Consider the following 113,448-nt stretch of genomic DNA (forward strand, 5'->3'; position numbering starts at 1 on the left):
TCCGTCGTGGGGGCGTGCGTACGCGGGGGCGGTCAGGAGCACGACACCGGCCACGGTTCTGCGGGGGCGGGAACGGCGTGTTCTCGGCATGGGCGCGGGTTCCTCAAGGCTTGGGCCCCGCTCGGGGGCGCTCCGCGGAGCTCATCGGCGCGAACAGTGTGCACAGTCATGCGCAAAGCTGCAATAGATTGGCGCGATAAGGAAATTACTGCCTTGGCTTGTCGTAAACATTGACGTCCTGAGCGTTTCGCAGGAGGGTGCACCTGCGGTCAGCCGGCAGTGAGGAGATGGTGATGCGCCACGAGCACGTTCGACGGCGCGGCCGGCGACGCCCGGGACCTCGACCCGCCCGCCCTCGCCTAGGCGGGGCGGTGGGCACTCAGGAGGTGGACCCGGCCCCGTCGGCCGAGGCGTGGCCGGCCGCCGCCGCGCCGCAGGAGGCGCGGACGACGAGTCGCGGCTGGAGCACGAGCTGCCGCACGGCCGGCGGCTCGACCGCGTGCAGCCGGTCGAGCAGCAACTGGGCCGCCCGCTCCCCGAGTTCCTGCTTCGGCGGGGCGACGGCCGTCAGCGGCACCTCGGCCAGCGAGGCGATCTCGTCGTCATAGGCGATCAGCGCCAGGTCGTCGGGGGTGCGCAGGCCGCGCAGCCGCAGGCGCCGCGCCAGCTCGATCGCGTCGTGGTCGGAGTGCACCAGCGCCGCCCGGGTCCCCGTGGCCAGGCACCGCTCGATGAAACCGTCGTAGTGCCGGACGGCCTCCGCGGAGACCAGCACCGGCCGACCGCCGTCCACGACCGGGGCCGACGGGTCGAGACCGAGTGACCGCACCGCCGCCGCGTGGCCCTCCCGGATCAGCCCGGCCGTGGGGCTGCCGTTGACGAACAGACCCACCCGGTCGTGGCCGAGCGCGGCGAAGTGCCGGACCGCCGTGTACGCGCCCTGCCGGTGGTCGGACATCGCGAACTCGCAGGGCTCGTACGGATCCCGGGGCTGGCGCTCGACCAGCACGAACGGCAGGCCGGTGGCCCGGAGTCCGTCGAGGGTACCGGCGGGCGTGTGGTGTCCCTCGGCCGTGGTGACCAGCAGCCCGGCGGCGCCGGACGCGACCAGCTCCTCGATCTGGCCCAGGTCCCGGGGCTCCGCGTAGGTGGTGAGGCCGATCACGACGCGGGCGCCGCGCCGGGCGGCGGCGCCGCGCACCCCCGCCACCAGCTGGGGGTAGTAGTAGTTCATCGAGGGGACGAGCAGGCCCAGCATCGGGCCGTCGTCGCCCGGGGTCGGCGCCGGGGGAGTCGCCCGGGCGGTCCGCGCCCACTGCCGGACGTGTGCCTGGTCGGGGGCGCCCCGTCGCGTCACCAGCATGGCGCCGCCCCTGACCCGGGTGACCTTGCCGGCCGCCGCGAGCTCGGCGAGGTCCCGGCGGATCGTCGCGCTCGACACCCGCAGCCGGGCGGCGAGTTCGACGATCTTCAGAGCGCCGTGGGCCTTGAGCTCCCTGAGCAGCAACTCGTGTCGCTGCGCGACGAGCATGTCGGCCATCGGTCCTCCGGTGATCAGTTGTTGAGCATCCTAGGCGAAGGCTGTCGATCGTGCGTGAAATGCTGCGTCACGACGGTGGATGCTGCATAACTGCGCACTCGCTGAGCGCTTACCGGGGGAGGGCCGGACCACACCGCGTGGCCGGGGACCTAGCCGGGGACCGGTGCCGTCTCGGGCAGCAGGCCGGCGGCGCGCAGGTCGGACCAGAGGGCCGGCGGAACGGGGTGGGCCAGCAGCTCGGCGCTGCCGGTCACCTCGGCCGGCGTACGGGCGCCGACGACGACGGCCGCCACCGCCGGGTGGGCCAGCGGGAACTGCACGGCCGCCGCGAGGGGCGGGACGGCGTGCCGCTCACAGAGGGCGCGCAGCGCGCGCAGCCGCGCGGCGAGCGCCGGCGGGACGTGGGAGTGGCCGTGGGGCGCGCCGGGGCGCGGGTCGGCCAGCAGCCCCGACTGGTAGACGCCGGCGGCCAGCACCGCGATGCCCCGCGCGGCACACAGCGGCAGGAGTTCGGCCAGGCCCGACTGGTCGAGCAGCGTGTAACGGGCGGCGAGCAGCACGCAGTCCGGGCCCGGGGGCGGGGCCTCGCGGATGAAGCGGGCGGCGACGTCGGCATGGTTCACGCCGAGCGAGACCGCGCCGACCGTGCCGCGGTCGCGCAGCTCGGCCAGCGCCGGGTAGGCCTCGGCGAGGGCCGTGGGGTAGTCCTGCTCCGGGTCGTGGATGTGCAGCACGTCGACCCGGTCGAGGCCGAGTCGGTCGAGGCTCTCCGCGAGCGAGCGGAACACCGCCCGCCGGCCGTAGTCCAGGCGTGGCCCGACGCCGGGCGGCGGGTCGGCCCAGATGGGCTGGGTGTCCGGGCCGCCCGGCTCGATCAGCCGGCCGACCTTGCTGCAGAGGGTGAAGCGCTCCCGGGGCTTCGGGCGCAGCGCCCGCCCGGCGAGGCGCTCCGAGCGCCCGTAGCCATAGACCGGCGCCGTGTCGTACAGCCGGATCCCGAGCTCCCAGGCGCGGTCGATCGTGGCCTGGGCCGTGGCCTCCGACACCGGCTGGAACATCCCGCCCAGCGAGGCGAGGCCCAGACCCAGCCGGGTCACCCGCAGTCCGGTGCGACCGAGCGTCACGCGTTCGTCGGCACGCATCGCGCCTCCCCTCGCGTTCTGTATGCGCGCCACCGGCCCCGGCCATGCGTGACGGTCGGCCTCAACCGTCCTCGGGGGAGCGGCCGGAGGACTCCTCGGGGGCGTCCGGGCGCCAGCCGTGCGAGCGGAACCAGGCGGCGCACCAGTCCGTCCAGCGGGACAGTTCCGGCTCCTCGGGGGCGAGCCCGACGCCGTGCCGGCCGTGCGGCAGCACGTGCAGTTCGACCGGCACCCCGGCGGCGGCGAGGGCCTCGGTGTAGCGCAGCGAGTGCGAGACGTCGACGGACGGGTCGTCGGCCGTGTGCCACAGGAAGACCGGGGGAGTGGCCCGGTCGACCGTCAGTTCGCGCGAGGCGGCCCGGCGCTCGGCCGGCGTCGCGTCCGGGCCCAACAGCGCCTCCAACGAGCCGAGATGAGGCAGCTGAGTGAAGGAGATCACCGGGTAGCAGAGCACGGCGAGCGCCGGGCGCTCGGCCGGCGTCAGGGCCGGGTCGCCGGCCAGCGTGGCGGCCAGGTGGCCACCGGCGGAGAAGCCGAGGACCGCCACCCGGTCCGGATCGATCCCCAGCTCGGGGGCCTGGGCCCGGATGGCACGCAGCGCCGTGCGGCCGTCCTCCAGCGCCGCGGGGTGCCGGTGCGGCGCGACGCGGTAGCGCAGGACGAAGGCGGCGAGCCCGAGCTCGTTCAACCAGCGGGCCACGGGTTCGCCCTCGTGCTCGCCGTGCCGGAGGTAGGCGCCGCCGGGGAGGACGAGCACCGCGGGGGCGCGCTCTCCGGCCCACGCGGGGGCGGGGAATGCGGTGAGACGGCCTTCGAGGCCGGGGTCGATCACGGTCATGCGTCCCTCGGTTCGTGCGTGGCGCCGGGCGGCGGGGCCGGGTGGCGGAGCGGTCCCCGGGAGGATAGAACGTTTCAACCCCGGGTTCCCAGGGCCTGTCGGACCGCCTGGAGGCAGGCGGCGACGGCCGGGTCGTCCCTGGTGGTGGTCCTGGTGAGGGCCAGCACGTGCCGCCGCATGCGGGGAACGAGCGGCAGCCGGCCGACGCCCGGTTGGTCCCGGGCGACGCCGGCCGGCAGCAGGGCCACGCCGGCTCCGGAGGCGACGAGCGCGGCGAGGACGTGCAGCCCCTCGAACTCCCAGCGCTGCCCGGGCACGGCGTCGGCGGCGGCGAGCCGCAGGTCGCCCGCGGCCCGGGAGGGCTGGCCGACCGGGGCGCACAGCCAGGTCTGCTCCCGGACGATCTGGCGCAGCCGGGCGGCGGTGGCGCGGTCCCCCCGCCCGGCCGGCACGCGGTTGGCCGGGACCGCCAGGACGACGTCCTCGCGGCGCAGGTGGTGGACGGACAGGCCGGCGCTCCCGGTCGGCGGGTCCGGGGACCAGTCGTCGATGACGGCCAGGTCGTAGCGGCGGTCCAGGACGCCGGCCGCGGCGGTGGTCGAGCCGGTCTCGTGGGCGATGACGGTGAGTTCGGGGTGCCGGCGCCGCAGCGCGGCCAGGTGCGGGGCCAGGACGGCGGCCAGGGTGGGGAGGCAGCTGACGGTCACCCGCCCGCCGACGGCGCCGGCGCGGGCGCGCATGCGGCTCCCCGCGGTCTCCACGGCGGCGAGGATGCGCTCGGCGTGCTCGGCCAGTTCGCGCCCCGCGTCGGTCAGACTCGCGCGCTGGGCGGTGCGTTCGAGGAGGGCGACACCGGCCTCCCGTTCCAGGACCGCCAGTTGTTGGGAGACCGCGGAGGGCGAGTAGCCCAGGTCGGCGGCCGTGGCGGTGATGGTCCCCCGGGCGGCGAAGCGGAGCAGGATCTCCAGCCGTCGCAGATCCAGCATCAGTTCTCCTTAAGGTGGCCCCTGGCTTCTCGCGCTGTCGCTGATGCTACGGGTCGGGCAGGCTGGTCGTGGCCGCCTCCGCCACGTGCCAGAACAGGATGGTTCCCATGACGACGCACTCCGCGACCCTCGCCATCGACGAGGCCGTCCAGGCCCGCCGCGCCGCGGGGCACGACGTGCTGCACCTCGGCTTCGGGGAGGCCGGGTTGCCGGTGCCGCCGGGCCTGGCCGAGGTGCTCGCCGACGCCCACTCGAGCAACGGCTACGGCCCGGTCGCCGGCTCGCCGCGGGCGAGGACCGCTGCGGCGGGCTGGTTCGCCCGGCGCGGTCTGCCGACCGAGCCCGACCAGGTCCTCTTCGCGCCGGGCAGCAAGCCGTTGCTCTTCGCCCTGCTCGCCGCGATCGGCGGTGACGTGGTGCTGCCCCGCCCCGCGTGGGTCTCCTACGCGGCCCAGGCGGCCCTGCTCGGCCGCCGGGTCGTCTCGGTGCCCGTCCCGGCCGAGGCCGGCGGCATCCCCGACCCGGAGCGCCTGGCCGCGGAACTCGGGCGGGCCGCGGCGGCCGGGGCGCGGCCCGGCGTGCTGGTGCTCACCGTTCCCGACAACCCGACCGGCACGATCGCGCCCGCCGAGCAGGTGGCAGCGGTCTGCCGGATCGCCGAGCGGCACGGCCTCGCCGTGGTCAGCGACGAGATCTACGCCGAGCTGAGCCACGGCGGCGCGGTCCCGAGCCCCGCGCGGTACCTGCCGGAACGCACCGTCGTCACCACCGGGTTGAGCAAGTCCCTGGCCCTGGGCGGCTGGCGGATCGGCTTCGCCCGCCTGCCGGCGGGCGGCTGGGGCCGGCGGCTGCGGCAGGAACTGACCGGGGTGGCCAGCGAGATCTGGTCCAGCCTGGCGGCGCCCATGCAGGCGGTGGCCGCCCACGCCCTGGACGAGCCGCCGGAGATCACCGCGCACGTCGCCGCCTCCCGCCGCCTGCACGGGCGCGTCGCCCGGGAGGCGCACGGCCTGCTCCAGCTGGCGGGGGCCGACTGCCGCCGGCCCCAGGCCGGCTTCTACCTCTATCCGGACTTCGCCCCGGTCCGCGGGGCCCTGAGTGCCCGGGGGATCACCACCGGCAGCGGGCTCGCCGCCGCCCTGCTCGACCGGCACGGCGTCGCCACCCTCCCCGGCAGCGCCTTCGGCGAACCCGACACCGCGCTGACCCTCAGGATCGCCACCAGCCTCCTGTACGGCACCACCGCGCGGCAACGCCACGCGGCGCTGGCCGCCGAGGAGCCGGAGACGCTGCCCTGGATCGCGCCCGCCCTCACCCGGCTCGGCGACGCGCTGGACGCGCTGGTCTGAGCCACCGCCGGGGTGGCCGGGCCGAGCGGCCACCCCGCGCGGGGCTCACCAGTCGTGGACGGTGCCGTCGGCCAGCCGGTTGACCGGCAGGTAGGCCGGCCGGTAGGGGTGGGCCGCGGCGAGCTCCTCGTCGAGCTCGACGCCGATGCCGGGGGCCTCGCCCGGGTGCAGGTGCCCGTCGGTGAACGTGTAGGCGTGCCGGAACACCTCGTCGGTCAGCGCGGTGTGGCCCGAGTACTCCTGGATGCCGAAGTTGTGGATCGCCAGGTCCAGGTGGATCGCGGCGGCCATGCCGACCGGCGAGATGTCCTCCGGGCCGTGCACGGCGCTCTTGATCTGGTACTGCGCCGCGTAGTCGAACAGCTTGCGCAGCGGCGTGACGCCGCCGAAGTGGGTCACGGCGGAGCGCACGTAGTCGATGAGCTGCTCGCCCACCAGCGTCTGGTAGTCGAAGACGCTGTTGAAGACCTCGCCGATGGCCAGCGGGGTGCTGGTCTGCCGGCGTACCAGACGCAGCCCCTCCTGGTTCTCGGCCGGGGTGCAGTCCTCCAGCCAGAACAGGTCGTACGGTTCGAGGGCCTTGCCGAGCCGGGCCGCCTGCACCGGGGTCAGCCGGTGGTGCGCGTCGTGCAGCAGCGGCAGCTCGGGCCCGAACTCACCGCGTACGGCCTCGAAGACGCCGGGTATGTGCCGCAGGTAGGCGGCGGTGTCCCAGTCCTCGACCAGCGGGCGGGGGTGCCGGCCCGCCGCGGCGGACTCCTCACCGTGGTGGACGCCGTAGACCTTCGCCAGGCCCGGCACACCGGTCTGCACCCGGATCGCCTGGTAGCCCTCGGCCTGCCTGGCCCGGATCGAGTCGAACAGCTCGGGCACGTCCCGGCCGCTCGCGTGTCCGTAGGCGCGCACCCGGTCCCGGCTCGCGCCGCCGAGCAGCTGGTAGAGCGGCAGCCCGGCGGCCTTCGCCTTGATGTCCCACAGCGCGACGTCCACGGCGGCGATCGCGGCCATCGTCACCGGACCGCGGCGCCAGTAGGCGCCCCGGTACAGGTACTGCCAGGTGTCCTCGATCCGGTGCGGGTCCCTGCCGATCAGCAGCGGCACCACGTGGTCCACGAGGTAGCTGACGACGGCGAGTTCGCGCCCGTTGAGGGTGGCGTCGCCCAGGCCGGTGATGCCCTCGTCGGTGGTGATCCGCAGGGTGACGAAGTTGCGGCCCGGGCTGGTGACGACGACCTTCGCGTCGACGATCTTCATGGAGTGGTCTTCCTGGGGGTGGGTGGGGTGCTGGTCAGCCCTTCGTGGCCCCGGCCGTGAGGCCGGCCACGAGGTGCTTCTGGCCGAGGACCGCGACGAGGACGACCGGGATGGTCATCAGGGCGGCGGCGGCCATCAGGCCGCCCCAGTCGGTGCTGGCGTAGGAGATGAAGTTGAACAGGGTCACCGGCGCGGTCCTGGTGTTCTCGTCGGCGAAGATCAGCGCGAACATGAAGTTGTTCCAGCTGAAGACGAAGGCCAGCAGCGAGGCCGTGGCGGTGCCGGGGGCGGCCAGCGGCAGCGCGATGCGCCAGAAGGCGCCGAAGGCCGAGAGGCCGTCCGTGCGTGCCGCCTCCTCCAGCTCCACCGGCAGGCCCTCGAAGAAGCCGATCATGATCCAGAGGATCAGCGGCACCGAGACGAACATGTGGCTGAGGATCAGGACCGTGTAGCTGCCCACCAGGCCGGCCCTGGCGAACAGGTAGTACCAGGGCACCAGGAGCGACACGGCGGGGACGATGCGGGCGATGAGGATCAGGGATCCGGTGCGGTGCATCCGGAACCGGCCCACGGCCCAGGCGGCCGGCACCGCGATCAGCGCGGACAGCGCGGTGGAGACACCGCCCACGATCAGCGAGTTGCGCAGCGACCGCAGGATCTCGCCGTCCGCCAGGACGTTGCGGAAGTTCTCCAGCGTCGGGCTGAAGAACAGGCCCACGCTCGGGTCGGTGACCTGCACGTTGGTCTTGAAGGCGGCCGCGAACATCCACACGATGGGCAGCGCGAAGACCAGCGAGACCGCCGTCACGGCGACCCCCCGCAGCAGGGACCACGGGTGGCGGCGCCGGCCGGCGCGGCTGGTGGCGGCGTTGGCGCTCATGCGGACTTCCTTCCGGCGCGGCGCCGCAGCACGAGCACGACGCCGATGATGAACAGCGTGAACAGCACGAGCACCGCGGCGGCCAGCCCGTACTCCAGGTAGTCGAAGGTGAGGCCGTAGGCGTAGACGTTGAGCGTCTCGACCTCGAAGTCGGAGCCGCCGCCCGGGCCCTTGGTGGCGTAGAGCAGGTCGAAGGTCTTCAGCGCGTCGACGGAGCGCAGCACCAGCGCGGTGGCCAGCGTGGTGGAGAGCATCGGCAGCACCACGTGCCGGAAGCGCTGCCAGCCGTTCGCCCCGTCGACCCTGGCCGCCTCCTCGGGCTCCTCGGGCAGCGTGGCGAGGCCGGCGAGCAGCAGCAGGGTCATCATCGGGGTCCACTGCCACACGTCGATCAGCATCAGGGTGGGCAGCGACTGGCTGACCGAGCCGAGGAACTCCTGGGGCGGCAGGCCGACGGACTCCAGCAGGTGGTTGGCGATGCCGTTGGTCGGGTCCAGGATCAGCAGCCACAGGATGCCGATGGCGACCGGCGTGGTGAGCAGCGGAATCAGCAGGATCGTGCGCACCCAGCGGATGCCGGTGAAGGCACGGCGCATCAGCATGGCCAGCGCCAGGCCGAGCACCGTCTCCAGCAGCACCGCGCCGACGGTGAAGACGACGGTGCGCTGCACGGCCGGCCAGAAGCGGCGGGTGTCGCCGAGCGCGTCCGTGAAGTTCTGGAAACCGACGTACTCCTGGTCCGCGTTCACCGCGCCGAAGGCGTCCGTGAAGCCGAGGTTGACGGTGTAGACGAGCGGAAAGACGATCATGGCGCCGACGAAGAGCAGGGCGGGCGCCAGCATCATCCACTTCAGCCGGCGGTTGGCCTGTTCGAAGGTGCGCGGGGCGCGGCCGCCCGGCCGGCGGCCCAGGGCGGGGCGTGGCTGGGGCTTGGTCTGCACGGCGGCCATCAGGACTCCCGGTGGCGGTTGTCGCGGACGAGGAAGTCGGCGAACTCGGCGTCCGCCTCGCGGGCCACCGCCGCCACGGGCTCGCCCAGGATGCCGGCGACCAGCGGACGGCCGACGATGTCACGGGCGCGGCCGACCTGGAGCACCTCCGGCCGGTCGTGCCCGATCCCGTTCTCCGCGCTGATCCGCATGGTCTCGGCGAGTTCGGCGGGGAACGCCGCCAGGGTCTCGGTGTCCGACCAGGCGGACTGCCGGGCCCCCGGTATGCCGTCGGCCTGCAGCGCGGCCACCATCTCCGGGCTGGACGCCCAGCGGATGAACTCCCAGGCGTCGTCCCGCAGGAGGGAGAACTCGTTGACCGCCAGGGACCAGGACGGGATGTTGTGCGGCCGGGAGCCGGCCGGGCCGGCCGGGAACGGAGCGAAGCCGACGGTGTCCTGGACGGTGGAGACCGCCGGGTCGAGGAAGTTGGTGTAGATCGCGTCGGCGTCGACGTAGAACGCCGCCTTGCCCTGGGCGAAGATCGGCATGGCCTGTTCCAGGCTCATGTTGGTCGCGCCGGGCGGCCCTGTCCGCTCCAGCAGCCGGCCGTAGTACTCGTAGGCGGCGATCGCCTCCGGGGTGGCGATGGTGGAGCGCCCCTCGGCGGTGAAGTCGCCGCCGAAGGAGTAGAGGAAGCTCGACCACTGGCTGACGGCGCCGCTGCGCTGACCCCGGCCGACGAACCCGAAGAAGTCGTCGCCTCGGTTCGCGAGTTCGAGGGACAGCTCCATCAGCTCGTCCAATGTGCCGGGCGGGCCGCCGAAGTCCGCCAGCAGGTCCCTGCGGTAGTACAGCGCGGGCCGCTCGGTCACCACGGGAACGCTCAACACCCGGCCCGCCGTGGTCGACCGCCGGCGCGGCGCCTCCTGGAAGTCGGCCCAGTCGAAGGCCGCGTCCGACACGCGGTCGGTCAGGTCGGCGAGCCAGCCGTTGGTCGCGAAGAGCAGCTGCTCCTGGAGTGCCCTGACCATCATGACGTCGACGTCCGTGGCGGAGGCGTTGAGCTTCACGTTGTAGCTGTTGGACAGCTGGTCCGAGGTGAGCATCGAGATCGAGACGCCGCGTCCGATCCGCTCCTCGAACTCGGCGACCCGGCCGGCGATCGCCTGCGACCAGACGTGGTTGATCGCCATGACGCGCAGCGGCGCGTCGGGGGAGGCGGAGCCGCTCCGGCCCGAACAGGCGCCGAGCGTCAGCCCGCCGACGGTGGCGGCGGCCGCCACGGCGGCCAGTCTGCCGAAGGAGCGGCGGCTGACCGACTGGGGGCTCGTGGACATCCTCGTCCTCGACTTTCTCCGTACGCGCGGAAGTGCTTGTGCTGGTTCTGAAAAGTGGTGGTCCAACTGGTAGGACCAGTTGGACCGTAACAGGTGTCCTGGTCCCTGACCAGCCCCGGGATCACGGGTTCACGCTGTGCCGACCGGCGGTCGGCCGCCCGTCATCGGCGGGCCGTGACCTCAGCCATGGTCCTGGGACTGCCGCAGCAGCGTCTCGATGTGCTGGCGCGCCATGACGTCGAGACCGAGGTCGAGATCCGCGCCGTAGGTCCGCAGTCCGAGCATGAGGTGCTCGCGCATCCGCGCCCTGGCCAGCTCGACATCGCGGGCCACGATCGCCTCGAGGATCTCCGGGTGGTGCGGCACGCCCGGCTCGCCGATCGACGGATCGGAGTTCGAGCGGAGCATCATCTCGAACATCATCCCGCCGATCGACGACAGCATGGTCCGCAGCACGGGGTTGCCGCTCGCCGCCGCGATCGCGTCGTGGAAGTCGAGGTCGGCCCGGGCCTTGTGCACGACGTCGGTGGCCCGCAGCAACGCGTCGTTGGCCCGCCGCATCGCGTCGAGCTCGGCCTCGTCGGCGCGCTCCGTGGCCAGGCCCACGATCTCGACCTCCAGCGGGATGCGTGCCTCGATCAGGTGCCGCACGGTGGGGCGGCCCGCCCGGTACAGGGCGTCGTAGCTGCGCGCCTGCCCCGGCGACTGCTCGCTGACGAAGGAGCCCCGGCCCGGCGCCACCTCGATCATGTGCTGGGCCTCGAGCCGCCGCAACGCCTCCCGGACCACGTTCCGGCTGGCGCCGAACCGCTCGGCCAGCTCGCGCTCCGAGGGCAGCTTCTCCCCGACGGGGATCTCACCCGAGCGGATGTCGTGCTCCAACTGGCGTGCGACGCGCTCCGTCAGCAACCCTCGCTGCGACGAGGGCGCGGCACGACCCGACGGTGAGGTGGGCGGGGCGGGCATGACCAGGAGCTTAACAGCAGGCCGGGGCGCCGCCCCCGGCGCGGGCGCGCGCCCCGGTACCGCGGTCCCCTGGTCCCGTGGTCAGGAACTCCGGCCGGCCGCCTCGGACTCGACGTCCCGGCAGGCCGGGTGGCCCCAGCCCTGCGCGTTCCTGGCGATCGGCTCGCTCGCCGCGTAGGACCGGCCGCAGCGGCAACGGCCCGGGAACTTCGCGGTGATCTCGCCCTTCGAGGTCCGGCGGCGCGTCGAGTTCGCCGCCTTCGAGGGCTTCGCCGCCTTCGCCGCCTTGGCCGGCCTGGCGGCGGCCGGCGGCGGGGCCGCGGAGCCCTGCGCGCTGCCGGCGGCGAGCTGGCTGGTGGCGGCCTGGCTCGCGGCGCGGTCGGCGAAGTCGTTGAGCCGGTCACCGTCCACCTGGTGGGCCGCCACGTACACGAACTCGACCGCGCGACCGACCAGCAGCCGGTCGATGCCCTCGACCAGCTCGCGGTTGGCCACCGGCGAGCCGGAAGCGGTCCGCCACCCCTTCTTCTTCCAGCCCGGCAGCCAGGTGGTGACCGCCTTCATGGCGTACTGCGAGTCCATCCGCACCTGCATCGGCACGGCCGGGTCCGTCGCCTCGAGCAGGTGCCGCAGCGCGGACAGCTCCGCCACGTTGTTGGTCGTCGTGCCCAGCGGCCCGGCCGCCCAGGGCCCCGGGTCGCCTTCGGCGTCGGCGATGACCCAGGCCCAGGCGGCACGCCCCGGGTTGCCCTTCGACGCCCCGTCGCAGGCGGCGATGATCCGTTCCGTCATGCCCCCGATGATGCCAGGGGTCAGCGGGCGGGCTCCGCCGCGTCTCCGTAGCCGAGCCGGGCGGCCAGGTCCGCCGCCGCCTCGCGCACCAGGCCGCCCCAGCACGTCTCGGACTCCTCGGTCAGGCGGCTCATCGGGACGTTCACGCTGAGACTGGCGATCGGCTTCTCCGGGCCGGCCAGGACGGCGGCCGCGACCGAACCGACGTCGGCCCGCCACTCGCCGTGGTTGAGGGCGAACCCGCGCTCCCGTACCCGGGCCAGCTCGGCGAGCAGCTGGTCGGGATCGGTGATCGTGTGCTCGGTGTACCGCGGCACCTCGTCGGCGAACAGGCGGCCGAGGCGCTCGGGTCCGCTGTTGGCGAGGACGGCCTTGCCGTTGGCGGAGGCGTGCAGGGGCAGCGCGTGGCCGAGGGCCATGCTGATGCGCAGCGGGTTGGCGGTCTCGAGCCGCTCGATGAGGACCACCCGGTCCTCCTCGGGGACGGTGAGGTGGATGGTCTCCTCGGTGCGCCGGCGCAGCTCCTCCATGATCGGCATGGCCGCGTCGCGCAGGCCGAGGTCGCCGCTGGCCCGTCCGCCGACCGTGAGCGCCTTGGTGGTCATCACCCACCGCCTGACCTCGCCCGGGGCCGGCCGGATCCAGCCGGCCGTGTGGAGCGTGACCAGCGCGCGTTGGACCGAGCTCTTGGGCAGGTCGAGCACCCGCGCCAACCCGCCGACCCCGACCGGCTGCCGGGCGGCGACCTCTTCGAGCACCCGAAGGGCGTTCAGGACGTTGCGCACTGCCTTGACTCCTCGATCGTCGATCCCTAACCTCACCGCGCTCTGAAACGGCACAGTGTACCGCCTCACGGCACAGTGAAGGGGTTGGATCCGGTGACGGCGCACAGCGGACGACATTTCCTGCAGATCCCCGGGCCGACCAACGTCCCGGACCGGGTGTTGCGGGCCATGGCCCGGCCCACCATCGACCACCGCGGACCGGAGTTCGCCGAACTCGCGCGCGACCTGCTCCGGCGGCTCGGGCCGGTCTTCGGCACCGGCGGTCCGGTCGTCGTCTATCCCTCCTCGGGCACCGGCGCCTGGGAGGCGGCGCTCGTCAACACCCTCTCGCCGGGCGACCGCGTACTCGCCTTCGACACCGGCCACTTCGCGACCCTCTGGCGCGACATGGCCGAGGGACTCGGGCTGGTCGTCGACCTCGTCCCCGGCGACTGGCGGCGCGGCGTCGACCCGGCCGCCGTCGCCGAACGCCTCGCCGCGGACCGGGCGCACGCCGTCGCCGCGGTGCTGGTCGTCCACAACGAGACCTCGACCGGGGTCACCAGCCGGGTACCGGAGATCAGGGCAGCCATCGACGACGCGGACCATCCCGCGCTGCTGCTGGTCGACACGATCTCCTCGCTGGCCTCCATCGACTACCGGCACGACGCGTGGGGCGTCGACGTCACGGTCGGCTGCTCACAGAAGGGCCTGATGCTGCCACCGGGACTGGGGTTCAACGCGATCAGCCAGAAGGCGCTCGCGGCCGCCGACACGGCGCGGCTGCCGCGCTCGTACTGGGACTGGGCACCGATCCTGGCGGCCAACGAGGGCGGCCACTTCCCGTACACCCCGCCCACCAACCTGCTCTACGGGCTGCGGGAGGCGCTGCTCCTGCTCGAGGAGGAGGGGCTGTCCGCGGTGTTCGCGCGGCACGACCGCCATGCCGAGGCGACCAGGGCCGCCGTCCGGGGCTGGGGCCTCGAAGTGCTGTGCGCCGACGAGCGGGAGTACTCGAGCTCCCTGACCGCCGTGCTGCTCGGCGACGGCCACGACGCGGACAAGGTCCGGCAGATCATCCTGGACCGCTTCGACATGTCGCTCGGCACCGGGCTCGGCAGGCTCGCCGGTCGGGTGTTCCGGATCGGACACCTCGGCGACCTCAACGACCTCACCCTGGCCGGCACCCTCGCCGGGGTGCAGCTGGGCCTCCAACTGGCCGGGGTGGCCGTCGACCCCGGCGGCCTCCAGGCCGCCCTCGACGTGCTGCGCGCCGCGCACGAGGACCGGACCGGCGACCGGGGAGAGGAGTCGCGATGACCGCCCCGACCCCGCGCCCGACCGTCGGCGCCCGACTGGAACGCGCGCTCGCCGCCACGCTCGACGGCGAGGTCGCCTTCGACGACTACACCCGCCACCTGTTCTCGCGCGACGCCAGCATGTACGCGATCACCCCGCTGGGCGTGGCGTTCCCGCGGCACGCGGACGACGTCGCGTCGGCGGTGCGGGCGGCCGGCGAACTCGGCGTGCCCGTCGTGCCCCGGGGCGCCGGGACCAGCCTGGTCGGCCAGACCATCGGGCCCGGGCTGGTGCTCGACACCTCCCGGCACATGAACCGGATCCTGGAGATCGACCCGGTGGCGCGCACGGCGCTGGTCGAGGTCGGCGTGGTGCAGGACCAGCTCAACCAGGCCGCCGCCGCCCACGGGCTGATGTTCGGCCCCGACACCTCCACCAGCAACCGGGCCACCATCGGCGGAATGATCGGCAACAACTCGGCCGGCAGTGGCTCGCTGACCTACGGCATGACGATCGACCATGTGCGGGCGCTCGACGTGGTGCTCTCCGACGGCTCCCGCGCCCGGTTCGAGCCGGTCGACGAGGCCGAGCGGGCGCGCCGCGCGACGGCGGCGACCTTGGAGGGCCGGATCCACCGGGAGCTGCCGGGGCTGGTCGAGGTCCACGCGGACGCCATCACCGCCGGGATGCCGGCGTTCTGGCGGCGCGCCTGCGGCTACCGGCTCGACCGGCTGGTGGGCTTCGGCCCGGACAGGCCCTTCGACCTGGCCAAGTTCGTGGTCGGAGCCGAGGGCACCCTGGTGGTCGCCACCCACGCCCTGGTCGACCTGGTGCCCAGGCCGGCACGAACGGTCTACGCCGTCGGTCACTTCGCCGACACGCCGAGCGCCATCTCCGCCACCACGGACGCCCTGGACTGCGACCCCCACCAGGTCGAGCTGATGGACCGCACCATCCTCGAACTCTCCCGCCGGAAGCTTGAGTTCGCCGGCCTCGGGGACATCCTGGTGGGAGACCCCGGGGCCCTGCTGTTCGTCTCCTTCGCCGGCGACGACGAGGCGGAACTGATCGCCGGGCTGGACCGACTCGACGCCGTGTGGCGGCGGAACGGGCACGGCTACCACACGCTCCGCGCCGTCACGCCCGCCGAGCAGGCCGCGCTGCTGAAGGTGAGGAAGTCCAGCCTCGGGCTGCTCATGGCCGCCGGCCAGGGCACCCGCCGACCGCTGGCCTTCATCGAGGACACCGCCGTGGACCCGGCCGTCCTCGCCGAGTACACCACGCGGCTCAAGAAGATCCTGGACGACCACGGTCTTGAGGCGGGCTTCTACGGCCACTGCTCCGTGGGATGCCTGCACATCCGCCCGTTCGTCGACCTCACCGAGCCCGACGAGGTCGCGAGGATGCGTGCCGTCGCCGAGGCGGTCAGGGACCTCGTCACCGAGTACGGCGGGGTCAACTCCAGCGAGCACGGCGACGGCCTGGCCCGCAGCGAGTTCAACCGGGAGATCTTCGGCGACGAACTCTACGAGGCCATGCGCGCGGTCAAGCGCCTCTTCGACCCCGCCAACATCATGAACCCCGGCAAGATCGTCGACGCCCCGTCGATGACCGACAACCTTCGCGACCGCGATGCCCTGCCCCCCGCCCCTCCGCTGCGGACCACCCTGGACTTCGAGGTCGTCGGCGGCATGCGCGGGGCCGCCGACCGCTGCATGAACATCGGCGCCTGCCGCAAGGCCACCGCCGGCGTCATGTGCCCCTCCTACATCGCCACGAGGAACGAGGAACACTCCACCCGGGGCCGCGCCAACGCCCTGGTGAAGGCGCTGTCGGAGCCCGACCCGCACGCCGCACTCGGCGACGAGCGGCTGCACGAGATCCTCGACCTCTGCCTGATGTGCAAGGCCTGCAAGACCGAGTGCCCGATGAGCGTCGACATGGCCTCACTCAAGGCAGAGACCCTCGCCCACCACCACCAGATCCACGGCACCCCCCTGCGCTCGCGCGTCTTCGCCGCGATCCGCGCCCTCAATCGGCTCGGGTCCGCGACCGCGCCGCTGTCCAACCTCCCCGGACGCGTCCCGCTCCTGCGCCGACTCCTGGAGCGCGCCCTCGGCATCACCGCCGCCCGCCCGCTGCCCACCTTCCACCGCGACAGCCTGCCGCGGTGGTTCCGCCGTCACCGCCCGCCCACACCCCGGGGCGCGGCGCCGCTCGGCACCGTCACCTGGCTCGCCGACTCCTTCACCACCTACACGGAACCAGGCATCGGCCGGGCCGCCGTCGAACTGCTCGAACTCGCCGGATGGCGCGTCGAACTCGCCACCGGCGGCTGCTGCGGACGCTCCGGCATGTCCAAGGGACTGCTGGACGACGCCGCGAAGAAGGCGTCGGCGCTGGTCGCCTCGCTCGACCGCGACACGGACGCCGAATCGCCGATCGTCGGCTGCGAGCCCTCCTGCGTGTTCATGGTGCGCGACGAGTACGCCACGCTGCTGCCCGACTCCGCCCCGGCACGCGCGGTGGCGAAGCGGGTCAGGCAGGTCGAGGAACTCCTCGTCGAGGCCGTCGACGCGGGCCTGCTCACCCTGCGCGCCGACTCCTGGCTCGCCGGGCGGCGCGTCGTCTACCACGGCCACTGCCACCAGAAGGCCGAGGTGGGCACCGCCGCCACCCTCGCCCTGCTCCGCCGGATCCCGGGCGCCGAGGTCGTGGAGATCGACGCCGGCTGCTGCGGGATGGCCGGCTCCTTCGGCTTCGAGTCCGAGCACTACCAGACGTCCATGACCGTCGGCGGCGACCGGCTGTTCCCGGCGCTGGCCGCGGAACCGGCGGACACGGTGGTGGCCGCGACCGGCGTGTCGTGCCGGCAGCAGATCTTCCACGGCGCGGGCCGCACCGCCTGGCACCCGGTGGAACTGGTGCGGGAGGCGCTGGCCGACCGTGACCGGGGAGAACCGGGCGCCTAGCGCCCCGCAGCCTCGGCGTCACCCCCCGCGAGCCAACGTCTGCCCCGAGGAGCGTCGATGTCCCCCCAAGCACTCTCCATCGTCGGCCTGGTTCTCGTCTTCCTCTTCGCGACCGTGCGATCCGTCAACATGGGAGCGGTCGCCTTCCTCGGCGCCTTCCTGCTCGGCACCTTCGTCTTCGGAAAGACCGAGGACGACCTCTTCGCCGGATTCCCCGGCGACCTCTTCGTCGTCCTGGTCGGCGTGACCCTGCTCTTCGCCATCGCCAGGTGCAACGGCACGGTCGACTGGCTCATCCAGGCCGGGGTGCGGGCCGTGCGGGGGCGGATAGCCCTGATCCCCTGGGTGATGTTCGTCGTCACCAGCCTGCTGACGGCGGTGGGCGCCGTGGTGCCGGGCGCGGTGGCGATGATGGCGCCGATCGGCCTGAACTTCGCCACCCGCCACAGGATCGACCCGATGCTCATGGGGCTGCTCGTCATCAACGGCGCCAGCGCCGGCGGCTTCTCGCCGATCAGCATCTACGGCAGCACCACCAACGGGGTCGTGGAGCGCAGCGGGCTGCCCGGCAGCCCCGTCACGCTGTGGGTCAGCTCCCTGCTCTTCAACACGCTGCTGAGCGTCGTGGTGTTCTTCCTGTTCGGCGGGCGGCGGCTGCTGCGCCGGCGCGTCGACGCCGAACCCGCCCGGCGGGGCGAGACGGACCGGCCGGGCGGCGGCGGGAGCACCGTGACCCGGGCGGCTGACACGAAGGACACGGACGTCACCACCCTGAACGCGCAGCGAATCGCGACGCTCGCCGGACTCGTCGTGCTGGCGGTCGGCGCGCTCGCGCTGGAGTTCGACGTGGGGCTGCTGGCGTTGAGCATCGCCACCACCCTCCTCCTGCTGTGGCCCGAGACCACCAGGACATGCGTCTCCGACGTCGCGTGGCCCACCGTGATGCTGGTCTGCGGCGTGGTCACCTACGTGGGGCTGATGGAGAGCGTGGGCACCATCGACCACCTCGGCGAGAGCGTCGCCGGCATCGGGACCCCGCTGCTGGCCGCCTTCCTCATCTGTCTCATCGGCGGCGGCGTCTCGGCGTTCGCGTCGACCACCGGCATCCTCGGCGCGCTCGTCCCGCTCGCGGTGCCCTTCCTGTACACCGGGCAGGTCGGCGCGGTCGGCCTGATCACCGCGCTGGCGATCTCGGCCTCGGTGGTCGACTCCTCCCCGTTCTCCACCAGCGGAGCGCTCGTCGTGGCCAGCACCCCGGCGGAGGCCCGGGACGCGACGTTCCGAGGGCTGATGATCTGGGGCATGAGCATGATCGCGATCGCGCCCCTGGTGTCCTGCGCCGTCTTCGTGCTGCCAGGCTGGCTCTGACGGCAGGCGAGGACCGATGCGGCACCGACCGCCCTACCCGAACCAACCTGTCGGTGCTCCGCACCGAACCGCCCCTGGTCGAGCGCCCCGCCCACCCGCCGCGCACCCGAAGGACGCGCACCCGCCCATACCCGGCATTCGGGACGTCGTCGGGAGAGAATGGCGGACCGACGGCGAGGGGCCGGCGGAGCGTGCGGTCCGCGGGCGCTCGTCCGCGAACCACTGTGGAGGCGGACGTGACGGTGAGCCGGGTCGGTCTGGTCGTGCACGGCGGGCGCCCGGCGGCGCGGGACGCGGCACGGGCCGTGCACGCGTGGTGCGCCGAACACGCCCTGCCCTGCGCCGACATCGACGTGTGGGAGGAGGGCGGGCGGCGCAGCGCCCGCGAGGAGGTCGCGTCCGCCGGCGATCCCGACCTCATCGTCACCCTCGGAGGCGACGGCACCTTCCTGCGCGGCGCCCGGCTGGCCGCCGAGCACGACGCGCTGCTCCTGGGCGTCGACCTCGGCCGTCTCGGGTTCCTGACGGAGGTCTCGGCGGACGAGGTGCTCTCGGCGCTGGACGCGGTGCTGGCCGGCCGGCTCGCCGTCGACCACCGCATGCTGCTCACGCTGCGTGCCTCGCGCCGGCTCGAAGTGCCGCCGGACGTCGAGGCGTTGATGAGGTACGGGCGAGGGCCCCTGCTGCCGCCGCCCCGGGTGCGGACGGACTGCGCGACCGACGACGAGTGGGGCATCGCGCTGAACGTCTTCGCGCTCAACGACGTCGTCCTGGAGAAGCTCTCGCGGGACCGGCAGGTGTCCGTCGGGGTCTACCTGGCCGGGAGGCTGCTGGCCTCCTACTCGGCCGACGCCCTGCTGGTGGCCACGCCGACCGGCTCCACCGCCTACAGCTTCGCCGCCGGCGGACCCGTGGTGTCGCCCCGCGCCGAGGCCCTCGTCTTCACCCCGATCGCGCCGCACATGGCGTTCGACCGCTCCGTCGTCACGGCACCCGACGAGCCCATCGGCCTCCGGGTGCTCGAACGGTCGGGCCAGGCGGCCGTCAGCGTCGACGGTCAGCTGCGCGGCGTGCTCGACCCCGGCGACTGGATCGGCGTCTACGCGGCCCGGCGCCGGCTGCGCGCCGCGCGCCTGAAGCCGATGGACTTCTACGGCCGGCTGCGCGCGCGGATGAACCTCACCGACGCGCCGGCCGCGGTCGCCGACGGCACCCCCGCCCCGCTCTGGTCGGTGACGACCCCGCCGCCAGGCGACCTCGCCCACCTCACGCTGCTCACCGAGCCGTCCGAACCCCCTGGCCCGCGGGACGAAGCCGGCTGACGGCCCGCCGCCCGACCGGTCCCCGGCGGGAGGGTGAATGTCGTTCCGGGCAGTGTCACGGCCTGCCTCCGGGCCCGGCCGTCGGCCTAGCCTGCGGTCATGACGACGAGCACGACGAGCCTCACGCTGAACAACGGCGTCGACATCCCCGCCCTCGGGTTCGGGGTCTTCCAGACCCCGCCGGAGCAGACGGTCGAGGCGGTCGAGACCGCGCTGCGGATCGGGTACCGGCACATCGACACGGCCGCGGCCTACTTCAACGAACGCGAGGTCGGCGAGGCCATCCGCCGCTCCGGCCTCCGGCGCAACGACCTGTTCCTCGAGACCAAGGTCTGGATCAACGACTACGGCTACGAGGAGACCCTGCACGCGTTCCAGAAGGCCGTCGGGAAGCTCGGCGTCGACCACCTCGACCTGCTGATCCTGCACCAGCCCCTGCCCAGCGCGTTCGAGCGCACCATCGCCGCCTACCGTGCCCTGGAGCGGCTGCAGGCCGACGGCAGGGTCCGCGCCATCGGCGTCAGCAACTTCATGCCCGAGCACCTGGACCGCCTGCTGGCCTCCGTCTCGGTGGTGCCGGCGGTGAACCAGATCGAGGTCCACCCCTACTTCCGCCAGTCCGAGCTGCTCGCGGTCGACGCCCGGCACGGCATCCTCTCCCAGGCGTGGTCCCCGATCGGCGGCATCACGTTCTACTTCGGCGGCGACGGCACCAGCACGCTGGACGACCCGGTCATCGCGCGTGTCGCGCGCGCCCACGGCAGGACCCCCGCGCAGGTCATGCTGCGCTGGCACCTGCAACAGGGCCGCTCCGCGATCCCCAAGTCGACCAGGCCCGAGCGCATCGCCGAGAACTTCGACGTCTTCGACTTCGAACTCACCGACGCCGAGCTGAGCGCGATCGACGGACTCGACCAGGGCGTGCGACGCGGCCCGGACCCGGACTCCATCACCCTCGCCAACTACGGCCGCGAGATCCCCGAGGCATGACGGCGGCGCGCCGGATCCCGGGCGGGTGCCCGCGGTGCCGGGGGCGCTCAGCCCTCCTCTGAGGTGGTGACCTCGTCGCCGCCGCCGATGCCCTCGCCGGCGTGCGGCTCCACGACCCCGAAGAAGATCAGCGCGAGCAGCACGACGCCGATGACGACCCGGTACCAGACGAACGGCATGTAGCTGCGGGTGCTGACCCACTTCATGAACCAGGCGATGATGGCGTAGCCGACGACGAACGCCACGACCGTGGCCAGGATCGTCGGACCCCAGGAGACGTGGGAGCCCTCCTCGCCGATCGAGGTGAGCTCGTAGCCGCCGGAGGCGAGCACGGCGGGGATGGCCAGCAGGAAGGCGTACCGGGCGGCCGCCTCCCGCTTGTAGCCGAGGAAGAGGCCGCCGGTGATCGTCGCGCCCGACCTGGAGACGCCCGGCACCAGTGCCATCGCCTGGCAGAGCCCGAACAGCAGGCCGTCCCTGACGCTCAGCTGGTCGAGCGACTTGCGCTCGCGGACCGCCCGGTGGCGGCCCCCCAACGCGTCGCGGGCCGCCATCCGGTCGGCGACGCCCAGGATCACGCCCAGCACGATCAGGTTCATGGCGATGAGACGCAGGTCGCGGAACGGCCCGTCGATGGCGTCCTGGAGGGTGAGCCCGAGCACGCCGATCGGGATGGTGCCGATGATCACCAGCCAGCCCATCCGCGCGTCGGGGTTCGAGCGCGCCTCCTTGTCCGTCAGCGACCGGAACCAGGCGGACACGATCCGCACGATGTCCTTGCGGAAGTAGATGAGCACCGCGAGCTCGGTGCCGATCTGCGTCACGGCGGTGAACGCGGCGCCCGGGTCCTCCCAGTCGAAGGCCACGGCGGTGAGCCGCAGATGGGCGCTGGAGGAGATCGGCAGGAACTCCGTCAGCCCCTGGACAAGCCCGAGAATGATCGATTCGAACCAAGACATGGACTCTGCGGCATCCCGGGCGTGTGAAAGAGCGGGCGACGGCATGGGCTGGGGTGGGCGCCGAACGACCCCACACCCCGTTCCCACGGCACTCTAAGCCAGAGCGCGACGCGAGCCGTAACGCGGGCCGCGAAAACCGTTCGACGGCCGGACCCCGGCGGCGCGATCATGGGCACATGTTCCGGCACGCCTTCGCTCTCGCGCCGTCCGCCCTGGCGGACGCGCCGAAGGCTGCCGTCGTCCTCCTCGCACCCCCCACCCCGGTCGCCCACCTGGACGGCGCCCGAAGCTGACCCTTCCCGGACACACCGCGGACCCCGCAGGGGGAGGGTCGGCCGGTCAGCGACGGGGTCCGCGCCCCGGCCCCGGGCCGTCAGCCCGCGCCGGGAGACCAGCCAGCAGCGAGGAAGCATCCCGCCATGCCCAAGCAGGCGTACACGCGCACCAAACCGCACCTGAACATCGGCACCATGGGCCACGTCGACCACGGCAAGACGACCCTGACCGCCGCCATCACCAAGGTGCTCAGCGACCGTGGCACCGGCTCCTTCGTCCCCTTCGACCGGATCGACAGGGCCCCGGAGGAGGCGGCGCGCGGCATCACCATCACCATCTCGCACGTCGAGTACGAGACCGGGACCAGGCACTACGCGCACGTCGACATGCCGGGCCACGCCGACTACGTCAAGAACATGATCACCGGCGCGGCCCAGCTGGACGGCGCGATCCTGGTCGTCTCGGCGCTCGACGGGGTGATGCCGCAGACCGCCGAGCACGTGTTGCTGGCCCGTCAGGTCGGCGTCGAGCACATCGTGGTGGCGCTCAACAAGGCGGACGCGGGGGACGACGAGCTGACCGACCTGGTCGAGCTCGAGGTCCGCGAGCTGCTCACCGCGCACGGCTACCCCGGTGAGCTGCTGCCCGTGGTCCGGGTCTCCGGGCTCGGCGCGCTCAACGGCGAGCCGCGCTGGACCGCCGCCATCGAGGCCCTGCTCGACGCCGTGGACACCTACGTCCCGGTGCCGGAGCGCTACCTCGACGCGCCGTTCCTGCTGCCGGTGGAGAACGTGCTCACCATCACCGGGCGCGGCACGGTCGTCACCGGCGCCGTCGAGCGCGGCACGGTGCGGCTCGGCGACCGGGTGGCGGTGCTCGGCGCGGACGTCGAGACCGTGGTCACCGGGCTCGAGACCTTCGGCAAGCCGATGGCCGAGGCCCAGGCCGGGGACAACGTGGCCCTGCTGCTGCGCGGAGTGGCGAGGGACGCGGTGCGCCGGGGGCACGTGGTGGCCCGACCGGGCAGCGTCGTGCCACGCTCCGGCTTCACGGCCGAGGTGTACCTGCTGTCGGCCGCCGAGGGCGGCCGGCGCACGGCGATCGCCACCGGCTACCGGCCGCAGTTCTATATCAGGACCGCGGACGTGGTCGGCGACATCACGCTGCCCGGCGGCGGCGTGGCGCTGCCGGGCGAGACCGTCACCATGGCGGTCGAGCTCGGCCAGCCGGTGCCCCTGGAGGCGGGCCTCGGCTTCGCCGTCCGCGAGGGCGGCCGCACCGTCGGCGCCGGCACCGTCACGGCGGTCGACGGCGCCTGACCGCGGCCGGCCCGCCGGTCCTGGAGCGCGCCTCCAGGACCGGCGGGCCAGAATGGGACCGTGCACGAGCCCATCCCGGACGCGCAGGACGAGCCGACACCCGTGGTCAGGGCCGTCGACCTGGGCACCGCCCGGCTGCTTCCCGACCTCGACCGGCCGCGCGCCTGGCTGCTCACCGTGGACGGCGCGCCCCAGTCCCACCTGGACCTGGACGACCCGGGTCACCTGGAGTTCGAGTACGCCAGGCGGCTCGCCCACGTGCTGGACGTGGCCGCCCCGCCCGGCGCCCCGCTCGACGTGCTGCACCTGGGCGGCGGGGCGCTCACCCTGCCCCGCTACGCGGCCTGGCGCCGGCCAGGCTCGCGACAGCGGGTGGCCGAGGTGGACCGGGGGCTCGTCGACCTGGTCGCCGAGCGGTTGCCGCTGCCGCCGGGGTCGGGGATCGAGGTGGTGGTCGAGGACGCGGGCGCGCTGCTGGCCGCGGCGCCGACCGACTCGGCGGACGTCGTCCTGGCCGACGTCTTCCGCGGCTCCCGGATCCCCACCCATCTCACCGGCGTCGGGCACGTCGCCGAGGCGGCCCGGGTGCTGCGGCCCGGCGGCAGCTATGCCGCCAATCTCGCCGACTCCGCGCCGCTCGACTTCACCCGCGCCCAACTGGCCACGCTCCGGGTCCACTTCGCCGAGCTGTGCCTGATCGCCGAGCCCGCGGTGCTGCGCGGCCGACGCTTCGGCAACGTGGTGCTGGTCGCCTCCGACGCCCCGCTCCCGGTGGCCGAACTGGCCCGGGGGGCCGCCGCCGACCCGTTTCCCGCCCGGGTGGTGCACGGCGCGGAGCTGACCCGGCTGATCGGCGACGCCGAACCGGTGCGGGCGGCCGCCGGCCTGCCCTCGCCCCGCCCGCCGTCCGGCGCCTTCGACCTGGCCTGACCGGCCGGCCGGATCGGGCGGGCGACCCCGTTCCCAGCTTCATTACTCGCTGGTAACCTCATCGTATGACTGACGCCACGCCCGCCGCGGAGCCGTCCGTCGGCGAACTGCTCGCGGCCACGGTGCCCATGGTCCGGACGCTCAACCTCCAGTACGAGGAGGTCACGCCGGAGCGCGCCGTGCTCCGCCTCCCGGACCAGCCGGAGTTCGCCAACCACCTCGGCGGCCCGCACGCCGGCGCCATGTTCACGCTGGCCGAGTCCGCGAGCGGCGCCATCGTCCTGGCCGCCTTCGGCGACCAGCTGTCCCGCGCCGTGCCGCTGCCGGTCCGCGCCGACATCGCCTTCAAGAAGGTCGCCAGAGGACCGGTGACCGCCGTCGCCACCCTGGGCCGCCCGGCCGCCGATGTGCTGGCCGAACTCGACGCCGGCCGGCGGCCCGAGTTCCCCATCACCATCGACATCACCCGCGAGGACGGCGCCGTCACGGGCGAGATGACCGTGCTGTGGACCCTGCGGCCCAACGACCCGCCGGTCGACGGCGGTTGAGTCGCTAGCCGGTCGCCAGCAGCAGCGTGCCCGTCATCGCGAGACAGGCGCCCGCGGCCTGGACGGCGCGTAGTCGCTCGCGCAGCATGCCGCAGGCGGCGAGCGCCGTCACCACCGGGTACAGCGAGGCCAGCATGGCGGCCACCGTCACCGGGCCGATCCGGGTGGCCAGCGTGTAGGTGGCGTTGGCCGCCACGTCGGCGAGCCCCACGAAGAGCAACGAGGGCAGGGCGGACCGCACCGCGCCCAGCCCCTCCGCGGGCAGCACCGGCGAGCCGCGCCGCGCGGCCACCCACAGCGCGACGCCGCCGGCCAGCACGTTGCACAGCCGCTGCGTGAACAGGGCGAGGAACAGGCCGGTCACCGTCGTGGACGCCGCGGAGATCAGCGCCAGCACCGCGCCGAAGCCGAGCGCCGACACCAGCGTCAGGCCCAGCGTCTCGCGCTGCACCGCGGCGCCGCGCAGCTGCGGCCCGCCGGCCAGCACCACGCCGGCGAAGGCGACCAGCAGCCCGGTGTACTGCGCGCCGCCCGGCCGTTCCCCCTGGAGCAGCGCCACCGCGAACGGCACCACCACCGCCGTGGAGACCAGCGGCGACACCACGCCCATCGGCCCGCGCGCCAGCGCCCGGTAGAAGCACAGCAGCACCAGCGGGCCGATCACTCCGGCCGCGACCGCGAACCACAGCCGCCAGCCGAACTCCGTCCACGCCGAGGTGGCGACCACGACGGCGCCGAGCACCACGACGGCCAGCGCCTGCGAGACCACCGTGACCGTGAGCGCCGGGACGCGCCGCGCCAGCAGCCCGCCACCGAAGTCTGCCAACCCCCAGAGCAGGCTGGTGGCCAGGGCCAGGGCTACCATCGGATACCTCGCAGTGCAGTCTGATGAACATGAAGTCCAGCGCACCGTAGCTCAAAATACTGCACTGTGCCATTCAGTATATTGATCGAGAGGCCCGCGCCCGTGACCAACCTCGACCAGCTCTCCCAGTCGCTCGCCCGCAACCTGCGGCGGCTGCGCACCGAACGCGGCCTCACGCTGGACGCCCTCGCGGCCCGCGCCGGCGTCAGCCGGGGCATGCTCATCCAGATCGAACAGGCGCGGACCAACCCCAGCGTCGGCACCGTGGTGAAGGTCGGCGACGCGCTCGGCGTCAGCATCACCACGCTGCTCGACTTCGACCAGGCGCCGAAGGTCCGGCTCGTCCCCGCCGAGCAGGCCGTCCGCCTGTGGTCCACGGCGGCCGGCAGCCACAGCACCCTGCTCGCCGGCACCGAGGCACCCGGGCCGCTCGAGCTCTGGGAGTGGCGTCTCATGCCGGGGGAGAGCAGCGCCTCCGACCCCCACCCGATCGGCACCTCCGAGCTGCTGCACGTCACCGCCGGCGTGCTGACCCTGCGTCTGGACGGCGTCGACCACGAGGTGCCCGCCGGCGCCTCCGCCTCCTTCGAGTCCCACGTCGCGCACGCCTACCGCAACGACGGCACCGAGCCGGTCGAGATGACCATGGCCGTCTCGGTCCCCGGCTACTCCCACTGACCCGCGCCGGGCGTGCGGTAGCGTGCCGACATGCGCGCCCCCATCGGAGACTTCGCCGACGTCCGCCCCGCCCCCGACTGCCTGGACCTGCTCGTTGAGCCGGTGGCCGCCGCCGTCCGGGACTGGCGGGGTCCGTTGCCGGCCGACGAGGTGCTCTACGTGGACACCGACCCGGAGAAGGCCGACACCGCCGTCTTCGTCGAGAGCTACGGCAGGGACCTGCTCGACGCGTCCGCCAACTGCGTCGTCGTCGCCGGCAAGCGGGCCGGCGAGACCAGCCTCGCCGCCTGCCTGGTCCCCGCCACCACCCGGGTCGACGTCAACGGCGTGGTCCGCCGCCAACTCGCGGCCCGCAAGGCGTCCTTCGCGCCGCACGACACCGCCGTCGGCGCCACCGGCATGGAGTACGGCGGCATCACCCCGATCGGGCTGCCCGCCGACTGGCCCCTGCTGCTCGACGCCGCCGTGACCGAGCTGCCGCACGTCCTCGTCGGCAGCGGTCGGCGCCGCGGCAAGCTGATCCTGCCGGGCAAGGCGCTCCTCCAACTCCCCGGCGCCGTCGTGCTGGAGGGCCTCGGCCGCTGACCGCGTCCGCGCCCTGCTCGACGGCCCTCGTCCGGCATAGAGTTGGCCCGTCGAGAACTGGCGCGAGGCATCGGAGTCGGCCCCGGATGACGTATCAGATCCCGCCCGAGACGGTGGACTTCATCGACCGGGACGAGGAACGGGCGCGCGCCCTGCGGGCCGTGGCCGAGTGGGACGAACCCAGCAGGCCGCTGTGGATCGCGCTGAGCGGCCTCGGCGGTGTCGGAAAGACCGAGCTCGGACTCCACCTCGCCCGTCGGCTCCGCGACCGGTTCGCCGACGGCGTCCTCTACCTCGACCTCGACGAACTGCGCCGGGACGGCGTGGTGGACGTCCTCGACGTCCTGGGCGACCTGCTCGGCCCGCTCAGCGACGGGTCCGACTGGCTGAACCTCTCGCTCGGCGCCCGCCGCCGGCAGTACTGGCGGCTGACCGAGGGGAAACGGCTGCTGGTCTTCGTCGACAACGTCCGCTACGGCAGCGAGGTACAGCCACTGCTGCCCGCCTCGGGCGGCAGCACCGTGATCGTCGCCAGTCAGGGCCCGCTGTACGACCTGCCGGACGGCGGCGGCGTCGAACTCCGGCTCGGCCCGCTCGACGACGCCCACGCCCTCCGGCTGCTGCGCAGCGTGGTGGACGATCCGCGGCTCGACGCCGAACCCGAGGCGGTCGCCCGACTGCTGCGGCTCTGCTCCGGCTTGCCGGTCGCCCTGCACGTCGCCGCCCGGCTGGTCCGCAAGCACCGCCGACGTCCGCTGGCGCGGCTGCTCACCACGTTCACCGCCGAGTTGGAGGAGCGAGGGCTGCCCATGGTCGACCAGGTGTGGGACGCCGCATACCGCGACCTCGGCCCCGAAGCCGCCCTGCTCTACCGCTTCTTGGGCGCCGCGCCCGACGCGCCCCTGTCCCCGGCCGCCGCGGCGGCCCTGCTCGGCCGGGGCGCCGAGGCCGCCGAGGACGCCATCGAGGAGCTGGAGACCGCCGGGCTGCTCGAACCGCGCGGCGACCACAAGCGCGTGCCGGGGCCCCTGCGCGCGCACGCCAGGCGGCGCGCCCGTCACGACGCCGACGAGGACCAACTCGCCCAGGCCCGCCGGCGGATCGTCCGCTGGTACCTGCGTCAGGCGCAACGCGCGGACCTGATCGCGGCCGGCAGCCGACTGACCCTGGGCGAACCGGTCCCCGCACTGCCAGACGCTCCCGACGTCGACTTCGGGCCCGGGGACGCCGCCAAGACGCGCGCCCTGCGCTGGCTGGAGGAGGAGCGGCACGCGCTGTACGCCGGCGTCCGCCTCGCCCACGAGCACGGACTCGACGCCGAGGCATGGGCGTTGTGCGAGCCGCTGTGGACCCACTTCCTCGACCACAAGCGCTACGTGGACACCGTCGATGCCTTCCGCACCGGAGTCGCCGCGGCCCAGCGCGCCGGCCACGTGCCGGCGCTGATCCGGATGCGGTGCCAGCTGGCCAGAGCGCTGTGGGAGCGTGGCGACGTGTCCGAGGCGGGCGAGGAGATGACGCGCGCCGGGACGGCTACCGCCGCCCTCGGCGACAGCGCCCCCGAGCGTAAGCTCGCCGCCTCCGTCCGCGAGTTCACCGGATCACTCCGCTCGGTCGGGGGCGACTGGGCCGGCGCGGCCGAGGAGTTCGAGGCGGCACGACAGGTCCACCTGGCGATCGGCAACCGCTACGGCGCGGCGCTCCAGACCTACCGACTCGGCGAGGCCCTGGCCGAGCTCGGCGAACTCGACCGCGCCGCCGAGCTGTTGGCCACCGCCCACGAGGCGATGGCGGGAGAGCTCGGGCGCCCGCGGATGGCCGCCCGCACCGGCTTCGCACTCGCCGGCGTGCTGCGTCGACGCGGTCGGCTCGACGCGGCGCGCGTGCTGTACGAGGAGTCGCTGGCCGCTGCCAGGGCACGCGGCTCCAGCTATGACGAGGCGCGCGTCCTGGACACGCTCGGCGCGCTGGCCGAGGAGGCGGGCGAGGAGGAGGCGGCCGCCGAACACCGCGAGCTGGCCCACGCCATCCGCCGACGCAACGGCGTCGACGGCTGAGCGCCTCGGGCGGAGGCGGCCGCGCGAGCGCTCAGGAACCGGCCGACGGCCGGTCGACGAGGCCGTCGAGGACCGGTGGCCGGTAGCCCGGGCCCTTGAGCACCTTGCCGTCGGCCCGGCGGAGAACCCGGCCGTCCGCGTCGAGCTTGCTCATGTTGGACCGGTGGACCTCGACGAAGACGGCCGGCAGGTCGATGCCCAGCGCGTCCGCGGCGCCGTAGGTCACGTAGAGGACGTCCGCCAGTTCCTTGGCCACCGCCTGGTAGGCGGTGAGCGGGTCGTCGCCGGTGCGCAGGGCCTGCGCGAGGTCGGTGAGGGCCCCGGCGGCCTCGCGCGCCTCCTCGGTCAGCAACGTCCGGCGGTGTTCCGCCAGTTCGGGGCGTTCGGCCCCGGCCTCACCATCGAACACCTCGCGGAACTCGGCGACTCGTCGCATCGGCTCATGGTCCATGCCCTGAGCCTAGGCCCTCTCCGGCCCGGTTCCTCAGGGCCCGGCCCACACCGTCCGTGCCAGCTCCGCCGGCGTCGCGGGGGCGAGCCGCACCCGGTTCGCGCGGCCCCCTGTCACGCAGGTGAACTCCGGGGGCGGGGCCGGTCGCCAGGCGTGCAGCCCGCAGAGGACCGCGGCGGGGTCAGGGAGGTACGCCGTGCCGTCCTGGCGGCTCTGCTCGATCCTGGCCGCCAACGGTGGGCCCGATCGGGAGGCCAGCAGGCAGAGTTCCGGGGAGAGGATGATCCCGGCCGTCTGGCAGGCCGGATGGTCCGCGAGGGTGTCGAGGAGCCAGCGCTCGGCGCTGCGGCCCTCGGCGTGCGGCGCGGGCTCGCCCGGCGACCGGCGGTAGAGCAGCCCCGCCGTCTCCTCGTGTCTCCGGCCCGCCGAGCCGGACTCGGCGGCGAGGAAGTGGCCGTCAGGTCCGACCCGGTCGGGAAAGCGCTCGACCCGCACCTCGGTCCCGCTGATCCGGGTCCGGACGGCGAAGGCGCCGGGCCCGCCGGCAGGCCGCGCGGGAACGGGCAGGAGTCGGGGGACGGCGGGCCACGCGGGCGGATCGAGCCCGAGCAGCGGGTAGACGCTCGCCCGGAGCCGCGCCAGGGCTTCGTGCTGGTGGGCGAAGGCCAGTCCGGTGCGGGCGCGGGCCGCCCCGGGACGATGGCCCGCGAGTGCCGCGCCGACGCTGTCCGGGCCCGCGAACCGCGGGCTGCCGGCGAGCAGTTCGGCCGTCGGGCTGCCGGGTATCAGCTCCCGGCCGCCGTCGTAGGCGGCGATGACGGGCCGGTCGAGCGCCGCCGCGTAGAGCGCCGTCGAACCGTGGTCGCTGATCACGACGTCGGCGGCGACCAGCACCGAGGCCCACTCCTCGTGTGGCTCGGCCAGTACCAGCCCCGCGTCGAGCGCCGGGCGCAGCGGCTCCCTGAACTGGAGCGCGCCCCGCTCGCTGTGCTCGTTGGGGTGCGCGACCAGGGCCAGCTGGTAGGCGTCGTACGGCAGGCCGGCCAGCAGCTCGGCGGGCAGCGAGGGCCGGCGTCGGAGCAGGGACTCGGGACCCCAGGTCGACGTGATGACGACGAGCCGGCGCCCACCGGTGCCGAGGGCGGCCCGGAACTTCGGGCGCAGGACGGCGGATTCGAGGATCCGCTCCAGCGTCGGGTCGCCGGTGACCGTCGTCACGGTCGCCGCCGCCCGGCTCTCGACCGCCAGCCGGTCGACCTGGCTGGGGTGGGCCAGCGCGTGCAGCGCGGCGACCGGCCGGCCGCGGGACGTCAGATACGCCCGGTCGAGCCCGGAGGGCGCGCCGCCGGAGCCCTCGCCAGGGAGCGTCTTGCCGTAGCCGGCGCCATGGGGGAGCAGGACCAGGGGGCCGTGGAGCTCGCTCAGCTCCCCCTTGGGGCTGGCCGCGACGACCAGGTCGAACGCCCGCCCGCGGGCCTCGTCCCACGGGATGGTGCGCCCCCCGGCGCGTCCGACGGCGGCCAGTGCCCCGACGCCGAACTCGGAGCCGGGGACCAGGGTGAAGTACCGCTCGACCCGGTCGTCACCCTCGAAGACCGGGAGCACGTCGAGCAGTCGGTGCAGCGCCACCGCGGATCGCGCGGCGAACAGCACCGACCTCCGCGTCGCCTGTCGCCCGTCGCCCGTCGCCCGTCGCCCGTCGCCCGTCGCCCAAGTATCCATACTAGTCTTCAGAGTTGGGGTTTGTGCGCCGTTTCCGCAGTTCAGCGAGGTGATCTGGGCGTCGTCGGGCGGCATGGGCCGATCGTACCGGGGAAGGAAGAGGGGCCATGAGCGACTGGGGAATCGCGCTGATCGCCGCCGCGGCGGCCGTCGCCGGCAGTCTCGTCACCGGCTGGTTCGCCCGCAGCGCGGGCGAGCGGCAGGCGGCGGCGATGGTCGCCACCGTCCGGATGTCGATCGCCGAGCAGCGGTCCGTCCGGATGCTCGACCAGCGGCGCGTCACCTATCTGCGGTTCCTGGAGGCCGCCGAGGGCCGGGCCACCGACCGGGCGGCGCTGCGCCGGGCGTTCGACGCGGTGACGCTCGAAGGGCCGACCGAGGTCGCCGAGTCCGCGCGGACCCTGGTCGACCTGCTGCGCGGCGAGCGCTCGCTCGACGAGATCGCCCAGGCGCGCGCCGCGTTCGTGGCTGCCGCGGGAAAGGCGCTGCGGCCGCCCTCCGATGAGGCGTAGGCCACCCCTGGACGGCTGGTCAGGGGTGCGAATTGGCCTTATCCTGAGGGACGATTCCGCCCGGGGGCGGATGGACAACTCCATGCGGGCACAACCGAGGGAAGCCGGTGGAATTCCGGCACTGACCTGCAACCGTGAACGGCGCGAAGCGTCGTGAGTCGGATCGCTCGGCGTGCCCGCGGACAGCTTCTCACTGTCACGGTCTGCAGAGTGGAAGCCTGATGCGCCGCCGCAGCCGATCGGTTTGCCGCGCATCGGTTCCGTGAGGGAGGCCTTGGCGGTCTCTCATCGAAAGGGACACGATGCCCCGCGCCGGAGTCCGCGCAGCCGTCCTGGCGGCGCTGCTCGCCATGCTGACGGCGTTCCTGCCCGCCGGCGCCCACGCCGCGGGGCCCACCCTCGCCGGCACCGCCGGATTCTGCCCCGACGCGAGCGGCGTGACCGTGGTCGTCGACTTCCGTGAGCTCGGCGGCGGCCGGGTGGTGCGATGCGCCCCCGGCGGCCAGTCCGACGGTCTCGCGGCGCTGCGCAACGCCGGGTTCGAGGTGAGCGGCACCAGCCGCTGGGGCGACGCCTTCGTCTGCCGGATCAACGACCGTCCCGGCACGGACCGCGAGCCCTGCGTGGACACCCCGCCGGCCGACGCCTACTGGTCCTACTGGCACGCGGAGAACGGTGGTGAGTGGACCTACAGCCAGCTCGGCGCCAGCTACCGCACCCCACCGGAGGGCAGCTTCGAGGGCTGGTCCTTCTCGCTCGACCGGGAGAGCGGCGACTCCCCGGCGCCCGGCGTCGCGCCCCTGCGTCCGGCCGGGGAGGACGAGACGGGCGGCGGCTCGTCGGGCGGCGGCGGGTCGGGCGGCGGTTCCTCGACCGGAGGCGACTCCGGTGGCACCGGCGGCGGTTCGGCGAGCGCGGGCACGGGTGGCACCGGCGGCCAGGACGGCGGCGCCGCCACCACCGGCGGCGCCGGCGGACAGACCGAGACGGATCCGGGCGACGACGCCACCCCGCCCACGGAGGACGCGGACGACCAGCGGCCGGACGGGGAAGAAGGGGAAGAAGCGGAGGACGAGGAGCGGCGGGACGCTGAGGCGGACGCCGCCGAGGACGACGAGCGCACCGAGGCGACACCCGGCCCCGCCCCCAGCGAGGCCGCCGACTGGAGCGGCCAGGACGAGGAGTTCGAGGAGGACCGCGCCGCCTCGGAGTCCTCCGGCCCCTCCGTCTCGACCATCGCCACCCTCGGTCTGCTCGCCGCCCTGGTGGCCGCCGGCGGCCTGGCCGCCTGGCGCAGACGCCGCGCCGCCCGAACGGCCGGCGAGCAGTGAGCGCGGGCCTCCTGGACCGTGCCGCCACCACACTGCCCCGCGCCCTGCACCCGGGCGCCTGGTGGCTGTGGGCCCTCGGCCTCGCGATAGCCGCCAGCCGCACCACCAACCCGCTGCTGCTCGCCCTGGTGCTGGCCGTCGCCGGGTACGTGGTGGTGCGGCGCCGCACCGACGCCCCCTGGGCGCTGTCCTTCCGGATGTACCTGCTCTTCGGCGCCTTCATCGTCGTCATGCGCGTGCTGTTCCGGATCGTGTTCGGCGGCGGTCAGGGCGGGACCGTCCTCTTCACGCTGCCCGAGATACCGCTGCCCGAGGCCGCCGCCGGCATCCGGCTGCTCGGCGCGGTCAGCGCCGAGGAGCTGCTCGGCGGCGCCTACGACGGGCTGCAACTGGCCACCATGGTCGTGTGCGTCGGCGCCGCCAACGCCCTGGCCAACCCCAAGCGGCTGCTGAAGTCGCTGCCCGGCGCGCTGCACGAGGTGGGGACCTCCGTGGTGGTTGCCCTCTCCGTCGCGCCGCAACTCGTCGAGAGCGTCCAGCGGGTGCGCCGCGCCCGGCGGCTGCGCGGCGCGGGGGAGCGCGGCACGGCGGCGCTGCGCGGCATCGTCGTCCCGGTGCTCGAGGACGCGCTCAGCCGCTCGCTCGCCCTCGCCGCCGCCATGGCCTCCCGCGGCTACGGCCGTACCGGCGACACGCCGCCGCGCGTCAGGCTGGTCGTCGGCACCCTCGTCATCGGCGGCCTGCTGGGCATCAGCGCCGGTCTCTACGGGCTGCTGGACAGCGCCGCCCCGCGCTACCTGGGCCTGCCGCTGCTGCTGGCCGGGGCCGGCGTCGCGGTGCTCGGCTTCCTGCTCGGCGGCCGCCGCGTGCGGCGCAGCAACTACCGACCCGACCGCTGGCGGGCCGGCGAACTGCTCACCGCCGCCGCCGGGGTGACCACGGCCGCGCTGATGTTCCTGTCCTCCCGGGTGGACCCGGCCAACCTCTACCCCTCGCTCAACCCGCTCAGCTGGCCCGAGGTCTCGCCGCTGCCGGTCGTCGCCGTGCTCGTCGGCCTGCTGCCCGCCGTCCTGGCCCCGCCACCACCGACCAACCAGCCCGCGCCCCCTCCAGGAAAGGCCCCGGCGTGATCACGTTCCACGAGGTGACCTTCACCTACCCGGACGCCGAGCGGCCCACCCTGCGCGACGTCGCCCTGGACATCGGCGAGGGCGAACTCTGCCTCGTCACCGGCCGCACCGGCACCGGCAAGTCGACCCTGCTGGGCGCCGTCAACGGACTGGTGCCCCGGTTCACCGGAGGCACCCTGCGCGGCACGGTCACCGTCGCCGGGCAGCGCACCGACGCCGCGGCGCCCCAGGAGTTCGCGCATCTCGTCGGCGTCGTCGGCCAGGACCCGCTCGCCGGCTTCGTCACCGACACCGTCGAGGAAGAACTCGCCTACGGCATGGAGCAGTTGGCCATCGACCCGGGCACCATGCGCAAGCGGGTCGAGGAGACCCTCGACCTGCTGGGCATCGCCGAGCTGCGGCACCGGCCACTGCGCACCCTCTCGGGCGGCCAGCAGCAGCGGGTGGCGATCGGCTCGGTGCTCACCACCCACCCCGCCGTGCTCGTCCTCGACGAGCCCACCTCGGCGCTCGACCCCACCGCGGCCGAGGAGGTGCTGGCCGCCGTGCTGCGCCTCGTGCACGACCTCGGCACCACCGTGCTGATCGCCGAACACCGCATGGAGCGCGTGCTGCAGTACGCCGACCGGCTGCTGCACCTCGCCGGCGACGGCGCCGTGCGCGACGGCGAGCCGGCCGAGCTGATGGCCGACTCCGACGTCGCACCACCCGTCGTCCAGTTGGGCCGCGTCGCCGGCTGGCGGCCGCTGCCGCTCTCCGTGCGGGACGCCCGCCGGCACGCGCCCGCGCTGCGCCGCCGCCTCGAAGGCCAGCTGCCGCCCGCCCCGGAACCGGCCGGCGGCGAGCGCGAACCCGCCCTGGACGCCCACCGGATCACCGTCACCTACGGCTCCGCGGTCGCCGTCCGCGAGGTCGACCTGACGCTGTGGCCGGGCGAGGTCGCCGCGCTGATGGGGCGCAACGGCTCGGGCAAGTCGTCGCTGCTGTGGGCCCTCCAGGGCTCCGGCCCGCGCCGCTCCGGCAGCGTCACGGTCGCGGGCACCGACCCCGGCCAGGCCGGCGCGCGGCGCGCCAGGGAACTCGTCGGCCTCGTGCCGCAGAGCGCCGCCGACCTGCTCTACCTGCAGACCGTGGCCGCCGAGTGCGCCCAGGCCGACCGCGAGTCGGCCGCCACCCCGGGCACCTGCCGCGCGCTGCTGGACCGTCTCGCGCCCGGCATACCGGACGACCGCCATCCCCGCGACCTCTCCGAGGGGCAGCGACTCGCCCTCGTGCTCGCCGTCCAACTTACGGCCGCGCCACGGGTGATGCTTCTCGACGAGCCGACCAGGGGCCTGGACTACCACGCCAAGCGGCACTTCGGCCGGGTGGTGCGCGAACTCGCCGACGAGGGCCATGCGGTGCTGATCGCCACCCACGACGTGGAGTTCGTGGCGGCCACCGCGGACCGGGTCGCCGTCCTCGGCGAGGGCGAACTGGTCGCCGACGGCCCCACCGCCGACGTCGTCTGCGCCTCGCCCGCCTTCGCCCCGCAGGTCGCCAAGATCCTGCGCCCGCTGCCCTGGCTCACGCCCGAGCAGGTCGCCCACGCGCTCACCCTCCAGGAGGCGGCCGGATGACCGACCAGCAGCCGTCCACCACCCGCCGCGCCACCGCGCTGCGCGTCGGCCCCCGGGCCGCCGCCGTGCTGGCGCTTGCCAGCCTGATCGGGCTCGCCATGTTCTGCTGGCCGCTGCTCTCCCCACCCGAGCCGCAGGCCATGGCGCACGCCGGGCACGCGCCGCTGCTGTTCGTGCTGCTGCTGCCGGTGGTGCTCGCCGTGGTGCTCGCCGAGTTCTCCGAGGGCGGCATCGACCCCAAGACCCTCGCCCTGCTCGGCGTGCTGGCCGCCGTCAACGCCGCGCTGCGCCCGCTGGGCGCCGGCACCGCCGGGATCGAGACCGTGTTCTTCGTGCTCATCCTCGCCGGCCGGGTCTTCGGCCCGGGCTTCGGCTTCGCCCTGGGCGCCGTCTCGCTCTTCGCCTCCGCGCTGCTGACCGCCGGCGTCGGCCCCTGGCTGCCGTTCCAGATGATCGCCGCCGGCTGGGTGGGACTCGGCGCCGGGCTGCTGCCGCGCCGCCCCACCGGCCGGGCCGAGATCGCGCTGCTCGCCGGCTACGGGATGCTGGCCGCCTACGCGTTCGGGCTGCTGATGAACCTCTGGTTCTGGCCCTACGCCACCGGCCCCGACACCCAGCTGTCCATCGACCCCGAGGCCGGCGTCCCGGAGAACCTGCACACCTTCGTCCTCTACACCCTGGCGACCTCCACCTTCGGCTGGGACACCGGCCGTGCCCTGACCAACGCCGTCGCCGTCGTGGTCCTCGGGCCCGCCGTGCTCACCACGCTGCGCCGGGCGGCCCGGCGTGCCGCGTTCGACGCCCCCGTCACCTTCACCCCCGCATCCGCATCCGCGCCGCACCGCGCACACCACGAAGGAGCACTCAGCCGATGAGTCCGACGAGTCCGACGAGCAGGAGACCGGCGGCCAGACTCGCGCTGGCCGGAGCACTCATGGCCGGCGCCATGACGCTGCCGGCGGCGAACGCGGCCGCCGACGCGCCGCCCGAGCTGCGCGACCCGGCGGCCGCCGCCGCGACCTGGGCCGCCGGCCAGCTCACCGAGGGCACCCACGCGGGCGGCGACCACGGCCTGACCGCCGACATCGTGCTCGGGCTCGCCGCCTCCGGCACCGCGGGCGACACCGCGGACCGGGCCACCGACTGGCTGGCGGAGAACGCCGCCGACTACATCACCCGGGGCGGCGGCGCGGGCACCGTCTTCGCCGGCGGCGCCGCCAAGCTCGCCCTGGTCGCGGCCGTCGAACACCGCGACCCGGGCGACTTCGGCGGCCAGGACCTGACCGCGACCCTGCTCGGCCGCCTCCAGGACACCGGCCGCTTCACCGACGCGGGAACCACCGGCGACATGTCCAACCAGTTCAGCCAGTCCCTGGCCGTGCTCGCCCTGGAGCGCACCGGCGACGTGCCCGACTCCGCCGTGGACTTCCTCGCCTCCACCCGCTGCGCCGACGGCGGCTACCCGCTCTCGCTGCGCCGCAACCCCGACCGCTGCACCTCCGACACCGACAGCACCGGCATGGCCGTGCAGGCGCTGCTCGCGGTGGGCAGCACCGCGGACGCGGAGCCCGCGCTCGACTGGCTGGAGGGCCGGCAGCGCGAGGACGGCGGCTTCGGCTACGACGCCGCGAGCGCCCCCAACACCAACTCCACGGCCCTGGCCGTCCAGGCCCTGGCCGCCGGCGGCCGGGAGGAGGCGGCCAGGCGCGGCGCGACCTGGCTGCGTTCGGTGCAGGTCGGCTGCGCCGGCGCGGCGGCCGACCGGGGCGCCGTCGGCTACACGGAGCCCGTCGCCAACGGGCTGGCGCTGCGCGCCACGGCCCAGGCGATACCGGCGCTGGCCGGCCAGGCGCTCGGCGAGATCGACGGCGCCTCCTCCGCGCCCGACACCGAGCCCATCGACTGCACCCCGGACGACGGCTCCGCCGGCGCCACCACCGGCCAGCCGGGCGCGGGCGGCGCGGCCAACGGCGCCGACGCGGACGGCGCCGCGAACGGCGACACCAGCGACGGCGCCACGGCGAACGGCGCGGACGCCGGCGCCACCTCGGGCACGACGACCGACGGCGCCACCACGGACGGCGCCGCGACGGACGGCACGACCGACGGCGGCACCACCGACGGAACCACCGCCACCGGCGGCACCAGCGACGGCACCACGGGCGGCCCCACCACCACGGGCCCCACCACCTCCGGCGCCACCACCGGCACCACCACGAGCGGCACCGGCCCCGACGGGAACCTCGCGGACACCGGCTCGTCCTCCGCCCGCCCCCTGATGGCCGCCGCCGCGCTGTTCCTGCTCGCCGGCTGCGCCGCCTACCTGATCGCGCGCCGCCGCCGCCGCCGCGACACCTGAGCCGCCCGCGACAGCCGGGCCCGCACACCACCACCATCCGAGGAGCGACCACCCATGCCCACCACCCGAGCCAGACGTGTCCTCGCCGTCGCCGCCACCACCGGCCTCGCCGCGCTCGCCGCCATCCCGTCCGCCACGGCGGCCGCCGGCGCCCGGGCCGCGGCCGACCCGGTCACCGTCTCCGTCACCCTCACCGGGCCGGCCGGCGTCATCTTCGACGGCGAGGTGACCACCACCGGACACGTCGTCACCCCGCTCACCGGCGGGGCCCGGCTGTGCGACGGCACCAACCTCGGCGCCAACCCGGCCGCCGGCGCCACCCCGACGGCCGCCCTGGACGACGCCGCCGACGCGGGCGGCTTCGACTGGGACGGCGTCTGGTACGCCTCGTTCCAGGACTACCTGGTGACCTCCATCGACGGCTTCACGCAGGACGCCGACCACTTCTACGAGATCTCCGTCAACGGCGCCGCCACCCTGGTCGGCGGCTGCCAGCAGCTGCTCGACGAGGGTGACGAGGTCGCCTTCACCTGGACCGAGATCGGGTGATGACGGGCCCGGGGCCCGCCCCCGGTGCCGCCGGCCGAGCCCGGCGGCACCGGGGGAGTCGCGAGCGTGATACGCATGTCGGATGACCTCTGCTGACTCGCCCGACTCCCCCAACTCACCAGCGGACGCCGAGCGTTACGCCGCCGCCCTGACGGCGCTCGGCTTTCCCGTGCAGGCCGGCCTCGCCGCGCCCGTCGACCTGGCCCGCCTGCTGCTCGAGGCCGCCGAGGTGCGGGTCCGGAACGAGGAGACCGTCGACGGCCGGATCGCGCTGCCCCAACTCCCCGACCTCTCGGGCCCCGACGGCGGCCAGATCGTCCTGGAGCGGCTGATCATGTCCCACTACCGCGCCATCCGGCTCGCGCACGGCGTCACCCCGCTCGGCGCGGCCATGCGCGAGGCCATCGGCGAGGGCGGGGTGGGCGAGATCTGGCGCCTCGCCGCCGAGACCGCGCAGGCGCTCGAGTCCACCCTGGCCTTCCTGATCTCCGTCAGCGTCCCCGAGGCCGACACCCGGGCCGCGAGCGAGCAACTGCGGTTGGCCACGGACCGGTTGGCCGAGGCGGGGGAGACCGCCGCGCGCATCCGCGCCACCGCTCCGGAGCGGGACTGACGGGCGAGCCCCGCGAGGATCACCGGATCTCGGCGGCGGCGGTCGCCGTCCCGGCGGCCGGCTGCCGCCGCCCGCACGCCACCAGCACCAGCAGCACCCCGGCCACGTAGCACAGCAGCACCGGCCAGGGCAGTCGGCCCGACGGCGCGAAGCCCGCGACCGCGATCCTGGCCAGCGCGTAGCAGGACGCGCCGAGACCCGCGACCAGCACCACCCAGGGGCCCGACCGCCACTCGGCGCGCGCCGCCCTGGCGGGCGGCCTGGGCAGCGACCCCACCAGCATCACCAGCGGCACCAGCAGCACCCAGAGCAGCCCCACCCAGGCGAGGCGCAACAGCCACCAGTAGCCGGTGCCCGTCGGGACCTCCGGGAACAGGCCGAGCGGGTAGAGCACGGCCCCGGCCACCATCGCCGGCGCCATGTGCCACAGGTAGAGCCCCATCGCGGCCCGGTTGCCCGCCGCCACCCGCCGCCACCGGCGGGGCTCCCGCAGCCAGCGGTTGACCGGGCCCTCGGCCGTGACCAGCAGCCCGATGACCGTGACGGCGTGCGCGTACAACGCGACGGTCGGTGGCGAGGCGTTGGCGATCCGGGCCCCCGGCACCCCGATCAGGCTCACCGGGAACGGGCCGAGGGTGATCAGCAGGACCCAGGTCACCGTGCCCCCCACCGCCATCAGCCACGGCCGGGCGCCGCGGAGCGCCCCGTCGTGCCAGGCGAAGCCCAGCAGGTACATGCCGCCCCACACCAGCAGGTAGTTGAGCCACCCCACCAGCGGCAGCCGGGGGACGAGCACCAGCACGTTCACCACCGCCGCCAGCACGACGGTGGCCGTCACCAGCCACAGTCCGACGCGCCGGTACAACGCGTACAGCGAGGGCGTCAGGGCGAGCAGCGCCAGGTAGAGCGGCAGGAACCACAGGTGCAGGGCCGTCGCCCAGCCCAACTCCGCGAGCACCCCCGCGTCCACCCCGACCAGGAGGCACACGGCCACGGTGACGGTGCCCGTCGCCACGTAGACCGAGGTCGGGACCAGCAGCCCCCGGGCCCGCTCCGCCAGCCAGCCGCCCCACGCGTCCCGCCGCCGGTGCGCGGACCAGGAGACCGCGTTGGCGTAGCCGCCGGCCAGGAAGATCACCGGCATCACCTGGAAGACCAGCGTCAACCAGTGCGCCCAGTGCACCAGGGCGAGGGCGTCGACGCCGTGCAACCGGCCGCCCCGGTAACTGATGTCGGTGACCAGCCAGTGCCCCACGCAGACGAAGCAGACCGCCGTGAACCGCAGCAGATCCACATACCGGTTCCGCGGCTCCTGGGTGGTTTGCGTCATTCGAGAAGGATTACCAGCAAGCGACTCCCGTCCCAAGGCGCAACGGCGGGACGCGGCGTCCCCGAACGGCCCAACGACCGATGACTTCCGGCGGCCGGGGGAGTCGGCACCGTGGACAGCACCAGCACGCGACCCCCCGGAGGGCCACCATGTCCGACGCCGTCTTCAGGAACACCGAGGCGTTCAGCGGATTCTCCGTGGACGACATCGACCGGGCCAGGGAGTTCTACGGCGACACCCTCGGCCTCGACGTCTCCACGGAGAACGGCATGCTGTTCCTGCACATCGCGGGCGGCCGGGACATCCTGGTCTACCCCAAGCCCAACCACACCCCGGCCTCCTGCACCCTGCTCAACTTCCCGGTCGACGACGTCGAGGCCGCCGTCGACCGGCTCGCCGAGCGCGGGGTCACCTTCGAGCGGTACGAGGGAGCCGACGCCCGGGGCGTCCACCGCGGCCAGGGCGGTCCGCCCATCGCCTGGTTCCGCGACCCGGCCGGCAACTTCCTCTCCGTGCTCGAGCAGCCGTCGAGGCCCTAGCGCTCAGCCGGGCGCGTCGAGAAGTGGGATCAACTCCCGCTCCTCGTAGTCGAGATGGGCCTCCAGTTCGGCCGTGAGGCGGTCGACCTCGGCCAGCGCGTGCCCCGGCTCCGACTGCTCGGCCGTGACGAGCGTCCGCAACTCCTCGACCAGCGCCGCGATCCGCTCGTGCTCGCGGCGCAGCCTCGTCAGCGTCGGCGCCAGCTCCGGGTGGACCCGCTCGAAGTGCGGGAACAGGCCGCCATCCTCGATCGAGTGGTGGTGGCCGAGGCCCTGGCAGAACGTCAGGCAGTTCACCCGCAGTTGGGCGCCGAGCCCGACCCCGCCGCCGGACTCGGCCATCTCCTTTCGGATCAGGGCGAGTTCCCGGCGGAACGCGTCGTGCACGGCCCGCAGCCCCGCGCCGGGCGAGGCGGCGGTGGGCGTCGGGCGGCCCGCCGGCAGCAGCGCCACCACGGGGATCGTCCGGGTGGTCCTGTCCTGGTACGCGGCCCATCCCGGGTCGGCCTCCGCCGCGCGGGCGAAGAGGCGGTCGCGCTCCTCGCCCGCGAGCACGGTGGCCTCCGCCTCGTAGCTGAACACACCGTCCTCGACGGTGACCCGGGGGTGGGCCACCAGGTTGTGGTACCAGTCCGGGTGGCGTGGCGCGCCGGCGGCCGAGGCGATCACCAGGATCCGCCCGCCGTCGTCCGGCAGGTAGGCGACCGGCGTGGTGTGCCGGGCGCCCGACCGGGCCCCGGTGGTGGTCAGCAGGATCAGCCGGGCACCCTCGAAGGGGCCGGAGACGCGCCCCCCGTTGGCGCGGAACTCGTCGATGATCCGCTGGTTGAAGTCTGTGGGCATGCTCGCTCGGGTTCTCCGTGATTCCGTGAGGTGTGTGGTCGATGGGGATCGATGGGAGGGACGACGCGCGCGTGCGCGCGGTCCCGACACGACACTCCACGGAGAACGGCGGGCCCCTGGCCCGGTCGGCGATCACGCCATGACCGGGATCAACCTCACTCGCTCATGGCACGTGGCCGACCCGGTAGTCACGGAGGCACCCTAACCTCGGGCCGCCCGATCGGACAATCTCATTGCTGGTACCTCGGTGCCCGCAGCTCGATGGCCGGGCACCGGTCCATCACCATCCCCAGGCCGGCCGCCCGGACCCGCTCGTACGCCGCCTCGTCGACGACGCCCAGCTGGAACCAGACGGCTCCGGCGCCGATCCGCACCGCCTCGTCGGCCACCGGGCCGGCCAGCTCGCTGTTGACGAACACGTCCACCACGTCCACCGGGAACGGGATGTCGGAGAGCGTCGGGTACCCGCGCTCGCCGTGCACCGTCTCGGCCTTCGGGTGCACGGGCACGATCCGCTTCCCGAACCGCTGCAACACCTGGGCGACGCCGAACGCGGGGCGCCGCGCGTTGGTGGAGAGTCCCACGATCGCCCATGTGTCCCCGAGCCCGGTGAGAATCCGGTCCACCGTCGCCTCGTCGCCGTACATCCAGGCCTCCCTCGTCCGCGTCCACCCGGCCAACGCCATCCTCCCGCGGACCATTCCCACCCGCCGCATACGCTGGCCCGATGCGGGACGGGTATCTGACGGTGGCCGGCGAGGGCGAGCACGAGACCGAGGTGAACCGGTCGCGCTTCCGGTGCGCCCTGGCCCCGGTGGCCGACGAGGCGGCGGCGCAGGCGTTCGTCGCCCACGTCAGGCAGCGGCACCCGACCGCCAGCCACCACTGCTTCGCCTATGTCATCGGTGCCGACGCCGCCGTCCAGCGGAGCGGCGACGACGGCGAGCCGGGCGGCACCGCCGGGCTGCCGATGTTGCAGATGCTGCTGCGCCGCGAGGTGCGGTTCACCGCCGCCGTGGTCACCCGCTGGTTCGGCGGGGTCAAGCTGGGCGCGGGCGGCCTGATCCGCGCCTACGGCGGCGCGGTCGGCGCCGCCCTCGACGCGGTCGGTACCGTGCCGCGCCGCCGGCTGCGGCTGGCCGCCGTCACCGTGGGGCACGAGCGCGCGGGCCGCCTGGAGCACGAGCTGCGGGCCGCCGGCCACCCCGTGCGGGAGGTGCGGTACGGCGTCGAGGTGACCGTCGAGCTCGGCCTGCCGGAGGCCGACGTCGAGACCTTCCGCGCCTGGCTGGCGGGCGCCACCGCCGGCGCCGCGCGGCTCGACCTGGGCGGCGAGGTGTACGAGGCGGGCTGAGTCGGCGAGGAAGGCGCCTCGATTCCACACGGGCTTCACGGTGGCATCACGAATTCCACGCTCCCGTCGTGAGCTTCACATGACCCGCGCCGTGCGCCTCCCCTGCCTGACGCCCCGTCAGTAGCGTCTGGCCCGGTCCTCCGCGGTCCGCGGAGGGAGCGCTCGCACGACTCTGCATGGAGGTGCCATGAGACGCGCAAGGATCCTCGCCGCGACCGCCACCGCGGTGCTGCTGGCCGGCACGGCCACCGCGGCCGCCCAGGGCGGCGGCTCCACCCAGGGTGGTGACGTCAAGGAGGTGCCCGCGGTCGAGGGCGTGACGCCGTTGGCCGCGCACAACCAGTACACCGGCACCCCGACCAGCCTCGCCCCCGGCACCTCGGGGTCGGCCTGGGTGACCTGTCCTCCCGGCGAGGTGCCCACCGGCGGTGGAGCGGGCACCAGCGCCTTCGACATCTACCTGCTCGACACCCGCCCCTCGGGCAGCTCCTGGGTGGTCTTCGGCAAGAACACCGGCTCCACCACCCAGAACATCTCCGCGTACGTCATCTGCACGGTGCCCTGATCCCTCCGGGCTCGGCTGCCTGAACGGCCTGGCACGGCCGGCGCGGGACCGCGCCGGCCGTGTGCGCCCCGCCTCGCCGGCTCAGCCGCGGGGGTCCCTGGGCGGCTCGATGCCGAGCGCGGCGAGCCGTTCGGCGAACGGTACGACGTTCGCCGGCTCGTCGTCGCGCCGGCCGCGGGCGACCGGTCGGGGCGGGGTCGGCCGGGTGTCGGGGGCGAGCAGCGCGGCCAGCTCGGTGGCCGCCCGGTCGACGCGTTCGGCGAGGCCGGCCGCGTAGTCGTCGCCCTCCGCTCCCCAGTCCTGGGAGGCCGCGTAGACCCCGGTGGGGACCACGACGGCCCGCAGGTAGGCGAAGAGCGGACGCAGGGCGTGTTCGAGCACCAGCGAGTGACGCGGCGTCCCGCCCGTGGCGCCGAGCAGCACCGGCTTGCCCGCCAGCGACTCCGGCTCCAGGACGTCGAAGAAGGACTTGAACAGGCCGCTGAAGGAGGCGGAGAACACGGGCGTGACGACGATCAGCCCGTCCGCGTCGGTGACCGACTCGATCGCGGACGCCAGCCGCGGGCTGGGGAAGCCGCCGGTGAGGTGGTTGGCGATGTCCACGGCCAGTTCCCGCAGCTCGACGACGGTGACCTCCGCCCCCTCGGTCCTGGCGGCGGTGGCCGCCGCCAGGCGGTCGGCCAGCAGCCGGGTCGACGAGGGGACGCTCAGCCCCGACGCGACGACGGTGATCCTCATGCGGCGTCCGCCCCCTCGCGCCGCGCGGCGGCGGCCAGCACCCGCGACGCGTGGGTGGGCGCGTCCGGTACCTCGGCCGGCCGGCCCTTGGCGAACTCCTCGCGCAGCACCGGGACGACCTCCTCGCCGAGCATGTCGATCTGTTCCAGCACGGTCTTCAGCGGCAGCCCCGCGTGGTCGACCAGGAACAGCTGCCGCTGGTAGTCGCCGGCGTACTCGCGGAAGGTGAGGGTCTTCTCGATGACCTGCTCCGGCGTCCCGACGGTGAGTGGGGTCTGCGCGGTGAACTCCTCGAGCGATGGCCCGTGCCCGTACACCGGGGCGTTGTCGAAGTACGGGCGGAACTCCCTTACCGCGTCCCTTGAGTTATGGCGCATGAACACCTGGCCGCCGAGGCCGACGATGGCCTGCTCCGCGGTGCCGTGGCCGTAGGCCGCGTAGCGGGTGCGGTACAGCTCGACCATCCGCTGGGTGTGCTCCTTGGGCCAGAAGATGTGGTTGGCGAAGAAGCCGTCGCCGTAGAAGGCGGCCTGTTCGGCGATCTCGGGGCTGCGGATGGAGCCGTGCCAGACGAACGGCGGGGTGTCGTCCATCGGGCGCGGGGTGGAGGTGAAGCCCTGCAGCGGGGTGCGGAAGCGGCCCTCCCAGTCGACGACGTCCTCGCGCCACAGCTTGTGGAGGAGGGCGTAGTTCTCGATGGCGAGGTTGATGCCCTCGCGGATGTCCTGGCCGAACCAGGGGTAGACCGGGCCGGTGTTGCCGCGGCCCAGCATGAGGTCGACGCGCCCGTCGGCCAGGTGCTGGAGCATCGCGAAGTCCTCGGCGATCTTCACCGGGTCGTTGGTGGTGATCAGCGTCGTCGCGGTGGAGAGGATCAGCCGCTCGGTGCGGGCGGCGATCCAGCCCAGCATCGTCGTGGGGGAGGAGGGCACGAACGGCGGGTTGTGGTGCTCGCCGGTCGCGAAGACGTCCAGGCCCACCTCCTCGGCCCGCTGGGCCATGGCGACCATCGCCTTGATCCGCTCCCGCTCGGTGGGGGCGCGGCCCGTCGTGGGATCGGGCGTGACGTCGCCCACCGTGAAGATCCCGAACTGCGTCCCGGTCATCGACACCACTCTCCAGATGGTTGAACCTTGAATCACCCGCGACAACGGTCTGTGGCCTCCCACTATTCCCGGCCCGGCGCCCCCGCGCAGCGGGCAACCTTCGACCGCGCGGCGGCGACCAGCTGATGTCAGGTCCTCGCCAGAACGGATCCCCCCCACCATGAACCCCACCCCGCACCGCCGCCGACGCCGGGCGGCCGCCCTCACCACCCTCGCCCTCGCCGCCGGCGCCCTGCTGGCCACCGGCCCCACGGCCCGGGCCGCCGACGTCGGCCTCGCCGCCGACCTGGTGGTGGCCAAGGACGGCAGCGGCACTCACACCACCGTCCAGGCCGCCGTCAACGCCGTCCCCGCCGGCAACCCCAGCGCCGTCACCATCACCGTGCGCCCCGGCACCTACCGCGAGACCGTCCAGATCCCCAGCAACAAGCCGCACATCCGGCTGGTCGGCAGCGGCAGCTCGCCCTCCCAGGTGACCATCGTCTACAACAACTCGGCCGGCACCACTCGGCCCGACGGCAGCACCTACGGCACCAGCGGCAGCGCCACCTTCATGGCCGACGCCGACGACTTCCAGGCCCGCAACCTCACCTTCGCCAACGACTTCGACGAGGTCGCGCACGCCAACCAGTCGGGACACCAGGCCGTCGCGCTGCGCACCCGCGCCGACCGGATCCGCCTGGAGAACGTCGTCGTCAACGGCGACCAGGACACGCTGCTGCTCGACACCGCGGGCCGCGACACCCGTGGCCGCGTCTACATCACCGGATCCACCATCCGCGGCAACGTCGACTTCATCTTCGGCCGCGCCACCGCCGTCATCACCAACTCGACGATCGAGGTCACCCGCCGCCCCGACGGCAGCTCGGGCGGCTATGTGATGGCCCCCTCCACCGCCCCCCAGTTCAACGGCTTCCTCATCACCAACTCCACCATCACCGGCGGCGTCACCGACCGCACCTACCACCTCGGCCGCCCCTGGCACGCCGGCGGCGACGCCGCCCTCGACCCGCAGGGCATCGTCCGCAACACCCAGCTCAGCGCCGCGGTCCGCACCGCCCCGTGGACCGACATGAGCGGCTTCTCCTGGCGCGACGACCGCTTCGCGGAACACCGCAACACCGGGCCCGGATCCGGCCCCGCCAGCGCCGACCGACCGCAGCTGACGGACGCTCAGGCCACCGCCTACACCCCGGCGGTCTGGCTCGGCGACTGGACCCCGTAGCCGCCGCGTAACCCCCCGCCCCGGGCCCGCTGTCGGACCCCGGTGGCAGACTGACCCGGTGATCACCGGGCGGCGGGCCCGGGGCCGAGGCAGGGGAGCGAAGCGGATGGCGGGGACCGGGGGAGGGGCCGCGACGGGCCGGCGGGGGGCGCCGCGGTGAGGCTGCTGCACACCTCCGACTGGCACCTCGGCCGGAGCCTGCACCGGGCCGGCCTCGCCGACGCCCAGCGCGCCTTCATCGACCACCTGGTGGCGACCGTCCGCACCCGCCGGGTCGACGCCGTGCTGGTCGCCGGGGACGTCTACGACCGGGCCGTCCCCCCGCTCTCCGCCGTCCGGCTGTTCGACGACGCCCTGCACCGGCTCGCCGCCCTCGGCGTGCCGACCGTGATGATCTCCGGCAACCACGACTCGTCCCAGCGGCTCGGCGTGGCCGCCGGGCTGATCGGCCGCGCCGGCATCCACCTGCGCACCGACCCGGCCGGCTGCGGCACCCCGGTCCTCCTGGCCGACGAGCACGGCGACGTCGCCTGCTACGGCCTGCCCTACCTCGAACCGGCCCTGGTGCGCGAGGAGTTCGGCGCCCCCGCCGGCGGCCACGCCGCCGTGCTCGGCGCCGCCATGGACCGCGTCAGGGCCGACCTCGCCACCCGACCGCCCGGCACCAGGTCCGTCGTCCTCGCCCACGCCTTCGTCACCGGCGGCACCGGCTGCGACAGCGAGCGCGACATCAGCGTCGGCGGCACCGCCGCCGTGCCCGCCGCGCTCTTCTCCGGCGTCGACTACGTCGCCCTCGGCCACCTGCACGGCTGCCAGACCATCACCGACCGCCTGCGCTACTCGGGTTCGCCGCTGGCCTACTCGTTCTCCGAGGCACACCACCGCAAGTCCATGTGGCTGATCGACCTCGGCCCGCGCGGCGAGCTCGCCGCCGAGCGCGTCGACTGCCCCGTGCCGCGCCCGCTCGCCCGGCTCCGCGGCCGCCTCGAAGAACTGCTCGCCGACCCCGCCCTCGCCCCCCACGAGACCGCCTGGGTCGAGGCCACCCTCACCGACCCCGCACGCCCCGACGAACCCATGGCCCGCCTCGCCGAGCGCTTCCCGCACATCCTCAGCCTCGTCTTCGAACCCGAGCGCGAGCCCGGCGCGCCCGGCACCTCCTACGCCGGGCGGCTCCGCGGCCGCAGCGACCAGCAGATCGCCGAGGACTTCGTCACCCACGTCCGCGGCGGCGCCCCGCCCGACCCCCACGAGCGGGCCGCGCTCGCCGCCGCCCTCGAGGCCGCCAGGTCACGGGAGGGCTGACGATGCGCCTGCACCGCCTCACCCTCACCGCGTTCGGCCCCTTCGGCACCGCCCAGCACGTCGACTTCGACCGGCTCTCCGCCGCCGGACTCTTCCTCTTCCACGGCGCCACCGGCGCCGGCAAGAGCTCCATCCTGGACGCCGTGTGCTTCGCGCTGTACGGCTCCGTCCCCGGCGCCAGGCAGCAGGCCACGCTCGCGCTGCGCAGCGACCACGCCGCCCCGGGCACCGCCACCGAGGTGGTGCTCGACCTCACCGTCGGCGGCCGCCGCCTGGAGATCACCCGGGCCCCCGAGCAGGACCGCCCCAAGCGGCGCGGCACCGGCACCACCCGGGAGCGGGCCCGCGCCCTGCTCCGCGAGCACGACCCGGCGACCGGGGCGTGGCGCGCCCTCAGCCGCTCCCACCAGGAGATCGGCGAGGAGCTCGCCGGGCTGCTCGGCGGCATGAGCCGAGAGCAGTTCTGCCAGGTCGTGCTGCTGCCCCAGGGAGAGTTCGCCCGCTTCCTGCGCGCCGGCGCGGAGGAGCGGGCCAAGCTGCTCGGCCGCCTCTTCGGCACCCACAGGTTCGCCGCCGCCGAGGCCCATCTCGCCGAGCAGCGCACGGCCGCCGCCCAGCGCGTCCGGGCCGCGGACGAGCGGCTGCTCGCCCTCACCAACCGCGTCCTCCAGGCCGCCGGGCCCGACGCCGCCGAGCTCGGCCCCGCCCCCGACCCCCAGGACGCGCCGGTCGGCACCGACCCGGCCCAGCCGCTCCTCGGCTGGGCCGCCCAGGCCCGCTGCACGGCCAGGGAGCGGCACACGATCGCCGTCCTCGCGCTGGAGCACGCCGAGGCCGCCCACGTCGCGGCGGAGCGCCGGCACACCGAGACCGCCGAGCGCGCCCGCCTCCAGCGGGAGCACGCCCGGGCCCGGGAGCGCGCCGCCGCGCTGGCCGCGGGCGAGCCGGCGCACGCGGCCGACGTCGCCCGCCTCGACCGGGCCCAGGCCGCCGAGTCCGTCGCCCCCGCCCTCGGGCTGCGCGCGGCCGCCGACGCCGAGCACCGCGCCGCCACCCTGGCCGAGCGCGAGGCCAGGGCGGCGCTGCCGCCCGACCTCGCGGACTCCCCGGCCGCCGTGCTCGCCGACCGCGAGCGCGCCGCCCGGGAGGCGCTCGGGGCCCTGGCCGGCGCGCGCGCCGCCGAGGCCCGCGCCGGCGCGATCGACGCCGAGCTCGCCGCGCTGGCCGAGGAGGCCGCCGCGGACGAGGTGTCGCTGGCCGACGCCGAGCGCCGGCTCGCCCCCTGGCCGGCCGAGGCCGAGCGGCTCCGCCACGACCTGGAGCGGGTCCTGGGCGCCGCCGCCACCGCCGACGCCGTCGCCCAGCGGCTCACCCTGGCCCGCGACCGGCTCGCCGCCGCCCACCGCCGCGACCGGCTGTCCGCCGAGCTGACCGCCGCTGGCGAGGCGCTGCTGGCCGCCAGGGAGGCCGCCGCCGACGCCTACGCCCACTGGCTCGACCTCAAGGAGCGCCGGCTGGGCGACATCGCGGCCGAGCTCGCCGCCGCGCTGCACCCTGGCCGGCCCTGCCCCGTCTGCGGCGCCGAGGAGCACCCGGGCCCGGCGCGCCCCACCTCCGACCACGTCGACCGGGCCGCCGAGGAGGCCGCCCGCACCGCCCACCAGGCCGCCGAGCGGCACCGCGCCCGGGCGGAACAGCAGCTCGCCGCGCTTCGCGCGGACCACGCCGCCGCGACCGCCGAGGCCGGCGACGAGTCGGCCGAGGCACTGGCCGGCACCGTGCGGGCCCTGGAGGCCGAGCTCGCCGCCGCGCGCGCCGAAGCGTCCGGCGAGGCCGCCGCCCGGCAGGCCCTCGCCGCCGCCGAGGCCGCACACGCCCGCCTGCTCGACCAGCGCGGCGCGGCCGAGCGCCGCGGCGCCGCCCGCGCCTCACGACAGGCGGCGCTCACGGCCGAGCTCACCACCCTGCGCGCCGAGGTCGACCGGGCCAGGGCCGACGCCCCCACCGTCGCGGACCGGGCCGCCGCCCTCACCCGCCGGGCCGAGGCGCTCGCCGCCGCGGCCGCCGCGGCCCGCGCCGCACAGGAGACCGCCGACCGCCGCAAACAGGCCGACGGCCGCCTCGCCGACGCCGCCTACCGGGCCGGCTTCGACAGCCCGCGCGCCGCGGCCGAGGCCGCCCTGCCGGAGGGCGAGCGCGCCGGGCTGCGCCGCCGCGTCGACGCCTGGCGGGCCGAGCGCGCCGCCGTCGCCGCGGCGCTCGCCGACCCGGCGGCCACCGCCGCCGCGGCCGAGCCGCCGGCCGACCCCGAGGCCACCCGGGCCGCCCTGACCGCCGCCGCCGGCCGGCTGCGCGCCGCCGCCACCGCCGAGTCCGTGGCCCGCGCCCGCCGCGCCGAGCTCGACGCCCTGTCCGCCACCGCCGCGGCCGACGCCACCGAGCTCGCCCCGCTGCGCCTCGCCTCCCGCCGCATCACCAGGCTCGCCGGCCTGGCCGCCGGAACCTCGCCGGAGAACGAGTACCGGATGCGTCTCGAGACCTACGTGCTCGCCGCCCGCCTGGAACAGGTCGCGGCCGTCGCCAGCACCCGACTCCACCGCATGTCCGCCGGCCGGTACACCCTGGTCCACACCGACGCCAGGGCCGCCCACCGCGCCCGCTCCGGCCTCGGCCTGCTCGTCATGGACGCCTGGACGGGGCGCACCCGGGACACCGCCACCCTCTCCGGGGGCGAGTCCTTCTTCGTCTCCCTCGCCCTCGCGCTCGGCCTCGCCGACGTCGTCGCCGAGGAGGCCGGCGGCCCCCGGCTCGACACCCTCTTCGTCGACGAGGGCTTCGGCAGCCTCGACGAGCAGTCGCTCGACGAGGTGCTCGACGTGCTCGACGGGCTGCGCGAGCACGACCGCAGCGTCGCCATCGTCAGCCACGTCCCCGACCTGCGCGCCCGCATCCCCGCCCAACTGGAGGTCGTCAAGACCCGCCACGGCTCCACCGTCCGCCACCACACCGGCTGAAGCCCCGGAAAAACCACCTGACACCCACCGGCTCCACCCGGCAGTCTCCATCCGCCGTTGAGCCGGTGCCGGGCGTGGACGGCCGTGCCCGGCACCGGATCGTGGGTCAGAGTGCGGCCAGCTCCGCCTCCAGGTCGTCGAGTCCGAGTGAGCCCTGGGACAGCGCCGCCATATGCCACTTCTTGGCGTCGAAGGCCGCGCCCCGTGCCGCGCGGGCCGCCTCCCGGCCCCGCAGCCAGGCCCGTTCGCCCAGCTTGTAGCCGATCGCCTGGCCCGGCATGCCCAGGTAGCGCACCAGCTCGCTCTCCACGAACTCCGCCGGCCGTCCGTTGTGCCGCCGCATGAACTCGAGGCCCAGTTCGGGCGTCCACCGCTCGCCGGGGTGGAACGGCGAGTCCGCCGGGATCTCCAGCTCCAGGTGCATGCCGATGTCGATGATCACCCGCACCGCGCGCATCATCTGGCAGTCCAGGTAGCCGAGACGGCGCTCAGCGTTGTGCAGGAAGCCCAGCTCGTCCATGAGCCGCTCCGCGTACAGCGCCCACCCCTCCGCGTTGGCGCTGACCATGCCGACCGTCGTCTGGTACCGGGAGAGGTCGTCCGCCACGTGCGCCCACTGCGCCAACTGCAGGTGGTGGCCCGGTACTCCCTCGTGGTACCAGGTCGACACCAGGTCGTAGACCGGGAAGCGGGTCTCGCCCAGCGTGGGCAGCCAGGTGCGCCCGGGCCGGGTGAAGTCCAGCGACGGCGACGTGTAGTAGGGGGCGGCGGCGCTGCCGGCGGGAGCGATCATCGACTCCACCCGCTTGACCCGCTCCGCCAGTTCGAAGTGGGTGCCGTCCAGCGCCTCGATCGCCTCGTCCATCAGCCGCTGCAGCCAGACCCGCACCTCCTCGACGCCCTCGACGGCCTCGCCGGCGGTGTCGAGGTGGCGCAGCGCCTCCCACGGAGTGGCCCCCGGCAGGATCTTCTCCGCCTCGGCCCGCATCTCCGCGTGCAGCCGGTGGAACTCCGACCAGCCGTAGGCGTACGCCTCGTCCAGGTCGAGGTCGGTGCCGTTCCAGTAGCGCACCCACCGGGCGTACCGCTCGCGGCCCACGATCTCCGGCGCGCCCTCGACCGCAGGCGCGTACACGTCGCGCAGCCAGTCCCGCAGCCGCGCCACGGCTTCGGTCGCCTCCTCGGCCGCCGCGTCGAGCTCGGCACGCAACTTCTCCGGCCCCTTGGCGACGAAGCCGGCGAACCAACTCCCGTCGTCCGCGCCCCCGATCCACTCGCCCAGCTGCCCGATCACCGTGGAAACCTGCCGCGGACCGGCCGGCAGCCGGCGCTCCAGGCCCGCGGCCAGCGACTGCCGGTAGCTCTCCGCCGCGTCCGGCAGCGCCCGCAGCCGCCTGGCCACCGTCGCCCAGTCATCGTCCGACTCGGTGGGCATCAGGTTGAAGACGTCCCGCGTCTCGTGGATCGGCGAGAAGAGGTTGCTCACCGCGCGGAGCGACTCGCCGGCCTCGTGCACCGCGAGTTCGGCGGTCAGCCGCTCGCGCAACAGCCGCGCGCAGCGCCGCTCGCCGGCGGACTCGGCGCCGGGCAGCGACTCGGCGACGGCGAGCCGCTCCAGCGTCGTGCGTGCCAGCTCGGCGCGGGCCTCCTGGCCGGCGGGGGAGTAGTCGGGCAGGCGGTCCGCGCTCTCGGGGACTCCGAGGAAGGTGCCGGTGATCGGGTCGAGTTCGACGAGCGCGTCCACATAACGGTCGGCGAGCTGACGGGGGAGCGAGGTGCTGGTGTCACTGGTGTCAACGGACATGCGCCCATCCTGGTACGACGGGGCCGGGTTCGTCATCAGCATTCGGCCCCGACATTCCTGACAGGCCGGGCGGCTCGGGCCGTCCGCGACTCAGCCGTGGGCGCGCGCCGGGAGCACGGTCGCCGTGGGCCGGGCCGCCAGCCTGGCGGAGAGCACCACGGCGCCCTCCTCGGGGTGCCGCTCCACGGAGAGGCCGACGGCGCGCATCACCGCGAGCATCCCCGCGTCGGACGGCGAGGCCACCGTGTAGACGGCCTCACGCTGTTCCCGTGCGGCCATCTCCACCAGCGCCCGCAGGAGCGCGGAACCCACCCCCCGCCGCTGCCAGGCGTCCTCCACCAGCAACGCCACCTCGGCCTCCGTGCCGTCCCACAGCAGGTGCCCGAGGCCCACGAGGCGCCCGGAGACCGTCCTGGCGGCCAACGCGCGGCCGTGCCGCGGGTCGAGCAGGTGCGGCAGGTAGCCGTCCGCCTCGTCCGCCGGGCCGTGGTAGCGGCGGGCGAGCGTGTCGGGCGAGCAGCGCCGGTGCAGGGCGAGCGCCGCGTCGAGGTCGTCGGGGCCCGCCGCGCGCAGCAGGATCAGCTCGCTCATCGGACGCGCCGACCCCCCGTCGCACGTCGCCCCACCGTCCGGCACGTGCCGGCGGCCGTCGGTCCACCGGCGATCTGGGCCGTCCCCCCGCGGTCTCTGGCGCGGAACGCGGATCGAGCCGCTCGGTACATCGGAGTCTGCCATGCAAGCACTGTCGTCCTCGGTTATTGCGTGATCACGAACGCCCTGTGACCGGACGGTAAAGGAGGCTTCCGGCGGAAATGTTCCCTTCGCTTCCGCCACGTTGGTCCACCCCCGCACCACGCCGGCCGATCCGCCCGGGCCGCGGCCGCGCCGACCGGCGCGGCCCGCCCGGGCCGTCCCTGGGCACCGTACTCCCGTGACTGGTCAACGCCCCTGTCGAGACACGAAATTGAGCCTCTTCCGACAGAAAACGCGAGGCTCGGCGCGGGTGTTCCCGAGGCGGCCGGCGGAGTCGGCTGGACAGTACGCGTCCGCTCGGGTGGGATGGGAGGGTGGCTGAGCACCTCATGACGGACGACACCGCCCTCCGCGACTTCGAGGCGCACCGGAGTCTGCTGTTCGGGGTGGCCTACCGGATGCTGGGCCGGGTCAGCGACGCCGAGGACGCCGTGCAGGAGGCGTGGCTGCGCTGGTCGGCGGCCGACCGGTCCGCCGTCGAGGAGCCACGCGGCTACCTGGTGCGGATCGTGAGCCGGCTGGCGGTCGACCGGCTGCGCCAGCTCGCCGCCCGCCGCGAGTCCTACGTCGGCCCCTGGCTGCCCGAGCCGCTGCCCGCCGACCGGGCCGTCGCCGAGCTCACCGCCGCCCCGGACGGCGCCGAGCGGGCCGTGCTCGCCGACACCGTCTCCTACGCGGTGCTCGTCGTCCTGGAATCGCTCTCCCCGCTGGAGCGCGCGGTGTTCGTGCTGCGGGAGGCGTTCGCCCTGCCCTTCGCCGAGATCGCCGCCGCGCTTGGTCGCACCGAGTCGGCCGTCCGCCAACTCGCCGGCCGCGCCCGCCGCCACGTCGCCGAGCGCCGCCCCAGGTACCCGGTGGACGCGGGGGAGCGGCGCGACCTCACCGAGCGGTTCCTGGCGGCCGCGCTGGAGGGCGACCTCGAAGGGCTGGTCTCGGTCCTCGCCCCCGACGTGACGCTGACCGGCGACAGCGGCGGGATCGGCAAGGGCCCGCTCCGGGTCATCGAGGGAACGGACAAGGTGGGCCGCTTCCTGGTCGGCATCGGCGGCCGCGCACCCGCGCAACCCGGCTTCCTTGTCGCCGAGTTCAACGGCGTGCCGGGACTCCTCGTCACCAGCGCCGGCCGCCCGTTCAGCGTCATCCTGCTGGAGGCGAGCGGCGGCACGCTGCGCCGGATCTACCTGATCAGCAACCCGGAGAAGCTGGGCCATCTGTCGGCTGCCTGACGCGCGCGACAGCGACAGCACGCCTAGCGGCCGCCGGCGACCCGCAGCACGGCGCCCGTGGTGTAGGAGGCCTCGGGCGAGAGCAGCCAGGCCACGGCGGCGGCGATCTCCTCGGGGCGCCCCACCCGGCCCAGCGGGGTGGCCCGCCCGATCCGCTCCCCGCGCCCGGGGTCGCCCATCGCCGCGTGCATCCCGGTGTCGACCGCCCCGGGCTGCACCGAGTTCACCCGCACCCCCTCGGGTCCGAGTTCCTTGGCGAGGCCGAGCGTCACGGTGTCGACGGCCGCCTTGGACGCCGCGTAGTGGACGTACTCGCCCGGGCCGCCCAGCGTGGCCGCGCCCGACGAGACGTTCACGATCGCCCCGCCGCGCCCGCCGTGCCGCGTGGACATCTCCCTGGCCGCGCGCCTGGCGCACAGCAGGGTCCCCAGCACGTTGACGTCGAGCACCCGGCGCATCACCTCGGTCGCGGTCTCCGTGAAGGCGCCGAGCGGCCCGGTGACGGCCGCGTTGTTCACCAGCCCGGTCACCGGCCCGAGGTCGCCGACCGCGGCGTCGAAGAGGGCGTCCACCTCGGCCTCGACGCTCACGTCCGCCCGCACCGCGACCGCCCGCCGCCCGGCCGCCCGCACGCGCGCCACGACCTCGCCGGCCGCTGCCTCGTCCCTGGCGAACCCGATGGCCACGTCGTGCCCGTCCGCCGCCAGCCGCGCCGCCACCGCGGCGCCGATGCCCCGACTGCCCCCGGTCACCACCGTCACCGGCCGCCGCGTCCCGTGTCCCGCCATGCTCACGGCTCCCTCCTCCACTCGGATGAACGATCATATATGCGAGCGGGCGCGAGACGGGCGCGAGGTGCGCCTCCTATTGGTCTTGACCAAGCCCCGGCGGCGACCTAGGGTCTATATACGCAACAACCTTTCATAATCACCGTATCCATCGTCACCGGACCGCCGGCGCGCGGCCGTTCGGGGTCGGAAGCGCCCGTGGAGGCCAGGGTGGGGAGCACGCAGCTCGACCAGCAGACGTCGGAGCCCAAGTACTGGCACCTCAAGACCGTCCTCACCGAGGCGCTCGACACCGAGTTCTCCGTCGGCCAGGCCCTGCCCAACGAGCGGGAGCTCGCGGCCCGCTTCGGCGTCGCCCGCGCCACCCTCCGGCAGGCCCTCGACCAGCTGGAGCTCGAGGGCCGCCTCCAGCGCCGCCGCGGCGTCGGCACCACCGTCGCGCCGCCCCGCGTCGGCGTCGACGTCAGCCCCCGCCGCCACACCTGGCCGGGCGCCCCCGGAGACGCCTGGGTCACCACCGACTGCGCCGCCGCGCCGCCGCCCACCGCCGTGGCCCGGATGCTCGACGTCCACCCCGACGAGCCGGTCGAGGTCGTGCACCGCGTGCTGGCCACCCACGGCCAGGCCGTCGCCACCGAGCAGCTCTACGTGCCGGCCGGCGTCCTCACCGACTCGGGCCCGCTCCCGGAGGCGGCCGGGGGCGTGGCACGCGGCCGGCGGATGCTCGCCTGGCTCCAGGAGCTGCGGCCCGACAGCCAGGACCGCGCCGTCGAGCTCGGCTCGGCCGGCGCCCCCGAGGCGCGCCGCCTCGACCAGCTGCCCGGCGCCCCCGTCCTCATCGTCACCACCCGTTACACCGCCGCCGGGCGGACGGTCGCCGCCGCCGTCGCGACCTACCGGGCCGACACCTGCCGGCTCACCTTCGGCACCCAGGGCACCGTCTCGCTCAGCGGGAGCTGACCTCCTTGACCCGGTCGGCCGTCAGCCGTAGTGCGCTGGTGGTCGGCACCTGTGGGTGCGTAGGCCGTCGCGTGCCAGCGTCCGTCGCAGTGGCTCCACCAGGCCGTCGAGGCTAACGGCACCGTCTCGCTCAGCGGGAGCTGACCTCCTCCACGGCGAACAGCTCCTCCTCCACCCGGTCGAGCGCCAGCCGCAACGCCCCGGTGGCGACCGCGGCACCCCCCAGCGCGGAGGCCACCACCCGTGGCGTCCGCAGGCAGTAGCGCGCCAGCTCCCGCCGCAGCGGCTCCACCACGCCGTCCAGGCCCGCCGCCCAACCGCCGATGACCACCAGCTCGGGGTCGAGCGCCAGCACCAACGCGGTCACGTCGTGCACCAGCCGCTCCACGAAGCGCTCCACCGCCCGGGTGGCGCCCGCGTCCCCCTCGGCGGCGCGCGCGAACACGGCCGCCACCGCCTGCTCGTCCAGCGGGTCGAGCGGCTCGCCCGAGGTGGAGAGCAGCCGCTCGGGCTCCACCTGGCGCCCCAGCAGATGCAGCGCGCCGATCTCCCCGGCCGCCCCGCCGTGCCCCCGGTGCAGCCGCCCCCCGATCAACGAGCCGGCCCCGGGGCTCAACCCCGCCAGCACCATCACCACGTCGTCCGCGCCCACCGCCGCGCCCGACCAGCGCTCCGCGAGCACCGCCGCGTTGGCGTCGTTCTCCACCAGCACCTGACAGCCGAACTCGGCGCGCAGCAGCTCGCCGAGCCGCAGCCCGGTCCATCCCGGCAGTGCCGTGCACAACCGCACCGTGCCCTCGGCGCCCACGATCCCCGGGCTGCCCACCCCGACCGCCCGCAGCATGCCGGGCTCCACCGCGTGCTCCCGCAGCAGCCCGCCGGCCACCTCCAGCGCCCCGGCCAGCCGCTCCTCGGCCGTGGCCCGCACCGACACCTCGCGCGCCAGCGAGCCGAGCCGCCGCCCCGTCAGGTCCGCCAGCACCGCGGACAGCCGGCGTGGCCCCACCTCGACGCCCAGCACCACGCCCGACTCGCCGCGGAACCTGAACCGCCGCGCCGGTCGCCCGAGCCGGCGCGCGCCGCCCGGCTCGGCCGCGTCCGTCTCCGCGACCAGTCCGGCCCGCGCCAGCCCGTCGAGCACCCCCTCGACCGTGGGCCGGGAGAGCCCCGTCACCCGGGCCAGGTCGGTCAACGAGCAGGACGGCTCGGCGTCCCGCAGCGCCCTGAGCACCACGGCCGAGTTGATCCGACGCAACAGGGAGGGATCCCCACCCAGCAGACCGGCCACACCGCCTCCGACCTCGTCAGCACCAGCAACCCCCGGCACCAACCTACGCCGTCGGCGGCGCCGCCACCGACCGCGCCGCTACAGGATGGCGCCCGGCCGGTAGCCGGCCGCCTCCGGATAGCGCTTGACGACCTCCTCGACCCGCGCCACCACGCCGGCCACCTGTCCCGCGGCCGCGCCGGTGAACGACAGCCGGTCCGCCATCAGCGCGTCGAGCCCGGCCCGGTCGAGCGGGATCCGCTCGTCGGCCGCCAGCCGGTCGAGCAGTTCGTTGCGCTCCGCGCCCTCCCGCAGCGCGAGCGCCGAGGCCACCGCGTGCTCCTTGATGACCTCGTGCGCCGTCTCCCGGCCCACCCCGGCCCGCACGGCCGCCATCAGCACCTTGGTGGTGGCCAGGAACGGCAGGTAGCGGTCGAGCTCCCGCGCCACCACGGGGCGGAAGGCGCCGAACTCGTCGAGCACGGTCAGGAAGGTCTCCACCAGGCCGTCGAACGCGAAGAACGCGTCGGGCAGCGCCACCCGGCGCACCACGGAGCACGAGACGTCACCCTCGTTCCACTGGTCGCCGGCCAGCTCCCCCGTCATCGACGCGTAGCCCCGCAGGAGGACCGCGAGCCCGTTGACCCGCTCACAGGACCTGGTGTTCATCTTGTGCGGCATCGCGGACGAGCCGACCTGGCCCGGCTGGAAGCCCTCGGTCACCAGCTCCTGCCCCGCCATCAGCCGGATCGTCTTGGCCAGCGAGGACGGCGCCGCCGCCAGCTGCGCCAGGGCCGTGGTCACCTCGTAGTCGAGCGACCGCGGGTACACCTGCCCGACCGAGGTGAGGACCTGCCCGAAGCCCAGGTGCCCCGCGACCCGGCCCTCCAGCTCGGCCAGCTTCCGCTCGTCCCCGCCCAGCAGGTCGAGCATGTCCTGCGAGGTGCCCACCGGGCCCTTGACGCCGCGCAGCGGATACCGGGCCAGGAGCTCCTCCAGCCGGCCGAACGCCACCAGCAGCTCGTCGGCCGCCGTGGCGAAACGCTTCCCCAACGTGGTGGCCTGCGCCGGCACGTTGTGCGAGCGGCCGGCCATCACCAGCTCCGCGTGCTCGCCCGCCAGCCGGCCCAGCCGCGCCAGCAGCGCCACCGTCCGGTCCCGCGCCAGTTCGAGCGAGAGCCGGATCTGCAGCTGCTCGACGTTCTCGGTCAGGTCCCGGGACGTCATGCCCTTGTGCACCTGCTCGTGCCCGGCGAGCGCGTTGAACTCCTCGATCCGCGCCTTCACGTCGTGCCGGGTGACCCGCTCGCGCGCCGCGATCGAGGCGAGGTCCACGGTCTCGACCACCCGCTCGTAGTCGGCGACCGCTCCGGGCGCCACCGGCACCCCCAGCTCGTCGAGGGCCCGCAGCACCGCCAGCCACAGCCGGCGCTCCAACACCACCTTGTACTCGGGGGACCAGAGGGCGGCCAGATCGACGGAGGCGTAGCGGGCGGCGAGAACGTTCGGAATGCGCGGCTTGTCAGTCACGCCACCGGATTCTACGGCCCGCTCGCCGGCTCGGTCGGCTGGTCCTCCCAGGTCAGCGGCAGCAGGTCGGGGCGCTTGGGCGCCCGGCCGTCCCCCGAGGAGCGGCCCGTCAACCGGCGCCCGATCCACGGCAGCAGGTGCTCCCGCGCGAACCTGAGGTCCGCGCCCCGCCGCGCCGCCCAGCGGGCCGGCGACGACACGGGCAGCGGCTCGTCCCAGTCGAAGGTCGGCGGGTGGCCCAGGCCCTGCCAGACCGCCTCGGCCACCCGCCGATGCCCCTCGGGCGTCAGGTGCAGCCGGTCGTCCGCCCACATCCGCGGATCGCCGATCGCCCGCGACTCGAACAGGTCGATCACCAGGGCGCCGTGCCGCTCCGCCAACTCGTCGACGAACGAGAACAGCCGCTCCATCCTCGGCCGGTACCGCTCCAGCACCGGACCACGGCGGCCCGGCGTGCGCATCAGCACCAGCCGCCCGCACGAGGGCGCGAGCGCCGCGACCGACCGCTCCAGGGCGTCGCACACCGCGTCCAGGTCGCAACGCGGCCGCAGCACGTCGTTCAACCCGCCGACCAGCGTGACCAGATCGGCGCCCATCGCCGCGGCGACCGGCACCTGGTCAGCCGCGATCTGGTCGATGAGCTTGCCGCGCACCGCGAGGTTCGCGTACCTGAACCCGGCCCGCCGCTCGGCGAGACGGCGGGCCAGCAGATCGGCCCAGCCCCGGTAGGTGCCGTCCGGGAGGGCGTCCGACATGCCCTCGGTGAACGAGTCGCCGAGGGCCACATAGCTACGGTATTCAGCGCTGTCCATGACCGCACCATGGTAGGACCCCGAGGGCCGGCGACGCGGAACGACGGGGCGTCGCCGGCCCTCGGCGGGAACGGGGGGCGCTCAGTGCACGGGGGCCACCGGCGCCTGTTCCCCGGCGGCGTCGCCCTCCTCCGCCGCCAACCGCTCGTTGCCGCTGGCGGTCTTGAGCGGCTTCTCCTTGATGAAGAGGACCACCAGGAAGGCCAGCGCGGCGAACGGGGTGGCGATCAGGAAGAGTTCGGCGGTCGCCACGCCGTAGGCGTCCTGCACGATCTCCCGGATCGGCTCCGGCAGCAGCGACACGTCGGGCACCGAGTGGGCGCCGCCGGACGCGGCCTCGTCACCCGCGGCGGGCAGCTGGCTGGCCATCTCGTCCGCGACCCGGTTGGCGAGCACCGCGCCCAGCACGCTGGTGCCGATGGTGCCGCCCATGCTGCGGAAGAAGGACAGCACGGAGGTGGCGGCGCCCAGCTCGCGCGCCGGCACGTCGTTCTGCGCGGCCAGCACCAGGTTCTGCATCAGCATGCCGACGCCGATGCCCAGCAGGGCCATGTAGACGCTGAGCAGGCCGAAGTTGGTGTCCCGGTCGATGGTGGCGAGCAGTGCGAGGCCGACCGTCATCACCACGCCGCCGATGACCAGGTGGATCTTCCACACGCCGGTGCGGGTGATGATCTGCCCGGCGACGGTCGACGACACCAGCAGTCCCATGATCATCGGCAGGCCCATCAGGCCCGCGACCGTGGGGGAGTTGCCCAGCGAGATCTGGAAGTACTGGGAGAGGAAGACGGTGCCGCCGAACATCGCGACACCCACCAGCAGGCTGGCGACGGTGGTCAGGGTGACCGTCCGGTTGCGGAAGATGTCCAGCGGGATGATCGGCTCGGGCACCCGGGCCTCGACCCAGACGGCGGCGGCCAGCAGCAGGACGCCGCCGATGGTGAAGGCGGCCGTCTGCCAGGACATCCAGTCGAACTCGTTGCCGGCCAGGGTGATCCAGATCAGCAGCGAGCAGACGCCGGAGACGATCAGGAAGGCGCCCAGGTAGTCGATCTTGATCTCGCGGCGGGTGGTCGGGATCGACAGGGTGCGCTGCAGCGTGACGATCGCGGCCAGCGCGAACGGCACCCCGATGAAGAAGCACCAGCGCCAGCCCAGCCAGGAGGTGTCCACCAGCACGCCGCCCACCAGCGGCCCGGCGACCGTGCCCACGGCGAAGACGGCGCCGAAGATGCCCGCGTACTTGCCCAGCTGGCGCGGCGGGATGATGGCCGCCATCACCACCTGGACGAGCGCGGTGAGACCACCGGCGCCGATGCCCTGGACGACCCGGCTGAAGATCAGCAGCCCGACGCCCTGCGAGAAGCCGGCCAGCAGCGAACCGACGACGAACATGGCGAGCGACAGCTGGAGCAGCAGCTTCTTGTTGTAGAGGTCGGAGAGCTTGCCCCACAGCGGGACGGTGGCGGTCATCGCCAGCAGCTCGGAGGTGACGACCCAGGTGTAGGAGGACTGGCTGGCGCCCAGGTCGGCGACGATCCGGGGCAGCGCGTTGGCCACCACCGTGCCGGCCAGGATGGCCACGAACATACCGGCCATCAGGCCGGTCATCGCCTGCAGGATCTGCCGGCTCGTCATGGCGGCCGGACTGTGTTCCGGCGCCTCGGTTGGACTCACGGTTGTTCCTTCTCGGTGACTCGGTGAAAGGGATCCGGCGGGGACCCACGCGCGCGACGCGCCACGCGCGGGTCGGCCGTCAGTGGTCGGCCGGCCGGGCGCCGGTCGTCGGCGGTGACGCCGGCAGCCCGGCGGCAAGCTGTGCGAAGGCGCTGTGGAAGATCGGCAGGAACGCCTCGCTGGAGGCGGCGCTCCAGTGTTCGATGGCGACCCGGACCGCGGTGCCGGCCGTGGCCGCCACCAGACGTGGGTAGAGGCCGACGGAGTCACCCGCCGGCTCGCCGAGCCGCTGGGCGACGGCCTCCGCGAGGCCGCGCTCGTCCGCCATGTGCGCGCCCAGGCTGCGCACCAGCAGGTGCGGCGCCTGTTGGAGGACCTCGGCGCGCAGGCGCCACAGCTCGTGCCGGTCCTCGACGTCCGCCAGTTCGGCTGCCAGGGCGTCGCGCACGGCCTCGAGCGGGGACAGCCGCGCCGGCGCGGCGACCACCGCGCTCCTGACCCGGCGCCCGGCGTCGCTGTCGATCATCACGAAGGCGTCGTCGCGGTGTTCGAAGTAGTTGAAGAAGGTGCGCGGTGAGACGCCGACCTCGGCGCTGATCGCCTCCACGGTCACGTTCTCCGCCCCCCGCGCCGCCGCGAGCCGCACCGCGGCCTCGGCCAGCGCCGCCCTGGTGGCGCGCTTCTTCCGCTCGCGCAGCCCCAGGGCCCCCGTTCTCTCACCCACGTATTGCAGGGTATGAAAAAATGCAGAACATGCAAAATTAATTTTCAGTGGGTGCCGGGACGGCGGAAGACGGCCGTCACATGACCGCCGGCACCCCTCACTCCTCCGGGTGTTTCTCCCCGCCAACGTCGTCCTAGAGGCTGACAGCTGGCCCGGTGGCCCCCTCCCGGTGTGGAAACGTGTGCCCCCGCCGCAGGGCGACCGCACCACACCGCACCGAGCCGACCGCGCCCCACCGCGTGTCGGGAGGACGAGGGAGAGACATGTACGAATGGCTGCGCGACACCATGGTGGGCAGACTCCAACTCCCCGCCGCCGGTGTGCGTCCCGAGGCCACCCCCGAGGAGGCCGGGCTCGACTCGCTCGCCGTCACCGAACTGGTGTTGATCGCCAGGCAGGAACTCGGCCTCGAGCTCGACGAGGACGAGCTCTACGGGCTGCGGACCGTGGCGGAGGTCGCCGAGTTCCTGCGCCGCCGGACCGAGCCAGTAGCGCCGTGACCGCCGGCCGGCCCGCCACCGTGCTCAGCGGCCTCGGCTCCTGGCTGCCCCCCACCGTGGTCGCCAACGACACCGTGGCCGCCAGGCTCGGCGTCAGCGAGGAGTGGATCCTCCAGCGCACGGGGGTGCGGACCAGGCGCCGCGTCGAGCCGGGCACCGCCACCGTCGAGATGGCCGTCGAGGCCGGCGCCCGCGCCCTGAAGTCCGACGGCGAGGGCCAGGTCGACGCCGTCCTGCTCGCCACCGGCACCCCCGACCGCATCTGCCCGTCGAGCGCCCCCACCGTCGCCGCCCGGCTCGGCCTGTGCGGCGTCGCGGCACTCGACGTGTCCGCCGCCTGCTCCGGCTTCCTCTACGGCCTCGCCGTCGCCGACGGCCTCCTCGCCGCCCGGACCTTCCACCGGATCCTGCTCGTCGGCGCCGACACCATGTCCTCCGTCCTCGACCCCGAGGACCGCACCACCGCCGCCATCTTCGGCGACGCGGCCGGCGCCGTCGTGCTGCGCGCCGGGGACCCCGCGGAGCCGGGCGCCCTCGGCCCCTTCGTCCTCGGCAGCGACGGCGACCACGGTGACTTCATCCACATCACCGGCGGCGGTTCCCTCGACCGGCGCGGCCCCGTCGCGCTCACCATGGACGGCAGGTCCGTCTTCCGGCACGCCCTCCACCGGATGGGCGGCGCCGTCGCCACCGCGGCCGAGCGGGCCGGCTGGTCGCTGCACGAGGTCGACCGGTTCGCCGTCCACCAGGCCAACGCCCGCATCTCCCGGGCCCTCGCCGCCGACCTCGGCGTCGACCCCGCCCGCTGGGTCAGCAACATCGAGCACGCGGGCAACACCACCGCCGCCTCCGTCCCCCTCCTCCTGGACCACGCCAACCGGGACGGCGACCTGCGCCCGGGACACCGCGTCGTCCTGGCCGCGTTCGGCGCCGGGCTCACCTGGGGCGGCACCAGCGTCACCTGGCCCACGCTCGCCGCCGGGGACTGACGGCCGGGCCGCGCCACCGCCCAGCCCACCCCACGCAAGGAGCCCCACCCATGCCGACCACACCCCACCCGGCCGACACCGCCCGGCCGGCGTTCCCCGCCCTCGACCGCCACCTGCGCCGGATGGCGCACGACGGCAGCGGCCACTTCCTGCTCAGCGGCCTCGTCCTGGAGCTGGCCGGCCCCCCGCCCACCATCGACGAGCTGCGCGCCCACGTCCGTGAACGGCTGCCGCTGCTGCCCACCCCCTCCGACGCGCCCGTCGAACGCCACGTGCGGGAACTCCGCGTCACCCCGGGCCCGCACGCGGCGGCCGCCGCCCACGACGAACTGGTCAACCGGCCGCTGGCCTGCCCGGAGGAGCCCTGGGACGTCTGGCTCGTCCACGGCTTCGGCACCGACCGCCACCTGCTGTGCTACCGCGCCCACCACGCCCTGCACGACGGCCTCACGGTGGCCAGGATCAGCCGCCTGCTCTTCGGCACCGCCCCGGCCACGCCCGCCGCTCCCCGGCCGCCGGCCCCCCGACCACCGTTCGGAGCCCGCGTCGCCGGCCTCACCCGCGTCACCCGCGACGCCGCCCAACTGCTGCGCCCCGCCCCGCGCCGCCCCCTGCTCGACCTGCCGCGCAAGAACGAACGCCTCCTCGCCAGCACCACCGTCCCCGTCGGCCGGCTCCGCTCCGCCGCCGGCCGCCTGGGCTGCTCCGTCCTCGACGTCCACCTCGCCGCCCTCTCCCGCGCCGCCGAACGCTTCGACCCCACCGGCTGGACCGGCGAGGGCCGGCGCGCCCGCGGCTTCGGCCTGCCCGTCGCCCTCGGTCAGGACACCGGCCGGCCCTACGTCGGCAACCGCTTCACCATCGCCCTGGTCCCGGTGCCCTGGCGGGAGCCCGACCTGGCCCGCCGCGCCCAGCTGATCGCGCGTCACACCGCCCGCCTCAAGCCCAGATCCACCCGGTGGGCCCACGAGGTCACCCTCGGCCGGCTCGGACCGCGCGGCGTCAGCGCCCTCTCGGACCGGGTCTTCGCCCGCGCCGGCCTCCAGACCACGGTGGTCACGGCCGCCGCCGACCTGGGGTACGAGGGCCGCGAGCCGCTGCGCGTCACCCCCATCAGCTGCCTGCCGGCCCACCTGCCCTGCCTGCCCGCCCTCGTCGTCTGGCGCTCCCAGGCGACCTGCGCCTTCACGGCTGACGCCGCCTTCCCCGAGGCCCGTGAGCTCGCGGAACACTGGCGGGCCGCGCTGGACGAGCTCGCCCCCGTCCCCGCCCAGCGGGACCAGGACCGGTGAGCCAGCCGCCATGCCCGTCTACCGCGCCACCCGAGCCCTGATGCGGCTGGCCGCCGCCACCGCCTGCCCCACCACCGTCGAGGGCCTCGAACACCTGCCGCGCACCGGCCCCGTGCTGCTGGCCGGCAACCACCTCGCCGCCTGCGACACCTTCTTCCTGATGGCCGCCGTCCCCCGACGCCTGGTCTTCTTCGGCAAACGCGAGTACTTCACGGCACCCGGGCCGCGCGGTCGCGCCCTCGCCGCCTACTGCGGCGGCCTCGGCTTCCAGCCCGTCGACCGCCGCGGCGGCCCGGCCGCCGCCCGCCGGTTCGTCGCCACCGGCGCCACCCTGCTCGCCGCCGGAGCCGCCCTGGCCATCTACCCCGAGGGCACCAGGTCCCCCGACGGCCGGCTGCACCGCGGCCGGCCCGGCACCGCCGGCATCGCCCTCACCACCGGCGCCCCACTGGTGCCGTTCGGGATCGCCGGCACCGACCTCGTCCAGCCGATCGGCACCACGTTGCTCCGGCCGCACCGGGTCAGGATCCGCTTCGGCCGGCCCCTCGACTACTCGGCCCTGCGAGACCGCCCGCCCCGCCTCGACGGCGCCCCCGCCACCGCGACCCTGCGCGAACTCACCACCCAGTTGATGCACCGGATCGCCGAACTGTCCGAGCAGCCCTACGTCGACGCCCCCGCCGCCCCGCCGCTCCCGGTGCCCCGCTGACCGGACCTCAACCCGACACGGCCACCGGCGCGTCGCCGAACGGCGCGCCGGCCCAGGACACCGCCCGCCACCCCCGCCCGGGCTCGCCCTCCAGTGCCACCACGCCGCCGTTGGGCACCTCGTGCGCCAGCACGAACTCGACCGACACGTTCACCGCCCGCACCGCCGTCCACACCCGGATCGCCGAGCCGTGGCCGACCACCGCCACCGCCGACCCCGCCGCTGCCGCCTCGGCCACCACCGCGTCGAGCCGGCCCAGGGCCTCGGCGCCGCTCTCCCCGCCCGGCATCCGCACCTCGGTCCGCCCCCGCGCCCAGTCACAGGCCACCCGCCGGTAGGTGCCGACCGCCGCCGCGTCCCCCCGGCCCTCCAACTCCCCGGCCGCAAGCTCGCGGAGGCCGTCCCTGAGCCGCGGTCGGAGCCTCCTGGCGGTCGCCAGCGGTTCCGCCGTCGCCACCGCACGCGCAAGTGTGGACGCGAAGAGCGCGTCGATCCGCTCGCCGGCGAGCAGTTCGGGCAGTGCCGCCGCCTGCCGCCGCCCCTCGGCCGTCAACTCCTCGCCGGGCGCCGCCGTGTCCAGCAGCCCGGCGAGGTTGGCGGGCGTCTGCCCGTGCCGGATCCACAGCAACCGCATGGGACCGGCCGCTCACTCGTGCGGGTGGGTGGCCGGAACCGGGCTGTTCACCCAGTGGCTGGCGAATCTCGCCTCGATCTCGTCCATGGAGGCGGTGAACTCCGCCAACAGGTCGGCGCAGCACTCAGAGACCCCGTAGAACACCTCGGCGCCCTGTTCGTCGATCCGGTAGAGCATCTCCATCATCACGCCCCCATCAACGACGGCGCGGAGGGCCGGAAGTGCGCCGACGGGGTGAGCTAACGTTTCAATCGGCGCCGGCTCACCCGGGCGGCGTGCCACGCCCCGCCGGGTCCTCGCCCAGCGCCAGCTTGCGGAGCTCGGGGCCGTACTCCGGATGGGCGAGCGCCGCGGCGAACTGGGCGCGCAGATAGCCGAGCGCGTTGCCCGTGTCCCACCAGGTCCCGTCCACCACCTGTCCGAACACCGGGTGCTCGCCCGCGTGCCGGTGGATCGCGTCGGACAGCGCGATCTCGCCGTCCGGCCGCGTCCGGTGCCGGCCCGTCATCCGCTCCAGCTCCGCGACGATCCCCGGGGTGACGACATAGCCGCCGATCGCCGCGTACGCCGACGGGGCGTCCTGCGGCTTGGGCTTCTCCACCAGGCCGTCGATCCTGATCAGCCCGCCGCCCAGCTCCTCGCGCACGATGGGCACGCCATAGCGGTGCGACTCCTCCGGCTCCATCGGCATCAGGCTCAGGACGGGCGCGCGGGTGCGCTCGTAGGCGTCGAGGAGCTGCTGGGCGCGCGGCACCTCGGAGGTGAAGACGTCGTCCGGCCACAGCACCATGAAGGGCTCGTTCCCCACCACCCGCGCCGCGTTCAGCACCGGGGTGCCGTTGCCGTAGGGGCCGTCCTGGTAGAGGTAGGTGATCCGCGCCATACCGGTGACCTCGAGCAGCGCGTCGGCCAACGCGGCCTTGCCGTCGGCGCGCAGCCGCAGGTCGAGGTCCTCGTCCGGGGCGAAGTGCTGCTGCACCAGCGTCTTGCGCGTGGAGACGACGATGGTGACGTCGTCGATCCCGGAGGCGACCAGCTCCTCGATGGTGTGCTGCAGCACGGGCTTGTCGAGGATCGGCAGCATCTCCTTGGGCAGTGCCTTGGTCAGCGGCAGCAACCGAGTGCCGAGCCCCGCCACCGGGATGACGGCCTTTCGGATCATGAGTGATGACTTCCTTCCGGAACGGGGTGCGGGTGCTGACGGTACGAGGTCGGCCCCGGTTCTCCAAGCGGCGACGGCCGATGGCGTGAAAGCGCCCCCGCCTTCCGGAAGCGGGCCGCCGCCAGGCGCGCGGCGGCGGCCCACCGGATCAGGCCGTGTGCAGACGGAGCCCGTACGCCCCGAGGATCTCGTTGACCGGCTGGTACCAGGTCTCGCCGCCGGTCGAGCAGTTGCCGTAGCCGCCGGAGGTCACACCCTGGGCCTGGTCACCGCTGATGTACGAGCCGCCGGAGTCGCCCGGTTCCGCGCAGACGCTCGTCCTCGTCAGCCCGTACACGACCTCGCCCGACGAGTAGTTGACGGTCTCGTTCTTGCCGCGGAGCGTGCCGCAGTGCCAGCCCGTGGTCGACCCGGAGCGGCAGATCGAGGCGCCGATCGGCGCCTCGTTGGAGCCGCGCACCAGGGCGTCCGACACCGTGCCCCAGCCCAGCACCACCGGCACCGTCCACCAGCCGTTCCCCACGCTGACCCAGGCGTAGTCGTTGCCGGGCCAGGAGGAGCCCTGGATGTAGCCGATCAGCGAGCCGTCCCAGCCGTAGACCGCCTGGCCGGGGCGGCCGCAGTGCCCGGCGGTGACGAAGCCGCCCTGCACCGAGAAACCGATGGAACAGCGGACGTTGCCCGTGTAGAACGGGTCGCCGCCGACCGTGCCGGCCGCGAACGGCACGGGCGCCTCGCCCGGGGCCTCCTCGACCGTCACCGCGCCCTGCCGGCGGGCGTCGGCGAGGAACGCGGCGACCTCGGCGTCCTCCTCCTCGCCCGCGACGACGCTCACCACCACCGTGTTGGCCCGCGGGTCCACCCGCCAGCCGCTCACGCCCGCGGGCGCCCCCGACCGCTCCGCGAGCGCGTCGACGGACTCCAACGCGCGGGTGAGGTCCCGCTCGCTGTGCCGCACGAGCTCGGCCCGCGCCCCGGTCGCCCGCACCGCGTCGGCCCGGTCCTCGTCCGCGACGGCGACGACCAGCTCACCGGCCTCGGCGTCGTACCAGGCCCCGGCGAACGCCGCGCCGGCGGCCCGCTCGGCGTCCTCCTGGATCTCGATCGCGACGGCCTCGTCGCGCAGCCGCTCCCGCGCCTGTGCCTCGGTCAGGCCGAAGTCCCGGCGCATCGCCTCCACGATCGCCTCGCTCGCGCCCTCCTCCGCCGTGGCCCGGTCGGCGGCGGCCGCGCCGGTGCCGCTCAGGGCGCCGATCAGCAGTAACGCGGACAGCCCGAGTCGCAGTCCTGACGTGCGTCTCATGTGGGGGTTCTCCTTGGTGTCGTTCGACGGGGAACAGGGAGAATGAGAGCGCTCTCATCGAAACTCGCGGACCAGACTAGACCCAGTGGGTTGTCATGACTAGACCAATGGCTAGCCCTTGACGCAGACCACCTGCTTGAGCTGGGCCACCACCTCGACCAGATCCCGCTGCCGCTCGATGACCTGCTCGATCGGCTTGTAGGCGGCCGGGATCTCGTCCACCACCCCGCTGTCCTTGCGGCACTCCACGCCGCCCGTCTGCTCGACGAGGTCGCGCGCCGTGAACCGCCGCCTGGCCGCCGCCCGACTCATCCGCCGGCCCGCGCCGTGCGAGGCGGACTGGAAGGACGCGGTGTTGCCCAGGCCCCGGACGATGTACGAGCCGGTGCCCATCGAGCCGGGGATGATCCCCAGCTCCCCGGCGCCGGCCCGGATGGCACCCTTGCGGGTGACGAGCAGGTCGACGCCCTCGTACCGCTCCTCGGCCACGTAGTTGTGGTGACACGAGACGACCTCGTCGAAGCGCGGCTTCGCCTTCCGGAACTCCTTCCGCACCACGTCCTGGAGCAGCGCCATCATCAACGCCCTGTTGTGCGCCGCGTACTCCTGCGCCCAGAACAGGTCGTGCCGGTAGGCCGCCATCTGCGGCGTGCCCGCGATGAAGACCGCCAGGTCCCGGTCGACCAGGCCCTGGTTGTGCGGCAGCCGCTGCGCCTCCCCGATGTGGAACTCGGCGAGCTCCTTGCCGATGTTCCGCGAACCGGAGTGCAGCATCAGCCAGACGGCGCCCTCGGTGTCCAGGCAGACCTCGATGAAGTGGTTACCGCCGCCCAGCGTGCCGAGCTGCTTCCCGGCGCGCTCCCGGCGGAAGGCGACGGCCTCCGCGACGCGCCCGAACCGGGACCAGAGGTCGTCCAGGCCGGCCGTGCCGATCCCGTGCAGCCGGCCGGGGGACACCGCCTCGTCGTGCATGGCGCGCCCGACCGGGATCGTCTCCTCGATCCGCGACCGCAGCCGCGACAGGTCGCCCGGCAGGTCGTTCGCGGTGAGCGAGGTGCGCACCGCCGACATCCCGCAGCCGATGTCCACCCCCACCGCCGCCGGGCACACCGCGCCGCGCATGGCGATGACCGAGCCGACGGTGGCGCCCTTCCCGTAGTGCACGTCGGGCATCACGGCCAGCCCGTGGATCCACGGCAGCGTGGCGACGTTCTGCAACTGCCGCATGGCGACGTCCTCGACGCCGGCCGGATCCGCCCACATGCGGATCGGCACCTTCGCGCCCGGCAGCTCCGTGAATCCCATGGCCATTTCTCCCCCGTGTCGGTGACTCTCCGTCACCTATTGTGGGTCACGGGGTGGGGGCGGGGGCAATGGGTTTTCTCAGAGGTAGACGCGGAAGACCGCGGTGTCGGCGTAGGTGTGGAGGCCGTCGAGCAGCAGGTCGACGTACTCGGTCCCCGGGGGTATCGCGAAGCCGAGCTCGCCGGTCGCCGTCTCGCCGGGGGACACGTTCAGCTCCAGTGGGGGCATGAGCTCCCCGAAGCTGTCGATGATGTCGTCGGCCTCCGCCCCGCTGTCCGTGGTTCCCCGCAGCCTGAGGTCGAGGTCGAGGGGGGCCTGGCCGGTGTTCTCCACGGTGACCGTCACCTGCACGGTCTCGTCGTTCTCGCCGATGCCGGCGGCGTACTCGCTGGGCGTGTAGGGCGCGAAGTTCCCCACCGAGACGTTCATGCCGTTGTCGAAGTGCGCGACCTGCCCGGCGCGGAAGTCGTACTCCGCCCTGTCGGTGCTCGTCGTCCGGTCCTCGCCGCTCGACAGTTCGATCGCCTCGGGGTCGAGGGCTTCCGTCTCCGTCTCCGACACCTCCAGGGAGGCGCCGGAGGGGTCGTCGCCGGCGTCCGAGCCCCCGTTCGCGAGGATCCCCACCACGCCGCCCACCGCCAGGACGCCGACGAGCGCGGCGGCCAGCAGGCCGCCCCGGCGGCGGCCGGGCGGGGTCGGTGCCATCGGCGTGGTCGGGCCGAAGCCGCCGACCGGCGGGGTCGGCGCCGCCGGGTACGCGGCGGCGGTCGGCGCGGCGTATGGCGCGGGTGGCTGGGCCAGCGGAGCGGCGAACGCCGGCGCGGCGGGCGCGCGCGCCGGTTCCTCCGAGTCGAGCAGGCCCACCGCCTGCCGGCCGAGGCCGGCGAGCAGCCCGGCCGGCAGCCACGGGTCCCGGGTCTGGTCGTCCCACCGCACGGTCTCGTCCGTGGCCGCGATGATCTGTTCCACCGTGGGCCGGTCGGTCGGCAGTGGCGCCAGGCAGCCGGTGACCAGTTCCCGCAGCCCGTCGCCCACCCCGGAGAGGTCCTTCTCGTCCTGCAGGATGCGGAGCATCAGCACGTGCACGGCGCTCTCGGGGCCGCCGAACGGCGACCGCCCGGTCGCCGCGAAGGCCAGCACCGAGCCGAGGCAGAACACGTCGGAGGCCGGCGTCAGGCGGTCGCCCCGGCACTGCTCGGGCGACATGAAGCCGGGGGAGCCCACCACGGCGCCGGTCCTGGTGAGCGCCGACGAGGTGACCTCGGCGGCGCGCGCGATGCCGAAGTCGATGACGCGCGGGCCGTCGATGGTGATCAGCACGTTGGACGGCTTGACGTCCCGGTGGATCAACCCCGCCGCGTGGATGTCGCGCAGGGCCCGGGCGAGGCCGTTGGCCAGGGCGAGGACGGAACGTTCCGGCAGCGGTCCGTGCTGCCCGCCCCTGACCACCTCGGTCAGCGAGGGCCCGGCCACGTAGCCGGTGGCCACCCACGGGGTGTCCGCCGCCATGTCGGCGTCCAGCACCGGGGCCGTCCACTGCCCGCCGATGCGCCGCGCGGCCTCCACCTCGTTCCTGAACCGCTCCCTGAACTGCGGCTCGTGCGCCAGCTCCGGCAGCACCAGCTTGATGGCGACGGTCCGCCCCCGGCTCGACCGGGCGAGGTAGACCTTGCCCATGCCCCCGGCGCCCAACCTGCCGACCAGTCGGTACTCCCCGATGACCTGTGGATCCGTCGGGCCGAGTGGCTGCATGGCCGGTTCCCCCCTGTGCGTGGCGCGATGCCGCTGCGAACTGGGCGTCAGCCTAGAGCGGCCGCCGACGCGCGGGGCGGCCCGGTGAGCCAGGACAGGCAAGTGTTACAGGTCTGTTGAGCGTTCACGGCCAACGGTCCTCGCCGCCCTCGGAGCGCGCCGCGCGACGGAGGTGCTCGGCGAGCTCCACGGTGGCGGGCGACGGTGCCCCTGGCTTGGCGCCCCAGGCCAGCAGCAGGCTGCGGCGGGCCCAGGGGTCCCGCAGGTCGCACACGTCGAGCGGATGGCCGGAGTCGATGGCGCGGCGCGGCACGACGGCGAGCCCCACCCCGGCCGCCACGAGGGCGACGAGGACGCTGAGGTTGGCCACGCTGGTGCGGTAGCGCACCGCCGGGGCGTGGGGGCCGACGCTCGTCTCGATCCAGCGGCGCAGCGCCGAGTCCTCGTGCAGTCCGACGAGTGGGTGCTCGGCGACCTCGCTGTAGGCCAACGCGGTCCGCCCGGCCAGCACTCCGCCGGCCTGGCCGATCACCACGAGGGAGTCGTCGCCGAGCGACTCCACGCGCAGGCCGCTGTCGCCGGCCTCGTTGTCGATGACGACCCCCAGGTCCGCCTCGCCGTCCGCGAGCATCCGCACGGTTCGCGGGGTGCGGCTCTCGGAGACCGTGACGTCGACGTCCGGGTGCGCGCGGAGGAAGGAGACCAGGGCGTGGGGGAGGAGCCGGTGCGTCGCGGAGCCGCCGGCCAGCAGGGTCAGCGAGGTCGTCCGGGCGGTGGTGTAGCTGGCGACGGCGCCCTCGAGCCTGGCGGTCCGCGTCAGGACGTCGCGGGCGTGGCGGGCGAGGGCCATGCCCGCCGGGGTGGGCCGCACGCCACGCCGGCCGCGGACCAGCAGCGTGACGCCGGCCTGCTGCTCCAGCGAACGCACCCGGGCGCTGGCCGACGGCAGGCTCAGGTGCCTGCGGCGGGCGCCGGCCGTGATCGAGCCCTCGGCCACGATGTCCACGAAGAGCCGGAGGTCGTCCAGGTCGTAGCGCATGGCCTCAGCCTAAGGCTGTGCCTGAGGCAGGCTTCGTCGATAACGCATTGTGCTCCCCTCGGGCGGCGGGCGATGCTCGGTCGGTGTCCGACCTGCTGATCGTCCTGTTGGCCGGCGTCGTCGCCGGGGCGCTGAACTCCGTGGGCGGCGGGGGCACGTTCGTCGCGCTGCCCGCGCTGGTCGCGGTCGGACTCACCCCGGTGACGGCCAACGCCGCGTCGACCATCGCCCTGGTGCCGGGCGCGGTGGCCAGCGTCTGGGTCTACCGGCGCCAGCTGGCCCCGGTGGGGGAGACCTCGACGGCGGCGCTGACGACGACCAGCGTGGTCGGGGGCGGCCTCGGCGCCGGCCTGCTGCTGGCGCTGCCCGCGGACTCGTTCGCCGCGGCGGTGCCCTGGCTGCTCGCCTTCGCCACCCTCCTGCTGGCCTTCGGCCGCCGGCTCTCCCGGGCGCTCACCACCGCCCTCGGGCGCTCCGCGGCCCTGGGCCCGAGGGCCGTCCTGGTCGGCCAGTTCCTGCTGGCCGTCTACGGCGGATACTTCGGCGGAGCCGTAGGCATCATGATGCTCGCCCTGTGGAGCGTCGGCCTGGGGCTCGATCCGGCCGTCAGCAACCCGATGCGGGTCGCCCAGGTGGGGACGGTCTACCTCACCGCGACGGTGCTCTTCCTCGTGGCCTCCGACGCCCTGCGCACCCCGGGGCTGCTGGGCGCCATGCTGGCCGGCGCGGTGGCCGGCGGCTTCGGCGGCGCCCATGTCGCGCGCCGCCTTCCCGCCGGCCCGCTGCGCGGCGTCATCCTCGGCACCGCCGTGGCCATGACGGTCCTCTACTTCCTGCGGGGCTGACGCGCCGCTGTGCGCGAGAGGGCTTGACGACCTCTCCGACCGTTCCTAATTTGTCAGCGCGTTTGACAAAAGCTCGAACCACGGAGCGCACCACCTCACCTGTTCACGGGAGAGCATGTGATGACAGCTCGGTTCCGCCATGCCCACACCCGCCCCCGGCGCCGCCCCGCGCTGGCCGTCCTCACGATCCTCGCCACGCTCATCGGCGCCCTCCTCGGAGCCGGCGCCGCCACGGCACATCCAGGACACGGCGCCGAGTCGTTCAGCGCCCTGGTGTTCAGCAAGACCTCCGGCTTCCGACACGACTCCATCGAGGCCGGTATCGCGGCCATCGAGGAACTCGGCGCCGAGAACGGCTTCGAGGTCACCGCCACCGAGGACGCCTCCGTCTTCAACGACCAGGACCTCGCCCAGTACGAGGTCGTCGTCTGGCTGTCCACCACCGGCGACGTCCTCGACGCCGACCAGCAGGCCGCGTTCGAGCGCTACATCCGCGCCGGCGGCGGCTACGCCGGCGTCCACGCCGCCTCCGACACCGAGTACGACTGGGCCTGGTACGGCGGCCTGGTCGGCGCCTACTTCGCCAACCACCCCGCCCAACAGGACGCCACCGTCAAGGTCGAGGACCCCGCGCACCCGTCCACCGCCGAACTGCCGGTCCGCTGGGACCGCTACGACGAGTGGTACAACTACCGGGCCAACCCACGCGGCGACGTGCACGTCCTCGCCTCCCTCGACGAGACCACCTACACCGGTGGCTCGATGGGGGCGGAGCACCCGATCTCCTGGTGCCAGAACTACGACGGCGGCCGCGCCTGGTACACCGGCATGGGCCACACCACGGACTCCTACTCCGACCCCCGCTTCCTGACCCACCTGCTCGGCGGCATCCGCTCCGCCGCCGGCGTGGTGGCCGCCGACTGCACGGCGTCGCTGACCGGGAGCTTCGAGAAGGTGACCCTGGACGACAACACCAGCAACCCGATGGAACTGGCCGTCGCCGACGACGGCCGGGTCCTCTACATCGACCGCAACGGCGCCGTCCGCGTGGTGCGCGCCGACGGGACCGTCGTCACCGCCGCCACCCTCCCGGTCTACACCGGCCAGGAGTTCGGCCTGCTGGGTCTCGCCCTCGACCCCGGGTTCGCGCGGAACGGCTGGATCTACCTCTACTACTCGCCCGCCGGCGACGATCCCGTCGACCGCGTCTCCCGCTTCACCGTGAGGCGCGACGACACCCTGGACCTCGCGAGCGAGAAGGTGCTGCTCGAGGTCGACGTCCAGCGTGAGCAGTGCTGCCACGCCGGCGGCGCGCTCGAGTTCGACGGCCACGGCAACCTCTACATCGCGACCGGCGACAACACCAACCCGTTCGCCTCGGACGGCTACGCCCCGCTCGACGAGCGGGCGGGCCGCGCCGCCTGGGACGCCCAGGCCACCTCGGCCAACAGCGCCGTGCTGAACGGCAAGGTGCTGCGCATCACCCCGCGCCCGAACGGCGGTTACACGATCCCGAGGGGCAACCTCTTCAGGCCGGGCACGCGGGACACCCGCCCCGAGATCTACGCCATGGGCTTCCGCAACCCCTTCCGCATCGGCGTGGACCCCACCACGGACCACCTCTTCGTCGCCGACTACGGGCCCGACGCCGGCAGCGCCAACCCGGACCGGGGGCCCGACGGCCGGGTCGAGTGGAACATCGTCGACCGCCCCGGGTTCTACGGCTGGCCCTACTGCGTCGGCGACAACACCCCCTACGTCGACTACGACTTCGCCACCGGCACCTCGGGCGAGGCGTTCGACTGCGCCGCGCCCGTCAACGACTCGCCGAACAACACCGGACGCGCCCGGCTGCCCGCCGCCGTCCCGGCCGAGCTGTGGATGGGCGCGTCCAGCACCGGCGTTCCCGAGATCGGCTCCAGCGGCGCCCCCATGACGAGCGGCGCCTACCGCTACGACCCCGACCTGGACTCCGAGCGCGCCTGGCCGGCCTACTACGACGGCAAGGTCGTCTTCGCGGACTGGAACGACGGCCGGCTCTTCTCCGTCCAGCCCGACGAGGACCGCACCGGCGTCGCCGACGTCTCACGCATGCTCGGCGGCATGTCGTTCACCCGCCCGCACGCCATGCAGTTCGGCCCCGACGGCGCGCTCTACCTCATCGAGTGGGGGAGCGGATTCGGCGGCAACAACACCGACTCCGGCGTCTACCGGATCGACTACGTGCAGGGCAACCGCGCGCCCCTCGCCCGCTTCGACGCCAGCCGCACCTCGGGGCCGCTGCCGCTGGAGGTCACCTTCGACGCCACGGAGTCCCACGACCCCGACGGTCAACCGGTCACCCTCGCCTGGGACTTCGACGGCGACGGCACCCAGGACAGCACCGCCACGACGCCCACCCACACCTACACCGAGCCCGGCCGGTACACCGCCCGACTGACCGTCACCGACCCCGACGGGCGCAGCTCCGTGTCCAACCTCGACATCACGGCCGGCAACTCCGCCCCCGTCATCGAGATCACCGCCCCGCCCGACGGCGGCTTCTTCGAGTTCGGCGACACCATCCGCTACCAGGTCACCGGCGGCGACCCCGAGGACGGCGAGCTCGACTGCGAGCAGGTCGTCGTCCAACCGGCCCTCGGGCACGACGAACACTCCCACGGCTACGAGCAGTACCGTGGCTGCGCCGGCACCTTCCCGCTCCCCGGCGACGAGGGCCACACCGGCGCGAACATCTTCGGCACCGTGACGGTCACCTACACCGACCAGGGCGCCGGCGAGGCGCCGCCGCTGACCACCCAGGAGGTCCTCGTCCTCCAGCCCAAGCACCGCGAGGCCGAGCACTTCGACGCGACGGGCCGCCTCGAGTCGGCCCCCGGCGGCGGCGTCCCGGGGGTCCAGCCGGAGACCACCGGCGACTCCGCCGGCGGTGGCCGGAACATCGGGCACATGGAGGACGGCGACTGGTGGGCCTGGGACCGCACCAACCTCACCGGCATCGAGGAGATCGGCCTGCGCGCCGCCTCCCCGGAGGCCGGCGCCACCGTCGAGGTCCGCACCGGCGACCCCGACACCGGCCCGACCGTGGCGACCATCCAGGTCCCGCCCACCGGTGACTGGCAGGTCTACCAGGACGTGACGGCCACGATCGACCCCGCCGCCGAACCGGTCGGCGGACCGCTCTACTTCGTCAAGACCACCGGCCAACTCAACGTCAACTGGGTCGAGTTCATCGGCCCCGGCATCAGCGAGAGCTGACCCGACGGCGAACCGGGCTGGAACGCCCCGGGCACTCCGGGGCGTTCCGGCGGTTCAGCGTCGGTCGCGCTGCGCCTCCGCGATCCGCCGGACGACGTCCCCGCCGCGCGGCCGGCGCCCACCGCGCTCGGCCAGGCTCGGGAACTGGCCGGCCAGCGCGCACAGCAGCCGCAGCCGCAGCGGCGCCACGTTGACCTCGCCGCGGTCCGCCTCGACCGCCCCGACGACGGCCGCCGCCACCTGCTCCGGCGTGACCGTCGGCACGCTCACCGGCGTCGGTTCGCCGGCCGCCGCGAACATCCCCGCGTCCCGCACATAGCCCGGCTGCACGAGCGAGACGCCCACCCCCGAGCCCCGCAGGTCGAGACGCAGACCGTGCGCGAAGCCCCGCAGACCGAACTTGGACGCCGTGTACATCGAGGAGAGCGGCGTCGCCGCCTTACCCGACATCGAACCGACGAACACCAGATGGCCACGCCCCGCCGCCACCATGCGCGGCGCCAGCAGCCTGGCCAGCATCACGGGCGCGCGCAGGTTCACGTCCAGCGCCCGGTCGATCTGCTCGGGCGTGTACTCCAGCAGGTCCCCGGTGCCCGGCAGCGCCGCGTTCGCCACCAGCACGTCCACGTCCCCGCACTCCCGCGCCAGCCGCCGCACCTGCTCGGGATCGGCCAGGTCAGCGGCCACGACCCGGGCGCCGAGCTCGGCGGCCAACGGCTCCAGCGCGTCCGCCCGGCGGCCCGAGACCACCACCGCGGCCCCCTCGGCCGCGAGCCGGCGCGCCAACGCGCCGCCGATCCCGCCCGCCGCGCCGGTCACCAACACGGTCGCTCCAGTGATACGCATCACGGTGCCTCCCACCGGGCGACGATAGCGAGCGCCCACCCGTGCCGACAGAGCGTGTTTCGCGCCACCGAGGCCGAGTTCCGACACCCTCGTCTACCATCCGACCGTGCCTCTCATCCGCCTGGTGCGCCGGTCGCCGCTGCCGGCCGCCGAGGCGTGGCGGCGACTCACCAACTGGCCACGCCACGGCACCCACGCCCCGCTGACCCGCGTCACCGTCACCCCGCCGGGACCGACCGGGACCGGCACCCTGGTCGTGGCGCGCACCGGCGTCGGCCGGCTCGCCTTCGACGACCCGATGGAGGTCACCGCCTGGCAGCCCCCGACCGCCGCCGGGCGGGGCTTCTGCCGCCTCGACAAACGTGGCGCGTTCGTGCTCGGTTGGGCCGAGATCGAGGTCCACGCCGAGGACGGCGGATCCCACGTGGGCTGGCGCGAGGACGTGCGCGTCAACCGGCTGCCCCGCGCGCTCGACGCGCCCACCGGCTGGGCCGGCCGTCTCCTCTTCGCGCACCTCCTGGACGCCCTCCTCCGGCACCCGGTCCCGCCCCGTCCACCGAGGAGGACCCCGACATGACCGCCGTCGTCACCGGGCTCTGGTACTACCCCGTCAAGGGCTGCGCCGGGACACCGGTCACCGAGGCGCCCCTCACCCCCGCCGGCCTGCGCCACGACCGCAGCTTCGTGGTCGTCGACGGCGACGGCGTGACCCGCACCCAGCGCCGGCATCCGCGCCTGGCCGCCGTCCGCCCCGAGATCACCCCGGACGGCGACCGCCTCACGCTCCGTGCGCCGGGACACGAACCGGTGAGCGTCGCCGTCACCACCGACGGCCCGACGGGCCCGGTCGACCTGTTCGGCACCGCCTTCCGCGGCGTCGACCAGGGGGAGACGGCCGCCGACTGGCTCTGCGAGGTGCTCGGCGCGCACAGCCGGCTGGCCCGCCTCCCGCCCGACCACCACCGGGTGACCGACGGCCTGACGCCGGGCACCTCCGGCTACGCCGACAGCTGCCCGATCCACCTGCTCTCCGCCGCCACCCTCGACCTGCTGGACCGGCGGCTGGCCGACCGGGGCGAACCGCCGCTGCCCGTCGACCGCTTCCGACCGAACATCGTCGTCGACGGCTGGCCCGAACCGCACACCGAGGACCGCGTCCGCCACCTCACCGTCGGCGAGACCGAACTCGGCTACGCCAAGCTCGCCATCCGGTGCGCCGTGACCATGGTCGACCAGGAGACCGGCAGGCGGGCGGGCCCGGAGCCACTGCGCACGCTCGCCGGTTACCGCCGCGCGGCGGAGGGCGGTGTGGCCTTCGGCGCCAAGTTCGCCGTGCTGCGCGCCGGTCGGGTCCGGCTCGGCGACGCCGTCACCGCCGGCACCCGGCACGAGCGAGCCGCGCCGTAGCCTTCGTCGACGAGTCGACAGGGGGTACGCCTTCTCCGCCGAGTGGGCGCCGGGCGGCCGGGAGCCCTCCTGCTGCTCTACACCGACGGCGTCACCGAGGCCAGGGACGGGCACGGCACGTGCTACGACCCGTCGACCAGCCTGCGCGACCGCGTCTTCGACGACCCCGACGCACTCGTGGACGCCGTCATCGACGACGTCCTGGCCCACACCGGAGGCAACCTGCACGACGACACCGCCGTCCTGGCCGTCCACCACCCGACGGACGCCCCGGCGGCGGGTCACCTGCCAGGACCGGGGGAGCCGGCGGGGTAGCGGCGGCGTGGGCTCACCCGGCGGACGGACGGGGCCCGTCGCCGGTGCCGGCGACGGGCCCCGTCGGGCTCGGGCGGTCGCTACAGCGACCGGATGCGGATGTCGCGGAAGGAGATCACGTCCGAGGTGCCGTGGGTCTGCAACCCGATGTACCCCGTGTCGTGCTGCCGCCCGTCGGTGCCCGGGTCGTCGGCGCGCGGCGGGGAGAACAGCTGCCCCGGCGCGTTCTCGAACTCGTTGATCAGCAGCCCGTTGCGGTAGATCCAGTAGTGCTGGTCGATCACCCGGATCTCGTAGTCGTTCCAGACCCCGCCGGGCACCGTCATGGCCTCGCCCCGGTTGACCACGTCGAAGCCGTAGACGGAGCCGGTCTTGTACTGGTCGCCGTAGCGGCCGTCGTAGATCTGCACCTCGTGGCCGTACTTGATGGCGACCCACTCGGGGCGGGACTCCTCGGGGTGGTTGTGCACCCGGGGGAAGCGGACGAAGACCCCGCTGTTCGCGGAGGCGTCGCCGGGGGCGTCGTCGCGGAACTTGAGCCGCAGCGAGAAGTCGCCGTACTGCGCCTCGGGGAACCACAGCATGCCCATCCCGGGGACGGTGGTGCTGCTGGTGACGGAGCCGTCGTCGTTGAGCTCGAAGGCCCCGCCGCCGACGTGCGCCCAGCGGTCCAGGGACTGCTCGGTGCCCGTGAGGATCCGCTCGTAGCCGTCCCGGTTGCCGGGCTCGCCGACGTCCGAGCGTTCGGCGGCCTCCCGGATCCGGGTCTGGCCGTCCTCGTCGATCATCCCGGCGATGTAGAGCCGGTCGGTCACGGTGCGGACGTGGGTGAGGAAGGAGCCCTTGGAGGACCAGCCGCGTTCGTCCTCGATGACCTCGTTGATGGTGCAGCCGTCGGGGGCGGTGCGGTTGGGGACGCCCGTCTCCTCGTCGCCGACCATCACCAGCGGCCGGTCGTCGGACTCGGGGCAGTCCGCCGGGGGTTCGCCGGGCTCCTCGGGGTCGTCCGGGGGGACGACGGAGAAGGCGACGGACTCCGTGGCCGACGAGTTGCCGGCGTTGTCGGTGGCCCGGTAGCCCACCGTGTGGTCGCCCACGCTGTGCACCATGACGGGCGCGGTGTACGGCGTGAAGGCGCCGCCGTTGAGGGAGTACTCGATGCCGGCCACGCCTGAGGCGTCGTCCGTCGCGGTGAGGGAGACCGTGGCCATGGTGACGTAGTCGCCGTCGGCGTTCCGCTCGCCGTCGACGGTGGCCGTCACCTCGGGCGGGGTGGTGTCCTCGCCCGACGGCTCGACGACCCGGACGGTCACCGTCTGATCGGCCGAGACGTTGCCCGCCTTGTCCGTCGCCCGGTAGGTCACGGTGTGCTCGCCGACCGTGTTGAGCACGATCGGCGCCTCGTACGGGGTGAAGTCCTCGCCGTCGACGGCGTAGTCGATCCGGTCGACGCCTGAGCCGCCGTCCGTGGCGGCGAGGGTGACGGTGGCGCTGCCGACGTAGTCGCCGTCGGCGTTCCGCTCGCCGTCGACGTCGGCCGTGGCCTCCGGCGGGGTGGTGTCCTCGCCGCTGCCGCCCTCGGTGACGACGAGTTCGCCCTGCATCTGGCCGTGGCCCGGGATGGCGCAGAAGAAGCGGTAGGTGCCGGGGGAGAGGTTGACCGTGACCTCGTACCGGCCGCCGTTGGCGTCGTTGGGGTTGGCCATGATGTTCACGGCGACGTCGTTGTTGTACTCCGGGTTGGAGGTGTCGAACGTCAGCGTGTGCGGCATGCCGGTGGTGTTGCCGGTGGCCGCGCTGTTCTCGAAGACGAGCGTCGCCTCACCGGCGACCGCCGTGGTGGGCGCGGACAGGTAGCGGGTGATGTCGTTGTCCGCGGTCCAGGTGAGCACCTGCTGGGCGGCCGGGTCCCGGCCGTCGGCCGGCCGTTGGTCGGCCCGGGCGCCGGGGAGCGTGCCCAGGGCGAGCGCCGCCAGGCACAGGGCCAGCAGCACCGCCAGCCGGCGGCGTGCGGTGGCCGCCCGTGCGGCGGCGACGGCGCGTGTACTGCCGTGTGTCATTGCTCGTTCCTCCCTTCTGTCTCGGAGGGCGGGTCAGGATCGGTTGTCCAGCAGGTCGTCGGGCAGCGGGGTGGGCGGTCCGCCGGTGTAGGTGACGCGCCACAGCGCCGAGGCGGAGTCGGCGTTGAAGAAGCCGCGACCGTAGTCCAGGACGTACAGCGAGCCGTCGGGGGCGAACTTCCAGTCCATCAGGTTGCGGATGCCGCCCTGGCCGACCGGGATGATCCGGTCCAGGCTCTCGGCGTGCACCGGGATGCCGCCGCCGGCCACGTTGCCCGGGTCGGTCACCACGGCGTGCCGTGGCTGGTCGCCGTCGTAGAAGTCGCCGACGAACCACTTGCCGTCCCAGTACGCGGGCCAGGCGACGTCGCTCTCCCGCTCCTCGTCGTAGCGGTAGACCGGGCCGTTCATCGTGGCCTGGCCGCCGCCGGTGAGCCAGGGCAGCAGGAACCGCTGGTCCTGGGCGCGGTAGGTGGGGACGCCGTTCGCGTCGCGCGGGTAGTCGGGGGCGCCGCCCTGCGGCGAGTACCAGATGTTGTTGGGGGTGACCGGCGGGAGCTCCACCAGGCCGTCGTTGTGCGGGGAGTCGTTCCTCGGGTTGTCGCAGTCGTACCAGCCGAGTGGCTGGGTGGGGTCGGGCAGGTTCCGGTCCCGGTAGGGCTGGTTGTTGCCCATGCAGTACGGCCAACCCCGGTTGCTGGCCCGGGTGATGACGGCGAACGTGTCGTACTTGGCCGGTCCCCAGGTGGTGCTGGGGTTGGCGGCGTCGGGCCCGACCCAGCCGGCGTACAGCCAGTCGGTCTCCGGGTCGATGGCGATGCGGGCCGGGTTGCGCACGCCCATCACGTAGATCTCCGGCCGGGTCAGGCCGCCGCCCTCCTCCTCGCCGGTGAAGAGGTTGCCCTCGGGGATGGTGTACGTGCCGTCGTCCTCGGGGTGGATCCGCAGGATCTTGCCGTTGAGGTTGTTGGTGTTGCCGGCGGTGCGCCTGGCGTCGGCGAAGGACAGGCCCTGGAAGGTGGGCTGCGGGTTGTTCCCGGAGTAACCGTCGCTGAACCCGGAGGAGTTGTTGTCGCCGGTGGCGATGTAGAGGTTGCCGTCCGAGTCGAAGTCCATGCCGCCGCCGGCGTGGCAGCAGCTGTGGATCTGCACCGGCCAGGACAGCAGCGTCCGTTCCGAGGCCAGGTCGATGGTGCCGGACTCGGGGTCGAAGGTGAAGCGGGAGACGCGGCGCTCGGCCACGCGTGCCTCGCGGTCGATCTCCGAGTGCGGCGTCCAGTGCAGGTAGATCCAGTTGTTGTCGAGGAAGTCGGGGTCGAGCGCGATGCCGAGCAGCCCCTCCTCGTTCTTCACCAACTCCTCGCCGCCGCCCTTGTTGCCGAAGACCTCCAGCGTGGCGGCGAGGGACACGTCCTCGGTGTCCGGGTCGTAGACGTGGACGGTGCCCGGGCCGAGGCCGATGTTCGGGTCGTTCCAGTCGGTGACCACCGGGGCGTTCGACCAGCGTCCGCCGCGGCCGATGTAGAAGACGCGGCCGTCGTCGGCGATGTCCAGGCCGTGTGGCTCGCCGATCTGGTCCAGGGCCTCCGGCTGGTTGGGCGCGGTGATCCGCTCCGCCTGGTAGTTGTCGTCGATGGTGGCCTGGCAGTCGGCGCGGGTCAGCCGGCTGGCCCACAGCAGCGCGCCACGCAGGTGCTTGCGGAAGTTCTCCTCGACGAAGCTCCGTTCGGTGCCGCCCATGCCGGTGTAGAACGAGCGGCCGCCGTCGAAGTCGCGGCACCAGGAGATGGGGTGGTCCCAGCCCTCGGCCCCGCTGCCCGGCGTGTAGCTGCGCTCCCTGACCCGGGCCACGGTGTGCACCTCGCCGCTCGGGTTCTCCGTCCAGTTGAACCAGACGTCGCGGCGGGCCCACTCCAGCGGCAGGCCCCGGGTCGCCGGGTTGACCCGGTCGCCGGCCTCCACGACGGCGGTCTGCGCCTGTTGCGGGCTGCCCGGGTCGGGGCGGGTGCCGATCAGGTCGGTGAACCAGGTCGAGTCCGGCTGGGCGCGGGCCGCGTCGTGCAGCCCGACGAAGCCGCCGCCCATGCGCACGTAGTTCTGCAGGGCGGACTCCTGCCGGTCGGTCAGCACGGTGCTGCCCGGGGACAGGAAGACGATGGCGTTGTACTCGGTCAGCCCGGCCGGGTCGAAGACCGCCGGGTCCGTGGTGGTCTCGACCTCGAAGTGCTCCTGGCTCGGCCCCTGGACGCTGAGCGCCTCGACGGCCTCGACGCCGGCCCGGGACCGTTCGGGCGGGGCGTCGGCGCCGTGGAAGACCAGCACCCGGGCTTCGGGACCGCCCGGCATCGGGTCGGTGGTGGACAGGCCGTCGGCCGAGCCGGCGGCGGCCGGTGCTCCGCCGAGCAGCGCGGTGGTCATGGTGACGGCCAGTGCTAACAGCAGTGGTGTGCGGCTCATGGCGTGTCAGGTCCCTCTCGGGCGACAGCAGAGACGCCGTAGGAAGCTAGACGGTTTTTGCCGAACCGCCAATGGTTAGGGACCAGTTCGCACAAACTTTGTCCTGGGAGTGGCCAAACTCTTGTCATGCACATACGATCACGTGTCGGTCACAGTCGTTCATCGATGAGCGAGGAAGGCACCGCATGCGGCGACCAGCGTTTTCCCGGCGATCCTTCACCCGAGGCGCGGCCGCGGCCTCGCTGGCCCCGGCCGGCCTCGCGGCGCTCGGCACGGCCCAGGCGCAGGCCCTGCCCGCGGCGCGCACGGCCCAGGTCCGACGGTTCACGATGTACGCCGAGGAGCTCCCCGACGGGCGGCTCGGCTACGGCCTGGAGCCCGGCGAGGCGCGGGTTCCCGGACCGCTGCTGGAGATGTACGAGGGCGACACCCTGCAGATCGACCTCGTGAACACCCTCGACGTGCCGGTCAGCCTGCACGTCCACGGCGTGGACTACGCCAACGACAGCGACGGCACGCCGCTCACCGGCAGCACCGTGCCACCCGGCGAGAGCCGCCTCTACACCTGGAACTCCCACGCCCCCGGGGTCCGCTCCGACGGCACCGTGATCCCCGGCAGCGCCGGCTACTGGCACTACCACGATCACGTCGTCGGCACCCCGCACGGCACCGTCGGGCTGCAGAAGGGGCTCTACGGCCCGCTGGTCGTCAGGCGCCAGGGCGACATCCTGCCGGACAGGCAGTTCACCATCGTCTTCAACGACATGACGATCAACAACCTCCGGCCGCACGCGGGGCCGAACTTCCGCGCGACGATCGGCGAGCGCTGCGAGATCATCATGATCACGCACGGCGAGTTCTACCACACGTTCCACATGCACGGGCACCGGTGGGCCGACAACCGCACCGGGCTGCTGGTCGACCAGAACGACCCGAGCCGGATCATCGACACCAAGATCACCGGACCCGCCGAGTCCTTCGGCTTCCAGGTGATCGCCGGCGAACACGTGGGCCCGGGCCACTGGATGTACCACTGCCACGTGCAGAGCCACTCCGACATGGGCATGGCCGGCATCTTCACCGTCACCAGCCGCGACGGCAGCTACCCCGGCGACCCGCCGTCCCTCCACCGCTGACCGCCCCCGCGGCCGCGTGACGCGACTGCGGAGTTGACCACAGTCGGCACCTGGGCGCCGGAGAAGTTGCGCGATCATTCAAACTCGCTGCCGCAAGATGCTTGTTTCGATCATCTTCGCGGACGCATGATGCCCGGACTGCTCGGCGAACGTCCGGAGGGTCGACGTGGATCTCCAACTGCTCGTCTCCGGCCTGGGCGGCCTCGCCGCCATCCGCGGCCGGTCCGGGACCACCAGCGCGGTGTGGCTCGGCTCGCTTCCGCCGCGGCTGGTCGGGAGCCTGTTCCCGTGACCGCCCACCAGGACCGCCCCGAGCACCCGGGCGGTGTGCTCGTGGTCGCCGACGACCTGACCGGTGCCAACGCCACCGCCGCCGGCTTCGCCCGGGCCGGGCTGCGCGCCGTCACGGCGGGCGCGACCTGGCGCACCGACGTGCTCACCGACTTCGCCGCCCGCTTCGACGCCGTCGTGGTGAGCACCGACTGCCGCCACCTGCCGCCCGCCGAGGCGGCCGAACGGGTCACCGCCGCCATCCACGCCGGCTGGCCCGCCGCCCTGGTCTGCAACCGCATCGACTCCACCCTCCGCGGCAACATCGGCGCCACCACCGCCGCCGCGCTGCGCGCCGTCACGGAACGCGCCGGCCGCCGCGCCGTCGCGCTGTGCGCCCCGGCCCACCCCGGGGCCGGCCGGCACACCGTCCAGGGCCGTCAACTCCTCGACGGCGTCCGCCTGGAGGAGACCGAGCTCGCGCGCGACCCCCGCTCGCCGCTGCCCACCTCGGACATCGCCGAGCTGCTCGCCGCCCAGGCCGGCCGGCTGCGCAGCCTCCCGCTCCCGCTCTCCACGGTCACCGGCGACCCGGACCAACTGACCGCCACGCTCGACCGGCTGCTGGCCGCCGGCGCCGACGTGATCGTCGCCGACGCCCTCACCACCGGCCACCTGGAGCGCGTCGCCACCGCGGCCGCGGCGGCCGGCGGCGACCGGATCACCTGGGTCGGCGTCGACCCGGGACCCGGCTCGCTCGCCCTGGCCAGGGCCCTCGGCCTCACCACCAGGGCCGCCGGCGCCCCCGTCCTCGCCGTCTCCGGCTCCACCACCCGGCTCACCCGCGCCCAACTCGCCCGGCTGCGCGCCGAACACCCCGTCGACGTCGTCCGCCCGGTGCCCGCCGGCGCCGGCGCCGTCCCCGACGTGCCCGCCACGGCCGCCGCCCTGGAACGGGCCATCGCCGCCGCGGGACCCGAGCGGATCGTGCTGTTCGCGACCGTGCTCGACGACACCGACATCGTCGACGCCACGCCCGCCGACGCCGCCCGGCTGCCCACCGCCCTCGCCGCCGTCGTCCGCCGCGCCCTCGAACGGCGCCCCGTGGACGGCCTGTTCGCCACCGGCGGCGACGTCTCGGCCGCCCTGCTCGCCGAACTCGGCGCCGTCGGCCTCGACGTCGAGGAGGAACTGGTGCCGCTCGCCGTCGCCGGCACCTTCGTCGGCGGCCCGTGGAACGGGCTGCCGGTCGTCACCAAGGGCGGACTCGTCGGGGACGCGGGCACCACCGCGGCCTGCGTCGCCCACCTCCGCAGGATGGCCACGGCCGCCCGCCGCCAGGTACGCGCCGCGCCCCCCGGACCGCCCCCCGCCGCCCGGCGCCCGTCCACCACCGAGCCAAGGAGCACCGCATGACCAGCCCCGTCCTCGCCCTCACCCTCGGCGACCCCGCCGGCATCGGCCCCGAGATCACCGCCAGGACCCTCGCCGACGCCGCCGGCCAGGACGGCCACCACGGCATCGCCGTCGGCGACACCGAGGCGCTGCGCCGGGGCGCCCGCGCCGCCGGCCTCGACGTCGAGGTGCGGGAGGTCACCGACTTCGCCACCCCACCCGCCGGTCCTGGCGTGATCGACGTCCTCGACACCGGCGTCCTCGGCCGGTCGCTCCCCGACTGGGGCACCGTCGACGCCCGCGCCGGCCGGGCCGCCGTCGCCGCCATCGAGACCGCCACCCGCGCCGCCCTGGACGGCGCCGTCGACGGCGTCGTCACCGCCCCCATCAACAAGGAGGCCATCTGGCAGGCCGGCTCCACCCACCTCGGGCACACCGAGATGCTCGGCGAACTCACCGGCGTCACCCGCCAGGACACCATGTTCGTCGTCCGCAACACCGCCGTTCCCGGACACCACCTGCGAATCTTCTTCACCACCCGGCACGTCGCGCTGCGCGAAGCCCTCGACCAGCTCACCCGCGAACGCGTGGGCCGCTCCATCCGGGAGGCCGAGACCGCGCTCCGCGTCTTCGGCACCCCACGACCACGACTCGCCGTCGCCGCCGTCAACCCACACGGCGGGGAGAACGGCGCCTTCGGGGACGAGGAGATCGTCCACATCGGCCCCGCCTGCGAGGCGGCCCGCGCCGACGGACTCGACGTCACCGGCCCGGTGCCCGCCGACTCCGTCTTCCACCAGGGCCTCACCGGGCGCTTCGACGGCGTGCTCTCGCACTTCCACGACCAGGGCCACATCCCCGCCAAGACCTACGACTTCGCCGGCACCATCTCCGTCACCGTCGGCCTGCCGATCCTGCGGACCTCCGTCGACCACGGCACCGCCTTCGACATCGCCGGCACCGGGCAGGCGGACCACGGCACAATGCTCTCGGCCTACCAGGCGGCCGTGGACTACAGCCCCTCGGTGCCGCTGATCCGCGAGACCTACGGCCAGGGGCGCTGAGGCGCGCCCCAGCGCCCCAGCACACGGAGGACCGGTGACCCGACCGACCACCCGACGCGGCACCCGCCAACGGCACGAGGCGCTGCTCGCCCTGTTGCGCGACGGCACCACCCAGGTGGAGGAACTCGCCGCCGCCCTCTCCGTGTCACCCTCCACCGTCCGCCGCGACCTGGGCCGGCTCACCGCGGACCACAGGGTGGCCAGGACCTACGGCGGCGCCGTCGTCCCCGAGGCGTTCCACGAACGCCCGGTCGCCGAGAGCGCGTTGCTCAACCGCCAGGCCAAGGCGGCCATCGCCGCGGCCGCCGCCTCGCTCGTCCCGGCCGCCGGCGCCGTGTTCGTCGACGCCGGCACCACCTGCGCCGCCCTCGCCCGCACGCTGGCCGCCGAGCACGGCGGCCGGCTCGCGGTCACCCGCGGCCTGGAGACGGCCAACGCCCTGGTGGAGGCCCCCGGTTGGGAGGTGGTCATCCTCGGCGGCCGCATCCTGCCGCTCAGCCACGGCCTGGTCGGACCACTCGTCGACCTGGCCCTGGAACGGCTCTCGTTCGAGATCGCCTTCCTCGGCGCCGACGCCGTCGACCCCGCCCGCGGCGTGGGCGAACCCACCCTGGAGGAGACCGCGGTCAAGGAACGCGTCGCCGCCCGGGCCCGGCGCGTCGTCGTCCTGGCCGACGCCAGCAAGCTCGCCGTCGGCGACGCCCCCGCCTGGGCCCGACTCCCCGCCGGCTGGACCCTGGTGACCGACGCCGCCGCCCCCGACGACCTCCGGGCCCGCTGCGCGGCGGCCGGCGTCACACTCCGCGTCGCGGGGTGACCGGGCCTACCGCCCGGCCGCCGACACCGTTACGGTGGCGAACGTGCGTTGATCCCAGGGCGGCGGCACCACGCCCGCCGCGGACGGAGCGATCCCCTCACGTCGGCACGACGTCGAGGGCGATCCGCTGTGCCCATCCGTCGTCCCGACCCGGGAGATCACCGCATGACCGCACAACACCCGTCGGCCTACCGGCCGTTCGTCGCCCACGCCGCCGCCGACCCGGACGTCGTCGGGCTCGTCCTCAAGGGCTCGCACGCGCACGACGGCATGGCGACCGACCGTTCCGACCACGACCTCTACGTCGTCCTCGCCGACGACGCGACCACGGAGCTGACGGCGCTCGACGGGCACCGGTCCGCCGAACTCGACCTCGTCGTCGTGTCGTTGACCGAGTTCCGGCGCCGCGGCGGCTGGGAACGCTACGCCCTCGCCCGGGCCCGCGTCGTGCTCGACCGGCTCGACGGCGAGATCGCCCGGATCGTCGCGGCCAAGGGCCGGCTCGACGCCGACGAGGCGTTCGACGCGGCCGCCGGCAGCCTGGACGCCTACGCCAACTCCCTCTACCGCTCGGTCAAGAACGCCCGGGACGGCCGCCCGCTCGCCGGCCAGCTCGACGCCGCCGACAGCATGGGCTTCCTGCTGGAGACGCTGTTCGCCCTCGACCGCCGCCCGCGCCCCTACAACAAGTACCTGGAGTGGGAGCTGGAGCGGTACCCGCTGCCGGGATGGCACACCGAGGCCCTCCTCGCGACGATCGGACGGATCGCCGCCACCGGCGACGTCGACCGGCAGCGACGCCTCTTCACCCGGGTCGAGACCGTGGCCCGCGAGGCGGGCCACGGCCCGACCCTGGACGCCTGGGGCGACGACCTGCGGCTGATGCGCCCCGCCGCGGACGACGCCCCCCGCTACGCTCCACCGATGACCGACCGACCGACGAACGACGCCTCGATCCGCCAGTGGAACACCGTCCCCCGCGAGGCGATGGAGGCGATGGAACCCGACGGCGACTTCGCCAAGCGCCACCTCATCAACCCGGTGCTGCTCAGGATGCTCGGAGACGTACGCGGTCGGCGCGTGCTGGACGCCGGATGCGGGCACGGCTACCTCAGCCGCATGCTGGCCGACCGCCACGCCCGCGTCGTCGGCGTCGAGCCCACCGACGCCATGTTCGGCTACGCCGTGGAGAAGGAACGCGCCCTCCGGCAGGGCGTCGAGTACGTCCAGGCCGACCTCGGCCGGCTGCCGGACCTGGGCGACCCGTTCGACGCCGTGGTCTGCAGCATGGTGCTGCAGGCCGTCCCCGACTGGAAACCGGCGATGCGCGCCTGCGTGCGCGCCCTGCGGCCCGGCGGGTTGTTCGTCTTCTCCGTCAACCACCCGGCCTTCGAGCAGCTCCTGTCCACCTGGCGCGCACACGGCGCCCACCGCACCGACCGCTACCTGGAGGAGTACGAGATCCCCCTGACCTACGCCACCGACTTCCACCGCCCGATCTCGGCCTACCTCAACGAGCTCGCGGACCTCGGCTGCCGGCTCCGCGAACTCGCCGAGCCGGGGCTCGACCCCGCCGTCGCAGGCGAGGCACGGGCCACCACGCCCGGCATCGAGAGCTACGTCCACCTCCCCAACTTCATGGTCGTCGCGGCCGAGCGGCTCTGAACCCGGCGGGTGTGCCTCAGGCCAGCTCCACGGCGTCCAACTCGGCGTAGCGCTCGCCCTTGCCCAGGCGGATCGTGTTCCAGCCCTCCCGCAGCTCGACGGGGACGGCCACCTGTCGCCAGGCGTCCCACCCCGTGTGGGGGTAGCGGACCTCGCCCGCCGCCGTTCCGTTGACCGTCAGGCGGTGCGAGGCGGCGGCCGGGGACCCGTCCTCGGCGAGCGAGCCGTTGCCGAAGCGGACGGTCAGGGTGTGGGGCCCGGCGGTCGGGGTGAAGACCGAGAACTCCACATGGCTGTCTGGGTGGTCGATGTACCCGACCGCCCGGCCGCCCGAGGCGCCCGCCGCGTCCCGCACCACCGCGTCGTGCACCAGGGCGTGTTCCGCCTGGTACAGCACCTTGCTGCCGTCGACGACGGGGTAGCCGTTCGCCCAGCCGAGGTCGGCGACGTACAGCGCGCGGTGGGAGCGGTCGGCGTCCCAGCCGTGGAAGACGATCCGGTCCCGCCCGTCGGGCCCGGTGACCACGTCCTGGCCGCCGGGGCCGCGCACCGCGCCGGAGAAGGAGTCGGTCGTCAGCAGCGGGGCCGCCGCCTTGGTGTAGGGCCCGGTCAGGCTGTCGGCGACGGCGTAGCTCGTCTTGTAGCGGTCGTCGCCGTAGAAGTCCGCCGAGTAGAACAGCACGTAGTGGCCGCCGCGCCGGACGAGCGTCGGCGCCTCGATCACGTTGCCCTCCCAGGCCCGGTCCTGGCGGATGAGCGGCACGGGGTCCCCGGTGGTGCGGGTGCCGTCCCAGCTCAGCGGCTGCAGGTACAGCCAGGTGTCCTGCCCGCAGCAGTTGCCGTCGTTCTTCCAGAGCAGGTAGCGCCGGCCGTCCTCGGTGTACGAGGCGGGGTCGATGGCGCCGCCCTGGGCCGCCGGGCAGACCAACGGGGCGTCGCCGACGGGCCGGAACGGGCCGTCCGGCGTGTCGGACAGCGCGACGCCGACGCACTGTCTGTCGCTCGCCCGGTCGCGGGCGACATAGTGCATCGTGAACCCGTCGCCGTTGTCGAACACCTCCGGCGCCCAGACCAGCGAGCGCTCAGGCCTGGCCCAACCGCCCACGGCGGGCAGCGCGTCGGCGGCGGCGACGGACCAGTGCTCCAGGTCCGTCGAGGTGGCGTGCCGGATGTTCCGGCCGTCGCCGTTGGTGGCGTAGGCGTGGTAGACGCCGTCGACGAGCACGACGTCGGGGTCGGGGAAGTCCTGGTCGAGCACGGGATCGGTGCCGCGCGCCGCGGCGGGGGACGCGGACAGGGACAGCAGGACGGCGGCGAGGGCCGCCGCGGCCGCGGCCAGGCGGCCGGGGCGGCGGGCACGGAGAACGGGCATGGCGCTCCTCATCTCGATCGACGCGGCGGCGGTGCGGGGGACCACGAGGGCCGCGCCCCGGTCACCTCGTGTACACCTCGGCCCGGTCCACGCTCACGAACGCGGCCCCGGACTGGGCGTTGTGCTCGCCGGTGACGCGGACGCGCAGCGTGTGGCGGCCGTACGGGAGCCGGGGGGAGAGGTACTGGAGGGTCTCGCCGACCCGGATCGCCCCGTGGAAGTCGACGCGCTGTTCGGGGCCGCCGTCGATGCTGAGGGCGGCGATGCCGTTGCCGGTGTCGCGGACGGACAGCAGGGCGATCCTGGTCCCCGTGAAGGTGAAGGTGGCGGTGTTGCCGGCCCGGTCGCTCCAGTGGTCGTCGCCCCAGAAGCACTGCGCGGCGCAGCCGGTGCCCGAGTTCCAGCTGCCGGTGTACGTCACGGTGCCCTCACCGCTGGCGCGGCCGTCGTCGTTGATCCAGTAGGTGCCGGCGCCCGGGTCGCCGGAGGGCAGGTCCTGCGTCGCGCCCAGCGCGAGCGGCCGGCCGAGGTTCGGGCTGCCGTCGGCGTTCCACGTGATCCGCTGGGCCCGGGTGGTGCGGTCGGTGTAGGTGAAGGTGGTGGTCGTCTTGGCGTGGTAGACGATCCAGTCCTCGGTGCCGTCGGGGGAGCGGAAGAACGAGTGGTGGCCGGGACCGAAGACCCCGCGGTCGTCGGCGCGGGAGAACACGGGACCGTCGTGCTGGGTCCAGTCTCCGGGCCGCAGGGGGTCGGCGCCGTCGGGCAGCGACATCATCCAGATCTGGTAGTCGGGCTTGCCGGTGTCGCAGGTGGAGTACGTCATCCAGGTGCGGCCGTTGCGGTTGAGGAACTCGGGTCCCTCGCGGACCTCGGGGCAGCCGCCGTCGGCGTCCAGGGCGACGGCATCGCCCGAGACGGTGTAGGGGTTCGACATCGGCGCGATGTTGAGCCCGTTGTGCTGGTACTGGTTGATGCCGGCGTAGGCGAGGTAGAGGCGTCCGTCGTGCTCGAACACGCTGGGGTCGATGGCGTAGTCGTCGGCGTGGTTGGGCGGGGCGAGCCGGGCCCTGAAGCGGTACGGGCCGGTCGGGTCCGCGCCCTCCGACTCCAGGACGTACAGCCGGTGGTGCTCGTCGACGCCGTCGTCGGCGGTGTAGTAGAGGTACCAGCGGTCCCCGAAGCGGTGGAACTCCGGCGCCCAGATGTTCCGGTTGCGCGACGGGTCGGTGTCGGTCCAGACGGTCACCGGCTCGGCGGTGAGCAGCGAGCCGAGCGAGGGGGAGCGCCACATCCGGATGCTGTTCCCCTGCGTGGTCGTCAGGTAGTAGTTCCCCCGCCAGTGCGTCAGATACGGGTCGGGGCCGGGGTTGAGCGGGTTGCGGAAGGTGGTGTCCGAGGGGGCGGACGCCGCGCTCGCCGTGGTCTGCGGCGGAGCGGTGACGAAGCCGAACAGGAGGGCCAGGAGGGCGGCGAAGAGTGCCGCGCGGCCGGCCTTGCGGGGTCCAACGCGCACGGGGCGGCTCCTTTTACATCGATGTAAGTTCCCGCGAGGAAGGTAGGAAAGGGGCGCGGGGGTGTCAACGGTTCCGGGCCCCGCCGGCGCGGCCCGCGCGATCGGTCCTGCGCCGCAGCCCGTCGCAACCGCGATCTGGTCGGCGCCTCGGCCGGGCCTCCGCGAGCCGGGGGAGCGGCCCGGCTCCACCCGTGGTGGCCGCGACCCGGGTGACCGCGACTCCGGTGCCGATGGCCGCCGCGGGGCCGTTCTCCGGCTCGACGCGTTCGCTGTCGCGACGATTCGCGGGAGGGGGCGACGCGCGGCTCGGGCGGGCCGCGACCCGGGTGGCCGCCACCCTCACGCGGCATCACGAATGAACAGATTCGAACGCGACCTCTTGACTTCGTCCGAGGCCGGTGTAACTTCGGCGCAGCCCACCGTATTTAACGATAAACCAGAGGGGGCGACATGAGGCACGAGTGGCCGGCCGCGACCTCGTCGTGCGCGTTCGCCCAGCTCAGGCCGGGGCCATGCGGCGGTGGGGCCGCCTGGCCCGAAACTCGCGCCCGCGTCGTCGGCCGCGCCGTGCGGTGGCCCGCGCGGCGGGTCGGGAACCACCCGCACCGGGCCGCCGACGCCCTGCGGCACCGACCGCCGGGGCGGCGCCCGGAGTTCCGGCTCCGGGTCGGCGTCGAACCCGACGCCCCCGGGGTTCCGTGGCACCTGCAACCCCGCCGCGGCCGGGATCACAGGCGCCTCGGGCGCGCTCCGGTGGCCGCCGGCTTAGGGCCTGTCTTTTGGATCTTCGTGGATCAGCGAGCGGCGGATGGCGCCCGGCTGGCAAGGCGCCGGATCGCAGCTCGTACTTGGCCGTACTCGTGCGATTCGGCAACGCAGCCAGGCGGGATGCCTGGGGGCACCTCCCAGCCGCCAGGCTGGGGGCGCGTCGCGAGCCCGCGAAGATCCGGAAGACAGGCCCTAACCGCCTGACCCCCTCCGTCCAGCACGTCCCAACCGGCCGTCGTCGCCGGGCCGCACGCCCCACGTCGACCGGTCGTCCCCTCGTACCCGCGATCCCAGAACACCTCCCCGACCGAAGGAGTGGTCCCAGTGTCGAGACACTCGAAGTACCTCGCCGCCGCGCTCGCCGTGGCCACCGCATGGGCCGTGTCCGGCTGCGGCGGCGGCAGCGGCGGCTCGGACGGCGGGGTCACGCTGTCCCTGCTCTCCTGGAACGGCGAGGAGACCATGACGCCGGTCCTGGAGGCGTTCGAGGCGGCCCACCCGGACATCGACGTCGAGGCCTCCTACTCGCCCCCGGTCGCGGAGTACATCCAGTCCCTGCAGACCCGCGTGCTGTCCGGCACCGCCCCGGACGTCTTCCTGATCGCCGCCGAGAACAAGACCAACCTCATCGAGGGCGGGCACGTGCTGGACCTGGCGGGTGAGGACTTCCTGGCCAACGTGCCGGAGTTCAACCAGCAGACCTACGGGGCCGACGGCGCGGTCTACGGGCTCTCCCTCTCCTCCTGGGGCGGGGGCATCCTCTACAACGAGGACCTGCTCGGCCAGGTCGGCGCCGACGCGCCGCCGGAGACCTGGGAGGAGTTCCTCGACCTGTGCGCCGAACTCCGGGACGCCGGCATCACGCCGTACCTGGAGGCCGTGGACGGGATGCCCACCGTGCTCGCGGCCTTCCTCGGCGCCTACGACGCGTCCATCGGCCACACCATGGACGACGAGATCTTCGATGGCACCTCGACCTTCGAGGAGCACTGGACGCCGCTGCTGGAGCAGTACTACCGGCTCTACGACGAGGGCCTGGTGACCAGGGACACCGTCGGCCTGACCGGCGACCAGGTGGAGTCCGAGTTCGCCAACGGCCGGGTGGCGATGATGATCGCCGGACCGTGGAACGTGCCCGGGCTGCGGGAGTCCGCGCCGGACCTGAACTTCCGGATGGCGCCGATCCCCGGCGTGGCGGGCGGCGAGCCCCGGCTACGCGATCAACCCGGACTCGGAGCACATCGAGGCGGCCCGGACGTTCCTGTCCTACCTCGCGTCCCCCGAGGGCATCGAGGTCCTGCAGGAGGCCGAGGGCTCCATCACGGTCACCAGCGACTTCGAACCGCCGCTGGACGAGGCGCTCGACCCGATCGTCGAGGACGTCCGGGCCGGAAACCTGTACCTGCCGCAGATCGCCTGGCAGCGCGCCGAGGACGTGCTGAACGTGGAGGCGGTCGCGCAGATCCAGCGCATGGTCCAGGGCGAGATCTCGCCGCGCGAGGTGGCCCGGGCGCTGGACCAGAAGCTGGCGTCGTCATGACCCTCGCCACCGCCGGTGCCTCCGCCGCCCCGCCACGGCCCGGCGTCGACGCCCGGGCCGGGTCCGCCCGCCGCCGCCGGACCGGCCCGTCCGGCGGCTGGCGGGAGGCCGCCGCGCACCAGCTGTTCCTGGTCCCGGTCGCCGCGGTCTTCATCGTCCTGTTCGTCATCCCGCTCGGGCAGACCTTCTACTGGAGCCTGACCGACTTCACCGGCTACTCCGACGACGTCACGTTCGTCGGCCTGGAGAACTACCGGACCATCCTCTCCGACGCGTCGATGACCGCGGGGCTCTCGTTCACCCTGCTGTTCGCCGTGGGCACCACGCTGCTGACCACCGTGATCGCCATCCCGCTCGCGGTGGCCCTGAACCAGCGCCTGATCGGACGGAACTTCGCCCGCTCGCTGTTCTTCTTCCCGGCGATCCCGAGCATGGCGGTGCTGGGCCTGGTGTGGGGGTACATCCTCTCCCCGCTCGGCTCCGGCGTGCTCAACTCCGTACTGGATGCCACGCTCGGCGTCGGCCCCGTGCCCTGGCTCTCGGACGCCACGCTGGCCAAGCTCTCGGTGGTCCTGGTGGGCGTCTGGGGCGGCGCGGGCTGGCACGCGGTGCTCTACCTGGCCTACCTGCAGACCATCCCGGCCGAGTACTACGAGGTCGCCACCATCGACGGCGCCGGGGCCCGGCAGCGGTTCTTCCACATCACCCTGCCGCTGCTGATGCCCGCGATGGTGATCAGCCAGTTCCTGCTGATGACCGGCGGACTGAAGGTGTTCGACCTGCCCTACACGCTGACCAACGGCGGGCCGGGCTTCGCGACGCAGACCATCACCCAGTCGATCATCGTCAGCGGCGTCGGCCAGGGCCGGTACGGCGTCGCCTCGGCGCTGGCCGTGCTCTTCACGCTCGCCGTCGCGGCGCTGTCCTTCAGCCAACTGCTCATCTCCCGGCGGATCGAGAGGAGAGTGCTGTGACGCGCCGCCGCCCGCTGCTCAGCGTCGTCGTGATCGGGCTGGCCTGCCTGGTCGGGATGCCGCTCTACTACATCGTCGTCAACACCTTCAAGACGCAGGACGAGATGGTGAGCTCACCGCTCGCCCCACCGACCTCGCTCTACCTGGACAACTACCTGGAGGTGTTCGACCAGATACCGCTGGCGCAGAGCTTCGGCAACACGCTCTACATCACCGCCGGCGCCATCGCGGTCCAACTGTTCGTCGGCGTCACCGCGGCCTACGGAATGATCATGCGCGCCACGCTCTTCAACCGGATCTTCGGCGTCCTCCTGCTGCTGGCGTTCGTGGTGCCGGGCCAGGCCACGTTGATCCCGCTGTACCGGACGCTCGTGGACGCCGAGCTCGTGGACACCTTCAACGGGCTCATCATCATGTACGCCGGCGGCTCGATCTTCTGCTTCTTCCTGATCCAGGGCTACATCCGCACGCTGCCGTTCGAGATCGTCGAGGCCGCCAGGATCGACGGCGCCGGCGTCTTCCAGATCTTCTGGCGAATCGTGCTGCCCCTGATCAGACCGATCCTGATCACCGTCGGCATCTTCCAGACGATGTGGGTGTGGAACGACTTCATCCTGCCGAACGTGTTCCTGTCCTCGCCCGAGAAACGCACCATCGTGCTGGAGGTCTACAGCGCCGTCGGCGAGTTCTCCACCGACTGGCCCGCGTTCATGACGCTCTCCGTGGTCGCGCTCGTCCCGATGGTGGTCTTCTTCGTGGTCTCCCAACGCCACATCATCAGCGGGCTGCTCGCCGGGGGAGTCAAGGGATGAGCCACCCCACCGCCGGCACCCCGCTCTACACCGACCCGGTGCACCACGCGCCCACCGACCCGACGCTGATCGAGGCGCCCGACGGATCGTGGCGGATGTTCTACACCCAGCGCCGGGCCGGCGACGAGGGGCCCGGGGTCCGCTGGGTGCACGGCACCGACATCGGCGTGGCCGGATCCACCGACGGCGGCCGCACCTGGGACTACCTCGGCGTGGTCGACGGGCTCGACCCGAATCCGGGCCGCAACACGCTCTGGGCGCCGGAGATCGTCCACGCCGAGGGCCGCTACCACATGTTCCTCACCTACATCCGGGGCGTGCCGGACAGCTGGGCGGGCCACCCCCGGGCCATCCGCCACCTGGTCTCCGACGACCTCGTCTCCTGGCAGGACCTCGGCGCGGTGCCCCTCTCGTCCGACCGCGTCATCGACGCCTGCGTCCACCCGCTGCCGGCCGGCGGCTACCGGATGTGGTTCAAGGACGAGGCGCACGACTCGGCCACCTGGGCGGCCGACTCACCCGACCTGACGGCCTGGGGCGCCGCCCACCCCGTCATCGAGGCGCCGCCGCACGAGGGGCCGAACGTCTTCGAACTCGGCGGCCGGTACTGGATGGTCACCGACGAGTGGCGCGGCCTGGGAGTGCACCGTTCGACCGACCTGTCCGGCTGGGAACGCCAGGGCCTGATCCTCGACACCCCGGGCCGGCACCCGCTCGACGCCGGCCACGGCCACCACGCCGACGTGGTCGTCGGGTACGACGCGGACGGCGAGGAGGTCGGCTGGATCTTCTACTTCACCCACCGCCGGGAGCCCGCGGAACGCCGCACCGACGTGCAGGTCGCGACCCTGCGGGTGGTCGGCGACCGCCTGCGCTGCGACCGGGGAGAACCCACCCACCTCGACCTGCGTCGAGCCCGTCGCGGCTGAACGCCCCGGGCGCGCCACCGCCGTCCGCGGTGGCGCGCCCGGCGGCCGGCGGCGTCGGGTCAGCCGCACTCCGGGCAGCCGGGGGTGCGGCCACCGGCCGCCATGGGGCGGGCGGTGGGGGAGTCGGGGGTGGAGACCATCCGCAGCCGACCGCAGCCGCAGCGGAACCACATGACGGTGCCCTCGCTCGTGGCGTGGCGGGAGAGCTCGACGGGGGCGGTGGACACCTGGGGATTCGGGATCGTCGTGGTCATACCGGCAGTGTGCCGCCGCTCGACCTTGTAGGTCCATTTCACATTTCTCGGGTGTTGTGTGCAGAATCATTGCATGATTGATCTGCGCCGGCTCCAGGTGCTCCGCGCGGTGCACCAGCACGGCACGGTGACCGCCGCGGCCACCGCGCTGCATCTGACCCCGTCCGCCGTCTCCCACCAACTCCGCGAGCTCGCGAAGGAGTTGAGGGTCAAGCTGGTCGAGCCGCAGGGGCGCCGTATCCGGCTGACCGGCGCCGCCCACCTGGTCATCAGGCACGGCGAGGAGCTCCTCGCCCGCTGGGAGGAGGCCGAGTCCGCCCTGGAGGCATACCGGGCGGGGGAGGCCGGCCTGCTGCGGATCTGCGGCTACGCCAGCGCCGTCACCGGGCTGATCGCCCCCGCGACCGCCCTGCTCCGCAAGCGCCACCCCGACCTCACCGTGGTGGTCACCGAGTGCGAGACCGCCGCCGGCTTCGACCTGCTGCTGTCCACCGACGCCGACATCGCCGTGCTGGCCCCCTCGGAGGACTTCCCCAACCCCAGCGACTCGCGCTTCGACCAGGAGCCGCTGCTCGACGAACCGCTCGACCTGATCGTGCCGGCCGGCCACCCCCTGGCGGCGCGCGCCGAGGTGTCGCTGACCGAGACCGCCCGCGAGGACTGGGTGCTGCCGCTGCCCGGCAGCTGTGACCACTACCAGCGGGTCCTGGTGTTCTGCGCCGTCGCCGGCTTCACGCCCGCGGTCGCCCACTGGGCCAAGGAGTGGGCGGCCGTCTCGGCCATGGTCGGCCACGGCCTCGGGATCTCCCTCTACCCGAGGCTCACCGAGATCCCGCCCAGCCACCGCACGGTCCGGGTCCCGCTCACCGCCGAACTACGTGTCTCCCGCCGGGTCCTCAGCTGCGTCCGGCAGGGCGGCCGCGCCCACCCCCTCGTCCGACACGGTCTCGACGCGCTCGACGAGGTGATCGCCGCGCATCCGGCGCTCGCCAGGGGAGCGACCGCCGGCGGCACCTGACGGCTCGGGCGGGTCACCCGGGGTCGAACAGGTGGCGGTTGGCCAGGCTCCAGGCGACCCGGCGCGCCAGGTCGTCGAGATGACCGTCGGCCACCCAGCGCGCCTGAGGCTGGCAGCCGCGCTCCGCCAGCCCCCGGACCTGCGCGATTCCGGACCGCTGCACGTCGATGACCGCGTCGACCAGGCCGGCGGTGGAGGTCAGCCCGTACGCGGCGGCGAACACCTCGACGCGGTGGCGTCGGTCGGGCGGCTCCGGGTAGCGCAGCCACCGCAGGCACTCGGCGTCGTCCCGGAACGGCGCCACGTACCGCCAGACGACGTTCCACGGGCCGAAGTCGCCGTGACAGACCACCTCGTCGTCGCCCAGCCCTCCGGCCCCGACTCGCCGTCCAGATAGGCGAGGACCTCGCGTCCCTCCTCGTCGATCCCCAACACCCGCGGGGAGTAGGGGAAGCCGACCTCCTCCAGGTGCCGCAGCAGCGCGTGCACGGCCGGGGTCCACGGGTGCACGGGCCGCCGGACGGTGTCGCCGAGGCGCACCACCCTGCGGTGGGGCGTGTCCTGTAACACCACTTCGTCGACCATGCGCGGAGTATCCCGCGCCCGGCCGGGACCACCCCAGTGGATTTCCCGGCCGCCGGCCGCCCGGGACCGCTCAGGCCGCCGGGGAGCCGACGAGCAGGTCGCCCGGGATGTCCGCCTTCTCCGGGGCGTAGTAGTCCTTGATGCCCTCCACCCAGGTGGCCACCGGGATGTGGTCGGTCTCCGTGGGGCCGAACGCGTCGAACAGCGCGTCGATGTTGGGGCGATCGAAGCCGATGGCGAGCATCAACGCCACGAACCGGGGCCGCGCCACGAGGCCGTCACCGGCCGGGGAGCCGAGCGCCGCCAGGGCGTCGGCGAACGCGGCGATCGTGGCGTCGAAACGCTCGGGCGACAGCACACAGCGGACGTACTCGTCATAGCTGATCCGGCCGTCGCCGTCCGCGTCCAACTCGGCCGCCAGCGTCTCCCAGTACCGCCGGAACGCGACCCGCATGGCCGTCTTCGCCGACTCGTCCGACCCGGACGCCGCCTCGACGACGCGGCTCGACATGAGGTCGAAGTCCTCAGCCTCCAGCCGCCCGTTGCCATTGGCGTCGAAGAGCGAGAAGACGAGCCTGACGCGGTTGATCGCCTCGGTACGCATGGTGCGTCCACCTTTCTTCCGGCCGTTGCACTCCTGAGGGAACAACGCCGAGAGGGCGCGATGGGGGACGAGCGGCCCGGCGTCGGACTCACTATCCGGCCCCCGTCACCGCGCCGGCCGGGAGATGACGGCGCTTCACCTGAAAGCGTGAAACGACCCCGTCCCAGGTTTCCCACGTCCGGCGGCTACCCCGCGAGACTCTCCGGCAGCCTTGCGGGCGGCGGCCGCCCTCGTGCGCGGCCGAGGGCCGGAACGGTGCTCTCGTCTCGGGCCCCGTCGCGTCGGAGGCGTGGCCGGCAGCGCCGCGGCCCGCTGCGAACCGTTACATCACAAGCCGAGTCCACAGTTGGCTGAGCTGTCAGCTCATCTCCTGCGGCCCGGCCGGGCTGGCACGTGACGCACGCGGTGTGGGTACGCATGAAGGGGACATCGAGGGGGAACCAGATGCCCGAGCCGCGTCCAGGCGTGGGTGAGCTCCGTGCCGCCCTGCTCGCCGTGAAGGAGTCCGCTGCGGCTGAGTACGCCGTGGATCTGATGCGTGACATCAACCTCCTCCCGGAGCAACTGCGGGAGCTGGACCAGCTGATCGACCACTGGTCCACCATCGTGCGGCTGCTGCCCGAGGACGCCCCGCCGCTCGTCCACGCGGAGACCGCCTTGGGAATGCTGCTCGCCGCTCGTGCCACGGCCGACGCCAGCGCCCGGCCGGACGACCGTGCCGAGGCGCTGCGGCGCCTGCGCCGGACGGACCGCCACGGCGAAGTCGGCGGCGAACTCGCCGTCGCGGCGCGGATGGCCCTGCTCCGGCTGCTGGTGCCGGGCCGAGTGCTGAACGAACGGGCCGGTTCCTCCGACGCCGTCCTCCGGGAGGCGTTCACCTTCGGCAGGAGTGGGCCTTACGGGCCCCGTGCTCCGGCGCCCGAACTGGTCGAGGCATGCGGGATCCTCGACCGGCTCTCCGCCGCTCGGCTTCCGTTCGACATCCGCCAGCGCCTCGACCGCACCCGACATCGCCTGGAGTTGGTCAGGCGAGTGTTCTCCTCGTCGACGACCCTGGAGGACTGGCGGCTTCTGATTCCGCTCCTGCCGGAGCACGTTCTGCGGGCCGGCCGCGGCTTCTGGGAGCCACCGGAGGCAGTGGCGGAGCACGGGCATGACAAAAAGACGCGCGCGGCCGGTCCGCCGCACGTCACCGCGGGCGACGCGGCGTGGGACTCCTCGGCGGCGCTCGACGACATCATGCTGGACCAGGCGAAGCGGGGCGACCTCGAGCACCTGGAAGGGATCGCCGCCCGGATGCGCCAGGCACTCCACACACTGCCCGAGGACGACCCCGCCGCGTGGTGGGCACGACTGGATCTCGCCCACGCGCTGTCGCACGCCGGAAGCCTGTCGGGCGTCCTCCAGGACGACGAGGCGGCCGACGAACTGCGGCGAACGGTCGAGGTCGCCCTCAACAGCCAACCCCGCGGTTTGCTGCCCGACCGCTCCCGCACGCAGGTCCAACTGGCCATCTCCCGAGCCCTCCAGGAGACCGGACGCACCGAACGCGGCCGCGACGGCTCGGCGTTGCCAGGACTGATTGACGAACTGACGCGGCTGCACGAGGCGGTGCCGGCGAACGACGTCCAGCGCCATCACGTCTCGCTCGCCCTGGGAAACGCCCTCATTCGGCACGGATACCTGACCGGCGACCTGGACGAGCGCCGCGCGGGCAGCCGCTACCTGCGGGAGGCGGTCGAGGTCGACTGGCCCCTGCCCGGCCCGTACCTCCCCCTGCTGCGGTCCTTCGTGCTCTCGCTGCTGACGCAGGTCGATCCCGACGCCGACGCACGCCTCATCGAGGAAGCCGTCGCCGCGACTCACGGCGTCCTGGCCGGTCGGAAGGTGCACCCCGACAGGGAGTTCACCGTGCGCCACCAGCTGGGGCAGGCGCTGCTCGCCGCGGCCCAGCGGGGCAATGACCCGCGACGGCTGGAGCAGGGCATCGCGGAACTGGCCATGGCACGCGAGCTGGCCGCCGCAGCCCCCGTCTCCGAACGCCTCTCCGAAGCACTCTCGTTGCTGGCCCAGGCATACGCCGCGCGCTCCTCGCTCCCCCGAACCAACGGCGTGGATACCGAACGCGCCGGCGCCGACCGGGAGGCGGCGCTGACGACGGGGCGGGCGGCGCTGGTCGAGCTGGCCGCGGACGTGCTGCGCCAACTCGGCTCAGAACACGGCCTGGAGACGGCCCGCCGGGGCGCCGACCTGGCACTGTGGATGGCGCACTTCGCCGCAGCCCATCGTCGCGGGCGGGAGTTCCACGAGGCGCTGGAACTCGGCCGGGCGATGGTGCTGCGCGCGGCGGCGGTCTCCCAGGACATGCCGCGGCTACTGGCAGACCGTGGGCACCCCGAGCTGGCCGAGGAGTGGCGGCGCGCCGAGCAGCGCGGCGGAACGCGGCCGAGGCCCGCCGTCGAGCTGCTCAGGCCAGGGGCCGCGTCCGGTCCATCGATCCCCAGCACGCTGCGCCGCCGGGCACTCACCGCACTCGGGGCGCGAACCCGCGGTGGCGACCAGGAGCTGATCGTCTCGCCCGGGTTGGGGCAGCTGAAGGAGGTGATCGCCGCCGCCGGCGTCGACGCCCTGGTGTACCTGGTGCCGGGGCGCGAGCGAAGCCCCGGCTACGCGCTTCTCGTCAGGCCCACTGGCCGGCCGACCCAGGTCCATACTCTGTCCCGCCTCAGCCTGACCGACCCCGCGCTGCGGCGCTACCTCGACGCTGCCGCCGCACGCTCCCGGCCGGCCGGTCCCGAAGAGCGGTACGCCGCCGAAGCAAGGTGGCGGCGGGCGTTGGAAGAGCTGTGCGACTGGGCGTGGCAGGCGGCCATCGAGCCGGTCCTCGCCTCCCTGGAGCCCCTCGGCCGGCCGCCTCGCGTCGTCCTGGTGCCCTGCGACCGGCTCGGCGTGGTCCCCTGGCACGCGGCACGTCGGCGGAACGAGCACACCGGCAGCGTCCGCTACGCCTGCCAGGACGCCGTGTTCAGCTACGCGCCCTCCGCCCTGGAGCTGATGCGGGCGGCGAGCAGAAGACGGCTGCCGCTGGCCGAGCGGCAGGTGCTGCTCGCCGACCCGGAACAGACGCTCCTGTGGTCCTCTATCGAGGTGGAGGCACTGCGCGCGGCCTACTACCCCAACGCCCTACTACACGGCGGACTCCTCGATACCGAACCCGACGCGCCCGGGACCCCCGACGACCTGCTCGCCGTCCTTCCGGGCGGTCGCGACTCTCCGGCCTCCCTGGTCCACCTCTCCTGCCACGCCCTTGCCGGCCGCAGCCCGACCCGCTCCGCCTTGCGGCTGGACGGCGGCGAACTGACAGTGGCGCGCCTGCTGGACTTCCCGCCTGGGGAGACGGTGCGCACAGCCGGCCCACTGGTCGTGCTCGGCGCCTGTGAGACGGACCTCAGCAGCCGGGACCACGACGAGGCACTGACCCTGGCCACGGCCCTGGTCGCCCGGGGGGCTGCCGATGTCGTCGGCTCCCGCTGGGCCATCCTGGACAGTGCCACCGCGGTGCTGATGGCCGTTTTCCATCACCACCTCACCGCCGACGGCCTGGCCCCAGCCGACGCACTGCGCGCCGCCCAGCTCTGGATGCTCGACCCCGACCGCCAACCGCCGTCCACCCTCACCGACCCCGACCTCCGTCGTGAGGCCACCCGGCCCGACCTCCACCACCCGCACTTCTGGGCCGCGTTCACCCACCAGGGCAACCCGACAGCGACCCGCGCGTGATGCGATCGGATGAGACGACAGCGGGCGTTGAGAGCCTGGGGCGTCGTGAAAGCGTGACCTCCTGACCCGAGATCGCCACGTACACCGTGCGGGCCGGGTCGGTACCCCTCGCGGACGCGGGGAGCAGCTGATCGCCACCGCTCAGCCTGCCATCTGCAACGCCCACACTCGGGCCCACGTCAACCTGGTGCGCTGCGCCTGGGCGGGCAGCCAGCGCTACGGCGACGACCCGGCCTGCTGGGACCTCGCCGACCAGTACATGTTCGGCCCGGACCTGCTCGTCGCCCCGGTGACCGTGGCTGGCGCCGAGTCGCGCGAGGTCCACCTGCCGCCGGGGGCCACCTGGACCGATCTGCGTACGGGGACCAGGCACCGGGGCGGCCGGCGCGTTGTCGTGCCCGTCCCACTGGAGGCCATCCCGGTCTTCGCCCGTGACGACGCCCTGGCCGATCTCGTGGGCCGCGTCTGATCGCGCGGGTGCGGCGGGGCATGTCGGGCTGCCGCCGCGACGTGCCCCGCGCAGCGGTCAGCGCGTCACTCGTCGTTGAAGGCGATGGCGGCGGCGGGACAGACGGCGACCGCGTCGCGGACGGCCGCGTGCCGGGCCTCGGCGGGTTCGGCGTCGAGGAGGACGAGATGCCGTCCTCGTCGCGCTGGTCGAAGACCTCAGGTGCGGCGAGTACGCAACTCCCGGCGCCGCAGCACTTGTCCTCGTCCACGGTGACCTTCATGTTCGCTCCCTTCCTGGTGGTCGGAGACGACCTGGACTTTTCAGGTGGCCAGCGGCTTACCGAGGCGCTGGTGGATGCCGAATCCGAAGGCCTGGTGGCGGCCGGCGTCGCGGCGCATGTCGAGCCGGTCGGGGTCGGGGAAGCAACCCGCCTCCCAGTTCGCGGGGTTGCTCGGGAGGATGATGCCCTTCTCTGGGGGGATGGTCCGGCCGCCGAGCGCGATGTCCGCGAGGGCGATGCGGGGGGGGTGCCGAGATGGATGGTGGTCAGGTACCGCAGCAGTTCCTCGGCAGCGCTCGCCAGGATGTTCGGGTCGTCGGTGTCGCGGACGACGGCCAGTTGGTCGGGGCGTCCGAGCAGGACGACGGTGCCGAGTGCGAACATGTCGGCGGAGGTCTCGTGGCCGGCGCCGAGCAGCAGCAGGCCCATCGAGGCGGCCTGCGGGAGGCGCCGCGTCATCGACCTCCGCACAACACCCGCCTGGCGAGCAGCGCTCACCACACCGCCTACTGCCGGCTTGGATCGACCCGACGCGGGCGTCGGACGACCCTCCTCGGCAGGTCCTGCCATCCGGCCCAGGTCCCAGCGGCCGCCTTTCTGTTCGGCGGCCTGTTCGGGAATCCAGGTGCGGGGAGGTGGGGAGGTTCGGCCGGGGGAGCCGGAGGTCTTCTCCAACCATGCGCTCTCGGCCTGTAAAACGAACGGCGCTGTCCCGTATCCGGTGGAGGAGAGAGGCAGAGAAACCGTGGCCATCGTGTTCGCGCATCTCCTGTCTCGTGAAGCCCCAGGAATCGAGCAACTGTATGTGCGTCTGCACACTGAGGTCTGGGGCCGGGAATTCGGCCTGCGCGGCGAGCGGCATTCGCCGCGGCGAGTGGCGAGGCGTCTTGCGGTGTGCGCGAGGCGGCCGGGTTGGTCCGCGGTCGTCGGTTACGAGGGCAGTGTCCCGGTGGGCTATTGCCATGGTTACACCCTGGAGGCCGCCACCTCGTGGTGGTCGGACCTGTCCACCCCGTCGCTGGGGCCGGCGGAGGCCCAGGACGGCTGCCGCACCGCCGTGCTTGAGGAGATCGTGGTGCGTCGGCCATGGCGGAGGCGGGGGGTCGGCCGGTGCATGCACGACGCGTGGCTGTCACGGCGGGCGGAGACCAGGGTGACGCTCCAGGTGAAACCGGATGCCGGGGCCGGATCAGTGCAGGCGCTCTACCACGAATGGGGCTACCGTGACGTGGGGAGACGCGTCCCGGTGCCCGGGTCCGGCGCGCCTGAACTGGTCGTCATGCTCCGTTCCCGGATCACCCCGTTGGACAGCTGAGCGGCTTCGCTCACCCGGCGCGCACCAGCCCTGATGAACGCCCCGTGCGCCGTGAGGGAGGAAGTTCGCACGCCTCCGTCGCCCTCAGGTGAGCGCCCGGCTCGCGGGACGGCTCCCTGCGCGGCGGTTTCGCGCCGCTGGGGACGCCTGCGCGGCCTCACCTGCACGCCCGGCGCCGGTTTGCACTGCTGAGCGCTCATCCGATCGGGGGCTTTTCTGATCTCGGCCTGTGCCTCACGCGCTTTTGGGGGTGTCCTGACAGGAAGCACGTGTCGTCGCTTCCGCGAAGTCGGAAACCGACATGGGCCCATCCCGTTCCCGCGAGAAGTCCACGAGAGGAGGACACCGTGATCAAGAGGCTGATGAGCAAGGTGCACGCGCCGCGGCTGCACGGGGCCTACCCCTTCTACTGGTGACGAGCCGACAGAAGGGGGCGAGCGAGAGAACGCGCCGCGGTGATGGCGCGCCATGACGCTCGGCTGTGAGTGGTGTGGGCGGGACCGAGGGTTCCGCCCACACGTTTCGTCGAACCTGCCCGCGATCGCGGACTCCAGCGAACGAGATACGGAGCGTGTTGTGCACACTACTTCCAAGCCGCCGGCGCTCGACGGGTTCACGGCCTCGGCATACCGGCGGGACCGTCTCGCCTTCGCCCTCCGCGCGGCCCAAGAGTGCGGTGACGTCTGGCGTATGCGGCGGAACGTCTATGTCGCGCTGACGGCCGAGCCGTGCCTGGCCGTGCTGCGGCGGACCAACCAGGAGTACGGCACCCCGCCGGGCACCTTCCCGCCGACCAGGCGGCCCGACGGCTCCGTTCCAGGCGAGCAGGAGTTCACACACGGCCACGCTGCCCGCATGCGGGGACTGCGACCACGGGCCGTCGCCGCTCGGCTGGGGTTGATCGCGCCCGGCATCACGGAGTTCGCCGCCGGCCTGCCCCCTGGCCAGGACATCGACATCCTGCCCCGCGCCCACCGGATGTTGTTCCGGATCGGCGGTCGCTACCTGTTCGAGGAGGACGCGGACAGCCTTCTCGCCGCCGGCGGTGGACTCCCGGCAGCTCGCGAGGCCATCACGCGCGGCCTGCCATGGCCGCGCTGGATGCCGACGCCGGCCCGACGCGCCCTGACCGGACACCGGACACGCTTCAGCCATCAGCTTCAACAGGTGATCGACCGCCGGCGCGCCGAGAACCGTCTCGGAGAAGATGTGTTGGGGCAGATGCTCAAGCCCTCATCGCAGTACGGCCTCCTCCCGGACACCGCCATCCATGACAGCCTGACCGGGCTGATTATCGCCGGTAGCGAGGTCCCTACCCGTGCGGTCGGCTGGCTCATGCTGGCCCTGGCCCGCCATCCCGACCTGGCCGAACGAATCGCCACCGAGGCAGCGGCCCTGCCCGACGACCCTCATCATCCGGTCAACGGCCGATTCCTGGCTGAACTCCCCTTCACCGAGGCGTTCGTCCGCGAGGTACTCCGCCTTCACCCGCCCAACTGGCTCCAGGCGCGCATCGCGAGGCGCCGCACCGAACTCGCCGGCTACCCCATCGCCCCGGGAACCATGGTCCTGGTCTGCTCCTACACCGTCCACCTCGACCCCCGTGAACACGAGAACCCGGATACCTTCAGCCCTGACAGGTGGCTCGACTACGGGCAGGCATCGGCCGAGTCCCGAGTCTTCCTGCCCTTCGGAACGGGGCCGCGCGCGTGCGAAGGGGCGGCACTCGCCATGGCGGAGCTGACGCTCCTCGCGGCGGAGACGGCACGACGCTGGCACCTGTACGAACCCGAGGGGCTCATGCCGAGCCACGGAATCGACACCGACGGCGGGCTGACTCCAACCGGCCTACGCCTTCGGGTGACACCACGCACCAGATGACCACCGCGACCACTCCTGGCACAACACCACGTCAGCGGCGCCGCACGAAGGATGTCCACCATGTACACCACGACGGACTATGACTGGGACGACGCGTACCGCACGGGAGAGTACGAGCAACGCTGGGACTTCGGCACCTGCTCCCCCGACCTGGTCGGGCTGCTCGCCGCACTCGGACCGGGCCATGGACGCGCGGCACTCGACCTCGGTTGCGGCAGCGGCTGGGACGCCCTGGCACTCGCGCGAGCCGGGTATGACACAACGGGCGTCGACATCAGCCCCGAAGCGATCGCCATCGCGTCGGAACGAGCCGCCAAGCGAGGCAGCACGGCCCGCTTCCTCGTCGCTGACGTACGGCAACCCGACACACTCACCGCCCGGTTCGACCTGCTGACCGATCGAGGATGCTTCCACCACCTCGGCTCTGAAGACCGCGACCGCTATGCGGCGCAGACCGCGCGACTGCTGCGCGCCGGAGGGTTGCTGTTCATCCGGGGAGCCGCCGTCGCGGCACGCGCATGCAAGCCGGTGTCCGAAGAGGCGCTTCACCAGCACTTCCATGCCGACTTCGAGATCGGTCCGGTCCAATGCTTCACCCTCGACGCCCACGACTCGACACCCCACTCCCACGCCTGCGCGCTCACGCGTAAGCCCTGAGCCTGACCGCGTCGGTGGGCCGGTTGAGGCTTCCCAGCCGCCCCACCAGCCTGCGTCAAGAGGAAGGCCCGGCGCGAGAAGGCCGCGCCCGGCAGGGCAACCATCGCGGCAGGCATGAGCGCGGCGCGGACGAGGTGGATCCGTCCGCGGATGGTAGAAGGGACCGCCACTCAGGCCGCGGTGGTCGATGTCGCTGATCGGCGACAGCACCACCGTCGTCCAGGAGGCGATCGTGTCGATTCCTCGGCGCTTCGGCGGGCGGCCACCCGAGCGAAAGGCGGCGGGCCGCTGAAACGATCAAGGATCCGTTGAGAGTTGCGGCAAAACGTTCCCGCCCCGGTGGGAATCGACATACGCGGCTACCGGGAAACAGGCGGTGTTGTCCGCATGCTTGGCAAGCCCGAGCAGGAACCGCATTCGTCCGTCAGGAGCGCAGCCGCATGACCGACCCCACGAAGAGGACCGACATCAAGGCAGTTCTTCGGGCCAAGGCACTGGAAGGAAACGCGTTCTCGACCTGGCGCTTCCTGACGCTGAATTTCGTGGACACCACGTTCAAGGAAGACCCGACGGTCGCCGACGTCGAGGTCGACCTGACGTTCACCCCGGGCACCCCGGTGTCGGTCAAGGGGTACGACCTGCCCAAGCTGTCCAAAGAGCTGGGGCTGAGCACCACGACGAAGAAGGACTCCTACGACCTGGTCGTGGTGGGCGGCGGCCCTGCCGGCCTCTCCGCGGCACTGAACTCGGGGACCCTGTTCGGCTGGAGCACACTCGTCGTCGAGGACCGGGCCCCCGGCGGAACGGCCAGCACCGCGATCAACAAGATCGAGAACTACCTGGGGTTCCCCGACGGAATCGACTCGGACGCGCTGTGTTTCAGGTGGTACCAGCAGGTCGGGCACAAGCCGTCGCAGTTCGAGTATCTCTCCTACTACAAGGCCACGGCGCTGACGGCGGCAAGCCAGTCCGACGTGGAGAAGACGAAGGACTCGCACCTCATCCCGAAGTACAGGATCAAGGTCGAGCGGCCGAATGGTGAGAAGGACGACAGCCCGCTCGAGATCGTCGCGGGGATGGTGCTGATCGCCACCGGCGTCTCGGCGAACAAGCTTGACGTCGACGGCCTGGACGCCTACTTGACGAAGGGCGCCTACCTCACGGCGCTGCCGTCCGACGCCAGGACGGTGAAGAAGGACGATTCCGTCGTCATCGTCGGCGGCGGCGACACCGCCGCGGTGGCCGCCCTGATGTTCGCCAAGGAGGGTGCGAAGGTCACCATGGTCATCCGGGGGAAGTTCGATCACTACCAGGACATGGTCAACGCTCATGTGGATCAGATCAAGGAGCAGAAGGCCATCACCGTGATGCCCGAGGAGGAGGTCCACTACTTCGAAGCAACCAGCAACGAGCTGACCAAGGTGTTTCACGGAAGAGCCCGCACAGCGAAGAATCCCAAGCGCCCGGGCAAGGAGGAATGTACGGCCCTCCCCGTGAAGGCCCTGTACGTCCTGATCGGCGGTAAGGCCAACACGGAATGGCTGAAGGACAACAAGGACCTGAAGCTTCTCGAGAAGAAAGTCACGGGTCGGCCGAACCAGATTCTCGGTACGGTGCTCACCGGGCCGGCCTCCGGCAGCGCCTGGCCCGGCCCCGACGACAGCAAGTGGACGAGCACCGGGAGCATCACCGCGACGAGCCTCGTCGCGGTCTTCGCCGCGGGCGACACCCGCGACGGGACGGTACGGCGCATCTCGGAGGCCGTGGGAGAGGGCGGCGCCACCACGATCGACATGAACGGATACGTGAAGACCAACCACGACACGATCATCAGGCAGGGCAAGACCCTTGAACTCTTCTACGCCACCGGCGACTCGGAGTAGTCTCGCGGCCGCTGTGATTCCACGGCACGGCTGTCCCCGCCTTCACGCCGCCTCGGTCCGCCACTGGCGGACCGCCTTCCGCTGACGGGGTCGGGCACCCTGTCCGGTGCGACGGCAGGACCGATTCGGCGTTGCTGTCGGGAAACCGTACGACCGGGGCGTGTGCCAGAGCCCCTGCCACCCATGGCTGTTGGGTGGAGACACGCCTGGCTGACTGGAGGAGTCGACGGGGCGTCGGCTTCCCGGACGGTGGGGGCGCGCTGCCAGGATCATGCCCGCGCCGGTGCCCGGATGCCGGCGAGCCCCAGGACCTCGGCGGCGCGGATGCCGACCGTTGGCAAAACCTCCCGTCGCCCCATGGCCGCTTACACGGCGGGCGAAGGTTCCGAGACGAGCCAGGGGCCGCGGCATCCGAGTTGCGTTGAGCAAGTTCAGGTGGTCCCGTAGAAAAATGGCGTCCGTTTTGCGGAACGCTCACGACCGTGGGAAGGGAGCCCTGCTATGAACTCGCCCAGTGGATACAGCCCATTCAAGGTGTCAATCGACATGACGGCGACTCCCCCTGTAATCACGCCCTCGGGAAAGACGTTTGTGAGACCGAGCTTCACTGAGGCGGGAAATTTCTTCAGTTACAAGCAGCTCATGGACTGGGTCAGGGAGAAATACAAAAAAGAACCCGCGCGTGTTTCGTTCGGCGACGGGACGGATGTACCTCGGTGGGAAGAAGATGCGCAGAGAATCCTTCGCGAGGGTGGCTACTCCTCGGCGGTGATGATCATCGAAGCTGTAAGATCGGAGAGCCTCCACGCCCCCGACCCGAAGAGCGTCATATTGAAGACGTTCGAGTACCAGAACCATTCTGAAGAGGAGATGAAAGCGAAGCCCAAGGTGACGATGAAATTTGTGGATAGCTTGACCACGGCAAGTTCAGACAAATGGTCGTGGGGAGTCAAGCTCGGCACAAAATATGAGATCAAACAGACCGGGCTGGGGCCGACCGCTGAGATGACCCTCGGCCATGAATGGGGCACCAGCGAAAGCAGCGCAGCATCAAGCGACTATGTCGTTGAAGACACGGTCGACCTTGCGGTCCCCAAAGGGGAGACGCGTTTCGCGAAGCTCTATGCCGCGCAGAGGAGGGTCACTTTTTCGATAGTGTACAAGATTGAAATGAAGGGCTATGCGGTCGCCTGGCTCCATGAGGAAAACGACCTGGGGACGCCACAAGTCATCTCCCTCAGCGACGCCGCGACCGGTGCCGGCGTGAAGAGGAATCCCATAGAATACAAGGAGAACGTTGCGCTCGGTATCATCGGTGACTCCAAACTGGTGGCCGAAAAGCCGAAGCAGTAGTAGTCAGTCCTCTGGATCGTCGAGGATAAGGGATTGGCGACATCCGCTTGAATCGCTGAACGAGACCGTCATCTCCTTCTCTGCCCCATCCAGAGTAATTTTGACATTCCCGTCGTCATCTGAACTGACGTAGCATGAGAAGTTCGTCTTTGACGTCACCCATACCTGGTTGTTGGTTGCGACCACGAACTTCAACCACCAGTAGTCGAAAGGACTGCCGAACCCTGTCTCGTACGTGAACTGCATGGCCGTCCCCTCGGTACTCTGTCCCGATTTGACCGAAGTCCAGCTCTTGTGCTCTTCTCTCTGGGGGTCGTTTCCGCGACGGTGACGCAAGTACACCGAGGCCAGGTCTTCCCCCCACTTGTTCACGATCCATGCCTTCCCGGTGTGGGGACCAGCCATGAAGAAAGTCCTCTCTGGTGCGAAAAACTTACCTCGTACGGCGACCGAGGCTGCTGTCTC

The 113,448-nt window shown here is 73.5% G+C and carries 99 protein-coding genes and 2 pseudogenes (1 of these 101 running past the window's edge); 55 read left to right on the forward strand and 46 right to left on the reverse strand.

All coding sequences use genetic code 11. The features are described 5' to 3' along the window. The 5 genes from RNC47_RS00740 to RNC47_RS00760 all read right to left on the reverse strand — a co-directional run. Positions 1-90, reverse strand: the 5' portion of a protein-coding gene (locus RNC47_RS00740; protein ID WP_311594585.1) for a hypothetical protein. It extends 75 nt beyond the left edge of the window; only the first 90 of its 165 coding nucleotides appear in the window; the start codon lies at positions 88-90; its stop codon lies off the left edge, out of view. Between the two features lie 289 nt (positions 91-379). Further along, positions 380-1,540, reverse strand: a complete 1,161-nt coding sequence (locus RNC47_RS00745) for a substrate-binding domain-containing protein (RefSeq protein ID WP_311594586.1) — start codon at positions 1,538-1,540, stop codon at positions 380-382. A gap of 149 nt (positions 1,541-1,689) precedes the next feature. Then, complete coding sequence (locus RNC47_RS00750) at positions 1,690-2,682, reverse strand: aldo/keto reductase (protein ID WP_311594587.1); 993 nt, start codon at positions 2,680-2,682, stop codon at positions 1,690-1,692. A gap of 61 nt (positions 2,683-2,743) precedes the next feature. Continuing rightward, a complete protein-coding gene (locus tag RNC47_RS00755; protein ID WP_311594588.1) occupies positions 2,744-3,520 on the reverse strand; it encodes an alpha/beta hydrolase in 777 nt (258 codons plus the stop codon). Between the two features lie 74 nt (positions 3,521-3,594). After that, positions 3,595-4,506, reverse strand: a complete 912-nt coding sequence (locus RNC47_RS00760; RefSeq protein ID WP_311594589.1) for a LysR family transcriptional regulator — start codon at positions 4,504-4,506, stop codon at positions 3,595-3,597. Positions 4,507-4,613: 107 nt separating this feature from the next. Between RNC47_RS00760 and RNC47_RS00765 the strand changes: the two genes are divergently transcribed. Further along, positions 4,614-5,855 carry a pyridoxal phosphate-dependent aminotransferase gene (locus RNC47_RS00765; protein ID WP_311594590.1) on the forward strand — a complete coding sequence of 414 codons (1,242 nt, stop codon included), beginning with the start codon at positions 4,614-4,616 and terminating at the stop codon, positions 5,853-5,855. 45 nt (positions 5,856-5,900) lie between these two features. Here RNC47_RS00765 and manD read toward each other — a convergent pair whose 3' ends face one another. From manD to RNC47_RS00800, 7 genes are all read right to left on the reverse strand, one after another. Beyond that, a complete protein-coding gene (manD, locus tag RNC47_RS00770) occupies positions 5,901-7,109 on the reverse strand; it encodes a D-mannonate dehydratase ManD (protein ID WP_311594591.1) in 1,209 nt (402 codons plus the stop codon). Positions 7,110-7,143: 34 nt separating this feature from the next. After that, positions 7,144-7,989: a carbohydrate ABC transporter permease gene (locus RNC47_RS00775; protein ID WP_311594592.1), complete on the reverse strand. Its 846-nt coding sequence runs from the start codon at positions 7,987-7,989 to the stop codon at positions 7,144-7,146. After that, complete coding sequence (locus RNC47_RS00780) at positions 7,986-8,939, reverse strand: carbohydrate ABC transporter permease (protein WP_311594593.1); 954 nt, start codon at positions 8,937-8,939, stop codon at positions 7,986-7,988. The genes RNC47_RS00775 and RNC47_RS00780 overlap by 4 nt, the downstream gene beginning before the upstream one ends. Continuing rightward, positions 8,939-10,258, reverse strand: a complete 1,320-nt coding sequence (locus RNC47_RS00785) for an ABC transporter substrate-binding protein (protein ID WP_311594594.1) — start codon at positions 10,256-10,258, stop codon at positions 8,939-8,941. The genes RNC47_RS00780 and RNC47_RS00785 overlap by 1 nt, the downstream gene beginning before the upstream one ends. 180 nt (positions 10,259-10,438) lie before the next feature. Continuing rightward, on the reverse strand, positions 10,439-11,224 hold the full coding sequence (locus RNC47_RS00790; protein WP_311594595.1) for a FadR/GntR family transcriptional regulator: 786 nt from the start codon (positions 11,222-11,224) through the stop codon (positions 10,439-10,441). A gap of 81 nt (positions 11,225-11,305) precedes the next feature. Continuing rightward, on the reverse strand, positions 11,306-12,016 hold the full coding sequence (locus tag RNC47_RS00795; RefSeq protein WP_311594596.1) for a ribonuclease H family protein: 711 nt from the start codon (positions 12,014-12,016) through the stop codon (positions 11,306-11,308). A gap of 20 nt (positions 12,017-12,036) precedes the next feature. Continuing rightward, complete coding sequence (locus tag RNC47_RS00800) at positions 12,037-12,801, reverse strand: IclR family transcriptional regulator (protein WP_311594597.1); 765 nt, start codon at positions 12,799-12,801, stop codon at positions 12,037-12,039. Positions 12,802-12,894: 93 nt separating this feature from the next. On the opposite strand from RNC47_RS00800, the gene RNC47_RS00805 reads away from it, so the two are divergent. The 5 genes from RNC47_RS00805 (at position 12,895) to RNC47_RS00825 (ending at position 20,731) form a co-directional block, all read left to right on the forward strand. Next, entirely contained in the window at positions 12,895-14,100 is a 1,206-nt protein-coding gene (locus RNC47_RS00805; protein WP_311594598.1) for a pyridoxal-phosphate-dependent aminotransferase family protein, read from the forward strand. Next, positions 14,097-17,051: an FAD-binding and (Fe-S)-binding domain-containing protein gene (locus RNC47_RS00810; RefSeq protein ID WP_311594599.1), complete on the forward strand. Its 2,955-nt coding sequence runs from the start codon at positions 14,097-14,099 to the stop codon at positions 17,049-17,051. Before RNC47_RS00805 ends, RNC47_RS00810 begins: the two co-directional genes overlap by 4 nt. Before the next feature lie 57 nt (positions 17,052-17,108). After that, positions 17,109-18,419 carry an SLC13 family permease gene (locus RNC47_RS00815; RefSeq protein WP_311594600.1) on the forward strand — a complete coding sequence of 437 codons (1,311 nt, stop codon included), beginning with the start codon at positions 17,109-17,111 and terminating at the stop codon, positions 18,417-18,419. A gap of 236 nt (positions 18,420-18,655) precedes the next feature. Beyond that, positions 18,656-19,741, forward strand: a complete 1,086-nt coding sequence (locus RNC47_RS00820) for an NAD(+)/NADH kinase (protein WP_311594601.1) — start codon at positions 18,656-18,658, stop codon at positions 19,739-19,741. 99 nt (positions 19,742-19,840) lie between these two features. Further along, positions 19,841-20,731, forward strand: coding sequence for an aldo/keto reductase (locus RNC47_RS00825; protein WP_311594602.1), 891 nt, complete (start codon positions 19,841-19,843; stop codon positions 20,729-20,731). Positions 20,732-20,778: 47 nt separating this feature from the next. Here the strand turns inward: RNC47_RS00825 and RNC47_RS00830 are convergent, their stop codons facing one another. After that, positions 20,779-21,690: an undecaprenyl-diphosphate phosphatase gene (locus RNC47_RS00830; RefSeq protein ID WP_311594603.1), complete on the reverse strand. Its 912-nt coding sequence runs from the start codon at positions 21,688-21,690 to the stop codon at positions 20,779-20,781. A gap of 419 nt (positions 21,691-22,109) precedes the next feature. On the opposite strand from RNC47_RS00830, the gene tuf reads away from it, so the two are divergent. From tuf to RNC47_RS00845, 3 genes are all read left to right on the forward strand, one after another. Continuing rightward, positions 22,110-23,285: an elongation factor Tu gene (gene tuf / locus RNC47_RS00835; protein WP_311594604.1), complete on the forward strand. Its 1,176-nt coding sequence runs from the start codon at positions 22,110-22,112 to the stop codon at positions 23,283-23,285. A 60-nt stretch (positions 23,286-23,345) separates the two neighbouring features. After that, entirely contained in the window at positions 23,346-24,215 is an 870-nt protein-coding gene (locus tag RNC47_RS00840) for a spermidine synthase (protein WP_311594605.1), read from the forward strand. Between the two features lie 65 nt (positions 24,216-24,280). After that, positions 24,281-24,763 carry a DUF4442 domain-containing protein gene (locus RNC47_RS00845; protein WP_311594607.1) on the forward strand — a complete coding sequence of 161 codons (483 nt, stop codon included), beginning with the start codon at positions 24,281-24,283 and terminating at the stop codon, positions 24,761-24,763. 4 nt (positions 24,764-24,767) lie between these two features. On the opposite strand, the gene RNC47_RS00850 is transcribed toward RNC47_RS00845, so the two are convergent. After that, positions 24,768-25,628, reverse strand: coding sequence for a DMT family transporter (locus RNC47_RS00850; protein WP_311594609.1), 861 nt, complete (start codon positions 25,626-25,628; stop codon positions 24,768-24,770). A gap of 102 nt (positions 25,629-25,730) precedes the next feature. Between RNC47_RS00850 and RNC47_RS00855 the strand changes: the two genes are divergently transcribed. From RNC47_RS00855 to RNC47_RS00865, 3 genes are all read left to right on the forward strand, one after another. Continuing rightward, positions 25,731-26,306, forward strand: a complete 576-nt coding sequence (locus RNC47_RS00855) for a helix-turn-helix domain-containing protein (protein WP_311594610.1) — start codon at positions 25,731-25,733, stop codon at positions 26,304-26,306. A 30-nt stretch (positions 26,307-26,336) separates the two neighbouring features. After that, on the forward strand, positions 26,337-26,891 hold the full coding sequence (locus RNC47_RS00860) for a YbaK/EbsC family protein (RefSeq protein WP_311594611.1): 555 nt from the start codon (positions 26,337-26,339) through the stop codon (positions 26,889-26,891). Between the two features lie 86 nt (positions 26,892-26,977). Then, positions 26,978-28,948, forward strand: coding sequence for a hypothetical protein (locus RNC47_RS00865; protein ID WP_311594613.1), 1,971 nt, complete (start codon positions 26,978-26,980; stop codon positions 28,946-28,948). A gap of 31 nt (positions 28,949-28,979) precedes the next feature. Here the strand turns inward: RNC47_RS00865 and RNC47_RS00870 are convergent, their stop codons facing one another. Further along, on the reverse strand, positions 28,980-29,399 hold the full coding sequence (locus tag RNC47_RS00870) for a pyrophosphohydrolase domain-containing protein (RefSeq protein WP_311594614.1): 420 nt from the start codon (positions 29,397-29,399) through the stop codon (positions 28,980-28,982). A 33-nt stretch (positions 29,400-29,432) separates the two neighbouring features. After that, a complete protein-coding gene (locus RNC47_RS00875) occupies positions 29,433-31,052 on the reverse strand; it encodes a translation initiation factor 2 (protein ID WP_449657342.1) in 1,620 nt (539 codons plus the stop codon). A 176-nt stretch (positions 31,053-31,228) separates the two neighbouring features. Here RNC47_RS00875 and RNC47_RS00880 point away from each other — a divergent pair, with 176 nt between their 5' ends. The 8 genes from RNC47_RS00880 to RNC47_RS00915 all read left to right on the forward strand — a co-directional run bounded on the left by RNC47_RS00880 (position 31,229) and on the right by RNC47_RS00915 (position 39,234). Continuing rightward, positions 31,229-31,633, forward strand: a complete 405-nt coding sequence (locus RNC47_RS00880) for a hypothetical protein (RefSeq protein ID WP_311594616.1) — start codon at positions 31,229-31,231, stop codon at positions 31,631-31,633. A 302-nt stretch (positions 31,634-31,935) separates the two neighbouring features. Continuing rightward, the gene (locus tag RNC47_RS00885; RefSeq protein WP_311594617.1) at positions 31,936-32,964 is read left to right on the forward strand and encodes a hypothetical protein; all 1,029 of its coding nucleotides are present in this window, start codon (positions 31,936-31,938) and stop codon (positions 32,962-32,964) included. Further along, the gene (locus RNC47_RS00890) at positions 32,961-34,094 is read left to right on the forward strand and encodes a CbiQ family ECF transporter T component (RefSeq protein WP_311594618.1); all 1,134 of its coding nucleotides are present in this window, start codon (positions 32,961-32,963) and stop codon (positions 34,092-34,094) included. The genes RNC47_RS00885 and RNC47_RS00890 overlap by 4 nt, the downstream gene beginning before the upstream one ends. Beyond that, on the forward strand, positions 34,091-35,713 hold the full coding sequence (locus tag RNC47_RS00895; RefSeq protein WP_311594619.1) for an ABC transporter ATP-binding protein: 1,623 nt from the start codon (positions 34,091-34,093) through the stop codon (positions 35,711-35,713). Before RNC47_RS00890 ends, RNC47_RS00895 begins: the two co-directional genes overlap by 4 nt. Next, complete coding sequence (locus RNC47_RS00900) at positions 35,710-36,588, forward strand: ECF transporter S component (protein WP_311594620.1); 879 nt, start codon at positions 35,710-35,712, stop codon at positions 36,586-36,588. The genes RNC47_RS00895 and RNC47_RS00900 overlap by 4 nt, the downstream gene beginning before the upstream one ends. Further along, complete coding sequence (locus tag RNC47_RS00905) at positions 36,585-38,072, forward strand: prenyltransferase/squalene oxidase repeat-containing protein (protein WP_311594621.1); 1,488 nt, start codon at positions 36,585-36,587, stop codon at positions 38,070-38,072. Before RNC47_RS00900 ends, RNC47_RS00905 begins: the two co-directional genes overlap by 4 nt. A gap of 54 nt (positions 38,073-38,126) precedes the next feature. Then, positions 38,127-38,621, forward strand: coding sequence for a DUF4430 domain-containing protein (locus tag RNC47_RS00910; RefSeq protein ID WP_311594622.1), 495 nt, complete (start codon positions 38,127-38,129; stop codon positions 38,619-38,621). Positions 38,622-38,703: 82 nt separating this feature from the next. Continuing rightward, on the forward strand, positions 38,704-39,234 hold the full coding sequence (locus tag RNC47_RS00915; protein ID WP_311594623.1) for a hypothetical protein: 531 nt from the start codon (positions 38,704-38,706) through the stop codon (positions 39,232-39,234). A gap of 19 nt (positions 39,235-39,253) precedes the next feature. On the opposite strand, the gene RNC47_RS00920 is transcribed toward RNC47_RS00915, so the two are convergent. Next, complete coding sequence (locus RNC47_RS00920) at positions 39,254-40,564, reverse strand: acyltransferase family protein (protein ID WP_311594624.1); 1,311 nt, start codon at positions 40,562-40,564, stop codon at positions 39,254-39,256. A 149-nt stretch (positions 40,565-40,713) separates the two neighbouring features. Between RNC47_RS00920 and RNC47_RS00925 the strand changes: the two genes are divergently transcribed. Continuing rightward, positions 40,714-41,103 carry a VOC family protein gene (locus RNC47_RS00925; RefSeq protein ID WP_311594625.1) on the forward strand — a complete coding sequence of 130 codons (390 nt, stop codon included), beginning with the start codon at positions 40,714-40,716 and terminating at the stop codon, positions 41,101-41,103. A 3-nt stretch (positions 41,104-41,106) separates the two neighbouring features. On the opposite strand, the gene RNC47_RS00930 is transcribed toward RNC47_RS00925, so the two are convergent. Both RNC47_RS00930 and RNC47_RS00935 read right to left on the reverse strand, forming a co-directional pair. Beyond that, a complete protein-coding gene (locus RNC47_RS00930) occupies positions 41,107-41,946 on the reverse strand; it encodes a nitroreductase/quinone reductase family protein (protein WP_311594626.1) in 840 nt (279 codons plus the stop codon). 230 nt (positions 41,947-42,176) lie between these two features. After that, positions 42,177-42,593: a CoA-binding protein gene (locus tag RNC47_RS00935; protein ID WP_311594627.1), complete on the reverse strand. Its 417-nt coding sequence runs from the start codon at positions 42,591-42,593 to the stop codon at positions 42,177-42,179. Between the two features lie 80 nt (positions 42,594-42,673). Between RNC47_RS00935 and RNC47_RS00940 the strand changes: the two genes are divergently transcribed. Both RNC47_RS00940 and RNC47_RS00945 read left to right on the forward strand, forming a co-directional pair. Further along, positions 42,674-43,300, forward strand: coding sequence for an IMPACT family protein (locus RNC47_RS00940; protein ID WP_311594628.1), 627 nt, complete (start codon positions 42,674-42,676; stop codon positions 43,298-43,300). A gap of 187 nt (positions 43,301-43,487) precedes the next feature. After that, the gene (locus RNC47_RS00945; protein ID WP_311594629.1) at positions 43,488-43,865 is read left to right on the forward strand and encodes a hypothetical protein; all 378 of its coding nucleotides are present in this window, start codon (positions 43,488-43,490) and stop codon (positions 43,863-43,865) included. 81 nt (positions 43,866-43,946) lie between these two features. Here RNC47_RS00945 and RNC47_RS00950 read toward each other — a convergent pair whose 3' ends face one another. Further along, positions 43,947-44,603, reverse strand: a complete 657-nt coding sequence (locus RNC47_RS00950) for a CE1759 family FMN reductase (protein WP_311594630.1) — start codon at positions 44,601-44,603, stop codon at positions 43,947-43,949. Then, the gene (locus RNC47_RS00955; protein WP_311594632.1) at positions 44,600-45,709 is read right to left on the reverse strand and encodes an LLM class flavin-dependent oxidoreductase; all 1,110 of its coding nucleotides are present in this window, start codon (positions 45,707-45,709) and stop codon (positions 44,600-44,602) included. The genes RNC47_RS00950 and RNC47_RS00955 overlap by 4 nt, the downstream gene beginning before the upstream one ends. A 160-nt stretch (positions 45,710-45,869) precedes the next feature. On the opposite strand from RNC47_RS00955, the gene RNC47_RS00960 reads away from it, so the two are divergent. The 3 genes from RNC47_RS00960 (at position 45,870) to RNC47_RS00970 (ending at position 51,253) form a co-directional block, all read left to right on the forward strand. Continuing rightward, positions 45,870-46,934 carry a pectinesterase family protein gene (locus tag RNC47_RS00960; RefSeq protein ID WP_311594633.1) on the forward strand — a complete coding sequence of 355 codons (1,065 nt, stop codon included), beginning with the start codon at positions 45,870-45,872 and terminating at the stop codon, positions 46,932-46,934. A gap of 156 nt (positions 46,935-47,090) precedes the next feature. After that, complete coding sequence (locus RNC47_RS00965) at positions 47,091-48,239, forward strand: exonuclease SbcCD subunit D (protein ID WP_311594634.1); 1,149 nt, start codon at positions 47,091-47,093, stop codon at positions 48,237-48,239. 2 nt (positions 48,240-48,241) lie between these two features. After that, a complete protein-coding gene (locus tag RNC47_RS00970; RefSeq protein ID WP_311594635.1) occupies positions 48,242-51,253 on the forward strand; it encodes an AAA family ATPase in 3,012 nt (1,003 codons plus the stop codon). 106 nt (positions 51,254-51,359) lie between these two features. On the opposite strand, the gene RNC47_RS00975 is transcribed toward RNC47_RS00970, so the two are convergent. Then, positions 51,360-53,057: a DUF885 domain-containing protein gene (locus tag RNC47_RS00975; protein WP_311594636.1), complete on the reverse strand. Its 1,698-nt coding sequence runs from the start codon at positions 53,055-53,057 to the stop codon at positions 51,360-51,362. Between the two features lie 90 nt (positions 53,058-53,147). Next, positions 53,148-53,648: a GNAT family N-acetyltransferase gene (locus RNC47_RS00980; RefSeq protein ID WP_311594637.1), complete on the reverse strand. Its 501-nt coding sequence runs from the start codon at positions 53,646-53,648 to the stop codon at positions 53,148-53,150. Positions 53,649-54,139: 491 nt separating this feature from the next. On the opposite strand from RNC47_RS00980, the gene sigJ reads away from it, so the two are divergent. Continuing rightward, on the forward strand, positions 54,140-55,036 hold the full coding sequence (gene sigJ / locus RNC47_RS00985) for an RNA polymerase sigma factor SigJ (protein WP_311594931.1): 897 nt from the start codon (positions 54,140-54,142) through the stop codon (positions 55,034-55,036). 23 nt (positions 55,037-55,059) lie between these two features. Here the strand turns inward: sigJ and RNC47_RS00990 are convergent, their stop codons facing one another. After that, positions 55,060-55,824: an SDR family oxidoreductase gene (locus tag RNC47_RS00990; RefSeq protein WP_311594933.1), complete on the reverse strand. Its 765-nt coding sequence runs from the start codon at positions 55,822-55,824 to the stop codon at positions 55,060-55,062. A gap of 210 nt (positions 55,825-56,034) precedes the next feature. Here RNC47_RS00990 and RNC47_RS00995 point away from each other — a divergent pair, with 210 nt between their 5' ends. After that, a complete protein-coding gene (locus RNC47_RS00995) occupies positions 56,035-56,784 on the forward strand; it encodes a GntR family transcriptional regulator (RefSeq protein ID WP_311594638.1) in 750 nt (249 codons plus the stop codon). Positions 56,785-56,914: 130 nt separating this feature from the next. On the opposite strand, the gene RNC47_RS01000 is transcribed toward RNC47_RS00995, so the two are convergent. The 5 genes from RNC47_RS01000 to RNC47_RS01020 form a co-directional block, all read right to left on the reverse strand. Then, positions 56,915-58,072, reverse strand: a complete 1,158-nt coding sequence (locus RNC47_RS01000; protein WP_311594639.1) for an ROK family transcriptional regulator — start codon at positions 58,070-58,072, stop codon at positions 56,915-56,917. Positions 58,073-58,150: 78 nt separating this feature from the next. Then, complete coding sequence (gene purB / locus RNC47_RS01005; protein WP_311594640.1) at positions 58,151-59,581, reverse strand: adenylosuccinate lyase; 1,431 nt, start codon at positions 59,579-59,581, stop codon at positions 58,151-58,153. 11 nt (positions 59,582-59,592) lie between these two features. Next, positions 59,593-60,393 (reverse strand): SGNH/GDSL hydrolase family protein, encoded by an 801-nt coding sequence (locus tag RNC47_RS01010; RefSeq protein WP_311594641.1) that lies wholly within the window; start codon positions 60,391-60,393, stop codon positions 59,593-59,595. An 81-nt stretch (positions 60,394-60,474) separates the two neighbouring features. Continuing rightward, positions 60,475-62,031, reverse strand: a complete 1,557-nt coding sequence (locus tag RNC47_RS01015; protein ID WP_311594934.1) for an MDR family MFS transporter — start codon at positions 62,029-62,031, stop codon at positions 60,475-60,477. 118 nt (positions 62,032-62,149) lie between these two features. Further along, entirely contained in the window at positions 62,150-62,794 is a 645-nt protein-coding gene (locus tag RNC47_RS01020) for an acyl-CoA-like ligand-binding transcription factor (RefSeq protein WP_394814681.1), read from the reverse strand. 263 nt (positions 62,795-63,057) lie between these two features. On the opposite strand from RNC47_RS01020, the gene RNC47_RS01025 reads away from it, so the two are divergent. Genes RNC47_RS01025 through RNC47_RS01040 form a run of 4 tightly spaced genes read left to right on the forward strand, consistent with a single transcriptional unit; the run spans position 63,058 to position 66,284 of the window. Continuing rightward, positions 63,058-63,294, forward strand: a complete 237-nt coding sequence (locus tag RNC47_RS01025) for an acyl carrier protein (protein ID WP_311594643.1) — start codon at positions 63,058-63,060, stop codon at positions 63,292-63,294. Next, positions 63,291-64,283, forward strand: a complete 993-nt coding sequence (locus RNC47_RS01030; RefSeq protein WP_311594644.1) for a beta-ketoacyl-ACP synthase 3 — start codon at positions 63,291-63,293, stop codon at positions 64,281-64,283. Before RNC47_RS01025 ends, RNC47_RS01030 begins: the two co-directional genes overlap by 4 nt. A 50-nt stretch (positions 64,284-64,333) precedes the next feature. Continuing rightward, a complete protein-coding gene (locus RNC47_RS01035; protein WP_311594645.1) occupies positions 64,334-65,575 on the forward strand; it encodes a wax ester/triacylglycerol synthase domain-containing protein in 1,242 nt (413 codons plus the stop codon). A gap of 10 nt (positions 65,576-65,585) precedes the next feature. Further along, complete coding sequence (locus tag RNC47_RS01040) at positions 65,586-66,284, forward strand: lysophospholipid acyltransferase family protein (RefSeq protein WP_311594646.1); 699 nt, start codon at positions 65,586-65,588, stop codon at positions 66,282-66,284. Positions 66,285-66,291: 7 nt separating this feature from the next. Here RNC47_RS01040 and RNC47_RS01045 read toward each other — a convergent pair whose 3' ends face one another. From RNC47_RS01045 to RNC47_RS01075, 7 genes are all read right to left on the reverse strand, one after another. Then, the gene (locus RNC47_RS01045; protein WP_311594647.1) at positions 66,292-66,918 is read right to left on the reverse strand and encodes a histidine phosphatase family protein; all 627 of its coding nucleotides are present in this window, start codon (positions 66,916-66,918) and stop codon (positions 66,292-66,294) included. 12 nt (positions 66,919-66,930) lie between these two features. Further along, a complete protein-coding gene (locus tag RNC47_RS01050; RefSeq protein ID WP_311594648.1) occupies positions 66,931-67,104 on the reverse strand; it encodes a hypothetical protein in 174 nt (57 codons plus the stop codon). A gap of 76 nt (positions 67,105-67,180) precedes the next feature. Beyond that, positions 67,181-68,080: a UTP--glucose-1-phosphate uridylyltransferase gene (locus RNC47_RS01055; RefSeq protein ID WP_311594649.1), complete on the reverse strand. Its 900-nt coding sequence runs from the start codon at positions 68,078-68,080 to the stop codon at positions 67,181-67,183. A gap of 148 nt (positions 68,081-68,228) precedes the next feature. After that, complete coding sequence (locus RNC47_RS01060) at positions 68,229-69,383, reverse strand: S1 family peptidase (protein ID WP_311594650.1); 1,155 nt, start codon at positions 69,381-69,383, stop codon at positions 68,229-68,231. Between the two features lie 111 nt (positions 69,384-69,494). Beyond that, positions 69,495-70,688: an RtcB family protein gene (locus RNC47_RS01065; RefSeq protein WP_311594651.1), complete on the reverse strand. Its 1,194-nt coding sequence runs from the start codon at positions 70,686-70,688 to the stop codon at positions 69,495-69,497. Positions 70,689-70,766: 78 nt separating this feature from the next. Further along, entirely contained in the window at positions 70,767-72,440 is a 1,674-nt protein-coding gene (locus RNC47_RS01070) for a serine/threonine-protein kinase (protein WP_311594652.1), read from the reverse strand. 124 nt (positions 72,441-72,564) lie between these two features. Continuing rightward, positions 72,565-73,479, reverse strand: a complete 915-nt coding sequence (locus RNC47_RS01075) for a LysR family transcriptional regulator (protein WP_311594653.1) — start codon at positions 73,477-73,479, stop codon at positions 72,565-72,567. An 83-nt stretch (positions 73,480-73,562) separates the two neighbouring features. On the opposite strand from RNC47_RS01075, the gene RNC47_RS01080 reads away from it, so the two are divergent. Continuing rightward, entirely contained in the window at positions 73,563-74,324 is a 762-nt protein-coding gene (locus RNC47_RS01080; RefSeq protein ID WP_311594654.1) for a sulfite exporter TauE/SafE family protein, read from the forward strand. A 120-nt stretch (positions 74,325-74,444) separates the two neighbouring features. Beyond that, a complete protein-coding gene (locus RNC47_RS01085; RefSeq protein WP_311594655.1) occupies positions 74,445-77,582 on the forward strand; it encodes a ThuA domain-containing protein in 3,138 nt (1,045 codons plus the stop codon). 54 nt (positions 77,583-77,636) lie between these two features. Here RNC47_RS01085 and RNC47_RS01090 read toward each other — a convergent pair whose 3' ends face one another. Continuing rightward, on the reverse strand, positions 77,637-78,428 hold the full coding sequence (locus RNC47_RS01090; protein WP_311594656.1) for an SDR family NAD(P)-dependent oxidoreductase: 792 nt from the start codon (positions 78,426-78,428) through the stop codon (positions 77,637-77,639). Positions 78,429-78,534: 106 nt separating this feature from the next. On the opposite strand from RNC47_RS01090, the gene RNC47_RS01095 reads away from it, so the two are divergent. The 3 genes from RNC47_RS01095 to RNC47_RS01105 are packed head-to-tail and all read left to right on the forward strand — an operon-like array spanning position 78,535 to position 80,150. Further along, on the forward strand, positions 78,535-79,005 hold the full coding sequence (locus tag RNC47_RS01095) for an SRPBCC family protein (protein ID WP_311594657.1): 471 nt from the start codon (positions 78,535-78,537) through the stop codon (positions 79,003-79,005). Beyond that, complete coding sequence (locus RNC47_RS01100) at positions 79,002-79,835, forward strand: MOSC domain-containing protein (protein WP_311594658.1); 834 nt, start codon at positions 79,002-79,004, stop codon at positions 79,833-79,835. The genes RNC47_RS01095 and RNC47_RS01100 overlap by 4 nt, the downstream gene beginning before the upstream one ends. Before the next feature lie 42 nt (positions 79,836-79,877). Next, positions 79,878-80,150 (forward strand): SpoIIE family protein phosphatase, encoded by a 273-nt coding sequence (locus tag RNC47_RS01105; protein ID WP_311594659.1) that lies wholly within the window; start codon positions 79,878-79,880, stop codon positions 80,148-80,150. An 80-nt stretch (positions 80,151-80,230) separates the two neighbouring features. Here RNC47_RS01105 and RNC47_RS01110 read toward each other — a convergent pair whose 3' ends face one another. Both RNC47_RS01110 and RNC47_RS01115 read right to left on the reverse strand, forming a co-directional pair. Then, positions 80,231-82,210 carry an OmpL47-type beta-barrel domain-containing protein gene (locus RNC47_RS01110; protein ID WP_311594660.1) on the reverse strand — a complete coding sequence of 660 codons (1,980 nt, stop codon included), beginning with the start codon at positions 82,208-82,210 and terminating at the stop codon, positions 80,231-80,233. A gap of 33 nt (positions 82,211-82,243) precedes the next feature. Then, positions 82,244-84,667 carry a ThuA domain-containing protein gene (locus RNC47_RS01115; protein ID WP_394814682.1) on the reverse strand — a complete coding sequence of 808 codons (2,424 nt, stop codon included), beginning with the start codon at positions 84,665-84,667 and terminating at the stop codon, positions 82,244-82,246. Positions 84,668-84,852: 185 nt separating this feature from the next. On the opposite strand from RNC47_RS01115, the gene RNC47_RS01120 reads away from it, so the two are divergent. From RNC47_RS01120 to RNC47_RS37535, 7 genes and pseudogenes are all read left to right on the forward strand, one after another. Further along, positions 84,853-85,803 carry a multicopper oxidase domain-containing protein gene (locus RNC47_RS01120; RefSeq protein WP_311594661.1) on the forward strand — a complete coding sequence of 317 codons (951 nt, stop codon included), beginning with the start codon at positions 84,853-84,855 and terminating at the stop codon, positions 85,801-85,803. Between the two features lie 166 nt (positions 85,804-85,969). Beyond that, on the forward strand, positions 85,970-86,095 hold the full coding sequence (locus RNC47_RS01125; protein WP_311594662.1) for a hypothetical protein: 126 nt from the start codon (positions 85,970-85,972) through the stop codon (positions 86,093-86,095). Then, on the forward strand, positions 86,092-87,489 hold the full coding sequence (locus RNC47_RS01130) for a four-carbon acid sugar kinase family protein (RefSeq protein ID WP_311594663.1): 1,398 nt from the start codon (positions 86,092-86,094) through the stop codon (positions 87,487-87,489). Before RNC47_RS01125 ends, RNC47_RS01130 begins: the two co-directional genes overlap by 4 nt. Continuing rightward, positions 87,486-88,532, forward strand: a complete 1,047-nt coding sequence (gene pdxA, locus RNC47_RS01135; protein WP_311594664.1) for a 4-hydroxythreonine-4-phosphate dehydrogenase PdxA — start codon at positions 87,486-87,488, stop codon at positions 88,530-88,532. The genes RNC47_RS01130 and pdxA overlap by 4 nt, the downstream gene beginning before the upstream one ends. Before the next feature lie 34 nt (positions 88,533-88,566). Further along, a complete protein-coding gene (locus RNC47_RS01140) occupies positions 88,567-89,349 on the forward strand; it encodes a DeoR/GlpR family DNA-binding transcription regulator (RefSeq protein ID WP_311594665.1) in 783 nt (260 codons plus the stop codon). 165 nt (positions 89,350-89,514) lie between these two features. Then, positions 89,515-90,240, forward strand: a pseudogene (locus RNC47_RS37530) (hypothetical protein); the annotation flags it as partial. A 105-nt stretch (positions 90,241-90,345) separates the two neighbouring features. Continuing rightward, positions 90,346-91,014: a class I SAM-dependent methyltransferase gene (locus RNC47_RS37535; RefSeq protein ID WP_394814688.1), complete on the forward strand. Its 669-nt coding sequence runs from the start codon at positions 90,346-90,348 to the stop codon at positions 91,012-91,014. 16 nt (positions 91,015-91,030) lie between these two features. Here the strand turns inward: RNC47_RS37535 and RNC47_RS01150 are convergent, their stop codons facing one another. Further along, positions 91,031-92,386 (reverse strand): family 43 glycosylhydrolase, encoded by a 1,356-nt coding sequence (locus RNC47_RS01150; protein ID WP_311594667.1) that lies wholly within the window; start codon positions 92,384-92,386, stop codon positions 91,031-91,033. A gap of 61 nt (positions 92,387-92,447) precedes the next feature. Then, a complete protein-coding gene (locus tag RNC47_RS01155; RefSeq protein ID WP_394814683.1) occupies positions 92,448-93,899 on the reverse strand; it encodes a glycoside hydrolase family 43 protein in 1,452 nt (483 codons plus the stop codon). 1,092 nt (positions 93,900-94,991) lie between these two features. Here RNC47_RS01155 and RNC47_RS01160 point away from each other — a divergent pair. Genes RNC47_RS01160 through RNC47_RS01170 form a run of 3 tightly spaced genes read left to right on the forward strand, consistent with a single transcriptional unit; the run spans position 94,992 to position 98,922 of the window. Continuing rightward, complete coding sequence (locus tag RNC47_RS01160; protein WP_311594668.1) at positions 94,992-97,181, forward strand: extracellular solute-binding protein; 2,190 nt, start codon at positions 94,992-94,994, stop codon at positions 97,179-97,181. After that, a complete protein-coding gene (locus RNC47_RS01165; RefSeq protein WP_311594669.1) occupies positions 97,178-97,993 on the forward strand; it encodes a carbohydrate ABC transporter permease in 816 nt (271 codons plus the stop codon). The genes RNC47_RS01160 and RNC47_RS01165 overlap by 4 nt, the downstream gene beginning before the upstream one ends. Next, positions 97,990-98,922 (forward strand): glycoside hydrolase family protein, encoded by a 933-nt coding sequence (locus RNC47_RS01170; RefSeq protein ID WP_311594670.1) that lies wholly within the window; start codon positions 97,990-97,992, stop codon positions 98,920-98,922. Before RNC47_RS01165 ends, RNC47_RS01170 begins: the two co-directional genes overlap by 4 nt. A 59-nt stretch (positions 98,923-98,981) precedes the next feature. On the opposite strand, the gene RNC47_RS01175 is transcribed toward RNC47_RS01170, so the two are convergent. Beyond that, positions 98,982-99,176 (reverse strand): hypothetical protein, encoded by a 195-nt coding sequence (locus RNC47_RS01175; protein ID WP_311594671.1) that lies wholly within the window; start codon positions 99,174-99,176, stop codon positions 98,982-98,984. 73 nt (positions 99,177-99,249) lie between these two features. Between RNC47_RS01175 and RNC47_RS01180 the strand changes: the two genes are divergently transcribed. Continuing rightward, the gene (locus tag RNC47_RS01180; protein WP_311594672.1) at positions 99,250-100,194 is read left to right on the forward strand and encodes a LysR family transcriptional regulator; all 945 of its coding nucleotides are present in this window, start codon (positions 99,250-99,252) and stop codon (positions 100,192-100,194) included. Between the two features lie 13 nt (positions 100,195-100,207). Here RNC47_RS01180 and RNC47_RS01185 read toward each other — a convergent pair whose 3' ends face one another. Both RNC47_RS01185 and RNC47_RS01190 read right to left on the reverse strand, forming a co-directional pair. After that, positions 100,208-100,546, reverse strand: coding sequence for a hypothetical protein (locus tag RNC47_RS01185; protein ID WP_311594673.1), 339 nt, complete (start codon positions 100,544-100,546; stop codon positions 100,208-100,210). 303 nt (positions 100,547-100,849) lie between these two features. Continuing rightward, on the reverse strand, positions 100,850-101,383 hold the full coding sequence (locus RNC47_RS01190) for an EF-hand domain-containing protein (RefSeq protein ID WP_311594674.1): 534 nt from the start codon (positions 101,381-101,383) through the stop codon (positions 100,850-100,852). Positions 101,384-101,848: 465 nt separating this feature from the next. Between RNC47_RS01190 and RNC47_RS01195 the strand changes: the two genes are divergently transcribed. Both RNC47_RS01195 and RNC47_RS01200 read left to right on the forward strand, forming a co-directional pair. Further along, positions 101,849-105,163: a CHAT domain-containing protein gene (locus tag RNC47_RS01195; RefSeq protein WP_311594675.1), complete on the forward strand. Its 3,315-nt coding sequence runs from the start codon at positions 101,849-101,851 to the stop codon at positions 105,161-105,163. A gap of 187 nt (positions 105,164-105,350) precedes the next feature. After that, positions 105,351-105,632 (forward strand): TIM-barrel domain-containing protein, encoded by a 282-nt coding sequence (locus tag RNC47_RS01200; RefSeq protein ID WP_311594676.1) that lies wholly within the window; start codon positions 105,351-105,353, stop codon positions 105,630-105,632. A gap of 65 nt (positions 105,633-105,697) precedes the next feature. On the opposite strand, the pseudogene RNC47_RS01205 reads toward RNC47_RS01200, so the two are convergent. Continuing rightward, positions 105,698-105,894: pseudogene (locus RNC47_RS01205) on the reverse strand (ferredoxin). A 745-nt stretch (positions 105,895-106,639) separates the two neighbouring features. Here RNC47_RS01205 and RNC47_RS01210 point away from each other — a divergent pair. The 5 genes from RNC47_RS01210 to RNC47_RS01230 all read left to right on the forward strand — a co-directional run bounded on the left by RNC47_RS01210 (position 106,640) and on the right by RNC47_RS01230 (position 112,983). Beyond that, complete coding sequence (locus RNC47_RS01210; protein WP_311594677.1) at positions 106,640-107,209, forward strand: N-acetyltransferase; 570 nt, start codon at positions 106,640-106,642, stop codon at positions 107,207-107,209. Positions 107,210-108,064: 855 nt separating this feature from the next. Beyond that, positions 108,065-109,090, forward strand: coding sequence for a cytochrome P450 (locus tag RNC47_RS01215; protein ID WP_311594678.1), 1,026 nt, complete (start codon positions 108,065-108,067; stop codon positions 109,088-109,090). A gap of 60 nt (positions 109,091-109,150) precedes the next feature. Then, complete coding sequence (locus RNC47_RS01220; RefSeq protein WP_311594679.1) at positions 109,151-109,747, forward strand: class I SAM-dependent methyltransferase; 597 nt, start codon at positions 109,151-109,153, stop codon at positions 109,745-109,747. A gap of 440 nt (positions 109,748-110,187) precedes the next feature. Continuing rightward, positions 110,188-111,630, forward strand: a complete 1,443-nt coding sequence (locus RNC47_RS01225) for an NAD(P)/FAD-dependent oxidoreductase (RefSeq protein ID WP_311594680.1) — start codon at positions 110,188-110,190, stop codon at positions 111,628-111,630. 501 nt (positions 111,631-112,131) lie between these two features. Continuing rightward, complete coding sequence (locus RNC47_RS01230) at positions 112,132-112,983, forward strand: hypothetical protein (RefSeq protein ID WP_311594681.1); 852 nt, start codon at positions 112,132-112,134, stop codon at positions 112,981-112,983. Between the two features lie 3 nt (positions 112,984-112,986). Here RNC47_RS01230 and RNC47_RS01235 read toward each other — a convergent pair whose 3' ends face one another. Then, positions 112,987-113,388: a hypothetical protein gene (locus RNC47_RS01235; protein WP_311594682.1), complete on the reverse strand. Its 402-nt coding sequence runs from the start codon at positions 113,386-113,388 to the stop codon at positions 112,987-112,989. Positions 113,389-113,448: the final 60 nt, after the last annotated feature.

It is taken from the genome of Streptomyces millisiae (assembly GCF_031845425.1).
GTDB lineage: Bacteria > Actinomycetota > Actinomycetes > Streptomycetales > Streptomycetaceae > Streptomyces > Streptomyces millisiae.

What these genes read in the sequence shown, in the direction of transcription:
- RNC47_RS00745 (WP_311594586.1), bottom strand. Translation starts at nt 1,540, where the DNA reads ATGGCCGACATGCTCGTCGCGCAGCGACACGAGTTGCTGCTCAGGGAG.
- RNC47_RS00750 (WP_311594587.1), bottom strand. Translation starts at nt 2,682, where the DNA reads ATGCGTGCCGACGAACGCGTGACGCTCGGTCGCACCGGACTGCGGGTG.
- RNC47_RS00755 (WP_311594588.1), bottom strand. Translation starts at nt 3,520, where the DNA reads ATGACCGTGATCGACCCCGGCCTCGAAGGCCGTCTCACCGCATTCCCC.
- RNC47_RS00760 (WP_311594589.1), bottom strand. Translation starts at nt 4,506, where the DNA reads ATGCTGGATCTGCGACGGCTGGAGATCCTGCTCCGCTTCGCCGCCCGG.
- RNC47_RS00765 (WP_311594590.1), top strand. Translation starts at nt 4,614, where the DNA reads ATGACGACGCACTCCGCGACCCTCGCCATCGACGAGGCCGTCCAGGCC.
- manD (WP_311594591.1), bottom strand. Translation starts at nt 7,109, where the DNA reads ATGAAGATCGTCGACGCGAAGGTCGTCGTCACCAGCCCGGGCCGCAAC.
- RNC47_RS00775 (WP_311594592.1), bottom strand. Translation starts at nt 7,989, where the DNA reads ATGAGCGCCAACGCCGCCACCAGCCGCGCCGGCCGGCGCCGCCACCCG.
- RNC47_RS00780 (WP_311594593.1), bottom strand. Translation starts at nt 8,939, where the DNA reads ATGGCCGCCGTGCAGACCAAGCCCCAGCCACGCCCCGCCCTGGGCCGC.
- RNC47_RS00785 (WP_311594594.1), bottom strand. Translation starts at nt 10,258, where the DNA reads ATGTCCACGAGCCCCCAGTCGGTCAGCCGCCGCTCCTTCGGCAGACTG.
- RNC47_RS00790 (WP_311594595.1), bottom strand. Translation starts at nt 11,224, where the DNA reads ATGCCCGCCCCGCCCACCTCACCGTCGGGTCGTGCCGCGCCCTCGTCG.
- RNC47_RS00795 (WP_311594596.1), bottom strand. Translation starts at nt 12,016, where the DNA reads ATGACGGAACGGATCATCGCCGCCTGCGACGGGGCGTCGAAGGGCAAC.
- RNC47_RS00810 (WP_311594599.1), top strand. Translation starts at nt 14,097, where the DNA reads ATGACCGCCCCGACCCCGCGCCCGACCGTCGGCGCCCGACTGGAACGC.
- RNC47_RS00815 (WP_311594600.1), top strand. Translation starts at nt 17,109, where the DNA reads ATGTCCCCCCAAGCACTCTCCATCGTCGGCCTGGTTCTCGTCTTCCTC.
- RNC47_RS00825 (WP_311594602.1), top strand. Translation starts at nt 19,841, where the DNA reads ATGACGACGAGCACGACGAGCCTCACGCTGAACAACGGCGTCGACATC.
- RNC47_RS00830 (WP_311594603.1), bottom strand. Translation starts at nt 21,690, where the DNA reads ATGTCTTGGTTCGAATCGATCATTCTCGGGCTTGTCCAGGGGCTGACG.
- tuf (WP_311594604.1), top strand. Translation starts at nt 22,110, where the DNA reads ATGCCCAAGCAGGCGTACACGCGCACCAAACCGCACCTGAACATCGGC.
- RNC47_RS00845 (WP_311594607.1), top strand. Translation starts at nt 24,281, where the DNA reads ATGACTGACGCCACGCCCGCCGCGGAGCCGTCCGTCGGCGAACTGCTC.
- RNC47_RS00850 (WP_311594609.1), bottom strand. Translation starts at nt 25,628, where the DNA reads ATGGTAGCCCTGGCCCTGGCCACCAGCCTGCTCTGGGGGTTGGCAGAC.
- RNC47_RS00860 (WP_311594611.1), top strand. Translation starts at nt 26,337, where the DNA reads ATGCGCGCCCCCATCGGAGACTTCGCCGACGTCCGCCCCGCCCCCGAC.
- RNC47_RS00865 (WP_311594613.1), top strand. Translation starts at nt 26,978, where the DNA reads ATGACGTATCAGATCCCGCCCGAGACGGTGGACTTCATCGACCGGGAC.
- RNC47_RS00870 (WP_311594614.1), bottom strand. Translation starts at nt 29,399, where the DNA reads ATGGACCATGAGCCGATGCGACGAGTCGCCGAGTTCCGCGAGGTGTTC.
- RNC47_RS00880 (WP_311594616.1), top strand. Translation starts at nt 31,229, where the DNA reads ATGAGCGACTGGGGAATCGCGCTGATCGCCGCCGCGGCGGCCGTCGCC.
- RNC47_RS00885 (WP_311594617.1), top strand. Translation starts at nt 31,936, where the DNA reads ATGCCCCGCGCCGGAGTCCGCGCAGCCGTCCTGGCGGCGCTGCTCGCC.
- RNC47_RS00900 (WP_311594620.1), top strand. Translation starts at nt 35,710, where the DNA reads ATGACCGACCAGCAGCCGTCCACCACCCGCCGCGCCACCGCGCTGCGC.
- RNC47_RS00905 (WP_311594621.1), top strand. Translation starts at nt 36,585, where the DNA reads ATGAGTCCGACGAGTCCGACGAGCAGGAGACCGGCGGCCAGACTCGCG.
- RNC47_RS00910 (WP_311594622.1), top strand. Translation starts at nt 38,127, where the DNA reads ATGCCCACCACCCGAGCCAGACGTGTCCTCGCCGTCGCCGCCACCACC.
- RNC47_RS00915 (WP_311594623.1), top strand. Translation starts at nt 38,704, where the DNA reads ATGACCTCTGCTGACTCGCCCGACTCCCCCAACTCACCAGCGGACGCC.
- RNC47_RS00920 (WP_311594624.1), bottom strand. Translation starts at nt 40,564, where the DNA reads ATGACGCAAACCACCCAGGAGCCGCGGAACCGGTATGTGGATCTGCTG.
- RNC47_RS00925 (WP_311594625.1), top strand. Translation starts at nt 40,714, where the DNA reads ATGTCCGACGCCGTCTTCAGGAACACCGAGGCGTTCAGCGGATTCTCC.
- RNC47_RS00930 (WP_311594626.1), bottom strand. Translation starts at nt 41,946, where the DNA reads ATGCCCACAGACTTCAACCAGCGGATCATCGACGAGTTCCGCGCCAAC.
- RNC47_RS00935 (WP_311594627.1), bottom strand. Translation starts at nt 42,593, where the DNA reads ATGTACGGCGACGAGGCGACGGTGGACCGGATTCTCACCGGGCTCGGG.
- RNC47_RS00940 (WP_311594628.1), top strand. Translation starts at nt 42,674, where the DNA reads ATGCGGGACGGGTATCTGACGGTGGCCGGCGAGGGCGAGCACGAGACC.
- RNC47_RS00945 (WP_311594629.1), top strand. Translation starts at nt 43,488, where the DNA reads ATGAGACGCGCAAGGATCCTCGCCGCGACCGCCACCGCGGTGCTGCTG.
- RNC47_RS00950 (WP_311594630.1), bottom strand. Translation starts at nt 44,603, where the DNA reads ATGAGGATCACCGTCGTCGCGTCGGGGCTGAGCGTCCCCTCGTCGACC.
- RNC47_RS00955 (WP_311594632.1), bottom strand. Translation starts at nt 45,709, where the DNA reads ATGACCGGGACGCAGTTCGGGATCTTCACGGTGGGCGACGTCACGCCC.
- RNC47_RS00960 (WP_311594633.1), top strand. Translation starts at nt 45,870, where the DNA reads ATGAACCCCACCCCGCACCGCCGCCGACGCCGGGCGGCCGCCCTCACC.
- RNC47_RS00970 (WP_311594635.1), top strand. Translation starts at nt 48,242, where the DNA reads ATGCGCCTGCACCGCCTCACCCTCACCGCGTTCGGCCCCTTCGGCACC.
- RNC47_RS00975 (WP_311594636.1), bottom strand. Translation starts at nt 53,057, where the DNA reads ATGTCCGTTGACACCAGTGACACCAGCACCTCGCTCCCCCGTCAGCTC.
- RNC47_RS00980 (WP_311594637.1), bottom strand. Translation starts at nt 53,648, where the DNA reads ATGAGCGAGCTGATCCTGCTGCGCGCGGCGGGCCCCGACGACCTCGAC.
- sigJ (WP_311594931.1), top strand. Translation starts at nt 54,140, where the DNA reads ATGACGGACGACACCGCCCTCCGCGACTTCGAGGCGCACCGGAGTCTG.
- RNC47_RS00990 (WP_311594933.1), bottom strand. Translation starts at nt 55,824, where the DNA reads ATGGCGGGACACGGGACGCGGCGGCCGGTGACGGTGGTGACCGGGGGC.
- RNC47_RS01010 (WP_311594641.1), bottom strand. Translation starts at nt 60,393, where the DNA reads ATGGACAGCGCTGAATACCGTAGCTATGTGGCCCTCGGCGACTCGTTC.
- RNC47_RS01015 (WP_311594934.1), bottom strand. Translation starts at nt 62,031, where the DNA reads ATGACGAGCCGGCAGATCCTGCAGGCGATGACCGGCCTGATGGCCGGT.
- RNC47_RS01025 (WP_311594643.1), top strand. Translation starts at nt 63,058, where the DNA reads ATGTACGAATGGCTGCGCGACACCATGGTGGGCAGACTCCAACTCCCC.
- RNC47_RS01035 (WP_311594645.1), top strand. Translation starts at nt 64,334, where the DNA reads ATGCCGACCACACCCCACCCGGCCGACACCGCCCGGCCGGCGTTCCCC.
- RNC47_RS01040 (WP_311594646.1), top strand. Translation starts at nt 65,586, where the DNA reads ATGCCCGTCTACCGCGCCACCCGAGCCCTGATGCGGCTGGCCGCCGCC.
- RNC47_RS01045 (WP_311594647.1), bottom strand. Translation starts at nt 66,918, where the DNA reads ATGCGGTTGCTGTGGATCCGGCACGGGCAGACGCCCGCCAACCTCGCC.
- RNC47_RS01050 (WP_311594648.1), bottom strand. Translation starts at nt 67,104, where the DNA reads ATGATGGAGATGCTCTACCGGATCGACGAACAGGGCGCCGAGGTGTTC.
- RNC47_RS01055 (WP_311594649.1), bottom strand. Translation starts at nt 68,080, where the DNA reads ATGATCCGAAAGGCCGTCATCCCGGTGGCGGGGCTCGGCACTCGGTTG.
- RNC47_RS01060 (WP_311594650.1), bottom strand. Translation starts at nt 69,383, where the DNA reads ATGAGACGCACGTCAGGACTGCGACTCGGGCTGTCCGCGTTACTGCTG.
- RNC47_RS01065 (WP_311594651.1), bottom strand. Translation starts at nt 70,688, where the DNA reads ATGGGATTCACGGAGCTGCCGGGCGCGAAGGTGCCGATCCGCATGTGG.
- RNC47_RS01070 (WP_311594652.1), bottom strand. Translation starts at nt 72,440, where the DNA reads ATGCAGCCACTCGGCCCGACGGATCCACAGGTCATCGGGGAGTACCGA.
- RNC47_RS01075 (WP_311594653.1), bottom strand. Translation starts at nt 73,479, where the DNA reads ATGCGCTACGACCTGGACGACCTCCGGCTCTTCGTGGACATCGTGGCC.
- RNC47_RS01085 (WP_311594655.1), top strand. Translation starts at nt 74,445, where the DNA reads ATGACAGCTCGGTTCCGCCATGCCCACACCCGCCCCCGGCGCCGCCCC.
- RNC47_RS01090 (WP_311594656.1), bottom strand. Translation starts at nt 78,428, where the DNA reads ATGCGTATCACTGGAGCGACCGTGTTGGTGACCGGCGCGGCGGGCGGG.
- RNC47_RS01100 (WP_311594658.1), top strand. Translation starts at nt 79,002, where the DNA reads ATGACCGCCGTCGTCACCGGGCTCTGGTACTACCCCGTCAAGGGCTGC.
- RNC47_RS01110 (WP_311594660.1), bottom strand. Translation starts at nt 82,210, where the DNA reads ATGACACACGGCAGTACACGCGCCGTCGCCGCCGCACGGGCGGCCACC.
- RNC47_RS01115 (WP_394814682.1), bottom strand. Translation starts at nt 84,667, where the DNA reads ATGAGCCGCACACCACTGCTGTTAGCACTGGCCGTCACCATGACCACC.
- RNC47_RS01120 (WP_311594661.1), top strand. Translation starts at nt 84,853, where the DNA reads ATGCGGCGACCAGCGTTTTCCCGGCGATCCTTCACCCGAGGCGCGGCC.
- pdxA (WP_311594664.1), top strand. Translation starts at nt 87,486, where the DNA reads ATGACCAGCCCCGTCCTCGCCCTCACCCTCGGCGACCCCGCCGGCATC.
- RNC47_RS37535 (WP_394814688.1), top strand. Translation starts at nt 90,346, where the DNA reads ATGGAACCCGACGGCGACTTCGCCAAGCGCCACCTCATCAACCCGGTG.
- RNC47_RS01150 (WP_311594667.1), bottom strand. Translation starts at nt 92,386, where the DNA reads ATGCCCGTTCTCCGTGCCCGCCGCCCCGGCCGCCTGGCCGCGGCCGCG.
- RNC47_RS01170 (WP_311594670.1), top strand. Translation starts at nt 97,990, where the DNA reads ATGAGCCACCCCACCGCCGGCACCCCGCTCTACACCGACCCGGTGCAC.
- RNC47_RS01175 (WP_311594671.1), bottom strand. Translation starts at nt 99,176, where the DNA reads ATGACCACGACGATCCCGAATCCCCAGGTGTCCACCGCCCCCGTCGAG.
- RNC47_RS01180 (WP_311594672.1), top strand. Translation starts at nt 99,250, where the DNA reads ATGATTGATCTGCGCCGGCTCCAGGTGCTCCGCGCGGTGCACCAGCAC.
- RNC47_RS01190 (WP_311594674.1), bottom strand. Translation starts at nt 101,383, where the DNA reads ATGCGTACCGAGGCGATCAACCGCGTCAGGCTCGTCTTCTCGCTCTTC.
- RNC47_RS01215 (WP_311594678.1), top strand. Translation starts at nt 108,065, where the DNA reads ATGCGGGGACTGCGACCACGGGCCGTCGCCGCTCGGCTGGGGTTGATC.
- RNC47_RS01220 (WP_311594679.1), top strand. Translation starts at nt 109,151, where the DNA reads ATGTACACCACGACGGACTATGACTGGGACGACGCGTACCGCACGGGA.
- RNC47_RS01225 (WP_311594680.1), top strand. Translation starts at nt 110,188, where the DNA reads ATGACCGACCCCACGAAGAGGACCGACATCAAGGCAGTTCTTCGGGCC.
- RNC47_RS01230 (WP_311594681.1), top strand. Translation starts at nt 112,132, where the DNA reads ATGAACTCGCCCAGTGGATACAGCCCATTCAAGGTGTCAATCGACATG.
- RNC47_RS01235 (WP_311594682.1), bottom strand. Translation starts at nt 113,388, where the DNA reads ATGGCTGGTCCCCACACCGGGAAGGCATGGATCGTGAACAAGTGGGGG.